This is a genomic window from Paenibacillus sp. EZ-K15, from assembly GCF_002573715.1.
Classification (GTDB): Bacteria; Bacillota; Bacilli; order Paenibacillales; family Paenibacillaceae; genus Paenibacillus_AQ.
Map to the genome: position 1 here is coordinate 1,368 of NZ_PDHM01000012.1, position 115,343 is coordinate 116,710.

Genomic DNA, 115,343 nt, shown 5'->3' on the forward strand with positions numbered 1-115,343 from the left:
GCGCCCTTAGCTCAGCTGGATAGAGCGTTTGACTACGAATCAAAAGGTCGGGAGTTCGAATCTCTCAGGGCGTGCCATTTTTTAAACTAAATTACTTACTCTATATGAAATTTCATTGTGCCGGTGTGGCGGAATTGGCAGACGCGCGCGACTCAAAATCGTGAGGGAAACCGTGGGGGTTCGAGTCCCTTCACCGGCATTAATTAACGGGATGTAGCTCAGCTTGGTAGAGCACCTGGTTTGGGACCAGGGGGTCGCATGTTCAAATCGTGTCATCCCGATTCGAATCGAAAGACTGCTTTCAGTGTAACTGAAGGCGGTCTTTCTTTGTTATGGATTGAAAATGATGCTAATGGCAAAAGCGGAACTGAATAATTTGGCAGCTTCCCGGTCACAATATGAAAAACATTGAATAGAAGGGGATAACCTTGAGTGTTTTTCATTTCTTTAAGAAGCTGTTCAGAAAACGCTGGAGACGCTGGAGACGCGCGATTTGGTCCTGTGCGATCCTATTGATCGCAGGTATCATGATATGGTCCGGCCAGAATATAAAGGATCAGATGAATAAGCTGCTCACTGCTGCATCCGACGAAACGCCCCTGGCCGTAGAAACGATGCATTACTTGCAGATCGCGGATGATAAGTTGGAAGAACGCCGGCAGGATCAGAGGGAATTCATGCAGAAGCTGAATACCTCGAAGGGAAAGAAGCATGTCCATGTTCGCATCACTTATGTATGTGGCATCGAAGAGCAGGATATGGGTAAGCTTACGGCGGACGGCATTTATGAACTGATGAATAAAAATCCTTTATGGCAGGGACGCTTGGATAACAAAGGAGTAGTTTGGCTGGAGCACACCGTATCCGACCTCTCACCCACCTGTAAGAGGCAAGCTTATATGAGTATCGATTCCCAAGGAAACTTAACGTTGTTTGATGGCCCACCGGAAGAAGAGAAAGTGATGCGGACCTTCTTTCAGCTGGATGTCGGTTCGATGGAGTCTTCTTTGCCTAAAGATGTGATCAAGCAGCTTGAAGAAGGTATTCGAATCCAAGATATGGAAGAGTATAACAGTGTTCTGTCAACCTTTAGCGACTATGCACGGGATATGGCTGAGAATGTCATGAACCCAACCCCTTAAAATTGTTCCAGCTTTGTCGCTTGGTGACCGAAAATGCTGCTGCCCGGAAATTTTCCGGGCAGTTTTTTGCGTTGGAGTGGGATGTCCGCGGTCTCAATATAGTGGATACGTAACGGCTGCTTAAAGGATCAAAGTTTTTCCTCAACAGAGGTCGATCTTTTGTTATAATGAGAGAACGATACATATGTTCGCTTCATCAGAGGAGAGATTGGTTTGCGCATTTTAGGGATCGACCCCGGGATTGCGATTGTAGGTTTCGGGTTTGTAGATAAGGTTGGAAGTAAAGTCACGCCGGTACAGTATGGCTGTATCCAAACGGAAGCCCATACACCGGATGAAGAGAGGCTGCAACACGTGTACGAAGGCATGCAGCAGCTTATTGATAAATATGAGCCTGAGGCCGTTGCTTTCGAGAAATTGTTTTTTAACCGCAACGTAACCACGGCGATGTCCGTATCCCAGGCCAGAGGGGTTCTTATCCTGGCTGCGGTCCAGCGCGGGCTCCCGATTGCAGAATATACGCCGATGCAGGTGAAGCAGGCGATTGTCGGTTATGGCAAGGCCGAGAAGAAACAGGTACAGGAGATGGTCAGGATGTTCCTGAAGTTGCAGAGCATTCCCAAACCTGACGATGTGGCGGATGCATTGGCCGTTGCGATCTGTCACGCCCATTCCTATACACTGAATTCCAAGTTAAATGAGGTATTGCGAAAATGATCGATTTTTTACGGGGACAGGTAGTCCACTTAGAGAGTGAATATATTGTACTGGATGTTCATGGGGTAGGATATCGGGTGTTCTGTCCCAATCCGTATGCCTTTGCCAAAACTGAAGGAACCATCACGGTGTTTACACATCATCATGTCCGTGAAGATGCCATCCTGCTGTTTGGATTTCCGACACGGGAGGAACAGAAGCTGTTCCGTAAACTGATCGAAGTCTCGGGTATCGGTCCGCGTGTGGCGCTCGGCATATTGGGCGGGGGATCACCGGATCATGTGGTTTCCGCCATCTACCAGGAGAATGTATCCTTCTTAATCAAGCTTCCGGGAATCGGTAAGAAAACAGCGCAGCGCATGATTCTGGACCTTAAGGACAAGCTTGAGGGATTCGGAAATGCGAGCATGATGACCGGTCTTTTTGCCATTCAGGAGCCTGAGCCGGAAGCTGACGGCTCGGCGTGGTCTGAGGCACGTGAGGGACTGAAGGCTCTTGGTTATACGGATAGCGAGCTGGACAAGGTTTGGCTCAAGATTAAGGATTCTGCCGCAAGCGGTGAATCCGTCGATGTGCTGATGAAACGGGCACTGCAGCAGCTGTACGCCGGTTAGAGGATCGCTGCAGGAGAGGAGTTTATTAGATGGACGATCGAATTATTTCCGCCAATCTAATGATGGACGAACAGGCTGTCGAGCTTAGTCTGCGTCCACGCTATTTGGCTGAATATATAGGACAGAATCAAGTTAAGGAAAATCTCAAGGTATATATCGAAGCGGCAAAAATGCGTAACGAAGCGCTTGACCACGTGTTGTTGTACGGTCCTCCGGGTCTCGGTAAAACGACGCTGGCCAATATTATCGCCAATGAGCTTGGCGTTAATCTCCGTACGACTTCCGGTCCGGCAATCGAGCGACCGGGGGATCTGGCTGCACTTCTCACTAATCTGCAGGAAGGAGATGTCCTGTTTATTGATGAGATCCATCGGCTGCACCGGACGGTAGAGGAAGTGATGTATCCGGCGATGGAGGATTTTGCGCTGGATATTATGATCGGGAAAGGGCCAAGCGCACGCTCGGTACGTCTGGACCTGCCGCCGTTTACCTTAATTGGCGCCACTACACGGGCTGGATTGCTCTCTGCGCCGCTTAGGGACCGTTTTGGCGTGGTAAGCCGTCTGGAATTCTATACGGTGGACGAGCTGAGTTATATTGTGTCACGTAATGCTGATCTTTTGGAAATCGAGATATTAGGAGAGGCAGCAGAAGAGATTGCCCTCAGATCGCGCGGGACGCCCCGCATTGCCAACCGTCTCTTGAAACGAGTACGTGATTATGCCCAGGTTCGAGGAGATGGCATGATAACGCCAAGCATCGCTCAGGAAGCGCTGAAGATGCTGCAGATCGATCCGATGGGATTGGATTTTATTGATCATAAAATGCTGAACGCCATGATCAAAAGCTTCCGTGGTGGGCCTGTAGGTCTGGATACCATTGCGGCAACCATTGGAGAAGAAAGCCAAACCATTGAAGATGTTTATGAACCGTATCTCCTGCAGATCGGTTTCTTGCAGCGAACACCCCGGGGACGAGTTGTAACGCCCACAGCTTATCAACATTTAGGTATTCCCTTTCCAGAGGATCGTCGTTAGATTATAGAATCATTACATTCATACCAAATCCTAATAGCTACAGGAGGAAAGACTTAAATGGATAGGAACTGGACGAAATCATTATTCGGTTGGACCACCAAGGGACTCTTGTCACTGGCTGTTGCCGGAACCTTATGGAGCGCGCCTGCAGTACATGCGGCCGCTCCTTCAATAGATACGATTCGTGTTGCGATGTTTTTGGATCTGGGAAGTCAGTATAAATCAACAACTAATGCCGTTACACTGAAATCCGCTGAGGCTTTGACGGCATCGCTGCTTGTATCCGGTGCTCAGCAGACTTTGATGAACATTCCAGCAAACCAGCAGGTCCGAATGAGTGTGGATACATACCGCGTCAAGGTGCTTGAGACCACGGATTGGAAAACGGCTTCGGAAGCGGCGAAAAAAATGGAGGCGACGAATGACAAACCGATGCTGTTTGCAGACGGCAATGTATACAAACTATATGCCGGTATGTATGGGACAGAGAAAGCTGCCGTGGACGCGGCAACGCGAACTGCGAAGACGGTGGCTGCTTATCTGAATGGTCAAACGCCTTCTGTTAAAGGCGGACTGCATTTGTCTGCGGGATCGTACGGATCGGAGGCTGAGGCGGAGTCTGTACGTAAGACGTATGCAAATGCCGGCATGGATGCCTTCAATGTTGTGGTACCTAACGGAGGTGCATCCGCTTATGAGGTTTGGGTAGGCGAGGCAGCCAACACAGCCGATCTGGCTGCAGTCAGACAGGAAGCTTCTCCAATATCCGGCGCCCTCGTTGAAATGAATGCCGCTACCTCGGGTCTGATGATGAGACGAGATGTAAGCCTGAACCTGGCGACTCCTCAAGAGACACAGCATTATATGTTGTCGGGTGGTCAGTCGGTTCTGCGGGTAGAAGGAAGCTCAGGTGCCGGAACGAATGTGAAGGAGCGATCGGATCGCTCCTATCGAGGCGCTTTGGAGATCGGACAAAAGAACGGTCAATTGTATCTCGTCAATGAACTGCCGTTTCAGCAGTACCTGTATTCCGTCGTTGGAGCCGAGGTGCCATCTACTTGGGGTGTTGAAGCTCTGAAAGCACAGGCTGTAGCGGCACGCAGCTATGCGCTCTTCCAAGGAAATAAGTTCGAAGTAGCCCATGTCGTGGACACAACGCTAAGCCAGGCCTATTATGGGACAGCCTATGAGTATCCAAGCATTATTCAGGCAGTGGATGCAACTGACGGCGAAGTAGTCATGAAAGACGGCAAAATAGTGGAAACCGTGTTTTCTTCCAATAGTGGAGGAATGACGGCGGACTCTACCGAAGTGTGGGGTAACCGTAACGATCTGTTTGCCGCGGTGGAAAGCCCTGGAGATTCCTCATCCCAGGCAGCGCTTAAATCCTGGTATCATGTACTTCTTCCGAGTGGCGCTACAGGTTATGTACGTGAGGACAATGTGAAGGAAACCGGCAACAAAACATCGGCAGGACTCCTGTATATGACCGTTACCGCCAAGGATACGAATGTACGCCCATTGCCATTGATCCAATCGAACGTTGAGCCTGTAGGCAAGATGAATCCAGGAGAAACGGCTGTCGTCCTTGAGAAAGTGGCGGAATCCAACAGCTATGACTGGGTTCGCGGTCCGTATACTTCGGATCAACTACTGTCCTCTCTAAAAGGAAAAACCTCTAACAGCCTGCCTGCTTCTATTACTTCGCTGGATGTAACGGAGCGAGGCCCGTCTGGACGTGCCCTTACGGTTAAAGCCAACGATCAAGTGCTGGACGTAAAATATCCGGATATGTTCCGCTCGGCTTTTAACGGTCTGCCAAGCACATTGTTTGATATTGAATCGACCGGAAGTTATACTGTATTGAGCGCGAATGGTGCGGTATCAACGGTTTCAAGCGGCCAAACGATATCCGTTATCTCAGGGAGCGGAAACGGAAATGTCAAAGGTTCCGGTACCGTTGTGATGAATGGAACGGGGAAAGCACGTGTGATTGAAAGCTCGTCCGGCTTTAAATTTACCGGTAAAGGCTTAGGTCACGGAATGGGCATGTCCCAATGGGGTGCCAAAGGAATGGCAGATGAAGGGTATGATTACAAGCAGATACTCCAACACTATTACCGCAACACGACTATTACGAAGGACTGACCGACATGAATGTGGATTTGTATGATTTTGAATTACCCGAACACTTAATTGCGCAGACGCCGCTGCTTGATCGAAGCTCTTCCAGGCTTCTCACGCTGGACAAAGAGAGCGGACATATAAGCCATCAAACGTTTGCGGACATCATAGACAGCCTGAATCCGGGGGATACACTCGTATTAAACGATACCAAGGTCATACCGGCCCGATTGTTCGGTGCAAAGGAAGACACCGGTGCGAAAGCAGAGGTCCTTCTGCTGAAGAATATGGGGCAAGACCGGTGGGAAGCACTTGTGAAACCCGGCAAGAAGCTGAAAAAAGGGAACGTAATTTCCTTTGGGGACGGTAAATTAAAAGCGATCATTGAGGAAGAAGGCGAGATGGGTGCTCGCATCCTATCCTTTTCGTATAAAGGGATTTTCCAAGAAATCCTGGATGAACTGGGGCAAATGCCGCTTCCGCCATATATTAAGGAGAAGCTGGATGACCGCGATCGGTATCAGACCGTATATGCGAAGCATGAAGGATCTGCAGCCGCTCCCACGGCGGGCCTGCACTTCACGGAAGCTCTCCTGGAACAGATTCAGGCCAAGGGAGTAGACATCGCCTTCATTACCCTGCACGTGGGACTGGGGACATTTCGTCCGATGTCCGTAGAACAGGTTGAGGATCATGTCATGCATGAAGAGTACTATTCCCTTTCCCAGGAAACCGCTGAGCTGCTGAATGAAACGAAGCGGCGCGGCGGCAGGGTTATCGCTGTAGGGACTACCTCTTGCAGAACGCTGGAGACGGTTGGATCGGCGCTGAAAGGCGAGCCGCTGCGTGAGAGTAGCGGCTGGACAAGCATTTTCATATATCCCGGATATACTTTTACCGTTGTGGACGCGCTGATTACGAATTTCCATCTGCCGAAATCCACGCTGGTGATGCTGGTCAGTGCGCTGGCCGGACACGAATACATTATGAAGGCGTACAAGGAAGCTGTTGAGAAGGAATATCGATTCTTCAGCTTTGGCGACGCGATGTTTATCTATTAATTCGGAGGTTGGTTAATACAATGGTAGCAGCTGTTACTTATGAACATATTAAAACGTGTAAACAATCGGGCGCGAGGCTCGGCAGAGTGCACACCCCGCACGGCGTGATCGATACGCCGACATTCATGCCTGTGGGAACATTGGCAACCGTAAAAACCATGAGCCCGGAAGAACTAAAGGCTATGGATGCCCACATTATACTGAGCAACACCTATCACCTCTTTTTGCGTCCTGGACATGATATTGTGAAGGAAGCGGGGGGACTGCACAAATTCATGAACTGGGACCGTCCGATCCTGACCGATAGCGGAGGCTTCCAGGTATTCAGCTTAGCAGAAATGAGAAAAATATCGGAAGAAGGCGTGCATTTCCGTTCCCACTTGAACGGAGATAAACTGTTTATCTCCCCGGAAGTCGCGATGGAGATTCAGAACGCGCTCGGATCTGATATTATGATGGCTTTTGATGAATGCCCGCCTTATCCTGCGGAGTATGAATACGTTAAACAATCCACCGAGCGGACCTCTCGCTGGGCTGAACGCTGCCTTAAGAGCCATGCTAGACCGGAAGACCAAGCCCTATTCGGCATCGTTCAGGGAGGCATGCATGAGGATCTGCGCCGTCAGAGCGCCCGTGATTTGACTTCCATGGATTTCCCGGGTTATGCTATTGGTGGACTTAGTGTGGGAGAATCGAAGCAGCTTATGTATGAAGTGCTGGATTACACGGTGCCCCTGCTGCCGAACAATAAACCTCGCTATTTGATGGGAGTCGGATCACCCGATGCGTTGATTGAGGGCTCGATTCGTGGTGTGGATATGTTCGATTGCGTGCTTCCGACGCGGATCGCTCGCAACGGGACAACGATGACAAGTCAAGGCCGTCTTGTCGTTCGAAATGCTCAATATGCCAGGGATTACGGACCGCTGGATCCGGAATGTGACTGCTACACTTGCCGTAACTACTCGCGTGCTTATCTGCGTCATCTGATCAAGAGTGATGAAACGTTTGGATTAAGATTGACGACGTATCATAACCTGCATTTCCTGCTCAATTTGATGCGTAACGTGCGTCAGAGTATTATGGAAGACCGTCTGCTTGATTTCCGCGATGAGTTTTTTGATAAGTACGGCCTACATGATAATGAAAAAGGGTTCTAAAGCAAGTTCATGGCCATCATGATAAGTTTGTGAAAGGGGGGAAAGATATGTTTGATTTAGCAGCTGGTGCAGGTCAAGGCGGAGGCGGTATTTTAGGGTTGGTTTTGCCTTTCGTTCTGATGTTTGTCATCTTTTATTTTCTGCTTATTCGTCCACAGCAGAAGAAACAGAAGACCAGAAACGCAATGCTTAGCGCCTTGTCAAAGGGCGATAAAGTGGTGACCATTGGAGGCCTGCACGGTACAATTGTGGAGATTACCGACGATATTGTGGTCTTGAAAGTGAACGATGTAACGAAGTTGACGTTCGATCGTAACTCTATCAGCCATAGTGTGAATGCGGATGCATAATTACGTTTCACCTACATATGGAATGTAATCGTCATAACAAAGGCCGATTCCTTTTAGGAGTCGGCCTTTGTTTTTTAGCATGGTAGTGAGATGCTCGCCAGGAGCGTTAGCGTGAAACTTTATTTTTTTAAGTTGACCCCGAACATTCCCCCGATGGCGCCAGCAGCAAATACCGTGGCAATCAGCGTCAAATCTCCGAGAGATAAGGAACTATCCAAAGCAAGAAAGCCAATGACGAGCAGCGTAATGCCATATATCAGCCCTGTCAGGCAGCCGTAATACCAACCTTTGTTTCCTGCGCGCTTGCCGCTCACACAACCTCCGATAAAGGCTGCGATGGCATGTACGAGAAACGTGTAGAACGATAAATCATCTTCGGCTAGTCCGCTGCCCCATAGAAGCAGGGATAACGCAAACGCGCCAAGAAACATCCAGAAAAAAGAATACAAAAGTCCTGAAAGAATCGGATTGGAGATCCTGAAAGTGAAAACTCGCCGGATCGGTTCCATGAATCATCCCCCTTAACTAATCTTGATCATTAAATTGTATGGCCAAGCCTGTACATATAGTACAAACTGAGCATTTTGCATCCGGTTTTGCATGATTTCCATTAATTAATCCGTTGTAATCGAATGGGAAAAGCTATAGCAGGCCAGAATAGCTGTACATGAGAATGTTCGACAAGCTAGGAGGGATTGTTTATGTCTCATATGACTATTCTGATTCTGCGGACCATTCTGATGTATGTGGTCATCTTTGTCACCATGAGAATCATGGGCAAACGGGAAATCGGAAAGCTGTCTATCTTCGATTTGGTCATATCCGTTATGATTGCAGAGATTGCCGTTTTTGTTCTGGAAGATGTCCAAAAGCCGATTTGGGAGGGGCTTGCTCCTATCGCCGTTTTGGTTGCCATTCAGGTAGGTCTTGCATACATCGGACTGAAAAATCGAAATATACGGCTGTTTGCCGACGGAAAGCCAAGCGTATTGGTGTCCCGGGGCAGGCTGCACCGTAAGGAGATGGCAAAGCTTCGCTATAATCTGGATGATCTGATGCAGCAGCTAAGGGGCAAAGATATTGACAGTCTGGCGGATGTTGAATTTGCGATACTTGAAACATCCGGTCAGCTCACCGTGATTCCAAAGGATACGGGGAGCAGCTCCAACAGCAGTTCGAATAACTCTTCAAGTTCATCCAACACCTTAGGGGCCACCAATTTTTCATCCACTTCATCCCAATCCGAAAAAGAAAACCCTACAGTCGTAGATATTCCTTACGATAAAATTACGTATGAAGGCCTGCCTATTCCGCTTATATTGGATGGAAAGGTGCAGGACGAGAACCTTGAATTAATCCATAAAACGCGGTTCTGGCTTAAGAACGAGATACAGAATTTCGGTGCTAAGGATTTTAAGGATATTTTTCTATGCTCTATTGACCATAAAGGCCGGATTTACATTGACCGTAAAGACAGGATCTAACGACGGCTGAATTTATTGAACCAGGTGCCGACGACAGGCACACGATCCAAATCTCGCGGTGTTACCAGCTTGGTCATAAAAATCATGATGAAATAGACCAGAATGCCAACTGCGATGGAAGCCCAAAATTGCAGCCATGGCGCGGTCGAAAACGGAAGATGTTTGTACCCATAGAGGACACAGGCACCCATAATGATCATAACCGCCCCGATTTTGACATAATCCAGCAGACGGAATCGAAAGCCGATCAGTCTCGATAGGCTGAAACCGTGGAGTAATGTAACTGCAATGCTGTTTACGATAATGGCAATGACGGCCCCTATTATGCCGAAGGCGGGATTGGATGCCAAAAACACGATGAGGCTCATTTTGATGATCGCCCCGAATAACGTGTTGAGTAATGCCCGGCCCGGACGGTCCAGAGCTTGCAAGGCAGCTTGAAGCGGGGACTGCACGTACAGGAACAAGGCAAACGGCGCCATGATTTTGAGCATATCGCTAATCTCCGCGTTGTCGTATAGGAGCAGGCATAATGGCTCAGCCAGGACAAACATAATGATGGCAAACGGAGCTCCGGAGACAAGGGCTAGCCGAAGGGATTGGTTCATTCGTTTGTGGATGGTCGTCCGGTCATTGCGGGCGGCTGCTTCCGAGAGTGAAGGCACCAGAGAGATGGCCAGAGAAACCGTCAGAGCACCGGGCAATAACAGGAGCGGGATGATCATCCCTTGCAGTGCTCCATACTGAGCGGTTGCTACGGATGTCGCTATACCTGCCATGGCCAGGCTGCGATTGGTCAGAATCGTCTCCAGGAGGTAGGAGAATGAACCTACCATCTTGCCCCCCGTCACAGGCAATGCAATACCAAATAAACGTTTCAGGATACCTTTATTCGAGGAAGCGTCTTCTTTTGCAGTTTTTTCGGATATTACTTCTTGTGGTTGCGGTTTAGGTAAAAGTTTATTCTTAGGTCGTCCCTCCCCGGGATATTGCAGCAGCAGGGCTATCATCCCAATCAGTTCCCCCGCGGCTGTTCCGAGCATGGCACCCGCAGCCCCGTAAGCGATGCCTTTGGGCATCAAGAGATGCGCAAACCACAACATGCAAATAATTCGGACAATCGTCTCGATCACGGAGGAGCTTGCGGAGGGAATCATGTTCTGTTTGCCCTGGAAATATCCACGGTAGACCGACGAAACGGCAATGATGATCAACATGGGTGTCATGCTGATAAAGGTTTGGTATACACGCTCGTCCGGCAAAAGCACGCCGGTTACCCAAGGGGCAAGGAGCAGACTAAGTCCCGTAAAGAGGGCGCCTGCTATAAGCGTCAGCATCAGGCTGACATGCAGGATTTGCTTGGAAGCATCACGCTTTCCTGCACCTTCCGCTTCGGCAACCATTTTGGCAATGGCCAGCGGAATTCCGCCCGTAATAATCGTCACGAGCACGATAAAGAAGGGATAGCCCAGTTGGTAAATTCCGACACCCTCGGGTCCAATGATCCGGGGGAGGGCGATCCGGGGGATAAAACCGAGTAGGCGGTTTAATATGCCGGCTGCAAGTAAAATCAGCGTTCCTTTAATAAATGATTGCTTGTTCACTGTCCATCCCACTCCCTGGTTAAGACTGAATACGGTGACACGACATGGCTATTCTTATGGATATGCCCTACCTGTCCCATCTGATGACTTTACTTTTTTTTCAGGACATGGTAGGAATAGAAGGAAAGCAATGTATCATGTCGAATGTAACTTAGGGACAACAGGGAGTCAGTGAGGAGGCCATATGCATGGAACTCGAGCAAATGAGCGAGGAAGATTTGATGAGCACCATTGAGATGGTATGCTTGAGCAAGGTTGAGGAAATGCATTTGATTGGGTACGAATATGTGACAAGCGACGATATTTGGAACTGTGTCAGCAGCAAATATGAAAAGGAAGGCATCCCCTCCCTCCACAAACTGGTCAATGACATTCTGTCCTTGAAGGCGACAGCATTAATGAACTATATGACAATATCAGCATATAAGGGATCTTCTTTCGATTAATCGAAGAGGTCCCTTTTGCCTTGCGGATATAAGGGTTCATTCATAAACCCGACAAATTTTGAGAAATTGACTGGGTTTTATGACATCGCTATAATAGGAATATTGAGTAAAAAGGGGGAACAAAGGACGGCATGAAGAGAATAATCAGTTTCGTCGGAACCGTACTCGTGATCACTGTTTTAATGGCCGTTACAACTCCAGGCTTGCTGAAAGACGTCCGTCTAGGTCTGGATCTTAAGGGTGGATTCGAAATCCTTTATGAAGCAGAGCCTTTGATGGAAGGGCAGCAAGTCACAAAAGAAGCACTGCAGGAAACCGCAAAGAGCTTGCAAAAGCGTGCGGATGCAATGGGAACCTCTGAGCCTGAGGTTACGCCGGAAGGGGCGAACCGGATTCGCTTGAAGGTGGCAGGCGTAACGGATGAGGCTGAAGTTCGAAAAACGATGAAAGAACCTGCGAACCTCACATTCCGAAGCAATGACGGCTGTAAAGAAGGCGAGGAGTTCTGTAAGATTGAGCTCCGCGGCGACGATTTCGTCGAGAACGGCGCATCGGTTGCCTATGACCAGCTTAATCAGCCTATGATAGATATTAAAGTGAAGGACAAAGGGAAGTTTGCTGAAATTACAGGACGTCTTCTCGGTCAAGAACTGGCTATCTTCATGGACGACCAATTGCTATCAGCTCCGACGGTACGTGCCGCATTAACGGATGGTACCGCACAAATTACGGGGAGCTATTCGCTGGATGAAGCGAAGCAGATCCGGGATACGATTAATCTCGGCGCCCTGCCGCTGAAGCTGGTTGAGAAGTACTCTCAGAGCGTAGGAGCTACGCTCGGTATGCAATCTCTTACGAAAACGGTAGAAGCAGGTCTTATCGCGTCCGTTGCGATTCTGCTGTTCATGATTATCAGGTATCGCGTACCGGGTTTGCTGGCAAGCTTTGCACTTATTTTGCATACATGGCTTCTGATTCTTATTTTTGTATGGGCTGACTTTACGCTGACGCTTCCAGGTATTGCAGCATTTATATTAGGTATAGGTATGGCGGTTGATGCCAATATCATCACCTATGAACGCATTCGGGAAGAGATCAGAACGGGCAAGAGTGTTCCATCAGCGGTGAAAGCAGGCGGTAAGTCATCCCTGCGAGCCATCATGGACTCCAACTTGACGACGATACTCGTTGCCGCTGTCATGTTCGGATTTGGTACCGGCGCGGTTAAAGGTTTTGCGCTTGTATTGATTCTGGAGATCATCTTGAGTATTGCCACGAACGTTTATTTCTCCCGTTTCTTGCTCAATCTACTTGTGAATATTGGTTGGGCCCGCAAACCGAGCCATTATGGCGTAAAGGAGCGTGACATTCGTGAGCTTTAAGAACTTTGATTTCGTAGGCAAAAGCAGATTTTTCTATATTCTATCCATTGCCATTACGATTCTGGGCTTGGTATTTCTCTTGACTCGTGGTCTTAACTATGGAGTTGATTTCCAATCCGGCTCGAACGTAGACATCTCTCTCTCCAAGCCGCTGACTACGGAGCAGATTAATACCGTATTAAAAGAGGCTGGAATCGGTGAAGATGCGAGCATTACTCCTGGTAATGACCGCGTGAATATTCGATTCAGCGAGGTGCTGACCGAGGACCAGGATCTGAAGATGCGTTCCGGCATTGAGAAGCTGGATAAAACGGCCACCTTCGAGATCAACACGGTGGACCCAGAGATGGCAAAAGAGCTGGGCCGAAACGCAATTTATGCGGTATTGATTTCCTGTATCGGGATTATCATCTATGTCAGCATCCGTTTTGAATGGCGGTTTGCGATTGCAGCGATCGTAGCGTTACTTCATGATGCATTTGTTGTCATTAGTATTTTCTCCATACTCGGTCTCGAGGTGGATCTGACATTCATTATTGCCGTTCTGACGATTATCGGTTATTCGATTAACGATACGATCGTCATCTTCGACCGGATCAGGGAGAACCTGAGGTTTGCCAAGATTAAAAGATTCTCGGATCTTAAAGATCTGGTAAACAAAAGTTTGACCCAGACGATCGGACGTTCGATCTATACAGCATTGTCTGTTTTCATCGCTGCACTCTTCATGCTCCTGCTTGGCGGTGAGTCGATTCAGATGTTCTCTCTGGCAATTTGTATCGGTTTGGCATTCGGCGCGTACTCTTCGATCTTTATCGCAAGTCCGTTGTGGCTCGTCCTTAAGGGGCGTAATGTCAGCAATAAACCAAATTCGCCTAAGCCAAGCAAAGATAAGATTGAAATCTAATTCAGTCGCTGTTGGCGTAGCAGTCTAGATAGCAGAGGGTCCTATACAAGTAGAAAGCCGCGTCGCAGGCGACGCGGCTTTCTAAAGTTAACAGCGATAATAAATATAGGATCGATAGTGACATTGAGGGGGGCCTCAAGTGAGCAATGAACGTTTGAATCATACGGAGACTGTCCTTTGGACAGGCATTGTAACGGATTTTGCATTAGCCTTGTGTAAAGGGATCGCCGGATATTTATCCGGCAGTAAGGCTCTAATCGGAGATGCTCTGCATTCTGCGGCAAATGCCGTAACTTTATTGGTGGATCGTTTACCAAGCCTGGGTATATTCGGCAATAAAAGCTCCATTCGGGACAAACGGAAGGTTTCGGACACGACGGAGCCCGTGATCTCGATTCTATTTGCCGTTTTATTGATCATGGGCGGTATTCAAATTGCGGTATCCGCGATTCAGACCATGGCATCAGGCGACCTGGAGCCGCCAACCAAATCGGCACTGCTTGCAGTCTTCATATCACTCGCGGTGAATGAAGCCGTGTTTCAGTACCAATGTCGGCAGATAAAAAGAAACAAGGATTCCCGGTATGAGGTGCTGTCCGCTGATCATCGATTTGCCTTGTACTCTTCGCTAACGGTATTAATCGGCGTGTCACTAGCTATGGGGGGCTCTTATTTTGAATGGACACCCCTGCTCTATATGGATTCGGTTGCGGCTCTGATTGTGGCATGTCTCGTGGTCCGCAAAGGGTATATACTAATCGTTCATTCCGTTTATGGAACGCTCGTGGAAGAGAAGCGGCATGAGCACGAAGCCGATTTCATGGATACGATTCAGCGAGTGCATGGCGTGATCACGATCGAGGAACTGAAGGTTCAGGAATACGGGCAGATCCGTCATGTGAACATTGAAGTGAAAATTACCGTGAATCCGCGGACATCCGTATTGGAGGCTCAAGAGATTGCCGAGCGAATCCGGAAGCTGTTAACCCATCGCTTTATTCAGGTTACGGATGCCAAGGTTCACGTGGTACCCTATGAACCGGGTTATCCATATAAATCGAACTATGACTTAATGGACAACGATATGCCGACACTGCCGCAGTAGCGTCTGGAGCTAACAGGTGTAAGTCAACAGGAAAAAGGCAGGAAAAGGAAGGTGAGTCCCTGTGCTGTATTCCAAATATGAATGGAGAATACGCTCGGCAGAGTCATCGATCACCGATAGGCTGGCCCAGGATTTGTCGCTGCCACCCATGGTGGCTTCACTCATGGCGTCACGGGGGATACAATCAGCCGAGGATGGACGGAGATTTCTATATGGAACGTTTGAGCTGACGCACGACCCTTATCTCATGCAGGGGATGCAGGAGGCTGTCACGCGTATTCGTAAAGCGCTGGAGGATCGGGAACATATTCTGATCTATGGCGATTATGATGCAGACGGTGTTTCCAGCACGTCATTGATGATTCATCTGATGCGCTACTTGGGTGCATCTTATGATATTTATATACCTCACCGATCCAATGAAGGTTATGGCTTACATAATCACGCGCTGGATTGGGCCCATCAGCAAGGGGTCAGTCTAGTCATTACCGTAGATACTGGAATTAGTGCAATCGAGCAAATTGCGTATGCCAACAGCCTTGGCATCGACGTAATTGTCACGGACCATCATGAGCCGCCTGAAGTGCTGCCAGAAGCTTATGCACTGATCAACCCGAAAATCCCTACATGCCCGTATCCCTTTAAGGGGTTGGCAGGCGTAGGCGTAGCGTACAAGCTGGCACAGGCTCTCGTTGGAGAACCACCGGAGGAATGGCTTCAGATTGTTTCCATCGGGACCATTGCGGACTTGATGCCGCTTACGGGGGAGAATCGGGTGCTTGTGAAGCACGGAATCGAATCGATGCGGAATACGAGGTATGAAGGCATCCGATGCTTGCTGGAGGTATCGGGGATCCATGTGGAGCAGGTGACTGCCGTAAATGTGGCATTCTCCATGGCACCACGGATTAACGCCAGTGGCCGTCTGGATCATGCAGGCCGTGCCGTTACGCTTCTTACAACAGAACACCGTGAAGAAGCGGAACGGCTTGCCTGGGAACTGGATGGGCTGAACAAGGATCGGCAGCAAGTGGTCGAAAACATCGTCCAGGAAGCGCTTGGCATGGTTCAAAACCGCTGGAGAGGACAGGAGGTTCCTCCTGTCATCGTATTGGCGGGTGAAGGCTGGAATGTTGGCGTGGTTGGTATCGTGGCATCCAAAATATTGGAGCGATTCTACAGGCCTGTCGTTATCCTCGGGATTGATCCCGAGACGGGAAACTGTAAAGGCTCCGCCCGTTCAATTCCGGGATTTGATATTTATGCGGCTCTGCACTCCTGCAAGGACGTCATGGACCATTTTGGCGGCCATCCTTCTGCAGCGGGCATGAGCCTCCATCGGGATCGCTTGGAGGAATTTGAACAGGGACTACATCGATATGCTGAGGAAGCACTCGAAGAAGAGCATCTGATCGCAATTTGTGAGGCGGACCTGGAGGCCAGTTTGTCGGAGGTATCGGTGCCCGTTATTGAACAGATTGAACAGTTAAGTCCGTTTGGCATGGCGAATGCCGTGCCGAAGATCGTTTTCCGGGATGTTGTCATAAAGGAAGTCCGTAAAATCGGCAAAGAAGGAAAACATCTGAAGCTTCGCTTGCAGCAGAAGCGGGAGGTTATGGATGCGATCTCATTCGGATGGGGGCATCTTGCCGATATATTGCCGGTAGGCACGGCTGTGGATGTGCTTGGTGAGCTTTCCGTGAATGAATGGAACGGGAGTCGTAAAGTACAGCTCATGATTCAGGATATCTGCGCTCCTTATCAACAGGTGTTTGACTACCGCGGGATCAAAGAGCCGTTACAGGAAATTCAGAGGTGGAGAGCGGAGCTGGAGCCGCATCTGCGTTGCCCTGCAGGTCGGTCGGCAGTGGTGTACGCAAAAGATTCACATCCGGAAATAAAAAGTCAATTGTATGATATGTGCCTTTGGGTATATGATAGGAATGCTGGCATCATGCCGGATAATGATATTGCTGAGAACAGTCAAGAAGATATTTCCGTTTTGTTCGTACTGGATGTACCGGAGACGGCTGAACAACTGGATGCATTTATGTCAGCCTTCCATTCCGTTCCCAATATATTCATGCTGCATCCGACCCGGAACCTGCGCGAACGACTGCAAATTCCGGACCGCGAACAGTTTAAGAAGCTGTACGTTTCACTCGCCGGGATGACGTCCGCTCCCATGTCGGAGAATGAGGTTGTAGCACGTCTGCAGAAGCAGACTTCCTTATCTACACGCATGCTGCTCAAAGTACTGGATGTGTTTGAGGAACTGGCGTTCATCCAGCGTGTCCAGGGACAGATTACTTTTATACCGAAGCCGGAGAAAAAACCGCTGGACGCTTCCCGTCACTTCCGTGAGCTAAGCGATTTGGCGGATATGGAGCAGCATTTGCTGCATGCCGGTACCGAACAGTTAACCCAATGGATGATGTCCCGCACAAAAGGCGTATCTTAACCGCAACTATACAGGAGGAGATTATTTTGGATTTTAAAGATTATATTCGTGTCGTTCCCGATTTTCCGCAGGCGGGGATCAGCTTCAAAGATATTACTACACTGCTGAAGAATGGTGAGGTGTATCGCAAAGCCATCGAAGAATTGAAGATCTTGGTATCCGATCTTAAAATTGATGTGATAGCTGGTCCCGAAGCACGTGGATTTGTCGTGGGTGCTCCGCTGGCTTATGCTCTTGGAGTAGGATTCGCGCCCATTCGTAAAAGCGGAAAGCTTCCCTATGAAACGATTGAAGTGGGATACGACCTCGAATATGGAAAAGATCGCTTGGCGATGCATACCGATGCGATCGAGAAGGGTCAAAATGTATTGATTGCGGATGATCTTCTTGCAACAGGCGGTACGATTGCGACTTCGGTCAACCTCATTCGTCAATTGGGCGGAAACGTCGTTGGAGCTGCATTCATGATCGAACTGGCTGATCTCAATGGCCGTTCGAAGCTGGATGGAATCGAAGTATTTACATTGATGCAATACGAGTAATCGACAACAATCTTCCTGATTTTCCCGGGAAATAATAAACGCCCTGAGCAACCAGCTCAGGGCGTTTTTCGATTAGCGATAAGGCCGTTAGTTTCAATCCGGTGTTTTTTCCACGAGCGGCTCATCATTTTTTTCATTGGAGAGGCCGGTAATCTCGAAGACTTTGAAGAGGAGAGCCATGAGGACACCTACGATGGTAGCCAAGGCCATACCCTTCAGCTCGATGTTAGTGTTAGGGATCTTCAATGTTACGCCGCTAATCCCTGTTACCAGGACCAGCGTAGCCAGGATCATGTTGCTTGCTTTGGAGAAATCAACCCTTTGCTCAACAAAGATCCGAAGACCGGAAGCTGCAATAACCCCGAACAGCAACAGAGATACTCCGCCCATTACAGGCGTAGGAATGTTCGCTACAACGGCGGAGAACGTTCCTGAGAAGGAGAGCAGAATCGCGATAATGGCCGCTCCGGCAATTACGAATATCGAGTATACCTTTGTGAGTGCCATGACCCCGATATTTTCACCATAGGTGGTATTGGGTGTGGAACCTACGAATCCTGACAAAATGGTGGATATACCGTTACCGAGAAGGGAACGATGCAGGCCAGGGTCTTTGGAAAGGTCTCTGCCCACGATATTACTTGTTACCAGCAAATGCCCAATGTGCTCCACGATAACAACGAGCGCAACCGGAATGATGGACCAGATCGCGCCGTTATCAAATACCGGGGTTGTCAGCTCCGGAGCCGACAGGAATTTCGCGTTTGCGATTTTCTCGGTGTCTACCACGCCTAGAGCGAAGGAGAGAGCATAACCGACAACAATTCCGATTAGAATGTGAATGATTTTGGAGAAGCCGCGGAACAGGATGGCCCCGAATACGGTGACACCAAGAGTCGCGAGCGAAATCGTAATGATTTTAGGATCTATGGACTGTCCCTCTTCTGGTAAAAAACCAGCCATACCTGCTGCAACCGGTATAAGCTCAAGCCCGATCATGGCAATAATGGCACCCATGACCGCTGGAGGGAATACAAAGTCGATCCATTTGGTGCCTGCATATTTAACGATGAGAGCTACCAGACAGAAGATTATCCCTGTTACGATAAAGGCTCCCAAAGCCTTGCTATAGTTGGCTTCCGGATCGTCAGCCAGCACGACCAGAACCGGCGAGATAAAGGCAAAGCTTGAGCCGAGGTATGCCGGGATTTTTCCTTTACAAAAGAAAATATAGAGCAGTGTACCAATACCGTTCATCAGCAGAATCATGCCGGGATCCACGCCGAATAGGTTCGGTACAAGCACCGTACTTCCGAACATGGCGAACAAATGCTGCAGGCTCAGAAGGAAACCTGGACCAAACGGAAGTTTCTCATCAACTTGAATTTCTCGTTGCAAACCATTTCACTCCTCTTAGGACTTTAAATATAGGACCGTTCGCGTACGATCTTTAATAGATTAAATACAATCGTTCGTTTTTTCAACAATAATTTTTACAGTTCGTCAAAATATCCAATTGATGACAAGTTTTGATGTCTCCGCGCCGGAAACGGGCATACTATAAGTGTCTGAACGCTCGACATGTTGACGTATAACGTCACAAGCGTCATAATGATAGGAAAACAATCACGAGGGAACCTGCACGTTTTGACAAGGGCGGGTTCCATTTTATATAGAAAGGGAAGAGAAGGACTCCAAAATGGGCATAGAGCGATTACTCGAAAAGGCCAGCGCCTATATAAAAGAACCCGATCTTCTCCGCATCCAGGAAGCTTATGAATTTGCGGAGCAAGCCCACCACGGACAAGTGCGGAAATCGGGAGAACCTTATATTCTTCATCCGCTTGCGGTTGCAGACATCGTGGTAAATATGCAGATGGACACGTTGTCTATTATTGCTGCGTTGCTTCATGATGTCGTTGAGGATACAACTGTATCGCTTGAGCAGATCCGTGAGCGCTTCGGGGATACCTGCGCACTGCTGGTGGATGGTTTAACGAAACTAGAACGTATCCAATTTCGATCCAAAGAAGAGCAGCAGAACGAAAATTATCGTAAAATGTTCATCGCGATGGCCCGGGACATCCGGGTGATCGTGATTAAGCTGGCGGACCGGCTTCATAATATGCGCACTCTTAAGTATCAGTCCGAGGAAAGCCAGCGCCGTATTTCCTATGAAACGCTAGAGATCTTTTGCCCGATCGCCCATCGTCTAGGTATTTCCGCGATCAAGTGGGAGATGGAGGACATTGCGCTTCGTTACTTGAATCCGCAGCAGTATTACCGCATTGCGAATTTGATGCACAAGAAGCGGGCCGAACGTGAGCAGTATATCGACAATGTCATAGTCTGTATTCGTGAGAAGCTCGACGAGATGGGTATACAAGCCGACTTATCCGGCAGACCCAAGCATATCTACAGCGTGTTTAAGAAAATGACGGTGAAGAACAAGCAATTCAACGAAATTTATGATCTGCTTGCGATCCGCATTATTGTCGACAATATTAAGGATTGTTATGCTACGCTTGGCATCATCCACACCCTGTGGAAGCCGATGCCTGGGCGTTTCAAAGATTATATCGCCATGCCAAAAACGAATATGTATCAATCCCTTCACACGACGGTGGTTGGACCCAACGGGGAGCCGACGGAGGTTCAGATCCGGACCTGGGAAATGCATCGTACGGCGGAGTACGGTATCGCGGCACACTGGGCCTATAAAGAAGGTTCCGGAGGCAACGGAGGCAGCTTCGATAATAAAATGACGTTCTTCCGTGAAATATTGGAGCTGCAGCATGAGACGAAGGATGCCTCGGAGTTTGTAGAATCTCTGAAAATGGACTTTTTCTCCGATTTGGTTTTTGTGTTTACGCCAAAAGGCGAAGTGATCGAGCTGCCTTCCGGCTCCGTCCCTCTCGATTTTGCCTACCGAATTCATACTGAAGTAGGAAACCGCACCATTGGTGCCAAGGTCAACGGCAGAATTGTTCCGCTGGATCATCAGCTTAAGACCGGCGATATTGTGGAAATTTTAACATCGAAACATTCGTACGGGCCTAGCCAGGACTGGTTGAAGATTGCCCAATCTTCGCATGCCCGCAGCAAAATCAAGCAGTGGTTCAAGAAAGAGAAGCGGGAAGAGAACGTGGAGAAGGGGCGCGAGATGCTGGAGCGCGAGATCAAGCGCCTCGGTCTTGATGTGTCCGAGTGGACGACCGATGATAAATTAATGGAGGCGGCCAAGAAATTCGCCTTTAATGATATTGAGGATATGTTATCCGCGGTTGGCTTCGGCGGGATCACTGCCGCCCAAATCTGTACCAAAGTGACCGAGAAGCTCCGTAAGGAGCAGGAGGAAGCGAATCAGCTTGAATTGACCTCCGAGATGAAGGAAATCAAGCCGGCGGAGAAACGAAGCCGTCCGACGAACGGCGTACGCGTTAAGGGGATCGATAACCTGCTTGTGCGTTTCGCGAGATGCTGTAATCCCGTGCCCGGCGACGATATTGTCGGTTACGTTACCCGCGGTCGCGGCGTATCGGTCCACCGTTCGGATTGTGCCAATCTGCCGACCATGGATGAAGGCGAGGAGGCCGCACGCGTAATCGAGGTGGAATGGGAAACGGCCGTTGAGGCTAATTACAGCGTCGATATCGAAGTGACAGGCCATGATCGTAACGGGCTGTTAAACGAAGTTCTTCAGGCGGTATCAGAGAGCAAGACGAATATTTCCGCAGTGACCGGCCGATCTGACAAGAACAAAATGGCGATGATTCACATGACGATTTTGATCCGCAATACGGATCACCTCCATTCCGTTGTGGAACGAATCAAGCGGGTGAAGGATGTATATACCGTTCATCGAATCATGCAGTGATGGCACGGTTGCGTGGTTAACGGACTCTGGGGCTTCATGGACATGGACAGTCTCGGATGATTATACGAATGCGGTCTGTTATCCTGCGGGAGACAGGCCGTTTTATTTTAAGATATCAGAGTATAACGCGGTCTGTCTTCATAGAGAGTACATCGATAGACATTTTTCTTATGGAGAGAAGGAGCTAAACCTATGAGAGTGGTTATTCAAAGATGTAAGCATGCGCAAGTTACGGTTGACAATGAAATCGTAGGCAAGATTGAAGCGGGATTGATGGTGCTGGTAGGGGTGACGCATGAAGATGAAGAGAAGGATGCCAAATACCTTGCCGAGAAGGTTGCGGGGCTGCGAATTTTTGAGGATGAGGATGGAAAAATGAATTTTAGCGTCCAGGACGTGGGCGGAGCCATTCTGTCGGTTTCCCAGTTTACGCTCTATGGCGACACCCGCAAGGGAAAACGTCCGAACTTCATGGCCGCCGCCAAACCGGATGAAGCGAATGCACTCTACGAATCGTTTAACCGCGAGCTCATAGCGAAGGGGTTGCAGGTTGAGACCGGGGTATTCGGAGCTATGATGGACGTGTCGCTAACCAATTGGGGACCGGTAACCCTGATCATTGACAGCAGATCCTAAACGGTGAAAAGGGACGGGCAATATGCATCATATTGGAGAGATGGGGCATCCTGAGTGGATAATCGCTTGTTAGGTATTCACACAACAAAAGGAGCTGTGTTCTTATGCGTCAACCTCCCAAATTTTCCATATGGAGCAGTTTGCCTACGATGGTCGGGTCCGGAGACATAAGGGAAGCAGTGAGCACAGAACGCATGATTACGGCTTCGGAAGATCCTGTACAGCTAATCAGCATAAAGGGAAATATGCGAAAGCAGCTGCCGAGATCGTAGAACTGAATAGGATAGCGTATTGAGTCACTTCTGGTGACTACATAGCAGAGCCTGAGAACATTTCAGGCTCTTTTTTAATTCACTCATAAGTTGGGAGTCCTAACAATCCCTGTTATGACATGTAACTGAATGGTGTAGATCATGGGGCTTCCGTTCATTCCGCTGTTATAAAAAAGGCATTTTAGGGTAATAACAAATCGAGGACAATCATGAAAGGAGATATGCCAGATGAGTAAAGTTGCATTTCTACTAGCTGACCAATTCGAAGATTCCGAGATGAAAACTCCTTATGATGCCGTGAAGGAAGCGGGGCATCAAGCTGATATTATTGGATTGAAACAAGGACAAGAGGTAAAGGGTAAACAGGGCAAGGCATCGTATACAACGGATAAAGCCATTGCCGACGTCAATATAAACGAATATGATGCGGTGGTTATTCCAGGCGGCTCTTCTCCGGAAAATTTGCGTCTGGATTCCCATATATTGCAGTTTGTTACATCAGCGGATAAGGCAGGCAAACCGATTGCCTCAATATGCCACGGGCCGCAAATTCTAGCAAGTGCCGACCTGCTGAAGGGACGTACGATCACTTCCTATCCTCCGCTTCAGGATGACATGGTAAATGCCGGCGCAAACTTTAAGGATGAGGAAGTCGTTGTGGATCGCAATTTTATTACTTCCCGGACGCCGAAAGACGAGCCAGCCTTCGTGCGCGAGTTGTTAAAGGCACTGTAAGAAGAGAGTAGCTGTATGCTGTATGGTTGTCCATGTTATACCGGTTTTTCAAACAAGAGGGTTGAAAAAAGGAGGAATGGACATGTCTAGACAAATTCAAGCTTATTTCAGAACGGAAGACGACGCTGAAGGCGCAAGGACGAGGCTGTTAACGTACAACACAGAGCAGCTCGAGGTGGGACAGCTTCAGGATCCTGTTCGAGGTGGAGGCAATATCCTTGTGCCGCTGGTGCCATGGGGTAATTCCGGCACGGGTGGAGCGACTGCAGGGGCTACAACGATGGGAGCTCCAGGCGGAGTCGTCGGGGCTCCAGGAGTCATCGTGGGCTCCCGGGATGCCAATGACAGCCGCGATATTGCACAAGATCGGCCGCACGGCGATGACACGCCGGGCGACGCATGGCGCGAAGCGGACGTGACGGATCGGGACTATGATGATCTGAGATATACGCTGTCCGTTAAGGTAAGGGACGAGGATTACGATCAGATCGTACATGATTTGCGGGCAAATAACGCTTATGTGGAGCGATTTGATTAATTAGCGAAAAATGCCTGATTGGCGTTTGGATTCCCTAAGATGTTGGAGATTATCATTCGTATAGGGCATATTCATTAGTACACAAAAAGGGCTGTTCCGCTAATGGAGCAGCCTCTTTCGGTCCTTTTATTAAAAGCGCTTTCTCGCTTGTAACATAACTGTAATGTTTGTTCAATGTTCCTTTAATATTCCCTGTTTATAATAACAGCATGACCCCCTTTTTTATATAATATATGTTTTGGACCTACAACGTGGTTTGTAGGTTTTTTTCTTTTTTCGGGCAATTTCTACAAAGTTTCTTGACTTTAGTGTGGTAGTTCATTAGAATCTAAAAATATAATGTTTTGGGTATACTATATTTATGAATATTGGATTTCATGACGGGAACAAGTACTCCATCCCCACAAGACCAGAGAAGAATCCCTTGGCTGTAAGGATTCGCTTGATGAGTGGACGAATGACCTCCCCGAGAACAGACGGCGAAGCAAGCACCGGTTGACCGGTGGGATAGACAGTAGCCGAACTGCGCGGCCGGGCGTTAAACGGATGAAGCGGATGTTTGAACGCACTGATATATGGTGTGTCAACGCCGGAATGTGGGTGGTACCACGGGTGATTATATGAATATCTCTCGTCCCTGTTGTCTTAAGACAGCGGGGCGGGAGATTTTTTAGTTTTCACGACTTTTTGCGAAATGACTCCTTAGGAAGAGGGATGAAGATGGCAAACGAGAAATTCGAGAAACCGACAGGCACGCAGGACATCCTGCCAGGTGCCGTCGAGAAATGGCAGTTTATCGAGGAGAAGGCACGCGATTTGTGCCGGAGATACAACTACCGCGAAATTCGCACACCGATCTTTGAACAGACCGAGTTGTTCAAACGCGGTGTGGGCGAAACCACCGACATCGTAGAGAAGGAAATGTATACGTTCAGGGATAAAGGCGATCGCAGTATGACCCTCCGTCCAGAAGGAACGGCAGGCGTCGTCCGGGCTTACGTGCAAAACAAGCTGTATGGAGAGCCTGACGTCACGAAGCTGTACTACATGGGCCCCATGTTCCGCTACGAGCGTCCACAGGCGGGACGCTACCGCCAGTTCCACCAGTTCGGCGTAGAGGTGTTCGGGACTGCAGATCCGGCTATTGATGCTGAGGTGATTGCACTGGGTTACAGCTTCTACAAGGAGCTTGGGCTGAACGGGGTAAAAGCGGAGATTAACTCCGTAGGGACGCCAGAGGTACGGGCGGCTTACCGTAGTACATTACTTGCTTTCCTGGAACCGATGAAAGAGAGCCTATGCTCGGATTGCCAGTCACGCATGGAACGCAACCCGCTGCGCGTGCTGGATTGCAAGAAGGACCAAGGGAAGTTCGGTGATGCGCCTTCGATTCTGGACAGCCTGGATGAGGAATGCAGCATGCACTTTGAGAAAGTAAAAGGGTACCTGGACGCCATGGGCATCGAGTATGTGATCAATCCAAGACTTGTTCGGGGATTGGACTATTATACGCATACCGCATTTGAATTCAAGGCCCAGGGCATCGGCGCAATTGATACGGTAGGCGGCGGCGGACGATTCAACGGACTGGTCGATCAGATCGGCGGACCGGATCAGCCGGGCATCGGGTTCGGGATTGGTCTTGAGCGAATCCTATTGATCCTGGAGCATCAAGGTGTTAATCTGTCCGCGGCCAAGCCGCTGGATGTCTACCTGGTGGCGCTGGGTGAAGCCGCCGAGCAGGAAGTTGCAAAATTGATCTACGAACTGCGGAGCAATGGCGTAGCAGCCGAACGTGATTACCTCGGCCGGAAAATGAAAGCTCAGATGAAATCCGCCGACCGTCTGCAAGCTCGTTATACCGCCATTTTGGGTGAAGACGAACTGGCGCGCGGAGAAATTGCCCTGAAGTCGATGGAAACCGGCGAACAGCGTACAGTTAAATTGGATCGTCTGGTACAAGAATTGGTTTAATCGTCGCATGAAGCGACTTAATAATATTAAAGGGGAATGATAAACGATGAAAAGGACGCATCAATGCGGTCACCTGACAACCGCGAACATTGGAGAAACTGTAACACTGAACGGCTGGGTACAAACCCGCCGCGACTTGGGCGGCGTGCTGTTCATCGATCTTCGTGATCGCAGCGGCATCATGCAAATCGTATTTAACCCGGATTTCTCCGGCGAAGCTTTGGCTGTTGCCGATAAGGTCCGCAGCGAATTCGTCGTGGCCGTATCCGGTAAAGTCGTAAAGCGTGATCCTGAAACGTTCAACGCGAACCTGCCTACTGGCGAAATCGAAGTCCAAGTGACAAGCATTGAAGTGCTGAATGCAGCCAAAACACCTCCGTTCTTTATCGAAGACGGCGTGGAAGTGGATGAGCAGCTTCGCTTGAAATATCGATATCTGGACCTGCGTCGTCCAGAGATGCAAAAAACGCTGATGCTGCGCTCCAAAGCGTCTAAAGTATTCCGCGACTTCCTCGACGACGAGGGCTTTGTGGATGTGGAAACGCCGATTCTGACCAAGAGCTCGCCGGAAGGCGCACGCGACTATCTCGTACCGAGCCGTGTGCACGCAGGTGAATTCTTTGCACTTCCACAATCTCCGCAAATTTACAAGCAGCTCCTCATGGTGAGCGGGCTTGAGCGCTACTACCAAATTGCACGCTGTTTCCGTGATGAAGATTTGCGGGCTGACCGTCAGCCTGAGTTTACCCAGGTCGACATCGAGACGTCCTTCATGGAACGCGACGACCTGTTGAACATGATGGAGCAGCTAATGGTGAAGTTGTTCAAGGAAACTATCGGCGTTGAACTTGCAACGCCATTCCAGCGTATCAGTTATGCCGATGCGATGGGCAAATACGGCTCCGATAAACCGGATCTTCGCTTCGGTTTGGAATTGATCGAAATGAACGATATCGTTGCAAACAGCGGCGTCAAAGTATTCTCTTCCGTTATTGAAAAAGGCGGCGAAGTGAAGTGCTTGAACGCTAAAGGCTGCGGAACTTGGACACGTAAGGAAATCGACGATCTGGGGCCATATGCAGCCCGTTACGGAGCGAAGGGGCTTGCTTGGATTCAAGTGAAAGAAGGCGAGTTCAAAGGACCTATCGTGAAATTCTTCAGCGAGCAGGAAATTGAAGCGGTAAGAGAACGTACGGGAGCCGAAGATGGCGACTTGCTGCTGTTCTCCGCAGACAATAAAAAAGTGGTTGCCGATGTCCTGGGCGCACTCCGCTTGAAAATCGGACGTCAGCTTGGCCTGATCAACGACAACGAGTACAAGTTTGCTTGGGTGCTGGACTTCCCGCTGTTCAGTTATGATGAAGAGGCGAAGCGCTATGTGGCCGAGCATCATCCGTTCACCCGTCCAAAAGACGAAGATCTGGAATTGATGGATACGGATCCGCTTGCCGTGCGTGCGGAAGCTTACGACATCGTTCTGAATGGATACGAAGTAGGCGGCGGTTCCATGCGGATTTTCAAACGCGAGATCCAAGAGAAAATGTTTGCGGCTCTTGGTATGTCGCCGGAAGTGGCGCACGACAAATTCGGTTATCTTATGGGCGCGTTTGAGTACGGCACTCCTCCACATGGCGGAATCGCCTTTGGGTTGGACCGTTTGGTGATGCTGCTTGCCGGACGCACGAACCTGCGTGAAACGATTGCGTTCCCGAAAACGGCAAGCGCAACAGATCTGTTGATGGACGCTCCTTCCCAGGTGGACGGAGGACAGCTGGAGCAGCTGCATATCAAACTCGCCAAGAAGCCGGGCGACGAGAAATAAGTCCGTTGTTCTTGATAAAGGAGGTTGCTTGAATTATGCTGCACCAATTTTCCCGTACGGAATTAGCCATTGGTCCTGAAGGCCTTGAAGTGATGAAGAACAGCACGGTAGCCGTGCTGGGTATCGGCGGCGTGGGAGGCATTGCGGTGGAAGCCCTCGCCCGTTCCGGGGTAGGCCGTATCATTCTGATCGACAAAGACGTTGTGGATATCACCAACATCAATCGGCAGATCCATGCCTTAACGACCACGGTAGGTCAGAAGAAAGCAGACCTGATGGTTGAACGTGTCAAACTGATCAATCCGGAATGTGAAGCGATCGCCCTGAACATGTTCTACACCGAAGAGACGTATGAAGAGTTGTTTAAATTCGATCTGGATTATGTGATTGATGCGTCGGATACGATCATTTATAAAGTACATCTGATCAAGGAATGCCTGCGGCGCGGGATTCCGATCATCTCCAGCATGGGGGCAGCCAACAAAATGGACCCCACGAAGTTCCAGGTAGCCGACATCTCCAAAACGTCCATGGATCCGATTGCCCGTATTGTACGTACCAAGCTGCGCAAAGACGGCATCAAGAAAGGGGTTAAGGTCGTATTCTCTCTAGAGGAGCCGATGAAACCCCGCCAAGATGTTACGGAGAAGATCGTACCCGAGAATGCCCCTGAAATCCGGAAAGCGAAGCAGCCTCCGGCAAGCAATGCATTCGTTCCGCCTGTGGCCGGACTGATTATGGTTAGCGTAACGGTGAGAGAACTGCTCGAAAAAGGCGGGGTCTCGTTGTAACGATCCAGTAAACCTCGGATTGAGAAAACCATAGACAAACGGAAGGCAGGACGAAACGCGCCTTCGATCAAAACATAGAGTGGTTAATAAAATGCAGTGTCCAAAGCAATGGACGCTGCGTTTTTTTATGGTCATCGACGAAGCGGTTATAAATGGAAAACCGGCACCATGGATTTCCTGTGACAGAGCTTTGCTAGTATATCCGGGCCAGTTGTGCTACAATGAAACTCCTTTTTGTGTCACGGCCCTTAAAGCCAGACTTTCGATGCGAAAAAAATATGTTTCTTAGGAGGTAACTGAAAGTGTCAGAATCTTTTCAAAGTGCCTATCAAGAAGAAGAGTCAAGGCTAAACGAGGTAATCGTTGAAATTGACCGTCAGCTTGAACGTTTGCGCGGCATTCCGGTATACACGGGCCATGATTTTACGGAGCAGGTGCTCGAAGCAGGTCGAGAAGAGAAACGGCAGGCTCTCGCCAAAAGTTTGCCGGAGCCTTATTTCGGAAGGCTGGATTTTCAAGAGAGCGGAACCGGAGCGAAGAAACCGCTCTACATTGGGAAGATCGGCTTCGATAAGGAAGATGCCGGGGATCATCCGATGGTGATCGATTGGCGAGCTCCGGTCGCGAGTCTTTTTTATTCGTTTACGGGCGGTACCGATCCGGCATCGTTCGAAGCACCCGAAGGAATCATCGAGGGGCTGGTATATTTAAAACGCAACGTTGTGATCCGAAAGCAAATTTTGGAACGGGTATCGGATACGTACAATCGGGAAAGCGGCGGACCTGCCGTATCCGATGAGTTTCTGGTCTACCGTCTCGGAGAGAACAAGGATAACCGGCTGCGCGATATCGTATCCACGATCCAAGCGGAGCAGGACAAAATCATCCGGGCTGCCAAAAATACCGCACTCATCATCCAAGGGGTGGCGGGAAGTGGAAAAACGACGGTGGCGCTGCATCGGCTGGCTTATTTGCTCTATCAGTACAAGGAGCAGGTCACCGCGGAGAAAATGATCATATTCGCACCCAACCTGATGTTTCTGGATTACATATCCGACGTGCTGCCTGAGCTCGGAGTTGGCGATATACAGCAGCGTACCTTTGGCGATTGGGCAGCAGAGCTGCTCGATATTCAACTCGCTTCGGATGATCATGCACAAACGCTTCATCAATGGTTCGAGACAGAGCCGGGTCAGGGGACACCGGATATTGACGATAATGTCAGTGGGCGCTATAAAGGCTCATTGAGACTGATGGAGATCATTAGGCGCTGCGTGGATGCTATCGAAACCAAGGCTCTGCCGGACGGGGATTTCTCTCCATGGGATGGGGCCGTATTGAAACAGGAGACGATCGCGGAATGGTTCTACCAGGAATATAAACCATACCCACTGGCAAAACGGAAGGAACGACTGCTTGCCAGATTGCATCGCTGGGTCGAGATGGAGCTGAAGAAATCGCCATCAGCGGCTGTAATGAAAGAACGGAAGAAAAAAGCGACTCAACGAGAAAAAGCTTATGCCAACCGATGGCCGAAATTTGAGCCGGTCTCATTATATAAACAATTGTTTGGGGCGGCAAAGGCGACCGGAACGATGTTTGAAGAGCTAACCGCTCTGATTCCGTCCGACGTGCTCACGGCAACACGTAAAGATCTGAAGAAAAACGTGGTCCGCGAAGAGGATTTGCCTGCCCTGCTGTATTTCCACTGTTTGCTGAATGATATTACCGGTGAGCAGCGCTTTGACCATATCGTCATTGATGAGGCTCAGGATTTCTCGCCATTTCAGGTAGCTGTGCTGGACCTGTTCGTAAGAGGACATTCCTTCACCATATTAGGTGATTTGTCGCAGGGCATTCATGCCTATCGTGGCGTTCATGCGTGGGAAGAGATGAGCTCCCTGTTCAAGGAAGAGGAAACTGCCTATTTTGCGCTGACACGCAGTTACCGCTCGACGATGGAGATCATCGAATTTGCGAACGGCATTTTGGAGAAGGGTGTCAGCAGCGATCTGCTCGCCGTACCCGTATTCCGAAGCGGCGATGCCGTTCGCCTCATTCCTTATAATTCGGAGAAATCCAGAACGAGAGATTTGGAACGGGCGATGGAGGCACTCATCGCTAAGGAATATCGGACGGTAGCCATTCTCACCCGAACCTTGCGGGAAGCGCAAGAGCTGCATGAACAATTAATTGCTGCATGGCCGATGCTGAATCTGATCGATGGCAGCAAAGGAACGTATCAGGGGGGTTACTCCGTGCTTCCTGTTTATTTGTCTAAAGGGCTTGAGTTCGATGCGGTTGTGGTGGCAGATGCAGATCGGAGTCATTACGCGGAAAAAGCTTGGGATGCCAAGCTGATGTACGTTGGCTGCACCCGGGCACTGCATGAACTGTGGCTGCTGCATGGTGAAGCGCGTCCTTCTTATGTGACGGCAGACGCTTCAGATATTACAGCCATCGGCTGGCCCGGGGAGTAAGATAGGATTGTGTTACTAAGCGTGAAGAGGAAAGAACGGAAAATGTCCCGTGGGGTGGTACATGTCTGCATGTGCTTGTCTCTGCGGGTCTTTTTGTTGTGCTTGGCCTAACCAAGCATTTGGTAGGAGGAGCCCAGATTTTCGATAAACCGGATCAAAGTCCATACAGCGAGGATGGAACATGCAGTTGCCAGGATGATGAAGAGTGTCATTTTTCGCATAGGCTTTAGTTTCAATTCAATAGCCTCCCTTCGTGCGTGGTTGATACGTTTATAACAAGACCTCGTCCTCTTCCTCTTCCTCATTTCGGATGCCTTGCTTATACTCATAGAGAATAATGGAGGAACGGAAGAAGGCATACAGGCCGATCAGGAACTGCAAGATGAGGATGGTATACAATAGGTTTATCGCCAGCGCCTCATCGTCGAGGTATTCTGGCCCATAGATCTCCTTTAATAGATTGTTTTGATTAACATAGGTATAGAGTCCAAGTAAACTAATCCCCATATTCATAGCCCCTTTAGATAAATTGCGTTTGGACTTCTTGCGAGTCGTCATAGCCACTCTCCTTAGATAAGACTTCTCTATAATTTCCTATAATAAGTAACGCTCCGGAAAGATAAAAGTTGGTTATCATGTTAAACGAGCAGCGAATATCGATGGGTATCCGAACCACTAGCGTGGATGTCCAAAGGCTTGCTACAGGCATGACAAATTTGAATATGGTATGATAGAGTGTGACGGATTTTTGAAACCGGCTTATCTTTGCATTGATATCAGACAAGGAAGTGTAGTTATGGATTTATTCAGTATCGGGCGTGAAGGGGACCGGGATTCCAGGCTGCTGGCCGATCGGATGCGCCCTTCGTCGCTGGATGAATATATAGGACAAGAACATATTATCGGACCGGGGAAACTGCTCAGACGAGCCATAGAAGCAGACCAGGTCTCTTCCATTTTATTGTACGGCCCGCCGGGGTGCGGCAAAACAACGCTGGCGCATATTATCTCCCAGCAAACGAAGGGGTACTTCGTTCGGCTAAATGCGGTGGAAGCCTCGGTTAAGGACGTCAGGGAAGTCATTGAGCAAGCCCAGAGCAACCGCAGCCTGTACGGCACCAAAACGATCCTGTTTCTGGATGAGGTGCACCGCTTTAACAGTTCAAGACAGGACGCGCTGCTGCCTGCCGTGGAGAACGGCACGATTATATTTATAGGCGCTACGACAGAGAACCCATTTCATTACGTAAATGGGGCCTTGATGAGCCGTTCAACCTTGTTCCAGCTTGAGCCGCTGACTAAGAACCATTCCATGATCGCCATGCAGCGCGCGTTATCCGATCCGGATAAAGGACTTGGATTCATGGATCTCCAGGCAGACGAGGAAGCATTGGAGCATATTGCAACCATGGCGAACGGCGACATCCGCCGTGCTCTGAACGCCCTCGAATTAGCGGCCATGACCACGCCCCCGGATGAAAGCGGCAGGGTTCATATTACGCTCGAAGTGGCCGAGGAATCGATACGCAAGCCGCTCGTCAAGGCGGACGAGTCTACGCAGTATGACGTGCTGTCTGCCTTCCATAAAAGCATTCGAGGTTCCAGTGATGCGGCCTTGTTCTGGTTCCTGTATGCGGTCGAAAAGCTAGGGATGGACCCCATGGTGTTCATCCGCCGCTTGATTGCTGCCAGCAGCGAGGATATCGGGCTGGCTAATCCGCAAGCGATGGTGCAGGCGGTAAGCGCACTGGATGCCTACCGGAATAACGGCTGGCCGGAAGCCAAGCTGAACATTGCCCAGGCGATTCTGTTTGCGGTGGAGAGCCCCAAATCGGATGGCGTTGTGACCGCCATATCCCGGGCGATGTCCGCCATGGATGAAGTGAAATCGGCTGAGGTTCCGCTTCATCTCCGTGATGCGCATTACTCGGGGGCGGTGAAGCTGGGACATGTCGGCTACAAGTACCCGCACGATTATCCGGGCCATTACGTGAAGCAGGAATATTTGCCGAAGGAGCTCTCCCGCCGGGTGTTCTATCAGGCGACGGAGCAGGGGAATGAAGCCAAGATCGCACACAATCAGCGATTACGACGCGAAGAATAGGGTCTTACAGTAATAACGGAACCAATGGCCGCTAGTTTAGCTAAATGGAGGAAACGAATGATGAAAACAGGGAAACAACGGTTTGTCATCCTGCTGCTGTCCGCTGGTCTTATGCTGAGCGGCTGTTCGGGGAAAAACGCCCAGGAGCAGGTCGAAAGTGGACAGGCAACCGAGGCAGCGCATGAGCACGGACATCAGACGCAGCTGGCCAACGGGGATATTCAGGAGGCGACGGCTTCGATTGATGAGCTGCCTATCTTTTTGAAGAGCCAGACCAGCGAGCTGCAAACGATCTATGCCTTGTCCGCGCAGGTCAGTGATGTCCTGAAATACATCCCTTGTTATTGCGGCTGTGGGGACAGTGCCGGTCATGAGAGCAACCTGAATTGTTTTATTGATGAGATCCAGGAGGACGGCACCGTCGTGTGGGACGATCATGGCACCCGCTGCGGGGTGTGTTTGGACATTGCCGTGGAATCTGCCAAAATGAGCAGCGAGGGCAAGAGCCTGACGGATATTCGGACCGCAATCGACGAGAAATACAGCACAGGCTATGCGAAGCCGACACCAACTCCAATGCCGCCCGCCGAAAGTTAATTCTACTGTAGATAAACAAGAAGGTACCCGATGTGATCGATGGATCACTCGAGTGCCTTTTTTCTGTTGGGTATAAGGCCTCCAAGGCTGTTTTCAGGAATCGCCTGATCCGTTTCTCAGACTGACCGCCGTGATCTATCTCACAGCATTAAACTATATATGGATGTAAATTTATAAAACGAAACTATATATAGTGTGTTGATGATCTAAGGAGAAGGAGTTGATCGATTTCATGAAAGTCATGAAGAGAGACGGGTGCCTGGTGAATTTTGAGATAAACCGGATTGTGAATGCAGTGGATAAAGCGTTTATAGCCGTTGAGGGTGTGTCCCGCATGGAGGCTTCCCTGCAGATTGGCGATGCGGTTGTTCGTGCCACCGCGGAGATGGAGCAGGTGAGTGTGGAGGATATTCAGGATATCGTTGTCGAGCATTTGCAAAGTACAGGTTATGCAGAGGCTGCGGCAGCTTATCAACATTACAGGGAAACCCGTGACCTGGAGCGGATGCGGCGGGGAGAGCTCTACAAGATCAGCACGGATGTGATTGGGGTAACGAATCTGGATCTGCTGCGGGAGAATGCGAATCTGAACGGGGAATCCTTCAGTGGAAAAATGAGTCGGATCGGCTCCGAGTACGCCAAATGGATGGCAAGCAAATTCATCCTCCCTGGAGATCTCATGAGAGCGGTGAGGGATGGTTATGTGTATGTGCACGACCTGGACCAGTATGCACTCGGAACAACGAACTGCATTTTCATTCCGTTTGACCGACTATTGGCCAAGGGATTCAATACCGGTAACGGATCGGTTAGGCCGCCGCAGAGCATCATGACCGCGATGGCACTGGTGGCCATCATTTTTCAATCCCAGCAGAACAGTCAATTCGGCGGCGTGTCCGGAAATAAAATCGATTGGGATCTGGCCCCGTATGTCGGTAAATCGTTTCGTCGGCATTTTCGCAAAGGGCTGGCCTACTTCGGAGAGGTAGAGCAGGGAGATAATAGACCCGGTGAACGAGTTCTTCTGGATAACGAATTATACATAGACAATGAGCAGTTGAAAGAAACTTATCCGCGAATATATCACTATGCATATAACGAAACGGTGAATGAAGTAAAACAGGCCGCGGAATCCCTGATCCACAATCTGAACACAATGAGCAGCCGGGCCGGCGGACAGATCCCCTTTACATCGCTGAACTATGGCATGTGCACGTCAACCGAAGGAAGGCTGGTGTCACACGCTCTGCTGGATGCCACGATGAGAGGGCTCGGCGGGGGAGAGACGCCGATATTTCCGCAGCATATTTTCCAGTGCAAGCAGGGGGTTAACCAGGCGGAAGGGGAGCCCAACTACGATCTGTTCCTGAAAGCCGTTGAGTGTTCCAGCCGCAGGCTCTACCCGAATTTTGTCAACGTGGATGCATCGTTTAATCTGGTCTACTATAACCCGGACGAGCCAGACACGATTATTGCCACCATGGGCTGCAGGACCCGGACGATTTCAGACCGGTTCGGGCGAAACCGTCTAAGCGGCAAAGGCAATTTATCCTTTAATACGATCAATCTGGTTCGTCTCGGCATTGAGCATGGCATTATCGAAGGCAAACGGGATATGCCGGATCTGAACCTCTTCTACGAGCAGCTGGATCAGTATTTGACGATTGCGGTAGAGGGTTTGATTCATCGTTACGAGCTGCAGGCCGACCAACCGGCCAAAGCGTCAGATTTTATGATGCGGGAAGGCGTGTGGGAAGGCGGCGAGGCACTGGCACCGGAGGATAAGGTGCGCGAGCTCATCAAGCACGGAACCCTTGCGCTTGGATTTATCGGGCTGGCTGAATGCCTGAAGGCGTTAACCGGGCTGCATCACGGAGAAGATGAGACCAGCCGCGGTCTGGGAATCGAGATCATCCGGCATATGCGTCAGTTTTGCGATGCAGCCAGTGAAAGATATAACCTGAACATTACGTTGTTTGCCACGCCGGCAGAAGGGTTATCGGGGAAATTCACGAAGCTGGACCGGCAAACCTTTGGTGTGATCGAGGGTGTCACAGATCGCGAGTATTATACGAACTCGTTTCATATTCCGGTGTATTATCCGATGGCCGCGTACCGCAAAATCCGTTCCGAGGCTCCTTTCCATGAGCTGTGTAATGCAGGAGCGATTTCGTATGTGGAGCTGGACGGCAATGCCCGGCAGAATACGGCTGCTTTTCGGGACATCGTTCAGTTTGCCCTTCAGCAGAATATCGGATATTTCTCCGTAAACCATCCCGTCGATCGTTGCCCGGCATGCAATTACGAAGGAATCATCGGAAGCTCTTGCCCTGGATGCGGAGCCTCGGAGGCGGATGGGAACTTCCAGCGGCTGCGCAGGGTGACGGGATACTTAACAGGCAATTATACAGAGCGCTTCAATTCGGCTAAGCAGGCTGAGGTTAGGGATCGGGTGAAGCATCTGTGAATGTGTGCGGATATATCCCCGAGAGCATTAATGAAGGCCCAGGAGTTCGGGCAGTTCTATTCGTGAGCGGCTGCCGTCATGCTTGCGCCGGATGTTTTAATACGGATTCCTGGGACTTTGAAGCGGGGGAGCCGTTTACAGAAGAATTGTCCGCGTCCATACTGCAGGATATCAGCGACAACCCTTTGCTGGATGGCGTGACCTTATGCGGTGGGGACCCGTTCTTCTCGCCGGAGGAATGCACGGCATTTGTACACAAGCTCAGGACCATGTGTCCTGGGAAAAGTGTATGGGCCTACACGGGCTTCACCTTTGAGGCGCTGATGAGGCAGCAGAAGCTGCGCGAATTGGCGAAACAGTGTGATGTTATCGTGGATGGCAAATTCCAGTTGGAGCTAAGGGATGTCTCGCTTCCCTTTCGAGGCAGCTCGAATCAGCGATTAGTTGACGTAGCCGTCAGCCTAGAATGCGGAGAAACAGTAGAATATGTTCTTCGCTAACATGTAAAAAAAGCACACACTATACGGAATCTTCCGTGTTAAGTGTGTGCTCTTTTCGTTTAGGCCGGCGGATTAATATGGAACTTTATCCGCCGTTTCGATCGTTCCCCCGCCAAGGCATTCGTCCCCTTGGTAGAAGACGACGGCTTGTCCTGGCGTGATTGCTTTTTGCGGCTTGGCAAAAGCGATATGAACGGTTCCATCTTCGCGCGGAGTTATCGTTATCTCTTGATCCGGCTGACGGTAACGGAATTTCGCGGTGCAGGTAAAGGCGTCTTTGGGCATAGCGTCTTGTCCTGCAATCCAATTGATTCCGGAGGCAACAAGTCCGGTTGAATACAAACTCGGATGATCGCCTTGAACAACGTACAGAATATTGTTAGTTAAATCCTTGTCGGCAACAAACCAAGGCTCTCCGGAGCCTGAGCCGCCAATGCCAAGACCTTGGCGTTGTCCCAGCGTGTAGTACATCAAGCCATCATGGCGGCCTTTCACTTCACCGGTGACAATGTCCACCATATCGCCGGATTGGGCGGGGAGGTACTGTCCAAGAAATTCTTTGAAATTACGTTCGCCGATGAAGCAAACGCCGGTGCTGTCTTTTTTCTTGGCGGTATACAGTCCAGCTTCCTCAGCGAGTCGGCGAACTTCCGGTTTCGGCAGATGCCCGATCGGGAACATTGCTTTGGAGAGCTGCTCTTGGCTCAGCGCATTAAGGAAGTAGGTTTGATCCTTATTGCTGTCGACGCCGCGCAGCAGCCGGTACTGTCCGTCCTCCTCGATGACGCGGGCGTAATGGCCGGTAGCCACATAGTCGGCTCCCAGATCCATGGCCTTATTCAGAAATTCACCGAATTTGATTTCACGGTTGCACATGACATCGGGGTTCGGCGTTCTCCCGGCTTTATATTCATCGAGGAAATAGGAAAATACTTTATCAAAGTATTCCTTCTCGAAATTGACGGTATAGTAGGGAATGTCGAGCTGCTCGCACACGCGGCGCACGTCTTCAGCGTCCGCTTCAGCTGTGCAGTAGCCAAGCTCATCGGTATCATCCCAGTTTTTCATAAAGATGCCGATCACTTCATAGCCCTGCTGTTTAAGCAGGAGCGCTGTTACGGAGGAGTCGACTCCTCCCGACATGCCGACAACGATACGAGTGTTATGTTTTTCTTTTGACATCGTTATCACCATTTTCATATTGAATTGTGCCCATGGAGGTATTTTAACATATTGGAACAAGGTTCACACGTTTCATTTTGTCCACTCAGCGTGAACATTTTTCGGGTTTCCGGCTGGAATATTACCCATTGAGGTCCAGGATATGTTACCATAAGCTGAGGGTAATGATCGGAATACGGAGAAAAATACAGGATAAGCTGATTCACGCGTAGATTACGCCGTATTTGTCGCTAAACCCGCCACCTACAATTCATGTACAGGATGGACATAATATACAAATTACCGAAAGAGGTGTCACCTTTGAAGATTTCAACAAAAGGAAGATACGGATTAACGATTATGATGGAGCTGGCCGCCAGGTTTGGTGAAGGGCCGACTTCGCTGAAGAGCATTGCCGAGAAGAACCAGCTGTCGGAACATTATCTTGAGCAGCTGATCGCACCGCTGCGGAATGCGGGACTGGTCAAAAGCATCCGTGGCGCATACGGAGGATATATCCTTTCCCGTGATCCGGCATCCATAACGGCAGGAGATGTAATCCGCGTGCTGGAAGGACCGATATCCCCTGTGGACTTCACGGAAGAGGACGATCCGGCGAAGCGGGATCTATGGCTTCGTATCCGCGACAGCATTGCTGAAGTGCTCGATTCCACGACGCTGGACTATCTGATCAACTATCATGAACAGTCTGCTGCAGACAACTATATGTTCTATATATAAGGGTGAGACGGATATGAGATCAGTATATTTGGATCATGCCGCATCAACCCCGGTCCATCCGGAGGTTGCTGAGCGGATGATGAATGTGATGACAAGCCAGTACGGCAATGCTTCAAGCGTTCATGCTTTTGGACGGGAAGCGAAGAAGATCGTCAACGGGGCGCGTGATCGAATTGCGTCCCTTTTGGGATGCCAATCGGACGAGCTGGTGTTCACCGGAGGCGGCACCGAAAGCGATAATTTGGCTATACTGGGATTGCTGGAGTCGCTTGGCGTGAAGGGAAAGCATGTGATTACGTCGGCCGTTGAACACCATGCGGTGCTTCATACATGCCATGAGCTAGAACGGCGGGGCTGTGAAGTTACCTATGTCCCCGTCGATTCTACTGGGCGTGTCTCTGTGGAGGACATTGCGGGGGCGATTCAGGACAACACGGTGCTGGTCACCATCATGTATGGCAACAATGAAGTAGGCACCGTTCAGCCGATCATCGAAATCGGCGAGCTCTGCCGCAGCCGGGGCATCGTGTTTCATACCGATGCTGTTCAGGCATTGGGATCGGAGGCGATCAACTGCCGCGAGCTGCCGGTGGATATGTGGAGTTTTTCCGCCCACAAAATCAACGGACCCCAAGGCGTCGGAGCATTGGTTGTCCGCAGAGGACTCAGCGTATCTCCACGTCTGTTCGGAGGGCTGCAGGAGAAGAAACGCCGTGCCGGAACAGAGAATATGGCTGGCATCGCCGGTTTTGCGGCAGCAGTGGAATGGACCGTTAAGAATATGGAGACGCGTATCCAGAATTATCGCGAGCTGAGATCGACGCTGCTTGAAGGGCTTCGTCAGGAGATTGGCGAGAATGCTTTTGTGATCAACGGAAATTCGGAACATTACCTACCTCACATCCTAAATATCAGCTTTCCCGGTGCCAATACGGAGACGATGCTGATGAACCTCGATATGGAAGGAATTGCGGCGGCAAGCGGCTCGGCTTGTACGTCGGGATCTCTGGAAATATCCCATGTACTCCAAGCAATGAAACTTTCTGATCCTGTTTTGCGCTCCGCGATTCGTTTTAGTTTCGGTTTGGGTAATACTACTCAAGAAATGGAGCACACTGCCCAAAAAATTGGAACCATCCTTAATCGGTTACGTAAATAGATGTTAAGGGATTTCTCCTTCTAGAGAATAGGGGGTATGCGTTCGTCCATTTCATCCTTGGAAATTGCCCGTTTAGGCTAACGAAATGTTGACCGGCGGCTGATTTCAAACCATGAAGGATGAGGAGGTGTCCACTGCAGTATGAAACTTCAAGAAATGATTGGACTGGCTGTATTCGACGTGGAGAACGGTAAGGAAATCGGCAAAATCCACGATTTTATACTAGATGAGAACTGGTTGATTACCGGGTTGGAGCTGGAAGGCAAGGCTTTGTTTTCCTCGCATGTGAAAAGCGTCTCATGGGAAGATATCGTAGCATACGGGGAAGATGCCGTCATGATCCGGAGCCAAGAGGCTGTCCGCAAGGTGGGCGCCAATGATATACCGCTTACGTACCTTTTGGGCAAGCGCAAACTGAAAGAGATGCAGGTCTTGACAGAGGACGGTATCCTGCTCGGACGTATATCGGATGTTTATTTTGAGCAGGAACAGGGCAATACAATACTAGGGTTGGAAATATCCGATGGATTTGTCTCGGATTTGATCGAAGGTCGCAAATGGCTGCCTTGCACAGCGGAGATGGCTATCGGCGAAAGTGCCGTTATGGTACCCCCGATGAGCGAACAGCGTCTGGAAAAAGCCATTAATTCTGTGAACGGATAGGGTGAGGTAGGATGAAATGTCCAAACTGTAGTTCCAAAGATATCGGGAAAATCGGCTCCCACCAGTTTTATTGCTGGGGTTGCTTTATCGAATTGACAGTCAACGGAGAGAAAATGTCCGTATACCAGGTAGAAGAGGATGGTACGCTCAGCTCGCTGGATGATTTGTTCTTCGGTGATGAAATGCAGCCGGATTTCCCTCCTATGCACGCGTCTTCCTAAGAACGCGTACATATAGTTAGATAACGACTCCTTGCTGAAGGCCTATATGGCTGAGCAGCAGGGAGTCTTTTTCATGTTGGCCTGCGGAAATGTTAGTTTATTTCTGGAAGCTTGTACATATACTACAGGGTAGCTTTCGAAAAAGGAGGGTGCCTGTGTGGAACAGCTGACCGAGAACAAATGGTTTCGATTGTTGGTATGGTTAATGCTTGGACTCATCTCTCTTTACTTTGTCTGGCTGCTGCGTCCGCTGTTTCTGGATGTCTATCGATTTCTCAAGGCTGTACTGGCTCCATTTCTGGTTGCCATGATCATATCTTATGTGCTCAATCCGGTAGTATGCATGCTCTCCGACCGTAAAGTTCCGCGGAGCATGGCGGTGCTGCTCATCTATGCCGTCTTTCTGACGTCACTTACCGTCATTCTGATCAATATGATTCCGATCCTGATCCGGCAGCTGGAGGAGCTCAACGAGCATTTGCCAGAATTATCGATGAACGCCCAGAGCCTGATGACCAATCTGGACAGCAGGCTGCTGCCCCCAGGAGTAAGGACAGGCGTCAACAGCTGGTTCTTGCAGATGGAATCAAGGCTGGCCGGGGGAATTTCGGATTTCATGGACAATATCGGCAACACCATCAACATCCTGTTTAATGTGTTAATTGTTCCGTTCCTGATCTTCTACATATTAAAAGATTTTGAGGTGTTCCAGCGAACCGCCGTATCCTATCTGCCGCGGAGCCGCCGCAAGTCGATTGTCACGCTGCTGAAAGAGATCGACACGGCCCTAGGGAATTACGTCCGCGGACAATTCCTGGTATGCTTAATTATCGGCGTACTGGCTTATGTGGGGTACATGATCGTGGGTATGCCCTACGCGCTGCTATTGGCAAGCATCGTGGCGGTGTTTAACATCATTCCCTATTTGGGCCCCTTTCTCGGCGCGGCTCCAGCGCTTGTGATGGCATCTACGATTTCCTGGAAGATGGTGCTGCTGGTGGCGGTGGTTAATATGGTCTGCCAAACGCTGGAGAGCAATGTCATTTCGCCGCAAGTGGTAGGAAAAAAGCTGCATATGCATCCGCTCCTGATCATATTTGCACTCCTTGTCGGTGGGCAGGTGGCAGGAACCGTGGGCTTAATTTTGGCTGTTCCGGTCTTTGCCGTCATCAAAGTGCTGCTGCAGCATTTTTTCGCCTATTATGTCAGAAGGAAATCCGGCTGAAGGCTCCAGTCTACAGCCGCAATGCTCATGCATTGACAGATAGTTTCACTCTATATATACTTGAAATGATAAACCTATAACCGTACAAATCGATGAGAAAATCCAGTAGGCTTTGTGTACCTTGCCCAGAGAACAGGTTCCTGCCCGGACAATTTCCGGCTGGCTGCGAGAACCTGGAAGCGAACCTAAGCCGAATGCTAATTTTTGAGTGTGATTCAAATTCACCGGGTGGCTCCCGTTATCCAGCTGTTACGAGGCGATCGTTACATATGTTTTTCCAGGAGATTTCTGCTGGAGGATGAATGGACGATAACCAGGGTGGTACCGCGAGAACATCGTCCCTGAATTCAATTCAGGGGCGTTTTTTGTGTTCGAATATAAGTGATTCGGACCTATATTATGACTGGAGGAAGTGTAGAGATGAAAGCTAGTGAAATCCGTTCCAAATGGCTAGAGTTTTTTGCAGAGAAAGGCCACAATATTGAGCCAAGTGCATCGCTTGTTCCGCACAATGACCCGTCCCTGCTTTGGATTAATGCAGGCATGGCTCCGCTCAAGCCTTATTTTGACGGGCGTGTGAAGCCGGAAAATCCGAGAATTGCGAACTCGCAGAAATGTATTAGGACCAATGATATTGAAAATGTCGGCAAAACCCGTCGTCACCATACGTTCTTCGAAATGTTGGGCAACTTCTCCATCGGGGACTACTTTAAAGAAGAAGTTATCACCTGGGCCTGGGAATTCCTGACGGACAAGAAATGGATCGGCTTCGATCCAGAGAAGCTGTCTGTTACCGTGTATCCGGAAGACGAGGAAGCCTACAAGCTGTGGAACGAAAAAATCGGTCTCCCGAAGGAGCGCATCATTAAGCTGCAGGAAAACTTTTGGGATATCGGCGAAGGACCTTGCGGACCTTGTACCGAGATTTTCTATGATCGTGGTGAAGGATACGATACGGATGCTCCGGAATCCGAAATGTTCCCAGGCGGTGAGAATGAACGCTGGCTCGAGGTATGGAACCTCGTATTCTCTCAGTTTAACCACAACAAGGACGGCAGCTATACACCGCTTCCGAACAAGAACATTGATACGGGTGCGGGACTCGAGCGCTTTGCTTCCATTCTGCAAGATGTGGCGTCCAACTTCGATACCGACCTGTTCCAGCCGATCATCCAGAAGACGGCAGAGCTTGCCGGCGTTAAATACAATGAAAAGACGGAATACGATATCGCGCTGAAAGTCATTGCCGACCATATCCGGACAGTTGCTTTCGCAGTAGGCGATGGCGTGTTGCCGTCCAACGAAGGCCGCGGTTATGTCATCCGTCGTTTGCTCCGCCGTGCGGTTCGTTATGGAAAGGTGCTCGGGCTGGACAAACCATTCATGTATACTTTGACCGGAACCGTAGGCGATATTATGGGAGTATACTACCCAGAGGTCGTTGAGAAGCGCGCCTTTATCGAGAAGGTCATTGCAACGGAAGAAGAACAGTTCCACAAAACGCTCTCTGACGGCTTGAACATCTTGGCAGACGTGAGCGCAGAAGCGAAGAAGCAGGGCAAATCGGTAATCAGCGGCAGCGACGCGTTCAAATTGTACGATACGTATGGCTTCCCGTTTGATTTAACGGAGGATTATGCGTCCGAGCACGGATTGACCGTGGACCGTGAAGGCTTTGATGCCGCGATGAAGGAACAGCGTGACCGTGCGCGTGCGGCCCGTCATGAAACGGAAAGCATGAAGGTCCAAGGTGGCGTTCTTTCCGATTATACGGTTAAAAGTGAATTTGTTGGATATAATGACACCGTCAGCGAGGCTAAAGTGCTCGCCATTGTTTCCGGTGACAGCTTTGCAGACAGCGCCAGTGAAGGCGAGACCTGTCAGGTCATTCTGGACGTTACCCCGTTCTATGCCGAAAGCGGCGGCCAGGTTAGCGATCAGGGGATTTTGGAAGGCGGATCTGTACGTGCCCGAGTGGAAGGTCTCTTCAAGGCTCCGCATGGACAGCACGTGCATTTCGTAACCGTGGAGCTCGGCGAGCTTAAGGTGGGCGATACGGTCAAGGCGCAGGTGGACTCCGCTATGCGCAATGATATCGTTAAGAACCATACAGCCACACACCTTTTGCATAAAGCATTGAAGGAAGTTCTGGGCGACCATGTCAATCAGGCAGGTTCGCTTGTTGAACCGCAGCGTCTGCGCTTCGACTTCTCCCATTTCGGCAGCATTACGCAGGAGGAGCTGGCCGATATTGAGCGCCGCGTGAACGAACAGGTGTGGAAGAGCATTCCGGTCGTTATCGAGCGCAAGGCCATTGATGAAGCGAAGGCGATGGGTGCCATGGCATTGTTCGGAGAGAAATATGGAGATATCGTCCGTGTCGTCCAGGTCGGAGAATACAGCATCGAGCTGTGCGGCGGATGCCATGTAGGCAACACCTCCCAGATCGGAATCTTCAAGCTGCTTGGCGAGAGCGGTATTGGCTCAGGCGTTCGCCGCATTGAAGCCGTAACGGGCCGCTACGCTTATGAGCATCTGGAGGGGCAAATGGACCTGCTCAAGCAAGCCGCCGGCTTGTTGAAGAGCAATCTTGCGGACGTTCCGAAGCGGATCGAGGGCCTGAACCAACAGGTGAAGGATCTTGCCCGGGAGAACGTGTCCCTGCAAGGCAAGCTCGGAGCCATTGAGGCCAGCCAGTTGACCGATAAAGTGAAGCAGGTAGGGAACACGTCGCTGCTTGCAGCTGAAGTACAGGCTGGCAGTATGGATGGACTCCGTGGCATTGCAGACGAATTGAAGGGCAAGCTTCCGGAGACGATCCTCGTGCTCGGCTCCAAAGCGGGCGACAAGGTGAATTTCGTCGTAGCCGTTCCGCAGGATCTGGTGAAGCAAGGCTATCATGCCGGCAAGCTCGTTAAAGAAGTGGCTTCGATCTGCGGCGGAGGCGGCGGGGGCCGTCCGGATATGGCACAAGCGGGGGGCAAGGATGCTTCCAAGCTCGCCCAGGCGCTGCAGCACGCTGAGGATCTCATAGCCCGGGGCGTGTAACAGATTTGTCCAGATTGTGTACAGCAAGCAATAGTAAGCGGGATCCAACATTTTGCTGTACACAATCCTGAATTTTTTGGAACACTCTCTAAATATTTCGCTTTCGATTTCCGTAGAGACTTAGGATTATGTTATGATATAACTAGATCAAGCTGGTAAATATTTATTCGACGAAGCATGGTAAACATGTTCTTTGAAGAAGCGAGGTGTGTCACACATGGACTCCATGGATAAGACAGTCAAGTTCAATGTAAAAGGTGATGAAAAGGAGGCTTCCGCCCAGGACATTCTACTTTCGGTATACGATTCGCTGGTAGAGAAGGAGTACAATCCGATTAACCAAATCGTAGGGTATCTTTTGTCCGGGGATCCAGCTTATATACCTCGGCACAATAATGCCAGAAGTTTGATCCGGAAAAAAGAGCGAGATGAATTGATTGAAGAACTGGTCCGGTTCTACTTAGCCAGTCACCGTTAGGAGCACACAGGGATGAAGAAGATCATGGGATTAGATTACGGGGACCGCAGAATCGGTGTTGCCATAAGCGACGTGTTCGGATGGACGGCCCAAGGGGTTGAAGTTATCGAGCGCCGCCGTGATGAAGGCGAACTGGACAGAATTGCCGCACTCGTCAAAGACAACGAGGTCGGTGAAATCGTGGTCGGCTTGCCTAAAAATATGAACGGCACGATTGGTCCGCGGGGCGAAATCTGCATGGAATTCGCAAGTGCATTGCGAGAGTCCCTATCCTTACCCGTTCACCTTTGGGATGAACGGCTATCAACAGTATCCGCTGAAAGGACATTGCTTGAAGCCGATGTCAGCCGAAAGAAGCGAAAACAGGTTGTAGATAAAATGGCGGCAAGCTTGATTTTGCAAAACTACTTGGATTCTAAAAGGTAAAGGTGAGGGTGATTACAATGGCTAATGAGCATATTGGTATGGAAGAAGAACCGGAAATTATTTATATTCCCGACGATGAAGGCAACGAGGAAGAATTCGAAGTCATCATGAAATTCGAAGTGGATGGCTCGGATGCTAAATATATGATGGTCGTACCAAGGGAGTCTGCCGACGAAGAGACAGACGAGGTCTACGCCTTCCGTTATGAGGAAGACGGAGAAGACTTGAAATTGTTTATGATTGAAGACGATGAAGAATGGGCCATTGTTGAAGAAACCTTCAATACGCTCGTGGAAGAGCTGGACGGGAGAGACGAATGATGTCTGATTTTTCGGTTGAGAATATCGTATGGACCCAAGTACTTAAGGAAGCATTCGGTGAGAGTGTAGAGCTTGAGGACGAAAAAGGCCATATCGAGGTTTATGATATTGCCGCCGAATTTGAAGTGGATGGTCAAGGGTATGCCATTCTGGTTCAGCCGGATCGAACCGATGAGGAGTACGAGGTGCTCCGTATCGTTAAGGGTGAGGACGGCGGATTGCAGCTGGCAACCATTGATGACGACGAGGAATGGGAGAATGTGTCGGAGCTCTATGATGAGCTGACGTTTCCCGAAGGCGACGAGGATTAAGTTCCCTCCTACAGGAGCACATGCTTAATTTTCAAATGAAAGTTCAGGAAGGGGCGGAGCTGTCCGCCCCTTTTGGTGTGAAGGGATGAGTAGATTGAAGAAACTGGCAATAGCAGTATTGGTCCTGATCCTGGTTGCGGGCGGGGCCATATTCTACGTATGGAATGGTTTACAGCCCGTTCACAGCTCGGAAACTCCTGTCGAATTCACCGTGGAGTCCGGCATGAGCACGTCCTCTATCGCCGATCTGCTTGAGGAAAAGGGATTGATCAAGAATGCCCTTATACTTAAAGGTTATTTAAAGCTTAGCGGGGAAGGAAGCCGTCTGATGGCAGGAACCTATGAGGCAACCCCAGGCACTCCGTTCAAGGAACTATTATCGAAGATGAACAAAGGCGAAGTGAAGCCCGAGGAGATGGTTCGTTTTACGATCCCTGAGGGATATACGATCCTTCAGATGGCGGAGACGATCGCTCACGAGAGCGGAATCGATGAGCAGGAATTTCTGAAAGTTGTGGATCAGCCTACCGGCTGGGATGTTCCGATTGCGGGAGAAATTCCCCAAGAAGCAGACCTCAGGCATCACCTCGAGGGATACTTGTTCCCTGCGACCTATGAGTTACCGAAGAAGGATATCACGGCAACAGGCATTGTAGAAACCATGCTGAAAGAAACGGAGAAACGTTTAGCCGAAATTCCGGGTTGGGAGAATCAGTTAAAGGCTCGCGGCGTGACATTCCATGAACTTATGACCATCGCTTCACTGGTTGAGCGGGAAGTGGTTGCAGATCAGGAGCGTGCCCTGGTGGCTGGCGTTATTTATAATCGATTGGAAGAGGATATGAGGTTGGAAATCGATGCAACCGTTCAATATCTATTAGATAAACCGAAGGAACGATTGCTTTATGCCGATCTGGAGGTTGAGAGTCCGTATAACACTTATCGTCAAAAGGGTTTGCCGCCTGGGCCCATCTCAAGCCCGAGCCTGGAATCTATTCAGGCTGCCCTGAATCCGGAGAAATCCGAATATTTGTTCTATGTGACAAAGAAAGATGGTACACAAGAGCATTTGTTTGCCAAAACGTATAAAGAGCATTTGAAGAATATCGAGACCAGTAAGAAGATGGCACAACAATAATAATATTACGTGTTTACAATTCCTTTGATACGCTGCTGACAAGGAACAGTTCCCAGCTCGTACTCAGAAGAGTCTTGTTGAACACCCTCTAAGTAGGGAGGAATTTTTAAATGAGTATCAAATCTGAATTATTGGCGGCAGCCGGGTCCGTGGCTGATGCCGCTGCTTACCTGGAAGCGGGAGCCGATGCACTGCTTGTCGGCGAAGATCGATTCGGCATGAGATTGCCCGGCAGTCTGACATTGGACGAAATAACTCAAGTCGTACATCTTGCTCATGAGCAAGGAAGTAAAGTGTACGTCAGCTTGAACAACCTGATGACGAATGATTTGCTGCCTGAGCTTCCTGCCTATATTAAGGCGCTCGGAGAGATCGGAGTAGACGCGGTGGAATTTAACGATCCATCGGTGCTCACTACCGTAAAAGAGTTGGCTCCACAGGTAAAACTTCATTGGAATGCAGAAATGACCGCCACCAACTACTCAACGGCCAATTATTGGGGAAGCAAAGGCGCATCCCGGGTTATTCTTGCGCGTGAATTAAATATGGATGAGCTAACCGACATGAAGCCTCAGCTTCAGCTGGAAGCACAGGTTCAGGTTCATGGCATGACGAACATCTATCATTCCAAGCGACGCCTGGTCAACAGCTATATGCAGCAGCAGGGCAGACCCGTGAATGAGGGGAGCCTTGGCAAGGAGCGCGGTTTGTTTCTCATTGAAGCTGAGCGTCAAGAAGAGAAGTATCCGATCTATGAGGATATCAACGGAACCCATATTATGAGTTCGGAGGATATTTGCATTCTGGAGGATCTGCATCTCTTAATGGGAGCAGGCATTGACAGCTTTAAGGTAGAGACGCTGCTGAAGCCGCGGCACTACAATGAGCTGGTGATTCGAACCTATCGCCAAGCGATTGATCGATATGCTGCAGATGCTTCAACTTATGCATTTCAGGAAGAGTGGATGGACGGAATCCGCGCTATTCAGGATCCGGAACGTGAATTGTCGTTTGGATTTTTCTATAAGGAACAAGTTTATTAAGGAGTGGACAGCATGGAAGCAATGGCACAGCCAAAGTATAAGGGCAAACGCTATCGCCTGGACAAGCCGGAATTGCTCGCCCCGGCTGGTAATTTGGAAAAATTGAAATTTGCGGTGCATTATGGCGCCGATGCGGTATATATTGGGGGTCAGAAATACGGCCTTCGTTCCAATGCGGACAACTTCAGCTTTGAAGAAATGAAAGAGGGCGTGGAGTTCGCCAAGAAATACGGCGCTAAAGTATTTGTAGCAACCAACATATATGCGCATAATGAGGACATTGAGGGAATTGAATCCTACCTGAGAAGTTTGGAGGAAGCCGGCATTGCGGCCATCATCGCTGCAGATCCAGCTATTATTGAGGTGGCCAAACGTGCTGCACCCAAGCTCGAAGTTCATCTGAGCACACAGCAATCCACATTGAATTGGCAGGCCGTGAAGTTCTGGAAGGACGAAGGATTGCCGCGGGTTGTACTGGGACGCGAGGCGAGCCTGGAGGAGATCGCAGCGATTAAAGAGCATGTCGACATTGAGATCGAGGCCTTTATCCATGGCGCGATGTGCTCCTCGTTCTCTGGTCGCTGCGTGTTGTCCAATCATTTTACAGATCGTGATTCCAATCGGGGCGGATGCTGCCAATCCTGCCGTTGGAAATACGATTTGTTTGTGGATGGAAGAGAAGAGCAAGGCCAGTGGGTATCGGAAGAGCAGCAGTTAATAGAACAGCCGGCCCCAGCTCCGTCCCCATTCAAACCGGGTGTTACGCAGATTCCGCTGTTCCAGCCGGATGACAACCAGTTTACGATGGGGTCGAAGGATCTCTGCATGCTCGAGCATATTCCGGATCTGATTGAGGTGGGAATCGACAGCTTCAAGATTGAAGGACGGATGAAATCGATCCATTACGTAGCGACTGTGGTCAATGTATATAGACAGGCGATTGATTCCTATATGGCTGACCCTGAGCATTATGTATTGAAGCCGGAATGGATCGAGGAAATTAATAAAGCGGCCAATCGACCGCTGAATACCGGATTCTTCTATGATACACCGGATCATGAGGATCATATCTATGAACCGGAAGAGAAGGCGGTTCCTTATGACTTCGCCGGCTTGGTGATGGAGTATGATGAGAAATCGGGAACGGCCGTCATTCAGCAGCGAAACCACTTTAAGCCTGGGGATGAAATCGAGTTTTTTGGACCGGAAGGAACCTTCTTTAAGCAGTCAGTTGGTTCTATCGCCGATGAGAATGGCAATGAACTTGATGCAGCTCGCCACCCTTTGCAGCTCATTCGCATGAAGGTGGACCAGCCGGTGCGTCATTTTGATATGATGAGAAAACGCAAAGGAAAATAAAAATATAGTTACTTAGAACTACACAATTGAGAATCCGGGTCTGTAGATGGACCTTGGATTCTTTTTGTTTGTAAAAAAATTAGGGATTAAGAATTATTTTTTTGCGAAAACCCAAAGGAAAACACCTCCAATTGTCGAAATAAAGAGTAACGAATACGTTTCAAGGGATTGGACCGACGTATTAATAATATGATTGTGGTAGGTGAACAGCTAATGTCAGAAGTTGAGCAGCATGATAAGAAGCCGAAAAAGGACAAGAAGCCCGGAGGAATTAAAGTGAAAAAGGAAAAACCTTCGGCATCAACAGGGATACATACTGCCAAGTCGTTCTTTTCAAACGTGGGAACGGCTATAAGCCGGATGCCAATGAACCCGGCGAAATCGGTCGGAATTCGGTTGTTCCTGATCTTTTTGTCAGCTATTGTATTTTTTGTTATCGTCTTGGGGTATCTGTCGTACGATAAGGCGAAGAGCACGATTGAGAAGAATGCTGCGAACGGCAATCAGCAGACGATCATTCAAACCTCTGAGAAAATCGACATCATTCTGGAGAAGTATGAGAATGCCGGTAGATCAATCTTCTATGACATTGAATTGCAGAAGTTATTGTCTGAATACACGGATAAAAAGTTAAGCGATTACGATTCATTTACGGTGGAGCGCAGCATTCGCGATAAACTATCCAATCAGATTACATCGGATTCGTCGATCAGAGCCATTTATTTGATCCCTTCCAAGGGAGAGAAGATCATATCGGCAGGACAAACCTCAGAATCCTCCAAAACTGTCCTTGAGCAAAGCTGGTATGCCGAACTGAAGGAAGGCGACAAGAAGATAATATGGCTGCCAACGATGCAGAACAGCGGAGCTCCATATTTCACGATTGCCCGTTCTTTGGGGTCTATGAATGATCTGAATTCAACGTATGTGGTTATGTTTGAACTTAACGCTTCGGTACTGGATACGCATCTGAAGGGGATCAACCTGGGCGAGAATGGCCAACTGCAATTGATCAGTCCGGAAGGCATCGTTGTCTCCTCCAGCGAGTCCTCCATTGTGGGTAACGAAACCGCCTGGACGTTTGCGAAGGAGTTTCCGGAGGACTCCAGAACGGATAATGTAAGAACCAAGGATGAGAACGGAAGACAGGTTCTGGCCGTGTACAATACGCTCAGCGCTAACGATTGGAAACTCGTAGGTTCTGTCCAAACCAGCGAGCTCACGAAGGATGCGTCAAGCATCCTGGTCATCACGCTTATCGTGGCCGCCGTCGACGTTATTTTTGCCATTCTGATCGGGATTTGGATGGTAAGAATGATTGCCCGTCCATTAGGCAAGCTTAACCTGCTGATGAAGGAAGGCGCCAAAGGCAATTTGAATGTTCGTACAGACCATAAGAGCCAAGACGAAATCGGTCAGCTCTCCGCAAGCTTTAACGATATGATGGAGCAGATCACCGGACTCGTTCAGCAAACGAGCAATACCGCTCAGGAAGTACTTAGAACGGCTACCGAGTTAAGTGATGCCTCCAAGAAGACGGCTATTTCCGCCAAAGAAATTGCCGTAGCTACCGAGGAAATTGCCAACGGTGCCAGCAGTCTGGCGGTTGAAGCCGAACGCGGCAGCGATCTGACCAACAACATCTCGAAGCAGATGCAAATGGTCGTTTCAGCCAACGAAGAGATGGGCAAATCGGCTCGTCACGTGGAAAGCGCAAGTGAGCTTGGAACGAAGCATTTGAGCGACTTGCTGGATAAGACCCATCAGACCGAGGATATGACCCGCTCGATGATGCACAAGGTCGATGGCTTGAAGGAGACGACCTCATCGGTTGTCAAAGTGCTTGACGTCCTTCAGAACATTACGAAGCAAACGAACATCCTATCATTGAATGCAACAATCGAAGCGGCCCGTGCCGGGGCGGCTGGTAAAGGCTTTATGGTCGTGGCCGATGAAATTCGTCAGTTGGCAGACCAATCCAGACAATCCATCGATATGGTCAGTCAGATTACAGACCGCATCATGACCGAGATGAATGAAACCGTGCAGGTATTGCTGGATGCGAACCCACTCTTCAAAGGTCAGATGGATGCTGTTAAGGAAACGAACGATATCTTCGTATCTGTTCAGCAGCAGATGGTCGACTTTATCGAGTCCTTGGATTCGGTGACTCATTCGATTGATGAACTGAATGAATCACAGAATGTACTTTCGGAAGCGATGAGTAATGTGAGTGCGGTAGCCGAAGAATCCTCTGCAACTTCAGAAGAGGTGGCTTCTCTCTCCACAGAGCAGCAAAGCGTCAGCAGTCAGCTGGTAAATCTATCATCGCAGCTGGAGAATGTATCGAATGAGCTGAAAGAGACTTTGTCTCGTTTTAGACTGTAAGATTGAATTTATAACTCAAAAGGCTGTTCCATCAGTTTTAAGCTGATGGGGCAGCCTTTTTTCTATGAAGGACAAGGGAAATAGGAGAAAAATGAACATGATTGAGTCAGGCTCCATATGGAAATAATGATGAGACATAGACCGTATTGGAGGAGCAAGACATGAGGCTTATCCGCAATAAGCGAATTGCATACGGATGGCTGATACTGACGCTATTGATCGCCGTTTTGACGCTGCGTCTTGCATGGGTACAGCTTGTGATGAAGCATCAGCGGGTTCCCGGCAGCCGACATACGATGGTAGAGGCATCGCTCATACAGAGGGAGCGAGGCATTGTGCTGGATTCCGGTCGCGGACATTTTACGGACCGGAACGGAAAACCGCTCACGGGCAAGCTCATCTGGGCAGCCGTGTTGTTTCCTGCAGGCGAGAAGGAACTGAAGAGCTCCCATAATCAGTTAGTGAAGCTGGCCCGTATACTGGGAACAAATAAGGATCATTTGATACAGACCTGGGGCAAGCTAAAGGAGCCTGAATTGTGGCATGGAGATAATTCGCTCATTCCTCGATCCTTAACCAAAGATCAGATTGTGCAGATTCAAGAGCTTGATCTTCCCAAACTCAAGGTTCTTCCTTATGAGCAGCGGTACGGCAATCGCCAATCGGGAATGCAGTGGCTTGGTTTTGTGTCAGGTCAGCGTAAGGAAAGCCTGTTCTTTGACGATGATCCGGAGGTTAACGGAACCAGTGGATTGGAGAAAACGATGGATTCGTTGATACGTGGGGAAGGGCCGACCATCGTCTATTTTCCGGTTAACAGCACCAATGAGGTCATTCAGGACATTAAGCCGATGGTGAAGGCGCCTGATAATCGGTACTATCCGTTAAGGGTATCCACCACGATTGATATTGATATTCAACAAGGGATTGAGGCCATAACGGAAAAAGCGGGCATGAAAGAAGGAGCGGTTGTTGTGCTGGACGCTCGAAACGCGGATATCGTGGCTATGGTCTCCAGACCATTCTATAATCCGGAGCAGATTCACCCGAAGGATGGCCAGTGGGAGAATCGCGGATTGAAAGCAGCCACGCCAGGTTCCATCTTCAAGCTAGTCACGGCCGCGGCCATACTTGAGAATGGTTTAAGCTCTGAAAGCGAACATTTCCATTGTGATGGCGAATACGGTAAGTTCGGAATGTCCTGCTGGAAAAAGGGAGGGCATGGAACGATTGATCTTCGCGAAGGCTTCGCGGAGTCATGCAACGTCGTATTTGCTACTCTAGCGGAGAGACTGTCAGCTCATCAAATGGCGGAGGCGGCCTCCGCGCTCGGCTTCGGGCAAACGGTAGGCTGGAAATCCCGGCAGTTTTTAGGGCTTCGTCCCTTTGCGCCATTGGATCATGAAGAGAAGGGCACGGTTTTTTCCAACTCTGTGGACACCTCTGACGCAGGTGTTAGGGTCCAGACAGGCATAGGCCAAAGGGACGCTGCCGTATCCCCACTGCAAGCAGCCAATGCGATGGTCACGCTGCTTCATGGCGGGGTGAAGACCAAGCCCCGTATCTTACAGCAGATCCGGTATGCTAACGGCCAGCTGCTCCAGGATACGGATCCACTAAAGGAGCGGATAGCTGGAAGGGGTATTTCCCGGGAAACCTCTTCCATCCTGCTCGAGTGGATGGAGGATGTCGTCGAAGAGGGAACAGGCAGCTCATTAAAAAATCGCAAATGGACTCTTGCCGGTAAATCCGGAACGGCGCAGGTAACCATAAAAGGCCGTGCCCGAAACAACCAGTGGTTTGTCGGGTACGGCCCAGTGGAGAAGCCACGTTATGCCGTGGCTGTATTGGTTGAGAACCGGAGCCCGATCAGCAGCAATCAGGCAACCGACATATTTGGTCAGGTTTCCGATTTCTTGGCTTCGGTTGAATCGGCCTCCGGCTCTGCGTAAGAGCGGGACATGTCCCAAGGGGAAACCTCGAATTCTTCGCTTGGCAGCCGGATCCACTGCTTCAGATATCCCTGGGTAAGCAGTTCCTTGATGAGAATCAGAAGGATAGGAGCCAGAATCAAACCGGCAACTCCAAAAATGGACAGCGAGATCATCATAAAGGACAACATCAGAAATGCTGAGGATACGCCGATCGAGTTTCCTGTAATTTTTGGTTCAAGCAGCTGTCTGGAAATGACAACTACGGCAAGCAGTACGATCAAGCCAATGGCAAGCCCAGTGTTGCCGACGATGAACAAATAGGTAATCCACGGAATAAGAATAACGGGAACACCGAGCAGCGGCAGTACATCGAACACAGCGCAGATGAGCGCAACGGACAGGGAATTTCCCGTACCTAAGATCAGAAGTCCTATGTATACAATGACAAAGGTAATGCTGACCAGCTTCATCTGAGCTTTTAAATACGAGCCAATCGCCTTGAATACATTTTCTTTGAGGAAAAGAAAAGCCGTCTTGAGGGTCTTCGGCGTCTTGTCTTTGGCGATTCTCCGCCAGCTGCCGATCTCAATGCTCAGGAAGAAAGCAAGGATGATCGCAACCCCGAAATTCGCGATGAACGAGGAGAACGACCCCATAAACCCAATGACATAATGGAAGAACGATTCGGCAGCACCCTGGGCAAAAGTGGTGATGTCCTGGAAATAACCGTTCAGACGGTCTGTCAGATCGGGTGGCAGCGCGTCGAGCTTGGTTTGGAGGAAATTCAGGCTCTCTGAAAAATGTCTCTGGATCGTTTTGGTGTAACCTGGCAAATTATCCTGCAAGTTCATGAACTGCGATACGATGAGCGCTCCGGCTCCGAACAGGATGCCTAGGATGACCAGCAGGAAGAGCAGAACGGATATCGCGGCGGCAAATGGTTTTGGCAGCCCCCTGCGGTGCAAGAATTTGGAGAAAGGCTCGATAATCAGGAAAACGAGGAAAGATAAAAACACCGGAGCCGCAATTTGGTACAGCTTGCTGAATATGAACATGATCAGGTAAACCGTAAGCACGATTAAACCTATATCGAAGGCGGTTCTCCAATATTTTTTATACAAGGGAAGCATAGTGGGATATCGGCTCCTTTATACTATATTAATTGATATCATTGTACACGATTTGTGAAAAAAAAGCCTATTTCTTTAAGTGCTATGCTAAAATAATAATAGTGGGTTCTTTAGAAAAAGAAATAAAAAGCGGGGAGTTAGCATGCAAACATTACTGCTATGGTTGTTTTACCTTTCATCTTTTTATGCATTTATTCCCGGCATCTTGACCCGGATATTTGGATTCCGAGTATTTCGCAGGGGAGCAGGCTCGAACGACTTCGCCTTAACCTTTGATGATGGTCCTGATCCCGTCTATACACCAAGACTGCTGGATCTCTTGAAGCAGCATAATATGAAGGCGACGTTTTTCCTGGTGGGTTCTCATGCCGAGAAGCATCCAGAAGTTGTAAAACGCATTCATAGTGAAGGTCATCTGATCGGGATTCATAACTATGTTCACAAGAGCAATTGGTTCATGCGGCCGGTCACCGTCCGTAATCAGGTCAAGCGCACGGATGATATTATTTATTCCATCACCGGTGAGCGCTCGAGTTATTACAGACCGCCGTGGGGAATCGTGAATTTATTCGATTTTGCCAAGAATACCGGCTGCCGCATTATCCTATGGTCGTCGATGTTTAATGATTGGCGGAGCAAGATTGGCGCTGACAAGCTGACTCAGCGAATGCTTGCCAAGCTTAACGGTGGCGAGGTTATGCTCCTTCATGACTGCGGCACGACTGTGGGGGCGAACCCCGATGCACCGGAGCAAATGCTGATCGCATTGGAACGTGTTCTGAAAGTCGCAGAGCAGAAGGGAATGAGAAGCGTCCGAATCGACGACATGATAGCGAAGGAAAGCAAAGTGAAAGCGAAGAAGCTGTCTCCTCTCAAGCGTATGATCGTCTCGTTGTGGCTTCTCTGGGAAAAAGGATTTCATGCGGTGTTTGCGCTCGAAACGGTTACTCCGGAGGATCCGATGCTGCATTTCCGGAAGCGTGCTTTTACCGGTAAAACGGTCGTGATGGAAGATGGCAGCCGACTTGAAAAGGGAGACCAGGTGCTAGAACTTCATTTTGATAACAAAAAATTGTTTGAGATTGGCAGCCGCTCCCGTTCGGAAGTACAGCTCGCCATCAAAATGATTCGTGCCGTGCAAAAAGACCTGCCTTCTCTGGCTAATATGGTGCTGGAACGGCCTGAGTACAAGGATATCAAGGGTTTGTATGCTGTTACCATGATTTCACGGGGACCGGAGCAATTCGGATTTCATGTCATGGATTTACCGCGGGGACTGTTTGCAAGCTCGTCCAGACTGTATCTGAAACTGCTGCTTAGCGTCATTCATCCGAAAGGGCAGGCCCGTCTTAAAGAGGGCAGTCAGATCATGGAGCCGAGAATGCTCATGATGCCGGTGGATGTACTGATTGGCCGTTATGCTGAGAAGAAGAATCAGGCCCAGCCTCCATCCGAGGAGCAGCAGGAAATACAACAAGAACATGTGGGTGACATGGCCGTTGCCAGTGCATCGCAGGGTATGTAATTCATCGAACCGATTGTTTACTGTCATTATGTATGGATCATCTCTCAGATGGAATTTGGATATAAAAAAGGGGTTATCCCTGCAGGCTTACCAATGCCTGCGAGGGATAACCCCTTTGCTTTGTTTGAATTAGATTTTCAATACGCCGCCTGAGCTGGCGTTCGTAACAAGCTTCGAGTAACGAGCGAGATAACCAGTCTTCACTTTCGGTTCGAAGTCAACCCATTTGCTGCGGCGTACAGCCATTTCCTCATCGGAAACGCCCAGCAATTGAATCGTCCGGTTATTCAGGTCAAGCTCGATGATATCTCCGTCTTCAACGAAAGCGATAGGTCCGCCTTCTGCCGCTTCCGGCGAGATATGTCCGATACTGATACCGCGGGATGCGCCGGAGAAGCGTCCGTCTGTGATCAGACCGACTTTGGCCCCAAGCCCCATACCTGCGATCTGTGAAGTCGGCGCCAGCATTTCTGGCATACCAGGTCCGCCCTTCGGCCCTTCATAACGAATGACAACCACATGGCCTTCTTTAACCTTGCCGTTGGCAATGCCGCTAAGCGCTTCATCTTGCGAGTTAAAGCAGATGGCAGGTCCTTTATGGTATCCTCCAACCGATGGATCAACGGCACCGACTTTGATGATCGAACCTTCAGGAGCCAGATTACCATACAGTACGGCGAGACCACCGCGCTCGGAATATGGGGAATCGATCGGATGGATAACGTTCTGATCCTGAATTTCGCAGCCCTCTACGTTCTCGGCTAGCGTCTTGCCTGTTACGGTGATGCGATCCCCGTGCAATGCGCCAGGCTTCTTAAGAAGCTCGTGCAGAACCGCGCTTACGCCGCCTGCCAAATGCACATCCTCGATAAAGTAATCCGAAGCTGGAGCCAGCTTGGAGATGTGAGGAACGCGGTCAGCAACTTCGTTGATTCGCTCCAGCGGGTAATCGAGACCGGCTTCTTGAGCGAGAGCCAATGTATGAAGCACCGTGTTGGTGGAGCCGCCCATGGCCATATCGAGCGCAAACGCGTTGTCGATGGCTTCTACGGTTACGATATCACGCGGCTTGAGGTCCATTTTTACGAGCTCCATCAATTGTTTGGCTGATTGTTTAACGAATTCTTTACGCTCTTCGGCAATGGCAAGAATGGTGCCGTTGCCTGGCAGAGCCAGACCCAGCGCTTCGGCGAGACAGTTCATGGAATTGGCGGTGAACATGCCGGAACAGGATCCGCAGGTTGGACAACCGAATTGTTCCAATTCGAGGAGCTCATCATCATTGATTTTGCCAACCTGGTGAGCGCCGACGCCTTCAAATACGGAGGTCAGTGACAATTTACGGCCTTTGCTGTCGACGCCGGCTTTCATCGGTCCGCCGCTGACAAACACCGTTGGGATGTTGACGCGCAGGGCACCCATCAGCATGCCTGGCGTGATTTTGTCACAGTTCGGAATACATACCATACCATCGAACCAGTGAGCGGATACGACAGTTTCCAGGGAGTCGGCTATGATCTCGCGGCTTGGCAGCGAGTAGCGCATGCCGATATGTCCCATGGCAATTCCGTCATCCACGCCGATGGTGTTAAATTCGAACGGAACGCCGCCGGCTTCACGGATCGCTTCCTTCACGATTTTACCGAATTCCTGAAGATGCACATGACCCGGAACGATGTCGATGTAAGAGTTACATACGGCGATGAACGGTTTGCCGAAATCTTCTTCCTTAACGCCTGCTGCACGCAGAAGGCTGCGGTGCGGCGCGCGGTCGAAGCCTTTTTTGATCATGTCTGAACGCATTTTTTTGGTTGTCATGATGTCGATTTCCCCCCAGATCTATTATAAAATTGTTACGCTTTAGCGCGGTCTTCCGGCAAAGCAGCCGGGTACCTGTAAACAGCGAATAGGTTTTAAATGAGTCTATCACAAAAAGGTAGGTTTTTCTACATGATATTAATAGGAAGCGATGGAAAGAGGCCTGTTGTGATGGCATGCAAAGAGCCTGTTCCCATAGGGGGGGCACAGGCTCCTATTTGAGTGATGGTGCTATTTCTTGCCGCCTTTGCGGCCAATTTCCTGATAGAATTCACGATTATGATTCCGCGAGGTGGCTTCGCCGCCCTTTTGACCGATTTCCTGGTAAAACTCGCGGCTATGGTTCTTGGACGTCGCTTTGCCGCCTTTTTTGCCGATTTCCTGGTAGAATTCGCGGCTATGCTTTTTAGCGGTCGCTTCGCCGCCAAGACGTCCTGCTTCTTCGCGGGTCATCTTTCGATTGCTGCTTGTTGCCATCACAAATCACTCCTTTACCGTCGTATTTGCTATGCGTATATGTTACTTACCACGGCTCATTTGTCATGAATCAAAACATTCGACTAAAGATTGGAAAATTCCCATTTCGGATCGATTTCTGAGTCCCAGCGTTAATTCCGTTTAAATCAGAGTTTATTTCATGGTTTAATAAGAGTATGATCAAGAATAGGATAGGGAGGTTTTTTACATTGCCGTTTGTTCAAGTGAAGGGACGAACCGTTCCCTGCAAAGGGATTTTGTTTGATAAAGACGGAACGCTGCTCCATTTCATGGCGCTATGGGGAGGGTGGACCGATTATGTGCTCAAGTTCATGGAGGAACGGCTGGAATTAATTGGAGCCGGCTTCACGCTGCCGAAAGAGCAGGTGCTGGGCACAAAGCATGATGCAAGCGGGCGCGTGTCGGGTTACGATCTTCAGGGTCCGCTCGCCATGGGCACCGCGGAGGAGACAAACGGGCTATTGGCTTGGCAGCTGTACGCTGCAGGAATGCCCTGGAACGAAGCGATTATGCAGGTCCATCAAATTACGAAAAACGCCATGTATGAAGTTCGTCAGCAGAAGCCGGCATTCCCCATGACGGGGCTGGAGAATTTTCTGAAGAAGTGCAGCTTGGCTTCCGTGAAGATGGCCGTGGTTACTTCGGATGAAACCTCAAATGCCAAGGAACAGCTGGAGTGGATGGGACTTCACTCTTCCTTTACGGCCATTTTGGGAAGAGATCAGGTTCGAAACGGCAAGCCGCACCCTGAAATGACGGAGACCGCATGCCGCCTGCTTGGGATTATGCCCGAGGAGGCGGTGGTGATCGGTGACAGCAATGCGGATATGCAAATGGCGAAGCAAGCAGGCGCCGCTCTGGCTGTGGGTTTATTGACAGATGAGGGGGAACCTGCACATCTGACAGATGCCGATGTTATCATATCCGATTATAATGAATTAGACGTGCACAGGTAGACGTGTTATTTTAAGGGCTGTACGGAGGTGTAAAAGAGTGGAGAACAGGGAAAAGATCGAGCAGTTGGCAACATGGATCGAAGCGAGCGACTACATTGTTTTTTTCGGGGGAGCCGGTACCTCCACGGAGAGCGGGATTCCTGACTTCCGTTCGGCAGCCGGACTATACCAGAGCGAGCACCAATCTCCGTATCCGCCGGAGGTCATGCTCAGCCACACTTTTTTTATGAAGCATCCGGAAGTGTTTTACGACTTTTACCGGAGCAAGATGCTTCACCCGCATGCGCAGCCGAACGGCTGTCACCGGCTATTGTCGAGACTGGAACATGACGGTAAGCTGAAGGCGGTGGTCACGCAAAATATCGACGGTTTGCATCAGACAGCTGGATGTTCTGAGGTGTTGGAGCTTCATGGCTCCGTGCACCGCAATTATTGCATGGATTGCTCCCGGTTCTACAGCCTGCAGGAAATTCTGGACATCAAGGAAACCGTCCCGCGTTGCAAGGATTGCGGAGGGCTGGTGCGGCCGGATGTCGTACTGTATGAAGAGGAATTGGACCAGAACATCATCATGCGCTCGATCCAGGAAATATCGACGGCGGATTTGTTGATTATAGGCGGGACTTCCCTGACAGTACATCCCGCTGCGAGTTTGATATCCTATTTTCATGGGAGCAAGGTAGCTTTGCTGAATGCAGATCCAACCCCTTACGATCACCGGGCAGGCCTCTTGATTGCGGATCGGATCGGTCAGGTCATGACGCAGGTGGATAAGCTGATCAGCACGTAACGGCGACAGCGGCGGCGTGCTGCTGCACCTATAACTGTAATCGTTTTCTTGTCAAAGGACGACCAAACACGATAAGATGGAATTTAGCAATGGACCTATCACTTAGAGAGGCAGGGATTGTAAGTGACCTATGTGGCTAGCGAAGACCGCTATGAAGGAATGAAGTATAACCGCGTGGGGCGATCCGGATTGAAACTTCCGGCGATCTCCCTTGGATTATGGCATAATTTCGGTGGTGTCGACACGTATGAAAACGGGCGTAATATGATTACGCGCTCCTTCGATCTGGGCATAACCCACTTCGATCTGGCGAACAATTACGGACCGCCTGCAGGCTCTGCCGAAGAGACGTTCGGTAAAGTTCTCTCAAGAGATCTTAAGGCTTACCGTGATGAAATCGTCATTTCGTCCAAAGCGGGCTACTATATGTGGCCCGGACCTTATGGTGACTTTGGATCGCGTAAATATCTGGTAGCAAGTCTCGATCAGAGCTTGAAACGAATGGGCCAGGACTATGTCGATATTTTCTATCATCATCGGATGGATCCGGAAACGCCGCTTGAGGAAACCATGGTGGCGCTAGATCATCTTGTTCGTTCAGGCAAGGCACTTTATGTTGGAGTCTCCAATTATTCGCCAGAGAAGACGCGGGAAGCGATATCGATTCTGAAAAGCCTGGGAACTCCGCTGCTCATCCATCAGCCAAGCTACTCCATGCTGGACCGTTGGGTGGAGAATGGACTGCTCGATGTCCTGGAAGAGAACGGGGTCGGAAGCATCGCCTTCACTCCGCTTGCTCAAGGACTATTGACCAACAAATATTTGAACGGCGTGCCTGGCGATTCACGCGCCGCAAGCGCATCCGTATTCTTGAACGAGAGCAATATCACGCCTGAAGCGCTGCGCAAGATCAGAGCCTTGAACCAAATCGCTCAAGCGCGGAACCAGAGTCTCGCCCAATTTGCTCTCGCATGGGTCCTCCGCGGCGGCCGGGTGACATCTGCCCTGATCGGGGCAAGCAAGGTGAGCCAGATCGAAGACAATGTAGCTGCCTTGAACAACCTGGAGTTCTCGAAGGAAGAGCTGGATCGCATTGAAGCGATTCTGAAAACGGAGAACACCTCTTCTGCAGAGGGATGATCATTTGCCACTCATGATTGCATGCTGAACATAACATAGATTCCAACATACATGAATGGAGCGCCTCAGGATGGTTACGGACCTGACAGGCGCTCCTTTTTTCATTGAGATATATCGGACTGACGATATCATTAAAGTTAAGTTAATGCGGATGATGAGAGGATATCCTTGCGGTACCGTGTCGGGGATCGGCCGACAAGACGCTTGAACTGACGCGAGAAATAGAGTGGATCGGTGAGTCCAACGGATGCGGAAACCTGCTCGATGGACAAATCGGGACGTTCGCGCAGCAGCCGCTTGGATTGGTCGATTCTTAATTTAAGCAGATACGTAATCGGAGTCATGCCCGTTTCCTGCTTGAAGATGCGCGACAGGTACGCGCGGTTGTAGCCTAGGCTAGCGCACATTTGTTCAATCGAGACGGGATGAGCGTACTGAGAAGCCATGTAATTGATCATTTGCTTCACCGTGCGCTGAACCTGCGGTTCTGCCAGCGTTAAACGGGACGGCCGGTCACTCCGATTCATGATCTCAGCCCAGATTAAATGCAGATAACCGATGGAGGCGATATGGGAGCTTTCTTCCCTGGATTGAAAATGGCTTTGAATAAGGGACACATAGCCGGGAATCGGGTTGTTCTCCATGAGATGGAGGACAGGCTTTTCGGGTGTGAGTCCCGAACGGGATACGCCTTCGCCGGCTTGCTCTCCATCAAAGGCAACCCACCGGTAACGCCAGGGCTGGCTCGCATCGGATACATAACTGACAATCTGACCGGGATGGATCAGGAAACAGTCGCCGGGGCCGAGCTGATACCTGTCGGTTTCGGTTCGAAATACACCATGTCCCGACTCGATGATATGCAATAAGTAATGATCGTATATTTTCGGCCCCAATGCATGCTCCGGCCGGGTCTGGCTCTCACCGGCGAATCGGACGTGGAGCGAACCGCTGCCTTGCTGTGCAGGATTGGAAGCAACAGAATAGGTTGGTTTCATCATTCATTTTCCTTTACAATAAGTTTTGGAAAAAGAGGAACTCCGGGGACATCGTTGATTTTATGAATTCATTGTACCTCCAGAAGTCACATAAATCCATATGTAACGCACAAGATTTCATTATCGGTTAACGAGATTTCCATTATACTGAAGACAGTAAAACTACCATATGTACAGGATGGAGTGATGGCAGTGACGACGCAACAGCTTATGGAAAGATTTATGGACAAGCACGGTGAGAACCAGCATAAGGTTCGCATATTTAACGCACCCGGTCGCGTGAACCTGATCGGGGAGCATTTGGATTATAACGGAGGTTACGTGCTTCCGGCCGCCTTGGAGTTTGGTACCACCTTGATTATAAGGCCGCGCGACGATAACAAGGTGAGCTTTTCATCCACGAATATCCCCTATGAACTAACGATCAGCCTGGATGATGATTATGGCCACAAAAGCGATCAATGGACGGATTATCCGGTCGGCGTCATAACGGAACTAAATAAAATCGGCTGCAACCTTAGCAGCGGTTATGACCTGCTCTACCATGGAGATATCCCGAACGGCGCAGGCCTCTCGTCCTCGGCGTCCATCGAAGTGGTCACGGCTTACGCCTTCTTGACGATGGAAGGCAAGGAGACGGATACGGTGGAGATTGCGAAGCTTTCGCAGCGGGTGGAGAACCTGTTCGTTGGCGTCAACTCCGGCATTATGGATCAATTCGCCGTAGCCAACGGCAAGCAGGATCATGCCATTCTGTTAATGTGCGATACGCTGGAGTATGAGCTGGTACCTTTCCGGACCGGAGCATACAAAATCGTGATTTCGAATACCAACAAACGGCGCGGACTCGTCGATTCCAAATACAATGAACGCCGCAGCGAGTGCGACCGCGCTTTGGAAATTTTGCAGAAGGAGCTCCCGGCATTATCGTATCTCGCTCAACTGAATCCGGATCAATTCGCAACCTTGCAGGACAGCATCCGAGATGAAACCGTCCGAAGACGTGCCCAGCATGTCGTTGAGGAAAACCAGCGTGTGCATGATTCCGTGAAGGCTTTGAAGAACGGTGATCTGGAAGCATTCGGACAATATATGAACCAGTCCCACGACTCTTTGCGTTATCTGTACGAAGTAACGGGCGATGAGCTGGATGCGCTGGTGGAAGAAGCTCAGCGGATTCCAGGCACGCTGGGTTCCAGAATGACGGGAGCCGGCTTTGGAGGCTGTACGGTATCTCTCGTGCACGAGGATGCGGTGGAGCGTTTCATCACGGAAGTGGGGCAGCAGTACGAAGCCAGAATTGGACTGAAGCCGGATTTCTACGTATGCGGTGTAGGTCAAGGTGTGCATGAAGTGAAGGAGGGCGAATAATATGGCTATTTTAGTAACTGGTGGTGCGGGTTATATCGGTTCTCACACCGTAGCGGAGCTCTTGGAGCAGGGGGAAGAGGTTGTTGTGATCGACAGTCTGGAGACGGGGCATCGCGAAGCGCTGCTCGGCGGAAAGCTGTATGTTGGCGATTTACGTGACAAGGCGCTGCTGAAGCAGCTGTTTTCGGAAAATGACATTGATGCCGTTATCCATTTTGCCGCGAATTCTCTGGTTGGCGAGAGCATGAAAGATCCGGTGAAATATTACGATAACAACTTATACGGAACGCTGTGCCTGCTGGAAGCCATGAATGAAGCGGGTGTGCGGAAGATCGTCTTCTCGTCAACGGCAGCAACCTACGGCGAGCCTGAGAAGGTGCCGATCGAGGAAACGGACCGGACGCAGCCGACGAACGTGTACGGGGAAACCAAGCTGATGATGGAACGGATGATGTCCTGGTTTGATACCGTGCTTGGCGTGAAGTATGTGTCCCTTCGTTACTTCAACGCAGCCGGCTCGCATGCCAGCGGTAAGATCGGTGAGGATCACCGGCCGGAAAGCCATCTGATTCCGCTTGTCCTGCAAACGGCTTTGAAGCAGCGCGCAAGCATCTCGGTGTTTGGCGATGATTATGCAACGCCTGACGGCACATGTGTCCGTGACTACATTCATGTCAGCGATCTTGCGAACGCGCATCTGCGCGCGGTTGAGTACCTTCGCCGCGGAGAGTCCAGCAATGTGTTTAACCTCGGCAACGGACTTGGGTTTTCGGTTAAGGAGGTTATCGAGACCTCGAAGCAGGTGACGGGTGCCGACATTCCGGTTGTCATGGAAGCTCGCCGTGCCGGTGACCCTGCGGTATTGGTGGCGTCATCGGACAAAGCGCGAACGGTTCTCGGATGGACACCATCCCGAACGACGCTTGAGGAGATTATCGAGAGCGCATGGAAATGGCACAGCAGCCGTCCGAACGGTTACGGTGACAATTAATCCAAGGGGGACGATGACCATGAATGCAGCAACATCAGGAACTCCCGAATCCAAGCAGGTTCTTCATGCGATTGAAATGCTGGTGCGTTTTGCACTTCATAAAGGCCTGATTCAGGCAGCCGATGCCGATTACAGCCGCAATCTGCTGCTGGAGGATTTTGGATTCAGCGAACCGTACGGCGACGAAGTGAACGACCCGATACCGGATGGGCCTCAGACTATGCTCGACATCATGATCGATTACGGCGCGGCACATGGTATGATCCCCGAGAATACCGATACGTACCGGGATCTGCTGGACGCCAAAATCATGGGCCGGTTCATGGCAAGACCTTCGGAAGTAACAGCGCAGTTCCGGGCGGTCCAGCAGGAGCAGGGGATTATTGCGGCAACCCGGCAATTTTACAATCTGTGCATCGACTCGAACTACATTCGCATGGACCGCGTAGCCAAGAACGAATACTGGCGGCATGCCAGCGCGTATGGCGATATTGAGATTACCATCAATCTCTCCAAGCCGGAGAAGAGTCCGAAGGAAATCGCCATGGCTAAGCTGCTGCCTCCGCCGGTCTATCCGAAATGCCAGCTCTGCGGCGAGAATGTCGGTTATGCAGGCAGGGTCAATCACCCTGCGCGGCAAAACCTGCGCATTATTCCGCTGGAGCTAAACGGAGAACCATGGTTCTTCCAATACTCGCCGTATGTTTACTATAACGAGCACTGTATTGTATTCCATCACGACCATGTGCCGATGAAGCTGACTAAAGCGACGCTTGCCCGCCTCTTGAGCTTCGTCGATGCCTACCCGCATTATTTTCTCGGATCGAATGCGGATCTCCCGATTGTCGGGGGCTCGATTCTCACGCATGATCATTTTCAAGGGGGACGCCATACTTTCCCGATTCAGAAAGCACCGAAGGTGGCCGGATTTACGCATGGGGATTATCCGGGCGTATCCGTGGCCATTGTGAAGTGGCCGATGTCGGTTATCAGGCTATCCTCAAAGGAACGGGAATCGCTCCTTGAATGCGCGAACAGCATATACGAGGCATGGAAAATCTACAGTGATCCTTCAGCAGATATTGAAGCGTTCAGCCAAGTGGACGGAGAGCGGGTCCGTCATAATACGGTTACTCCGATTGCCCGCCGAAATGACGAGGGCATCTATGAGATGGACCTGGTTCTGAGGAACAATCGCACGAATGAGCAATATCCGGAAGGGATCTTCCATCCTCACCGGGAGATGTTCCACATCAAGAAGGAAAACATCGGCTTGATTGAGGTGATGGGCCTGGCGATCCTGCCGGGCCGACTCAAGGAAGAGCTCGATCTAATCGCCGATATCCTGGCGGGGAACGAGGAGCTTTACGCGGACAGCAAGGCCACCGACCATCCGCTTGCCATCCATGGAGATTGGATCGAGGAGCTGCGAGGACGGGGAGCAGCCTCGCCGGATAAGGCCGAGGCGATCGAGCTGATTCGCCGGGAGGTCGGCCACAAATTTACGACGATTTTGGAGCATGCCGGGGTGTACAAACAGACGGCAGAAGGACAACAGGCATTTCAGCGATTCCTGAGCCATATGGGATACGTCTCAGACAGCAAATAGATATTCATTGATGGATATATGATGGATTGAAGTTAACGATAACGATGATCATCATTCAAACAGCCGATCTTTCTGGAGAAATACGGCTGTTTGTTTTGCATTAGGGGAATGGTATAGAATGAAAAAGCATGCAACATAGAATATAGATGCGAACAAGATGCAATGGAGGTAATGCACATGAGACCTTTTGTTTTTCATAATCCGACTCAATTGATTTTTGGCAAGGGCCAGTTGAGCGCTTTAAGTGGTGAAGTGGCCAAATATGGCCGAAACGTATTACTCGTATATGGTGGCGGCAGCATCAAGCGCAGCGGACTGTACGATCAGGTTATCGCATTGCTCAAGGAAGCGAATGCAGCAGTGACGGAGCTTGCCGGTGTGGAACCGAACCCGCGCCTGTCGACGGTTCATAAGGGTGTGGCATTGTGCCGGGAGCATGACATTGATCTTATTCTGGCCGTTGGCGGCGGAAGCGTCCTTGACTGCTCCAAGGCCATTACCGTTGGCGCCAAATATGACGGAGATATGTGGGATTTCGTCGAACGCAAAGCCGTTCCGCAAGCGGGTCTTCCACTTGGAACGGTACTTACGATGGCTGCAACGGGATCGGAGATGAACGGCGGCTCCGTCATCACCAATGAAGTAACCCAAGAGAAGATGGGCTGGGGAAGTCCTCATGCGTACCCCGCATTTTCGATTCTGGACCCTGTACATACGTTCTCTCTTCCGCGGGATCAAACGGTGTACGGTATCGTAGATATCATGTCTCACGTGCTGGAGCACTACTTCCACCAAGACACCAACACGCCCGTGCAGGACGGATTCTGCGAAACGATACTTCGTACCGTTATCGATACGGCACCGAAGCTGGTTGAGGATCTGGAGAACTATGAGCACCGCGAGACGATCATGTACTGCGGAACGATGGCGCTCAACGGCATGATCAATATGGGGATGGCCGGTGACTGGGGAACCCATAACATCGAGCACGCGGTATCTGCCGTATACGATATTCCGCATGGCGGCGGACTGGCGATCCTGTTCCCGAATTGGATGAAATATAATCAAAGTGCGGATCCTCAGCGCTTCAAGTCACTTGCCGTGAACGTATTCGGAGTGGACCCGGCAGGAAAAAGCGATGAAGCCATCGGATTGGAAGGAATTAAAGCGCTTCGCAGCTTCTGGACTTCCATCGGTGCGCCAAGCACGCTGGGAGCGTACGAGATTGACGACAGCCAGATCGAGGCTATGGCCGATAAGGCGATGCGGTTTGGTCCTTTTGGCAACTTCCGCAAGCTGCAGCGTGAAGACGTCGTGGAGATTTATAAAATGTCGCTATAAGGGTTGTCCTGTCGTTACATGACAAGGAATAGGAATGGGTTCAAAGCCTGCCGGTTCATGCCGTGCAGGCTTTTTAATTGGGACGTGGAATATAGATATGAAGAGATTTTCATACGTTTGAGGGAAATAATTGAAACTTTAGCAAACATTTTGCCGTATTACTTGTTATACACAGTAAGGAGTTCTAGAGGGGGCAATCAACATGGAAGCGTTATATTGGGGCTGTCTTATCGGAGGCGTGATATTTGCCATCGTAACCGTAGTGCTTGGTGACATACTTAGCTCGGCGCTTGACGGATTATTGGACTTTTTGTCAGTGGATTTTTTCAATCCGGTTGTGATCGCTGGAGGAATCACCGTATTTGGCGGTACCGGAATCATGCTGACGAAATACACGGAATTAGCGGCAGGTGCCCATGTAACGCTGTCTGTCTTAGCGGCTATCGTCATTTCGATTCTCGTCTACTTCGGCTATGTTAAACCGATGGCGAACAGCGAGAACTCGACGGGCTTCTCCATAAAGGAGCTCGCGGGCATGATCGGCGTTGTCACCGTACCGCTTCCTGCAGAAGGATTCGGTGAAGTGATGGTCAAGGTTGGCGCAGGCAACACGACGCACATCGCGTCTAGCTTTGATCGCCAAAGTCTCCCCGCAGGTGTCCGTGTGGTGGTTGTCGACGTTGTTGAGGGTGTCCTGAGAGTGTCCGAACTGGAAGAACGAAAAGGAGAGGATTGATTCAATGCCAGAATTCTTAGTAATTCCGTCGATTGTTGTAGGTGTCATTGTCGTGTTAGGACTTGCGTTCTGGGCCCGTTACAAAACGGTGAGCCCGGATGAAGCGATGATCGTAACCGGTTCTTTTTTGGGAAGTAGAAATTTGTCGGAGGATGAATCCGGTCGCAAAATCAAAATCGTGCGCGGCGGAGGCGCATTTATACTTCCCGTATTTCAGCGCTCCGAATTTGTATCGCTCTTATCTCATAAACTGGATGTTATGACACCTGAAGTGTACACGGAGCAAGGCGTTCCGGTTATGGCCGATGGGGTAGCCATCATAAAAGTGGGAAGCTCGATCGAAGATGTGGCAACGGCAGCCGAGCAATTCATGGGTAAGCCGATTGAAGCGCTGAAGGGCGAAGCCCAGGAAGTGCTGGAAGGTCATCTTCGTGCCATTCTCGGTTCCATGACGGTAGAGGAAGTTTACCGTAACCGCGATAAATTCGCGCAGGAGGTTCAGGGTGTCGCTGCAAGAGACCTCAAGAAGATGGGATTGCAGATCGTCTCCTTTACCATTAAGGACGTTCGCGATAAGCATGGATATCTGGAAGCGCTGGGTAAACCACGGATCGCTACGGTAAAGCGGGATGCGGAGATTGCCGAAGCCGAAGCGGTGCGTGACGCGCGGATTCAGAAAGCGCGTGCGGAAGAAGAAGGACAGAAGGCTGAGGTTATACGTGATACCAACATCGCGGAAGCTGAGAAGGAACGGGAGCTGAAGGTCGCGTCTTTTAAGAAAGAGCAGGATACGGCGAAGGCCGAAGCGGACCAAGCCTATCATATCCAGGAAGCCCGTGCCAAACAAACGGCGGTTGAGGAGCAGATGAAGGTTGAGCTCGTTCGTAAGGAACGGGAAATCGATCTGCAGGAAAAAGAAATCATGATTCGTGAGAAGCAGTATGACGCGGACGTGAAGAAAAAGGCCGAAGCGGATCGCTATGCCGTTGAGCAGGCCGCCGAAGCGGATAAGGCCCGCAAGATGCGCGAAGCGGATGCCTTGCAGTATTCCATCGAAACCCAAGCTAAAGCTTCTGCGGAACAGAAGCGCCTGGATGGTCTGGCGGTTGCGGATGCTGAGCGTGCGAAAGGTACGGCTGAAGCCGAAGTCATTCGCCTGCGCGGTATTGCCGAAGCCGATGCCAAAGAGAAACTCGCCGAAGCTTTCCAGAAGTTCGGAGAAGCTGCTGTGCTCGACATCATCGTAAAAATGCTGCCTGAGCTTGCCGGCAAGATTGCTGAGCCAATCTCGTCCATCGATAAGCTGACGGTTGTTGATACAGGCAAAGGCGAGGGAGCAGCTCGCGTGAGCAATTATGTGACCGAGCTGATGTCCACGGCGCCTGAAATGCTGAAGAGTGTGTCAGGGATTGATGTGGAAGAACTGATTAAAGGATTGACCAAGAAGTCTGCTCCGGCCCAAAAGCCGGTAGCTGTGGAGCAGGAGCTTGTACCTGTACCGGTGCCTGTTGAGACAAGTGCTGCGAAGGAAGAATAGAACGAGCGGCAAGTAGGATTGGATAGCGGCCACAGGCAGCAGTACGGCGCTTTGGAGACTTTGGCAACCACATATGATTTTGCCGCGCTCTGATATTTCTGATAAGATATCCGAGTATACGCGTATGAATCAAAAAGAGGTGCAAACGTGAGCAGCTTACAAGTGGCTAAAGTGTTGAATAATAATGTAATCATAGCGAAGCATCCTCAACATGGCGAGGTTGTTGTTATTGGCAAGGGAATTGGCTTTAACCGGAAGAATAAAGACCGTATCCTGGCCTCCGCTGCCGAGAAGATGTTCATTTTGACCAAACCGGAGGAGCAGGAGCAGTATAAGCAGCTGGTGCCTCATATCGATGAGAAGCTGATTGAGGCGATGAATGACATTATTCTGAATGCTGCCAAATCCAGCGACGCTCCTCTGAATGAGCATATCCACATTGCGTTGACTGATCATATTGCATTTGCCATTAAACGCCATGCCCAAGGTCTCTATATTCATAATCCCTTTTTATACGAAACCCGAGAGATGTATCCTGAAGAGTACGAGATGGCGGAATACGCCGTCCGTACCATCCGGGAGAAGCTTGGGGTCGACTTGGGCCAAGAGGAAATCGGATTCATTGCCCTTCATTTTCACGGCGCGCTCACAAACCAGCACATTTCGGAGGTTCGCAAACATTCGGAGCTGATCTCGGATCTAGTACATACCGTTGAACAGCAGCTGGATTATACCATCCCGAAGGATTCATTGGATTATTCCCGTTTACTAACCCATCTCCGGTTTGCGTTGGAGCGGATTCGGCGGGGAGAAGCGGTAAACGAGACGAGTTCATTGGATGGTCTGCTGAAGCGTGAATATCCCGAGACGTATTCCTTGGCATGGAAACTGACAAAGATGATGGAGCAGCGCCTGAAGAAGCCCGTATATCCCGCTGAAGCCGGTTATTTGACCATTCATCTGGAGCGGCTGGTCCAGCGCAAAGAGCAGGGCGAGCAAATGTGAAGATTTTATTAAGTCCCTTACCATGTGGTTGCAACGAAAAATGAACGATGTTACAATACGAACAGTTATGAAGCATAAAACTTCAAATCAAACGTGTAACTGATTCGATCAGGCATGAGTATTGCAGGAATTTGGTTGTTATTACCCATTTTTGGGTAATCTAATCCATGAGATTAGCCATCCATTTTCCCGTGGTTACTCATGCCTTTTTTTGATTTGGTTGTTTTATGATGTTCTACATTCAGCTTGTGATCACAACTAGATAGAGGGTGAGAATTTTCATGTTTAAGCGGCTTTTTGGCGTCCTGCAAAGGGTCGGTAAAGCCCTGATGCTGCCCGTGGCCATATTGCCGGCGGCCGGACTATTACTCGGCCTTGGAAATATGCTGGTCAACCCTGATTTCCTGCAGTATGCACCGTGGCTCAATGCGGCTTGGGTTCAAGCAGCTGCCACTGTCATGATGAATGCGGGACAAATCGTGTTCACGAATTTATCCTTGCTGTTTGCAGTGGGGGTTGCCGTCGGCTTGGCCGGAGGTGAAGGTGTGGCCGGGCTTGCTGCGATCATCGGTTACCTTGTCATGAACGTTACCATGGGCAGCGTTATAGGTGTGACGCCATCGATGATTGGCACGAATTACGAATATGCCAGCGTGCTTGGCATTCCGACCCTGGCAACCGGGGTATTCGGCGGAATTATTGTAGGTATATTAGCGGCAAGCATGTACCGAAGATTTTTCAAAATAGAGCTTCCGTCCTATCTGGGCTTTTTTGCAGGAAAACGCTTTGTTCCGATTATGACGGCTGCAACGTCCGTTTTGCTTGGTCTGTTAATGGTCTTTATATGGCCACCGATCCAGTCTGCGCTTAACACTGCATCCCATTTTATGCTGGAGCAAAACCTGACGCTGTCCGCTTTTGTGTTCGGCGTTGTGGAACGCGGATTGATTCCGTTCGGTCTGCACCACATTTTCTATTCTCCATTCTGGTTTGAGTTCGGGGAATATTTGAATCAGGCAGGTCAAATGGTGCGCGGTGATCAAAATATATTCATGGCTCAGCTTCGGGATGGTGTGGAGTTTACGGCAGGCACCTTCATGACGGGTAAATATCCGTTTATGATGTTTGGTCTTCCTGCTGCTGCGCTTGCCATCTATCATGAAGCGAGACCGGAGAACAAAAAGTTCGTCGCTGGTATTATGGGGTCGGCAGCACTGACCTCCTTCTTGACCGGGATCACGGAACCGCTTGAGTTCTCCTTCCTGTTCGTCGCACCGATCTTGTTCGTCGTGCATGCGCTGTTCGCAGGTCTATCCTTCATGACCATGCATATTCTGGGTACCAAGATTGGCATGACCTTCTCGGGCGGCCTGATCGATTACATGATATTCGGTGTCATTCCGAATCGGACGCCATGGTGGAATGTACTCATTGTTGGTGCTATCATGGCAGTAATCTACTATTTCGGATTCCGGTTTGTCATTCGGAAATTCAATCTGAAGACGCCGGGCCGGGAGGAAGCTTCTGCATCGGAGTCGGAATCAGGCTCCCAGAGAGCAAGTGGTGACAGCAAAAATGAACTGCCGCTTAACATTCTGACTGCGCTTGGCGGCCAACCTAACATTGCGCATCTGGATGCCTGCATTACCCGTCTTCGGGTAGAGGTGAAAGATAAGGGCCATGTCGATAAGACAAGGCTGAAACAGTTGGGTGCGTCAGGTGTGCTGGAGGTGGGGAATAATATCCAGGCGATATTCGGAACGCGTTCCGATACGATTAAATCGCAAATTCAGGACATTATGTCGGGTATAACACCGACTACCGCACCTGCAGCAGCGGATGTGGAGACGATGCCGACTGCTAAAGAGGAGTTGCAGGCGGGTCAGGACGGAGAAACGCTTGTCATGGAGGAGATTGTATCTCCAGTCGATGGAGAGCTTATGGATATTTCTCATGTACCTGATCCTGTGTTTGCAGAACGAATGACGGGGGATGGATTTGCGGTATTGCCTCATAACGGAACGATCGCTTCTCCTGTTAACGGAACTGTGTTTAACGTATTCCCCAGCAAGCATGCGGTCGGCATTATGTCCGATGGCGGCAAGGAAGTGCTTGTCCATATCGGCGTCAATACCGTTAAGCTGAAGGGGCAAGGGTTTGAAGTGCTTGTTCAGGAGGGGGATCTGGTATCTACAGGCCAACCGATCATGCAAGTGGATCTGGATTATGTGAAGGCGAATGCCAAATCGATTATCTCTCCTGTGATCTTCTCGAATTTGCCGGAAGGAGCTTCTGTGAAGCTGAACAAGACCGGTGAAGTAAAAAGCGGTGAACAAGGGATCATCACCATATTGAAACCTTAACTTCACGTTAATCTCAAGGATTCTAAAAAAATTAAAATATACGAAAGTAGGATGATGAACATGCAACAAACATTCAGAATTATTGACGAAGATGGAATTCACGCACGTCCGGCAACAGCATTGGTAAATACGGCTAACAAATTCCAGGATACCAATTCATTTGCCGAAGCTAACGGCAAAAAAGTAACGTTGAAATCGATCCTGGGCGTTCTGTCCCTCGGATTGGAGCAAGGTGATACATTGACACTGATCACGGAAGGCGGCAATGAGAGCGAAGCGCTGACTGCACTGCAAGAAGTGATGGTGAACGAAGGGTTAGGCGAGCTTCATGAATAATTTGAAAGGAATCGCGGCTTCCGCAGGCATCGCGATTGCACGTGCTTTTACGCTGGAGCATCCCGATTACTCTGTTACGGAAAAGCAAGTGGCAGACACGGATGCCGAGCTTTCGAAGCTGGATGCGGCGCTGGCTCAGTCCCAGGCTGAGCTGGAAGCGATCAAAGCCCGCACGCTTCAGGAACTCGGGGAGAAGAAGGCTGAGATTTTCGAATCTCACCTTCTCATCCTGAATGATCCGGAATTGATTGAACCGGTCAAAGCGAAAATCGCTTCCGATTCGGTTAACGCTGAATATGCCTTAAATGAAACGGCAACCCAATTCATTCAAATGTTCGAGAACATGAAGAGTGCCTACTTGCAGGAGCGGGCAGCGGATATGCGCGACGTAACCAAACGTATTCTTAAGCATCTGCTCGGCCTGAATTATGTCAGTCCATCCGAAATCAGCGAAGAAGTGATCGTGGTTGCAGAGGACTTGACCCCGTCGGATACAGCGCAGTTGAACCGCAACTACGTTAAAGGATTTACGACGAATATTGGCGGGCGTACCTCGCATTCTGCCATCATGGCCCGTTCGCTTGAAATTCCGGCTGTCGTCGGAACGAAAAACGTGCTCTCTTCGGTCCAAAACGGGGACTTGATCATCGTTGACGGACTGGAAGGGGATGTCATCATTAATCCTACTGAAGCTATTGTAGCCCAATACCGTGCGAAGCAGGATGCCTACGCCAAACAGGTCGAGGAATGGAAGAAACTCCGCTCCGAACCGACGGTATCCAAGGACGGGATCCATGTGGAACTGGCCGCCAATATCGGGACACCAAACGATGTAACTGGCGTGTTGGAGAATGGTGGGGAAGCGGTAGGATTGTATCGTACGGAATTCTTGTACATGGGCAGAGATAAACTTCCTTCCGAAGAGATCCAGTATGTCGCTTATAAATCGGTACTGGAGAAAATGGAAGGTAAGCCGGTTGTTGTCCGCACGCTTGATATCGGCGGGGACAAGGAACTGCCTTATCTGGATCTTCCTAAGGAAATGAATCCGTTCCTGGGATTCCGGGCCATTAGGTTGTGCCTGGACCGTCAGGATATTTTCAGAACACAGCTTCGGGCACTGCTCCGCGCAAGCGTCCATGGCAATCTGCGAATCATGTTTCCCATGATCGCGACACTCGGTGAATTCCGCGAAGCCAAAGCGCTTTTGGAGGAAGAGAAATCCAAACTTGTAAGCGAAGGCATTCCGGTATCCGAGGAGATCCAACTCGGGATTATGGTGGAGATTCCATCCACAGCGGTGCTTGCCGATCAGTTTGCCAAAGAGGTTGATTTCTTCAGTATCGGAACGAATGATCTTATCCAGTATACGATGGCTGCTGACCGCATGAATGAACGGGTTGCTTATTTGTATCAACCCTATAATCCAGCGATTTTGCGACTGGTTAAAATGGTTATCGATGCCGCTCATCGCGAAGGCCGCTGGGTTGGTATGTGCGGTGAAATGGCCGGTGACGCCACGGCGATTCCGATTCTCCTCGGGTTGGGGCTGGATGAGTTTAGCATGAGCGCTACATCCATTCTTCCGGCGCGCAGCCAGATCGGGAAGCTGTCCCGCAGTGATATGCAGGCACTCGCTGCCAAAGCACTTGAAATGGGTACCGCAGAGGAAGTAGTGGCTCTGGTGGAATCCATAGAAGTTGCAGGCGAGTAAGGGGAAGAAGGCCTGAACGGTCTTAGGAATTGATGAAGCACTTCGTTTGTTTTGAGGACTCTACTAATCTTTTTCCACGATAACCATACATTGACAACATCTGTCCATTTGGGCAGATGTTTTTTTTGTCAAAAGAAAGACACCCGGCACATTTGCTAGTATAATAGCCTAAATATATAGTTAATTGGCATCAAACCCAAACCAAATCAGGGCTTTTGGCATATCATGGTATATGAAAGCGTTCTACATTCATGTGCTAGAGGTCTGTCTTATGATTCAGGCGCCCATACTAGGAAGTAAATCTACTTATAAGTGACGGTGATGATGACTATGGACATGATCAAGAGCTGTACAAGTGTTAAGCTCGGGGCAACCTACCGAAGAGAGGGAACGGCCTTTCAGGTATGGGCTCCGGAAGCGGTTCATGTGAGACTGGCTTTGTATGAAAGTCCGGGAGAGTATAACGAGCAAGGTCTCGTAACGGATCACGAGGGCGGTATTTTATATTCAATGGAACATAGTGGCGACGGTATATGGTCGACTGTCGTAAACAGGGATCTTCATGGAACGTATTATATGTACCAAATCGAGTCAGTGGACGGTGACGTGTGTTATGCCGTTGACCCCTATGCAACAGCGGTGTCCGCCAACGGCTGCCGCGGGGCGGTTGTTGATCTGGCGAAGAGCAATCCGCCGGGGTGGGAGCGGGATGTTAGGCCCAAGCTGCTGAAGCCTACGGATGCGGTGCTCTATGAGCTTCATGTACGCGACTTCTCGATTCATACCGATTCGGGAATGAAATATAGAGGAAAATATAAGGCATTCACGGAGGGTGGCCTGCGGGATTCCGAAGGGAATACCATTGGCCTGGATCATCTTGAAGAATTGGGTGTAACCCATGTGCATCTGCTGCCGGTATTTGATTTTCGAACGGTCAATGAGCTGGACGGTTATGAAACCGGCTGCTTAAACCGCGAGTATAACTGGGGGTATGATCCGCAAAATTACAACGTTCCTGAAGGTTCATATGCGACAGATCCTATGGATCCAATTGTGCGCATCCGGGAGCTGAAGGAGATGATTCTGGCTCTGCATGCGAGGGGGATCCGTGTCGTCATGGACGTGGTTTACAACCATACGTATACGGTGGATGACGGTCCTTTTGAAAGATTGGCGCCAGGGTATTTCTATCGCAAGGACGGATATGGCAATTTATCGAACGGTTCAGGCGTAGGCAACGAGCTGGCTACGGAGAAGCCGATGGTACGTAAATATATCAAGGATTCCTTAAGGTACTGGGCGGAGGAGTATCATATCGACGGATTTCGGTTTGATCTGATGGCTCTGATCGATATAACAACGATGAAAGAAATTGTAAGCGAGCTGCGTCGTGAGGTCGATAGCTCTCTCTTGTTCTACGGTGAGCCCTGGACAGGAGGCTTAAGCCCGTTAACGGAGCAGACCGTCAAAGGAAGCCAGAAGGGTCAAGGCTTTGCTGTATTCAATGATCATTTCCGGCATGCCATTAAGGGTGACAATGACGGGCGCGGCCCTGGGTTTGCTACGGGCGAACCGTGGTACGAGGGTGCGGTCGTTGAAGGGATGATGGGCTCGATCCATGATTTTGCGCTGCATCCGGATGAGACGGTCAATTACGTCACCGTGCACGATAATTTGAATCTGTGGGACAAAATTTTGGTGGCACACGGGATGGAAGAGCAGGCAGGGCTGCTCCATCTGATGGACGGGAAGCTGGTTAACGGCGGCGATGTATGGCAGGCAACCGCTGCATCGAAGCCTTATGTCGATATTCCTGATGAAGATGTGATGTCGGCAGTGCCTGTGCGCCGCAGCTTGCTGGCTAACGGCATTGTACTGCTCTCTCAGGGGATTCCGCTGCTGCATGCCGGCGATGAGCTGCTTCGCACGAAATTTGGCGATCATAACAGCTACCGCAGCGGGGATGCCGTTAATGCCATCCGCTGGTCGAACAAGAAACGATTCAGACCTGTGTTTGACTACTACAAAGGCCTTATTGCCCTGCGCAAAGCCCATCCAGCATTTCGGATGGCAGCCAGAGAAGAGATTGAGGAACATATGGAAGTACTGCGCAGCAGCGATCGGATTATTGCCTACCGGTTAACGCATCATGCCGCACAAGATAGCTGGGGACAGATCGTTGTGATCGTGAACGGGAATGAGCATGAAATGACGGTTGATCTGCCGCCTACGCCTTACCGCTGGAACATCGTGGTGAATGATCACCAGGCAGGTACGGATACGATCGAGACGTTGGACCAAGGAGCTATAGCCGTCCCAGGGCTGTCGCTGATGGTGTTGTACGAGGATCAGGCCCAGAAGAAGCAAGGGCTGACTACCGTTGAGATCGAATATGAGAGACGTGATCAAGCTTATGATGGCTGGAACGTATGGGTGTGGGGAACGGGCGTGCAGGATGGCAGCGTGCCATTCTCAAAGGCGGACAGCGGCAAAGCTCGAGCGGTCTTCTACGCAGCCTCCGGAACCAAACGGGTCGGCTGTATCGTCAGGTTGAATGATTGGGAGGATCGGGAAGGCGAGAACGACTGGTTTATCGATATTCCGCCGGATGAAGCAAAGGTACGGATTTCGCTGCAATGTCACAAAGACGAAGGCTCTGGGGGCCAAGAGCAGCAGGATATGGCGAGCTTTAGGATTGTATCGTAAAAAAAATAAGGAGCCCTCCTTTTGTACTGAAAGGGGGCTCCCATTATTTATATTTCAAAAGGGGTACCATTCATTACCCATTGGATTGAAATTTAAAACATCTGCATCTCATGATTAGTTAGCAGGGAAATAGGGTAATAATGAGATAGACTTTGTTTTCGATAAAGGAGGATGTCACTCATGTCAAAAGGAAACACAGTTCAACTCCAAGCAGATGTTCGTAACGAATTTACACGGGCTTCTCGCCGAGTGCTTCGCGAGAATGGCGGAATCCCCGGCGTCGTATACGGCGGGGGTGAGGAAAGCATCCCGGTTGCTGTTAATTTCAAGGATACGGCCAAGCTGTTTCACACCGGACGTTCGGAGGTATTCCAGCTTGATATTCCAGGCTCCGGTAAAATTCCGGTTTTGATTAAGGACATTCAAAAGAGACGCGGCACTGTATCCCATGTGGACTTTCTGCGGATCTCCATGAATAAGCCGGTTCGTGTCAGCATTCCGGTGGATTATCATGGTACTGCTGTCGGAACGAAATCTGGCGGTATTCTGCAAACCCAGGTGACCGAAATCGAAGTAGAGGGCTTGCCAGGCGAACTGCCTTCCACCCTTGAAGCAGACGTATCCGCTCTGGAGATAGGCGACAAGCTTACGGTTGCAGATATTAAAGTACCGGAGGGTATTACGTTACATGCTTCGGATGAGGAGGTTCTCGCAACCGTTATCGTGCCTCGTGCCGTTGAGGCTGAAGAGACAGAGGATGAAGCGGACGCTAAGGAAGCGAATGCGGGAGAGACAGCCGAAGAATCATAATATGCACATGTAAAAAGGCGCTTGCTTTGCTGGTATTCAGCAAAGCAAGCGCCTTTTTGTCAGGAATTTTGAATGTTGAAAATTCTATTTAACCTTTCGATCATGGATGCCTTTATAACTCACCGGGGCGTCTCCAAAGTATTTGTTCCAAATGGTCAAATACGTTCCGTCCTGCTGCATGGTAGCCAGTGCGTTATCAACGGCAGCGACGAGATCCGGATTCCCTTTTACAAAGGCGGCGGAAATCTCGAACACCTGATCGGCGGATTCAGCGGCAGCAACCGGTAGATCAGGGAACTGCTGCTTCAGGTTGGTCACGGATAACTGGTCCGAAATGACGGCATCCAGCTCTCCATTTGCGAGCTTGTGGGCTGCGTCTGATATATATTTGATCGGGACGATGTCCGCTCCATGCTTCTTGGCCATATCCTTATAGATTCCGGTGGGGTTCAGGCCGACACGCTTACCCTTGATATCCGAGAAGGTACGGATCTGATCTTCGCCCGAGGAACGCACAAGCAGAACCGGAGTAGAGGATAGATAAGCGACGGAAAAATCATAAAGTGCCCGCCGGTCCGGCCGGTCTTCAATCTGGTTGAAGACCGTGTCGTATTTGCCTTCTGTCAGCCCTGGCAGCAAATTCTCCCACTCGGTTTCAACGAATTCTGCTCTTAGCTCCATATGACGGGCAACCTCTTCAGCGATTTCCACATCGAAACCCGTAAGTCTTCCGCCCGTTCCATGGTAACTGAAGGGGGGATAATCCCGTTCCGTTGCAATTCGCAGGGTTCCGCGTTCCACGGCATTCCGAAGCAGGAAGCCGGTGTTCACCCGGTAAGGGTTTACGCCCATATTGGGGGTTGGCACCCGGTCATTGCTGTTAGGGGTGCAGCCGGTAAGGACTATTGAACCGATCAGTGTGAATAAACAGGCAAGACTGATCCAACGTATCGATTTTTTTCCACGCATGACTTCAGAAACCATCCTTTCTTTATTTACGGTCCTTCGAGGCCCATTTCGTAAAGTTAGGATGTCCCAAAGGATGGTTCGTATATTCGTGAAATGTCGGTACTCGGCAAGAACTTAGGGTCTCTAATCAGATGAAAGAGGGGAATGGACGAGAAAGAGGCTGTGCTTCCTCCGCCTGCAGCAGCAGTGGAAAAGCACAGCCTCTTATCGCTAGATTGGAATGAAACTTAGGTTGACATGCTTTTGATACAGCGCTTTATGACCCTTAACGGGCCATCCATCCGCCATCAACACAAAGTACATGTCCGTTCATGTAATCCGAAGCGGCGGAAGCGAGGAATACGGCAGGTCCGCCAATATCCTCGGGTTTACCCCAGCGTCCGGCAGGAATACGATCCGTAATGGAAGTACGTCGTTCCTCATCCTGACGGATAGCTGCCGTATTATCGGTTTCGATATAACCGGGAGCAATTCCGTTCACCTGGATGCCGCTGGCTGCCCATTCATTAGCCAATGCTTTCGTAAGACCGGCAACACCATGCTTGCTTGCCGTATATCCGGGCACGTTGATTCCGCCTTGGTAGGACAGCATCGAGCAGATATTAATGATTTTGCCGCTGCCGCGTTCAATCATATGTCTTCCGGCCAGTTGGGACAGTAAGAATACAGTATTCAGATTCAAATCAATCACGTCAAGCCAATCCTGTGTAGCATGATCCTTGGCCGGTGTCCGGCGGATAATGCCGGCATTGTTCACGAGAATGTCCACGTGCCCCGTTAGCTCCAGCGCTTGGTCAAAAGTCTGCTGGAGTTTGCTCTGGTCGCTTAGATCGACCTGAATTTCGGAAGCTTTTCTGCCGAGTGAAGTGATGGCATCTATCGTTTCGGCGCTTGTATTCATGGACACGGCAACGATATCCGCGCCGGCTTCGGCTAGAGCTATCGCGATGCCTTGTCCCAATCCTCTGGCGGAACCTGTGACGATTGCAGTTTTGCCTGATAAATCAAACCTGTTCATGCTCCGTAAATCCCCTCTCACTTGCTCTCTATTAGAATCGTATGAAGCTAGCCCGGTCGTTAAGTTTTATGCAGCGGTTACAGCATAGTAACGCCGGCACCAACATATTGATTGACCGTCTCGGGTGACAGTCCCGTATCGGTAATGATGCCGCTGATCTCCTGCAGGGATGAAAAAGTCCTTAATGCCGTTTGCCCGAATTTATGATGGTCGACAACGGCATAAACCTCCAGCGAGGTTTCGATTAATGCCCGTTTGAAAGGGATCAAGTCCCCGGTATATATGGACAATCCATGATCAAGATGGACGCCCGTCGCGGATATGAAGGCCTTTTGAATGTTCAACTGGGTTACATACGATACGCCTTCGGGGCCTGCGAGCATATTCCGGACCCGGTAGCCCCCCGGTACGACCAAACGGATATGATTCTTCGTCGCCAGTTCGCTGATGATATAGACATCGTTCGTAATGACCGTTAAGGGCACGTCTTCAAGCCTGCGAGCGATCTCCAGCGTGGTGCTGCCTCCGTCCAGGGCAATGATGTCGTCGGTATTGATATGCTTCAGTGCTTTCAGCGCGATTTCGGTTTTTTCATTCGGGTGCTTGGCAAGTGGTTCTTTGGACGGCAGGATGCCGAATTGATCGCTGTGCGCAAGCACAGCCCCGCCATGCACACGAACGATTAGACCCTGTTCCTCCAGCTTGGTCAGATCCTCGCGAATCGTTTTTCCGGTCACCTGAAGCTGCTGGCTTAGATCGGCGACGGTCACTTCTTTATGGGTTAGAAGGTACTCCATTATTTTTTCATAGCGTCGTAACGGGTTCATATGAATCTCAACTCTTCCGTGGGTTAATGGATAATCCCCTCTATTTTAAATCTTTTATGGACACCGGGTCCATATCATCATAACGTTTATTATCTCCGGCCATACCCCAGATGAAGGTATAGTTGCTTGTGCCTACGCCGCTGTGGATCGACCAGCTTGGCGAAATCACGGCCTGTTCATTGCGCATAACGATGTGCCGCGTTTCATTAGGTTCCCCCATCAGATGGATGACAACCGCTTCTTCCGGTAAATCAAAATAGAGATAAGCCTCCATGCGTCTTGGATGGGTATGGGCAGGCATCGTGTTCCACATGTTTCCTTCTTTCAGCAGGGTCATGCCCATAACAAGCTGGGCGCTCTCAATGCCTTTTTGATGGATGAAACGATAGATCACGCGATCATTGGAATTTTTGATATCGCCCAAAGCGCTGGAATCAGCTTCCTCCAAAGTGGCTTTAGCTGTCGGGAATGTTTGGTGCGCCGGCGCAGAATTCAAATAGAATTTGGCTGGGTTGGATGGATCCGTGCTTTTAAAAATAACCTCTTCCGTACCCATGCCAACGTACAAGCATTCTTTGTTGTTCAATTCATGCTCTGCACCGTCAACCAGCACGGTACCATGTCCGCCAATATTGATAATGCCAAGCTCACGGCGTTCCAGGAAAGAGGAAACACCCAATTCTTTAAGGTCCGTTTCCAGTTTGACCTGCTCTCGAACGGGAGCGGCGCCACCGACAATCATACGATCTTCGTGCGTCAGGACAAGCTCCAGCTTATCAGGCGTAAACAGGACTGGGATATGGAATTCCTTGCGGAGTCTTTCTGTGTCAAATTGTTTCACTTCGTTCGGGTGTGAGGCATAACGTCTTTCCATGTTCATTCATCTCCTCAAGATTGTATTTTAATGAAATTTATAATGTTCATATATGTACAAATTACTCCATTTACGTTCATATTACAAGAGCTAAATATAAAATGAACAAAAATCATACCTGGTGAACATTGAGCTGAGTTCATTCATATCTGACTGAACTTGGAGCAGAAAGGGAAGAATTAGCATCAGATGAGGAATGCGCAGGCTGCCCTGAAATGATCCTTCAGCGAGGCAGCTATAAAGTGAACAAGGTACGACTAGGAGATTGATAATCTGATGAAAAGAATGATTGTTATCGTAACAGCTATGCTTGCAGTGATCGGTTCTCAACATGTGGCTGATGTCCCGCACTATCCTTTTCATCAAACCAGGGAACAGGAAGTCTGGATGAGGTCGGAGAATGAAGGCGGTCAGTCCTGGGTCAATATCGCCCATCGGGGGGCATCGGGTTATGCTCCGGAAAATACGATGGCTTCTTTTGTTAAAGCCTTAGATATGGGAGCGGATATGCTGGAACTGGATGTCCAATTGAGCAAGGATGGACAGGTCGTCGTGATTCATGATTCTACGGTTGAGCGAACCACCAATGGGGAAGGAGAAGTAGGCGATTTAACCTTCGAGGAACTGCGTAGCCTGGATGCAGGTTCATGGTACGATTCGGCGTTTAAAGGAGAAGTCATTCCCGCTTTGGCAGAGGTGCTTGAGCATTTCGCAGGGCGTATCGGGCTGTTGATCGAATTGAAATCTCCCTCCCGGTATCCGGGTATCGAACAAAAGGTTGCAGACGATTTGAAAAGGTATATCATCGGCGCTGACGGTGGTGAGCGGTACAAGGATCTGATCATCGTGCAGTCAGCAGATACGGACTCGCTGCTTCGGTTCCGCCAATTGCTGCCCGATATCCCGCTGGGCGTTGTTATCACCAGTGCGGGCGATTTATCCAAGCAGCGGCTGGAAGATATGAAGGCCTATGCGGAGTATGTGAATGTATCGATGAGACTGGTATCCAAAGGGCTGGTTCAAAAGATACATCAATCGGGCATGAAAACGATGGTCTGGACTATTCGGGATATGCTGCAAATTCCTTACGTGCTTCAAATTAACGTGGACGGGATTATTACGGATTATCCGGATCGGGTACCGATATCCTATATGAAATGATCATAATGAAGGGTTGTCACTTGGGTTTGCATTTTAACCTGCAGGGGCAGCTCTTCTTTTTTTGTATTCAACGAAAACAAAAAAAATCTGCACAAACCGTGTTGACATTATTGAACTACAGTTGTAGTATTGATTTGTAACTACAGTTGTAGTTTATAAAAAATAAAAAATCATAGGAGAGGAGCATTACCAAATGAAGGCAGCAACGAAAGTAGCAATCGCGACACTAAGCAGCATTTTATTAATGGGTTCTTCCGTAAGCCTCGCGGCGAAGGCGCAGTCCAACGAGAAAGCCCAAGAAGCCACTGTTAAAAAAACAGACGAAGCAGCCAAGCCTATATCTGCAGAGGAAAAAAAGTTTATCGAAGCTGAGATCCAGAGAGTGAAGGAGTTGGCCCAAGAATCGGGTGATATGTATGTCCTGTATCATAAGTACCCAAAATTAAATAGCGGATTTGATATTAGCTATTGGGGAGGGATTCATGAATTCACTACTTACGAGGACTACTTGAAAAAAGCTTCAACCCTGAAGGGATCCATTCTGCAGCAGCCTGCCAACCTGCCAAAGGGATATAAGTTTTTATCAGCGGTCATTGAAGGTCCGATCGAAGGAAAGTTCGTTGATGAAGTAAGGGCCGAAGGTAAGAAGAGCGGAAAGCCCATCTATGTGAAAAAGATCGATTGGAAAGAGGCGGCAACCATCCGTCTTAAATATGCGAGCGGAAAAGACACGCTGGGCTTTTCCAAGGATACGGTAGATTCGAAGGGAAGCAAGAAAAAAGGTTTCTTTGACGATAAGCTGCCGAAGAATGTCTTTCCAAAATACGTTTTTTGGAATGATGGCGGCAAATTCGAATACAGCATTTCAACCTCCTCTTTGGATATGTCCAGGAAACAGAAGATCGAAATGCTAAAAGCAGCCGTGAAAAAATAACATTTTGCGCCAGCTATATTTTTTCTCGGACAGGCGCTCCAAAATACGATGACATGGGTTCTTTTGCAGATCATCATGCCCACAGGCGGTGCGAATCATTTTTTCGTGTAACAAAAACGAGAAATTACGCTCTGCCAAACAAGTTGACATTACTAAACTGCAAATGTAGCATGTGTATTATAACTACATATGTAGTCTGAGTAAATTGACTTTGGAGGTTTCATGCATGAATCAAATACCACCGATTACGGATGCAGAGCTGGAAATTATGCGCGTATTGTGGACAAATCCGGACTGCCCTTCCAGCGAGGTCGTAAAACAAATGACGGATCAAATGGGGTGGAGCCCCAATACGACCCGGACGCTCCTCAGTCGTCTGGTGCAGAAGGAAGCAGCGGGTGCGAAACTGGAAAAGGGTTCAAAGCGCACCCAACTATTTTATCCGATCATCAGCGAGCAGGAGTATCTGCAGTCCGAAACCAAATCCTTCATGAAAAAGCTTTATGGGGGATCTTTAAAGCCGATGCTGGCCAACTTTCTGCAGGATAAAAAACTGAATGCGCAAGAAATCGAGGATCTAAAGGCATTGTTTGACGATAACCGCAGCGACGGGGAAACAGAAAAGAGAGAGCCCTGATGAGTCCTACATTGCATGAAAATTTATTGTCTTTTTTTGGCTGGGTGATTCGCGGATCGTTCATGGCCTCCATCCTGATCGTACTTGTGCTGATTCTACAGTTTCTATTAAGAAACAAAATTGAGGCCAGATGGAAATATTGGCTTTGGCTACCTGTAGCCATACGTTTGCTGCTCCCTTGGGCTCCGGAATCCTCGCTTAGCCTGTACAATGTTTTGTCTTTGGAGGCCATAGCACCCGGTATTCATCAACAAACTCAAGTTTCATCGGGTGGGAAGGAAGCGGGGAGAATAAGCGAGGCGACGGTTCATGTTGAGCGCTCTATAAACCCGGGAGCAAGCGGAACCTCGGAAGTACCTGCTCCATCCCTTGAATCGGGACTCGTGCAGGAGAGCGGCTTTTGGTGGAATGGGTTCAACCAAATAGGCTTCACCAATACGCTGATTGCGGTTTGGTTTGCGGGCGTGCTGCTTCTTGCCGCGAAAACGATATACGACCAGCTTCGATTGAAACAAGCCCTGCGCGCGGGCCGAAAGATAGATACGCCTTTTCTATCGGCAGTGTTTCACGAGACGAAACAGCAATTAGGCGTGAAGCAAAACGTGCAATTTCTGTCCAGCGAGCGAATTCCTGGACCTGCCGTGGTCGGTTTTAGCAAGCCGGCGATCGCCATTTCGCCCAGTCTGCTCATCACGCTGAAAAAAGATCAACTTCAATATATTCTGGCGCATGAGTTCGCACATATTCAGCGGCGGGATGTCGCCGTGAACTGGTTGATGCATACCATCCTGATCATCCATTGGTTTAATCCGTTATTATGGCTAGCCGTACGTAAAGCAAGACAGGATCAGGAGATGGCTTGCGATGCATGCGCCTTGAATCGGATGAGCCCGCAGCAAAACAATGCATACGGACAAACGATCATCCACGTGTTGGAGCATTTTTCAGGAAACCAACGCCAGCCGGGGCTTGCCGGCCTGTCCGCCACACATAAACAAATGAAAAGGAGACTTACGATGATTAAACATTTTCACAAAAAATCATACCGTCTATCCATTCTGGCGATGGGGATGATTATCGCGCTTGGCAGCGTGACATTGGTTAATGCTAAGGAAAGCGATGCAGGGAGCGTAACACCACAGGCTCCCGTGCAATCGGAACAGGATTCAAAAGCTGTTGTGAATAACGTGCCGGATATGATTTATCCCGAGGGAGATATAGACCGCGAGCTCTACAAGAAAGAACTGGAAAAGGCACAGAAAAAAGCAGAAGTTGCAGCCAAGGCTCTAACTCCAGAGGAAAAGAAGTATATCGAAGCTGAGACCCATAGAGTGAAGAAGCTAAGTAATGAGACAGGCGATATGTACGTTCTATATCATAAATATAAGGATCTTAACAGCGGACTCGACCTAAGTTATTGGGGAGGGATAGAAACATTCTCCGCTTACGAGGACTACTTGAAAAGAGCTTCCACGCTGGAAGGTTCCATTCTGAAGCAGCCCGCCAACTTGCCGGAGGGATATAAGTTTTCCAAAGCGAGAATTGAAGGTCCAACCGAAGGCACGTTCCTTGATGAAGTAAGGGCCGAAGGCAAGAAGAGCGGTAAACCCGTCTATGCGAAAAGGATAGATTGGAAAGAGGCGGCAACCATCCGTCTTGAATATACGAACGGGAAAGACACACTGGCCATTTCTAAATATACGTTGGATTCAGAGGGAAGTAAGAAAGGTTTCTTTGAGGATGACTTCCCGGCGCATATCTATCCAAAATACGTGTTTTGGCATGAAGGCGGCTTCGAATACAGCATTTCAGCCACATGGGATATGTCCAAAGAACAGAAGATCGAAATGCTGAAAGCAGCGGTGCAGAAATAATATTTTGCCAAATATACGATTACATGAAAAAAGCCTGGTTTTCCAGGCTTTTTTTATTTTGATCTTGCTATTTTTGAGATGCGGGGGTAGAATGTGAGTGATTCAACTTGTACGTACATTTATGATAAATTGGGTTTAATTTGTTTATAGGTATGTACAAATTTGTGAGCAAGCATTCATACAGGAGGCGTTATAATTATGAATTTGAAACCGCATTCTTTTTGGTTCGTCACCGGAAGCCAGCACTTGTATGGCCCCGAAACGCTGGAGCAGGTAGCTGAGCATTCCCGCATCGTGGCAACGGAGTTTGATAAAGATCCTGTATTTTCCTATCCTATTGTGTTCAAGCCGATCGTAACGACACCCGATGAAATATACAACCTGATTCTTGAGGCCAACAATGATGAGTCCTGCGCAGGTATCATGACCTGGATGCACACCTTCTCCCCGGCCAAAATGTGGATCGCGGGTCTATCCCAATTGCAGAAGCCGCTTCTTCATTTCCATACCCAATTCAACCGGGATATCCCTTGGGAAACGATTGATATGGACTTTATGAACTTGAACCAGTCCGCGCACGGTGATCGCGAGTATGGTCATATTGGTGCCCGTCTCGGTATTGCTCGCAAGGTGGTTGTGGGCCATTGGGAAGACGGGGAGGTTCGAGGCAGCATTGCCGGCTGGATGAGGACCGCTGCGGCCTATGCCGAAAGCCGCAGGCTGAAAGTGGCCCGCTTCGGCGATAATATGCGCCAAGTGGCGGTAACCGAAGGGGATAAAGTAGAAGCGCAAATCAAGCTTGGCTGGTCCGTGAACGGTTATGGCATCGGCGATCTTGTGCAGTCCATGAATGAAGTTGGCGATGAAGAGGTTAAGGCGCTCCTGAACGAATATGCGGAGTTGTATTCCATAACCAAGGAAGGGCTTAGCGACGGTCCCGTGCGCGATTCGATTGCGTATCAAGCCCGGATCGAGATTGCGCTTCGTCGTTTCCTGGAAGAGGGCGGCTTTGGCGCATTCACGACGACCTTTGAGGATCTGCATGGAATGAGGCAGCTTCCGGGACTCGCCGTACAGCGTCTGATGGAGTCGGGTTACGGCTTCGGCGGGGAAGGGGATTGGAAAACAGCTGCCCTGACGCGTGTATTGAAGGTGCTTGCGGGCAATAAAAGCACTTCCTTCATGGAGGACTACACCTATCACCTCGAGCCAGGGAATCATATGATTCTTGGATCGCATATGCTGGAGGTATGTCCGACCATTGCACTGGATAAACCGACGCTGGAAGTTCATCCACTCGGGATCGGAGGCAAGGGAGATCCCGCGCGACTCGTGTTTAACGGCCAAGACGGCCCGGCGGTTAATGCTTCCCTGATCGATCTGGGTCACCGCTTCAGACTGCTGGTGAATGTCGTGGATGGCGTCAAGGTGGAGCAGCCGATGCCGAAGCTGCCGGTAGCCCGTGTGCTGTGGAAACCGCAGCCATCGCTCCGCGAATCTGCGGAAGCGTGGATATTGGCCGGCGGAGCGCATCACACCGTTCTCTCTTATGCCATGACGGCTGAGCATTTGAGCGATTGGGCGGAGATGGTCGGCATTGAAGCGGTCATTATTGATAAGGATACAACGATACCGCGCTTCAAGAACGAGCTCCGCTGGAGTGAAGCCGCATACCGCCTGCGGTAACTGGTTCTGTCAGCATTCCCCTGGCCTGTGTTACAATAGCGAGATAACTTAGGATTGCAGGTGATCCTAACATAATGAGTGCGTGAGGCTAGAGGTGAATGATGAATAATAGACGGATACCCAAATATATTGTATTAAAAAACGAACTGCTCTCCTGGTTTGAATCCGGCCGGCTTCAAGCGGGCAAACAAGTTCCTTCGGAGCATGAAATCGCCGACCAGTTCGGCGTAAGCCGCCAGACGGTCCGCCAAACCTTCGGCGAATTGGAGAAGGAAGGCTGGCTGGAACGGATTCAGGGCAAAGGGACGTTCGCTAGAAATCCCGAGCGGCGGGAGAGCAAGCAGGTTAAGACGATTGGCATCATAACAACCTATATCTCGGATTATATTTTCCCGCATATCGTTCGGGGAGCGGAGGCGGAGCTGCGCAGCAAGGGATACCGCCTGCTGCTCTCCAGTACCGATAACAACAAGGAGAAAGAGATGGAGAGTCTTCAGCTCATGACCAGCCAGCCGCTTAGCGGGCTGATTATCGAGCCGACCAAGAGTGCGGAGGGCAACCCGAATTTGACGTATTTCCTATCCCTGCAGGAGAAGGGAATCCCGTTTTTGATGATCAATGAGAAGTATCGGGAGCTGGAATGTCCTTGTCTGAAGCTTGATGATGAGCTTGGCGGTTACAAGGCTACACGTCATTTGATCGAGAACGGACACCAGGCGATCGCCGGATTCTTCAAACGGGACGATCTTCAGGGTGTGAACCGGCTGAAAGGCTTCTTACGTGCGCATCGCGAGGCGGGAATTCCCGTTTCGCCGGAGCGGGTGGTTACGTATACAACGGAACAGAAGGGAAGTTTTCCGTATGATCAGGCCGTCCAGTTGCTGAAGCAGCCGGATGAGCTGCGACCGACGGGGTTTGTATGTTATAACGACGAGCTGGCTGTGTCTTTAGCAGAGGCTGCCGGACAATGCAAGCTGCAAATCCCGCAGGATGTGTCCCTGGTCGGGTTCGATGATTCAACGCTAGCCGAAGCTTCCGGCGTGAAACTGACAACGATGACCCACCCGAAGACAGAGATGGGGATTATGGCGGCCAGACAATTAATTAGCATGATTGAGCATCATAGCGTTATAGAGGATACGGTATTTCAACCGGAGCTGGTGGAGAGAGAATCGGTGAAGAAACGGTAGAGGATAAGGGAGTGATAGGTCCGAAGTTTCGGACCCTTGTTTGTAAACTTGTACGTACAACTACATTTTTGAAATATAGAGAGGAGCGGTTGTTCATGTTGGAGGATTTAAAGCAGCAGGTGCTGGAGGCGAATCTGGAGCTTCCGATGCACGGACTCGTTACCTTTACATGGGGAAATGTAAGCGGTATCGACCGTGAACGGGGACTGTTTGTCATTAAGCCAAGCGGCGTGCCTTACGAGGATTTAAGAGCGGACGACATGGTCGTGCTGGATTTGAAGGGAAATGTCGTTGAAGGCGATTTGCGACCATCCTCCGATACCCCGACACATCTGGTCCTCTATCAGAACTTTAAAGAGATCGGCGGAATTGTGCATACCCACTCTCCATGGGGAACGAGTTGGGCTCAAGCCGGACGCGCGCTTCCTGCTTACGGAACAACGCACGCCGACTATTTTTATGGGGAAATTCCGGTTACGCGGCCCATGACCCGCGAAGAAATCGAGGGGGCCTACGAGTTGGAGACGGGCAACGTCATTGTTGAGCGATTCGCAGACCTGGATCCGAACATGGTGCCTGGCGTGCTTGTCCATTCGCATGCCCCATTCGTGTGGGGCAAGGATGCGCATAACGCGGTTCATAATGCGGTAGTGTTGGAGGAGTGCGCCAAGATTGCAGCCCGGATGCAGCAGATTAATCCGGAAACCGAACCGATGGATCAGACGCTGCTGGATCGCCATTTTTTACGGAAGCATGGAGTTAATGCCTATTACGGTCAAAAGTAACGCTTGTATTCATCATTCATGATTTCATCTGTAGGAGGAAATGAGATGGGGAATAAATACACCATTGGTGTCGATTACGGAACGCAGTCCGGGCGTGCGGTGTTGGTTAATCTGGCTGACGGGCAGGAAGTAGCGGATCATGTTACGCCTTACCGGCATCATGTCATCGATGAGTTTTTACCGGTTTCAGGGAAGAAGCTGGAGCACGACTGGGCGCTTCAGCATCCGGGCGATTATCTGGAGGTTCTAAAGGTATCCGTGCCTGCCGTCATCCAGCAATCCGGGATTGATCCGGCGGATGTGATTGGCATCGGCATTGATTTTACGGCTTGCACCATGCTGCCCGTTGACGAGCTTGGGGAGCCGCTCTGCTTCCAAACGGAGCTGGCCGACCAGCCGCACAGCTGGGTTAAGCTGTGGAAGCATCATGCCGCCCAGCCGGAAGCGGACAAGATCAACGCGATTGCCGCCGAGCGCGGAGAAGCCTTTTTGCCCCGTTATGGCGGGAAGATTTCTTCCGAATGGATGATTGCAAAGGTCTGGCAAATTCTTGACGAGGCACCGGCGATCTATGAACGTACGGATAGATTCTTAGAAGCTACCGATTGGGTCATTTCCCAAATGACAGGCCAGATTGTCCGCAACAGCTGTACGGCTGGCTACAAGGCGATATGGCATAAGCAAGACGGATATCCAAGCAAGGAATATTTTAAGGCGCTGGATCCCCGGTTGGAGGATCTGGCCGATACGAAGCTGCGCGGAGGGGTCCGCCCCCTTGGGAGCAGCGCAGGCGGTCTGACTGAGAAGATGGCGGGGATGATGGGCTTAACTCCAGGGATTGCTGTGGCCGTCGGTAATGTTGATGCTCATGCCGCGGTGCCTGCGGTCGGTGTTGTCACACCGGGCAAGCTGGTGATGGCGATGGGCACATCGATCTGCCATATGCTGCTCGGTACCGAAGAGAAGCAGGTTGAAGGCATGTGCGGTGTCGTCGAGGACGGCATCATTCCCGGATTATACGGTTATGAAGCTGGGCAATCGGCCGTAGGCGATATTTTTGAATGGTACGTCGAGGAAGCGCTTCCCGCGTATGTAAAAGAAGCTGCGTCCGAGGAAGGGATCGGCGTGCACCAATGGCTTGAGCGGGAAGCGGCTGCATACAAGCCGGGTCAAACCGGTCTGCTCGCACTGGATTGGTGGAACGGCAACCGTTCCGTGCTGGTGGATACGGATCTGACCGGGCTGATGTTAGGGATGACGCTGTTGACTAAGCCGCAGGAAATCTACCGCACCTTGCTTGAGGCGACCGCATTCGGCACGCGCAAAATCGTGGACGCTTTTCACGAAAACGGTGTCGCCGTAGATGTCCTGTATGCATGCGGCGGACTGCCGCAGAAGAACCGTCTCTTGATGCAGATATATGCGGATGTCACCAATCGCGAAATCATGGTGGCTGACTCCAAACAGACGCCGGCACTTGGCGCTGCTATGTTTGCCGCAGTCGCAGCGGGTCAGGCGCAAGGCGGGTATGATTCGATTATCGATGCCGCCGAGAAGATGGCACGGGTGAAGGAAGAGACCTTCAAACCGATTCCGGAGCATGTGGAAGTGTATGAGCAGCTGTATCAGGAATACAGCAAGCTGCATGACTATTTTGGCCGGGGCGAAAATGACGTGATGAAGCGGCTGAAGCGGATTAAGCAAACGGCTGAATAGGCCCTGGCAGACTAGAAGCCTGAATAAATACGGCAGGATGGGATGAAGGGGAGGAACGAACGTGACGGATTACTTGAACGATGCAAAAGGTTTAATGAACCGGATTAGGGAGCTACAGCCTGCGTTCCGCGGACTAGAAACCATGGTCCTTGAGCCCGGCGCTGTGCTTGACGTGTCTCCGTATCTTAACCGGCAGGGCCTTGGTTCACCGATCGTTGTTGCAGATGCGAATACGTATGAAGCAGCGGGTCAAAAGCTGGTGCAATGCCTAGAAGCCGATGGTCTGAAGCCCCGGCTGTGTCTGATTCAGCCAGATGAGCAAGGCGACGTTGTGGCGGATGAACGCTCCTTAATGCAGCTGTTTATCGAAGTGGAGCCTGAAGGGACAGGGTGTCTGATCGCTGTGGGGTCCGGGACCATTCATGACATTACGCGCTTTGTGAGTCATCGGAGCGGCAAGCCGTTCATTTCGGTACCTACGGCACCTTCGGTTGACGGCTTTACTTCGGCGGGCGCGCCGATCGTGGTCCGGGGAGTCAAGCAAACCTTTGCGGCCACGGCTCCGATCGCGATATTCGCCGATCCGGACATTCTTGTGAAGGCACCGCAGCCGCTGGTAGCGGCAGGTTTTGGCGATATGCTCGGCAAATATACATCGCTGCTGGATTGGAAATTCTCTTCGACCACGGCCGGCGAACCCTATGATGATCAAGTAGCGGCCATTACGGAGAAGGCGCTTCAGGCATGCATTCAGCATGTGGAGGCGATCGGCCAGCGCACGGAGGAAGGCATACGCATTCTGATGACGGCGTTGATCGAGTCGGGGATCGCGATGCTGCTGTTCGGTCAGTCCCACCCTGCCTCCGGGGCGGAACATCATCTGTCGCATTATTGGGAGATAGAGTACTTGCGCCGCGGCAACCGGGCCCTGCTGCATGGTGCCAAAGTGGGGGTGGCCTGCAGCGAAATATCGAGCCTTTATCACGACGCGGCCGATAAGGGAGTGTATCCTAATGCCAAGCCTACGCATTGGGAGACATATGGAGAGCAGATTCGGGAGTGGCTGCGCAAGGTCCCTTCGAAGGAGAAGATCGCTGAGCTGCTGCGGCAAGCCGGAGGTCCGTCCACTCTGCAGGAGCTGGGCATTGATGACGAGCTGTTCCGGGAGAGCCTGCGGGAGGCCCACTCGCTGCGCGACCGGCATACTATTTTGAGGGCTCTGAACGAGGAAAAGGTTGAGGTAAGGTCATAAGGAGAGTTATTTTAAGCGGATTGCAGGATGCGAACTAAAGATTGCACAGTGATCGATTCTGGTTTTGCTATTCGCATCTTTATAGTAGAGATTATGTTTTGTCAAAGAAGAAAGGGACTTTCAATGATCATTGAAAGTCCCTTTTTTGTGTTTTGAAATTCAGTATATTATTTTGGACGCGCGGAGCAGATCGCCGGAGCAAGCTTCGGTAATTTTTTTTATTGTATATGCCGTAACAGATAGATTAAGAACGATTAGAAAATAATAAACATAATTTGCGGATATATAGAAAATAATTTTCTTGTAAGCCTTTACATTTAACTTTTTGTTTGATAGGCTATGGATAAAGCAGCAAATCATACATCACTAAATCAGAAGGAGCGAGGATGATATGGGAAACAGGCTGAAGTATGATGTGGTGGTCATGGGCGGCGGCATATCGGGAGCAATGGCAGCCGTTGCGGCATCGAGTTTAGGGGTGAAGACGCTGATCGTAGAGTCCCATGGGTTTCTTGGCGGGACACTTACTGCGAATGGGGTAGGGCCGATGATGACATTCCATGCGGGAGAGAAGCTTGCCATTCAAGGGTTTACAGATCAGCTGATTGAACGGCTGAAGAGGCAGGGCAAGTCGCCGGGGCATATTTTCGATACGGTTGGATTTACGTATTCGGTTACCCCGTTCGATGCCGAAGCGATGAAGCATGAGTTGGAGCTGATGGTCACCGAGAACGGAGGGGAGATTCTGTATCATACGATGCTGGCCGGCGTGAGGACAGAGGACGGACGAATCGTCAGCATCACAGTATGCAATAAATCAGGTTTGAGCGATATCGAGGCGTCTGTGTTTATCGACGGGACGGGAGACGGTGATTTGTCCGTCGGGGCAGGGGCCGAGTTCACCAAGGGCAGGGAATCCGATGGGGCCATGCAGCCGATGACGTTGAAGATGAAGATGTACAACGTCGACATTCCGAAGGTAAAACAATATATTCACGCCCATCCGGAAGACTTTCCACTGTATCAGGGCGACACGTCCATCATCGAGAAGGCGCCTCGCTTGTCGGTAGGCGGGTTCGACAGTCTGTTTAAACTGGCGAAGGAGAGGGGCGAGATCTCGATTCCGCGAGAGAATGTGCTATTCTTCGAGACCAATAACCCGGGCGAGGTCATCCTGAATACGACCCGGATCCTCGGTCATGATCCGACGGATGCGTTCAGTCTGAGCAAGGCGGAGATGGAAGGGCGGAAGCAGTGCCGCGAGCTAGAGCTGTTCATGCGCAAGTATATTCCGGGCTTTGAGCATGCGGTTGTGGAATCGACCGGCCCGAATATTGGCATTCGGGGATCCCGCCAGATTAAGGGCGTGTACACGCTAACGGCCGATGATTTGCTGGAACAGCGGCTGTTCGAAGATACGATCGCGCATTCTGGCTACCCGATCGATATTCATAGTCCGGACGGCGAAGGTACGAAGCATCAGAAGCTGGAATGGGGCGGTATGTACAGCATTCCTTATTCCTGTATGATCACGGATTCTGTGCAGAACCTGATCGTCATCGGCCGATGCATTTCGGCTACCTTCGAAGCACAGGCAGCGATGCGGACGACGCCGACGACGGGGGCGATCGGCCATGCCGGCGGGGTAGCATCCGCGTTGGCCGCGAAGAAAGGCGTTCGCGTCCGGGATGTGGACATCAAGGAAGTGCAGTCCGTGCTGAAAGCACAGGGCGCTTATTTAGAAATATAGATGAAGATAAGCCTATTGAGAACTTGATTCGAGAGGAGAATACAACGTGACATCTTTCATGTGGGTTCAAGCCATCGGCATTTTACTAGTTTTTCTTGTGTTTGTCGGGTTAATGATGACCCGGAAGCTTCCGACCATTCTGGCCCTGCCCTTGATGGCGATTCTGTTTGCCGTCATTGCCGGCGTGCCGTGGATGTCGAACGATCCCGAGACGACCACGATTGCCAAGACGATTCTCTCATCCGGCTCGATGAGGTTATCGGGCGCCATCGCAGGTTTGGTGTTCGGGGCCTGGTTTGGACAAATTTTGAATAAAGTCGGCATTACCAAGTCGATTATTCGAAAAGCGGCCGAGCTTGCAGGTGACAAGCCGATGCTGATTGCGGTCCTGTTTTTCGCAACCGCATCCATTATTTTCTCGGCGGCCGGCGGACTGGGCATGGTCATCCTGGTCGGTACCATCGTCATTCCGATTATGCTGACGGCGGGCATCTCCCAGTTTGTCGCATCCATCGTCGTTATTTCCGCCGTCGGCGTCGGCGCGCTGTTCAACGTCTCCAACTGGGCCGTTTATGTTGATGTGCTGGGCCTCTCGGTTCAGACGATTGCGGATTATACGCTGGTCGCCGCGCTGCCGCTCATTCTTGTGTCGCTTGGGATGATTATATTCTACATCAAGCGGGACGGCAAAGGCCGCAAAGCATGGGCGATGCCGACTGCTTCCGGAGGAGAAGGCAAAAAAGTGCCAACCTTTGCCCTCATTAGCCCGCTTGTGCCGGTCATTCTCGTCTTTGCATTCAAGCTCGACATTGTCCCGGCGGTGGTCATTGGCGCGTTGGTTACGATACTGCTGACCTGGCCGAAGCGGCCGATTCATGTCCTGTCCAGTGCGCTGGTGGAAGGGATTCAGGACGTTGCCGGCGCGATGGCGCTCATGATCGGCATCGGCATTCTGTTGAATTCCGTTATGGCGCCACAGGTGTCGGCACTGATCAGCCCGTTGATTGAAGCTGTGCTGCCGACCAACCCGTTGATGTATATTCTGTTCTTCACGTTGCTATCTCCGCTCGCCATCTACCGTGGGCCGCTGAACGTATGGGGCCTGGGCAGCGGTATTGCCGCTCTGTTCGTGTCAGCGGGTATGACCCCGGTCGCGGCGATGCTGGCGCTGCGCGTCGTCAGCAATGTGCAGGCCGTATCCGACCCGACGAACTCGCATAATGTGTGGGTCGCGGATTTTACGAAGAGCGATATTAACGATATTTTGAAAAAGACGCTTCCTTGGATGATGGTTGCGGTGCTGATTTCGATGGTGTTGGGTTCATTCATGGTCTTTTAGAAGCAGATAGAATCCGGGCGGAGACTTGCGAGTGTCTGCCCGTTGTCGCAGGAGGAGAACGATGGAGAGAAGAAAAGTAAGGGTCGGGATTGATGTCGGAGGCACCTTCACGGATGCGGCCGTCATTGACAATGAGACGTACGAGGTTATTGGGAAGATGAAAATTCCGACGACACATCATGACGAAGATGGTGTGGCGAAAGGGATTGTACAAATATTGAAGCGGATTTTGGAGAGCGAGGGCATTGCTCCGGACGATGTGACCTTTATCGCCCACGGGACGACGCAAGCGACGAACGCCTTGCTGGAGGGGGATGTGGCCCGTGTCGGCATTATCGGCATGGGTTCCGGCCTTGACGGCATGAGCGCGCGCTCGGAGTCGAATCCCGGGGACATTGAGCTGGCGCCGGGCAAATATTTGAAGACGTACCATACGTACCTTGATTCCAAAAATTTGCGGGATGAGGATATCGAAGCGGCGATTGACGAACTTGCGCGGCAGGGGGCGGAAGTGATCGTCGCTTCCGAGGCGTACAGCGTTGATGATCCGGCCAATGAGCTTCGTGTCGTTGAGATAGCGAGCCGCAAAGGCATGTATGCTACCGGCGGGCATGAAATTTCCCAGTTGTATGGACTCAAGACACGGACAAGAACGGCGGTCGTGAATGCATCTCTCATTCCGAAAATGATGGAAACGGCGAATATGACAGAGAAATCCGTCAAACATGCGAATATTCAATCCCAGCTTATGATTATGCGCTGCGACGGCGGCGTTATGAGTATCGACGAGGTGCGCAAACGTCCGATATTGACGATGCTGTCGGGACTTGCCGCCGGTGTTGCCGGTGTGCTGATGTATGAAAAGGTGTCGGATGGCATCTTTTTCGAGGTCGGCGGCACAAGCGTCGATATTTCCGTCATCAAAAACGGGAAGGTCATGATCAAGAATGCCCAAGTCGGCGGCCACCGGACTTATTTGCAGTCCTTGGATGTCCGGACGCTTGGCATTGCCGGCGGAAGCATGATTAAGGTGGCGAACGGGAACATCATCGATGTCGGCCCGCGAAGCGCCCATATTGCGGGCCAGGAATACGAGGCGTTCGCCGGGGCGGAGCAGATCGTCAATCCGAAGGTCAAGTTCGTCAGCCCGCGGGAAGGGGATCCGGCCGAATATATTATTTTGGAGAGTGAGACCGGCAAGGAATTCTCCTACACACTGGCCGGCGCGGCCAACATTCTCGGTTATATTCCGGAGGGCGATTACGCGCGAGGGAACAAGGAAGCGGCCGTGCGGGCATGGGAAGCCCTTGCCGACCATGTAGGCCTGAGCATCGAGGAGGCCGCCAGACAGGTTATGAATATCGCGATTGATAAGACGATGAAGACCGTCAATGAGATGATCGAAGACTATGAGCTGGATCGCTCGTTTGTGACGTTGGTCGGCGGCGGAGGCAGCGGGGCCGTGCTCGTTCCGGCGATGGCGGAACGGGAGCGGTTCCGCTTCCAGATCGCTAATAACGCGCCTTATGTATCGACCATAGGCGTCGCCCTTGCGATGGTGAAGGAGCAGCTGGAGAGAACCGTCGTGAATCCGACGGAAGAGGATATCAAGCGCATTCGGTCCGAGATCGTCGAGCGCATCGTCAAATCCGGCGCAAGTGAGGATACGGTCGAGGTAACGATCGAGATTGATAGCCAGAAAAATATTTTGCGGGCAGTCGCTACCGGCTCGACAGAGCTTCGCTCCAAAGATCTGGGTCAGCAAGCGCTGTCGGTCGAGGAGATGGCCGCCATAGCCGCTAGCTCAGTCGATCAACCGGCGGCCAGCATGAAGCTGGCGTCCCAGTGCGGCCGGTGGAGCCTATTCGCCTGCGAGGAGACGAAGAAATCATTTTTCGGACTGATCAAGAAGAAAACGACCTATGTGAGCGTGCTCGATCGGGAAGGCGTCGTCCGGTTCAAGAAGGGGAACGTCCACTTCGCGAAGCTGACCAAGGCTCAGTTCGGGGACCGATTACAAGATTTTTTGGATGACAATACGATCTATTCCGATGCAAACGCGACGATCCCGAAGGTATTCGTCTTTTATCGGGAGAAGATGCTTGATTTGACCGGAATGCAGACGAAGGAGCAGTTGATGTCGATTCTCGAGATCGAGACGGAGATGCTGACACAGGAAGAAGAATTGATCGTCGTTGTTTATCAGTAAGGAGGGGAAGGTATGCCGGAGCCGGACGAGGTTATCCGCCGATTGATGGAAGAGGAAGGGGCTGATGAGTTGCTGGCGTGCGCGGAGCTGGAGCAGGACCCTCTTTTCCACAAAATACCGAAGGATCGAATAGCTTACTATGTAAGCATGTCACTTAAACGGGGCAGAGAGACGGCGGCTGCCTACAAGAACAAAGGCAAGTCCATCCGGGAGCTGTGTCAGATGGAAGGCTTACAGTATCAAGTGACGAATCGGTCCGGCACTTTCCACAACGTCAGCTTCCGCGCGCAGATTGATTTCGCGAAGAGCCCGCCGGCGATTATCATCTATGCCTCGTCGCTCCGCGATATGCGGCAGGCGTACCGGACGGTGATGGGGAATGGATGCGAGGAGCGGGAACAGGAGCTGGAGCGGCTGATCGACCTTCATTTAGCGCATGAGTTTTTTCATTATACGGAATACCGGGCGGGGCAGTTCACGAATGAGACGCTGGAGCCGATTGATATGTTCAAGCTGGGAAGCTGGTATACGAAAAGGTCAAGCATCGTGAAATGTAGTGAAATCGCGGCGCATGCATTCTGCAAAACGATACTGGGCCTGCCCTGCTTGCCGAATGTGCTCGATTACGCGTTTCTTGTAGAGACGAGGGCGATGGATGCAGGTGAGCTTAGCCGGCGGGTGGAATATTGGAAGATGATGTTGGCCTGATTTTATCATTACTTCCCTTGATATGATATAATGGGGTGTACTGGCGAAGTTACCGGATTCGCATTTTTCCCATTGGCAGTCAGGAGGAGGTACCATGTCTTCACAGGTTCCGGCGGTTATCGCAAAAATTGTATCGCAAACTCAAAAACTAACATACGGTGAAAATCAGATCGCCAATTTTGTTATACACAATCCGGAATTCATCACCCGTAACACCATTACGGCTATCGCGAATGAAATCGGTGTGTCCGAGACAAGCATCAACCGTTTTTGCAAAAAGGTGGGCTTCAAAGGGTTCAACGATTTTAAAATCGCGTTCGCCCAAGATGCGTTTTACCGGGATATGCAGGCCAAGAAGAAAGAGAGACGCGAGATTAACGTCATTGATGCGCTGGCTCTCGACTATAACGAACTGATCGTTAACACTTCGGCGCTCATTACGGAAGATCAGCTTCATCAAGTGGTCAAGCTGCTGAAGGGCGCGCGCCGAATCCTCCTCATCGGCTTGTTCGATTCGTTCCTCGCGGCCATGGCATTGAAGAACCGGCTCGCGATTATCGGCGTTCATGCTGATGCAATCAATGACAGCAGGGAAATGAAAATCGCGGCCTCCCAATGCGGTCCCGAGGATGTCGTAATTGCCTTCTCCCGTTCGGGTTCGACCCGGGAGATTATCGATGCCGTCAACATCGCGCAGGTCAATCAGGCCAAGACCGTGGCAGTCACCTGTTATGACTCATCGGCGATTACAGAAAATGCGGTGGTCGATATTATTGCGCCAGATAAAATCTCGGTCAATAACAGCGCTTTTATGTCCAACCATATCACGTTTCTGTTTGTCGTCGATCTCATTATGAGCGTTTTCATTTCATCGGATAAGCAGTATTTGAAGAAAAAGCTGGACAGCGAAGGAATATTGGCAAGCGATCAATCGATAACGAATTATTTTCTGTGATTGTAGAAACAAAACGCTCTTGTCGCGCAAATGCGCGGCGGGGGCGTTTTTTAATGCAGCTTATGACTTGTTGTTTTGGCGGTTATGGGAAATGGGGAGAGCGAGTAGATATTCGATATTCTTATCGTTCAAGCCCGCGCCTGCTTTCAGCATGTCCGCACAAACAAGCAGGAGCAGGGTGTCCCTGCTCCTGCTGTTTTCCATACTTTAGTGGATAAACGTATCGAACCCATGCAGATGTTAACCTACTATAGTGATTCTTGTTCACCCTTCATTCGACTCTCTAGCCTTCCTTCACATCATACAGTACGCGAGCCAACAGGTCCTGGCTGTAGTTGCCGAAATGCTTGCCGTAAATGGTTAAGCCGCGTTTATTAACAGATTGTTCGTTAACGGCGATCTTGAAGGTGAGCTCGCTTTTGTAATCAAGCTGAATCTGGTCCAGACCAACATCCGAGATGCGGCATCCATCGATAAAGCTACCTTCCTTATTAATTCGGATTAGCTTCAGCATGCCGTATTGGTTCAAATGAGGCGGCCACCATTCGGGGTTGAAAGTACCGCGTTTGTCCCCGAAATCCCCCGGACTTGTCCAGCTGCCAATCTCGATCCCGTTTACGTAAAAGAAAATGTCCGATGGATAATTGTCGCAATATCCCGGCGCCTCGGAGCCAAGCTCTAACGAGAATTGAATCTCGCGGAACGATTGATTGGACTTCAAATAATTCGGAATACGGTATTCCAGGAATCCTTCGGTAAGCCAGATGATCTCCGAGTTGATCCGCTCCGGATCGGCGAAATAGCGCGGATCGTCAAAATCTCCGATGATGCTGTCCTTGGTCGCAAGCCCGCAGGTCGGGGTGGCCTGGTAATCGCTGTAATGGCCAACCTGAATCTCCACCTCGTACAAGTTATCCATATCCTTGCTGCGAAGATCAACCATCAGGGTGTCTTTATTCAGGTAACAGATCTTCTGAATACCGTGTTTACCACCCGTGGTATTAATTTCGATCAGGCCACTATCTTCCAATTTCTTGATATGCATGGTAATAGCGCCATTGCTGAGGTTCAGCCTGTTCGCGAGATCGTTTAAGTTTAGACTTTGGTTCTTGGCTAGCAGCTCCAGAATTTGAATGCGAATTTCCGAGCTGAGCGCTTTAAAGATATCAAGCCCGCTCATTAAATCTTTAATGTAGATCATCTTATCTCAAACCTTCTTCCGATTAAAGGATTTATATAACCATGGTAATAGGTACAGAGGGGTAAAAAGGTTTATTTTAAACAATTATAAATCAATATGTGCGTTAAATAAAGATGTGATCTAATTCTTCAAAAATTTCATTAGAAAACCAAGAATTCCAATACTCAAAATCATTTTATTTCAAGTTATTATAAAAACAATAATTCAAAATACAAGAGAAATCAGTGTTTCACACCGTCATTTAGCTGACTTTTAGAAAATTAATTCATTTATTTCTAATTTATATAAATCATTTTATGTTTGTGTATTTACAGCGAACCTCTCATATGATATTTTATATTTGAAAACGAATTCATTCAGTATTATTTGAAATGATTCATAATTACATCAACGGAAGGTGAAGGACTTGGCAGCTGAGAAATTGAAAGCACGAATGATCGTGGATAAGTCGTTTCGGATCGCGCAAGTTGATAACCGCATATATGGTTCGTTCATTGAACATCTTGGCCGCGCTGTATATGGCGGCATTTACGAACCCGGCCATGAAACTGCGGATGCAGGTGGTTTTCGCAACGACGTGAAGGATTTGATCAAGGAACTGGATGTCCCGATTATAAGATATCCCGGCGGAAATTTTGTGTCAGGTTATGACTGGGAAGATGGCGTAGGTCCTGTAGCCGAACGGCCGAAACGGCTGGAGCTGGCGTGGAGAACGCTGGAGCCGAACGATGTCGGCACGAATGAGTTTATTTCCTGGGCCAAGGAAGTGGGCTCGGACGTTATGATGGCCGTGAACCTGGGTACTCGAGGGATCGACGCTGCCAGAAATCTGCTGGAATACACCAACCATCCCGGAGGCACATACTGGAGCGATCTAAGACGCAGTCATGGTTATGAACAGCCGCACAAGATCAAAACCTGGTGTCTTGGCAACGAGATGGATGGGTCTTGGCAGATCGGACACAAGACCTCGACAGAATACGGCCGGCTTGCACTGGAAACGGCAAAAGCCATGCGGCTCGTCGATCCGACCATTGAACTGGTTTCATGCGGAAGCTCAAGCACCGGGATGCCGACATTCCCTGAATGGGAAGCCGTAACGCTGGATCATACGTACGAGGCGGTTGATTACATATCGCTGCATCAATATTACGGTAACCGTGATAACGATACCGCCAACTATCTGGCACTTTCCCTGGATATGGATCACTTTATTCATACGGTCAAATCCACCTGCGATTACATCAAGGCCAAGAAACGCAGCAAAAAGACGATGTATCTCAGCTTCGACGAGTGGAATGTCTGGTACCATTCCAATGACGCCGACAGGCAGATTGATCCATGGAGCATCGCTCCGCCTCAGCTGGAGGATGTGTATAATTTCGAGGATGCGATTCTTGTCGGCAGCATGCTGATCACCTTCCTGCGCCACGCAGACCGGGTGAAGATGGCTTGCCTGGCACAGCTCGTCAACGTAATCGCGCCGATTATGACCGAGAACGGCGGCCGTTCTTGGAAGCAGACCATCTTTTATCCGTATCTTCACGCTTCGAAATTTGGCCGGGGCGTATCGCTGCTGCCAATCGTCGAATCACCGAAGTATGATTCCAAGGATTTTACCGATGTTCCGTATCTTGATAGTGCGGTCGTTCATAATGAAGAGGATGAAGAAATTACGATTTTTGCCGTGAACCGTCATCTGGAGGAAGCATTGGAGCTGGAATGTGATGTGCGCAGCTTTGAAGGCTACCGGCTGCTGGAGCATATCGTGATGGAGCATGAGGATCTGAAAGCGGTGAATACCGCATCCGAGGAAAGAGTCAAACCACATCATCCGGGTGGAGCTAAACTCGATAACGGTATGGTTACCGCAAGGCTTGCCAAGGCATCATGGAACGTTATTCGCTTGAAAAAAGCTTAAGAAAAAGCAGCGGGCAGTTCTCACCAGGGGCTGCCCCATCTCCCAAACAGTCATATCAAATTACACACATTATGAAAGCGCTTTATTTCTGGATGGTAGCAGAAGTACCGATTATTGAAGTGTAGGTTTGTATGAACGAAAATTAAGGGAGGTCCAGTAAGATGATGAAAAAATGGGTGATTGTATTCACGGTATTATGTATGACATTGTTCTTGTGGGGATGCGGTAAATCGAACAATGCCGGCGGCGAAACCTCGGTTCTGGATGGAGGGGCAGGGGAAAGCGCCACAGAGCTGTCTTATTGGACGTTTGTTGAGCTGCACGGACAGCATTTTGAGAAAATGCTGGGCAAGTGGAATGCCGAGAATCCCGAACGCCAGATTAAACTGAACGTGACGGTCATGCCGTATGACGACATGCATAACAAATTATCCATTGCGGTTCAATCGGGGACTGGGGCACCCGACATTGTGGATATCGAGCTTGGGAAGTTTCCGGATTTTCTGTCCGGCACGCCGCAGCTGGAACCGCTCAATGATGTCATTGATCCATACCGGGACACCATCGTTAAATCCCGAATTGACCTATACAGCAAGGAAGATACGAATTACGGCATCCCGACCCATGTTGGCGCGTCCGTTGCCTTCTATAATACCGAGATTTTGGAGGAGGCTGGGGTTAACTATCAGGATATCGTAACTTGGGAGGATTTTAAGCAGGCAGGTATCCAGGTGTATGAAAAAACAGGCAAGTACATGGGAACAGCCGATACAAGCGCAGCCTGGCAAGCTTCCATGCTATTGGCGCAGCAAGACGCGGATCTGACGGACGATTCCGGCAATCCGATCGTGAACTCGGAAGCGATGGTGAAAGCCATGACGCTCCTCAAGGACCTGCAGGATAACAATGTCATAGCAACCATTGCCGGCGGCCAGCCGGATACCGAAGAAGCATATGGAGAGTTTAATGCAGGAAATTACGCTACGGCCTTCATGCCGCTGTGGCAAATGTCCAGATACACCAACTACATGTCCGACTTGTCCGGGAAAATAGCCATCGCGCCGATACCGGTCATTGAAGAAGGAATGCCAAGATCGGTTGGCGGCGGCGGCACCGGCACGGTTGTTACCAAGACGGCAAAAGACGTACAACTGGCGAAAGACTTTCTGGCATTCGCCAAGCTGTCCCTGGATGCTAATAAAGAGATTTGGAACACGCTTGGATTCGATCCGGTCAATATGGACGTTTGGGATATGAAAGATGTTACGCACAATGCCGAGAATCAGTTCGTCAAATATTTTGTTAATAACCCGTTTGATGTCTTGAATGAGATCCGGGATGAAATCCGGTTAATCAAATCGACCTCCGCATCGCCTACCATCAACAACGTCCTGTGTACAACAACCTTCAATGAGATTTTCGAGGATGGCAAAGACATTACTGAAGCTTTGAACGATGCCCAGAAACAAATCGAACAGGAATTGAAATGACACTCGCTCACGGGGTCCCAAAACATAGAGCTGCTCATGGAATCGTTAATGGGCGGCTCTCATTAAAGGAGTAGAATCATGATTAAAAAATTTCTGTACTCGCAAAAGGTTGCTCCTTATGTGTTTGTCCTGCCGTTTATTCTGGTGTTCCTTATATTCTGGGTGCTGCCGCTGGGCAGCTCATTTGGCATGAGCTTTCAGAAGACGCAGCTGGGGCAGGAAGCGGATTGGATCGGTTTGGCTAATTACGGAAAGCTGATGGGGGATGGCGTCTTTCTGAAGGCGGTCACGAACAGCGCGATATACATGATCCTGACGCTCCTTATCCTGATTCCGTTTCCGATGCTGTTCGCGGTATTGATTAACAATAAGTTCATGTGGGGAAGAGAATTTTTTAAGTCATCCTTTTTCTTCCCGGCATTGACGTCGGTTGTTGTCGCAGGTACCATTTTCAGGCTCATGTTCGGCGAGATGGAAGGGTCGCTCATTAACAGTTTACTGGGGTGGTTCGGGATCGACCCGGTGAAGTTTCTGAAGGGACAGGTTACCGGGTTTATTGCTCTGGTGGCGCTTGCCACATGGCGGTGGACGGGCGTCAATATGCTCTATTTTTTATCGGGGCTCAAAAACATCCCGGGTGAATATTATGAGGCGGCATCCATCGACGGGGCCTCGGCCTTTCAGAAGTTTACCAAAATCACGATGCCTTTGTTAAAGCCAACCACGATATATGTGTTAACGATCAGCATTTATGCGGGGCTTGCCATGTTTATTGAGAGCATGATGCTCTGGAACGGCAACAACTCCCCCAAAAACATCGGCCTCACGATTGTCGGTTATCTGTACCGTCAAGGCATTGAGAAGAACAATCTAGGTTATGCGGCCGCTGTAGGGATTGTGCTGCTGGCGATCACCATGATCATTAACCTGACGCAGCTGACGCTCTCCGGCATGTTCAAGAAGGAGGATTGAGAATGAGAAGAGAAACGCTGATCAAAATAATCCTCTTCATTTTGTTCTCCATACTGTGCTTTCTGATCCTGGTTCCTTTTTATGCCGTCACCATTGCTTCATTTAAACCTGGCGAGGATTTGATCCGGTATGGGCTGAATTTGAAATTTGACCTGTCGGTGATGAGCCTGGACAATTTCACTTACCTGTTTACGGGCGATCATTCTTATTTTATGTGGTTTTTTAACTCCTTGCTCCTTACGGTGGTGCAGGTTACATTAACCCTGCTGGTCAGCGCAACGGTTGCCTATGGGTTTGCAGCCTATGATTTCATCGGCAAAAATTTCTTGTTCATCTGCGTGCTTCTGATTATGATGGTTCCTTTTGAAATTCTTCTTCTTCCGTTATACTCCCTGACGTATAACCTTGGCCTTATGAATTCGTACTCGGCGATTGTGCTGCCGGGGATCGCAAGCGCGGCTACGATCTTTTTCTTCAGGCAGTATTTAAGAGGGGTTCCAAAAGAAATGATTGCGGCAGGGCGGGTGGACGGCGCGACGGAATACGGAATCTATGTGCGGCTGATCTTGCCTGTGATGAAGCCATCCTTCGCTGCCATGGCGATCCTGAACGGCATGAACAGCTGGAACAACTTTCTGTGGCCGTTCATGGTGCTCAGTGACGATAGCAAGTATACCCTTCCGATCGGATTAAAGACGCTCTTGACCCCTTACGGGAACAATTATGATTTATTGATTGTCGGCTCCTTCTTCTCGATCATTCCGATCTTTATTTTGTTCATGGCCTTCCAGAAGTATTTTATCGACGGGATGACGGCGGGGGCGGTGAAAGGATGATCACTCGATAGGAAGGGCCTGGCCTTGCATGCGGCATCTCAAATCCTTTATGATACAAGGAAACCTGCGTGTTTCATGTTTGATTTGATGAATGAGGTGACCGTATCGTGCATCCTGTAACTCGGGCTCTATTGTGGATTGGCGGCGCTCTGATCGTGATCGGGCTGCTCTGGCCTGTCATTGGACGATTTGTCGGCCGGCTGCCGGGTGACATCGTGGTGGACAAACCCCATGTCAAAATTTATTTTCCGATCGTAACCTGCCTCGTCATCAGCGTGGTGGGCTCGTTGATTCTGTTTCTGATCCAACAATTTCGTAAATAGCAGGGATTTCATAAGAAAAACGTCTATCGACGTACTTTCTCAGAAGACAGACCGCGGTTAGGGGATGTTTTTCTTGCGATATCAGGAAGGCCTAAGCTTCGGAGTTTATACTTTCTGATATCTTAAAAAAACAGGCCGGCTAGGGCAAACCCTTAGCCGGCCTGTTTACATGGAAGAGAGAAACTTACTTCTGAATGATGGTAATCTCGGCATTCGGATCCAGGCTTCTCACGATGGATTTGAATCTGGGCATCTCCAGAATGTGAACCCGATAGATCAGCTGCGTCGAACCGATGGTTTCACCTTCATACATAGAGTCATCTTTAGGGTCAGCAGTTTGGGATTCATACCCCATGATGGCTTTCATGGTATGCTGGATTTCCAATTCGCTCACGCTGCGAATCCGGACCTCTCGTTTAAGCGGAAGGCTCGAAGTTGTAATACGTCCGGTCTCCAGTGCCATGAGACATGCGATCGCAGAGTACATCGCTCGTTCCCAGCCGAGAAGCAGCCCTGCCAATGTCAGTACGCATGTATTGACCATGATATGGATGTACGGCAGCTTTAGGCGGGTTAGCAGATGTGATATCTGCTGCGGAATCTTGGGCATTTGGAGTGTGTCCAGGACGACGCCGTAACGAAGGCCGAGACCGATGCCCAGCCCAAGGAAAATGCCGCCGATGCCTGCGCTCCCGATCTTGCTGTCGATGAGAGCGGGAACCGGAAAGAACAGGATCGAGCATACGGAAAAAGTAAGCAGTCCGACGGTGGCAATGACGGCTTTTTCCCGGTTGGCCCCACGGTAGACCAGCAGGAGCAGGGGCAGATTTAATGCAAACAGAAACATGCCTGTATGAAGTCCCGTCAGATGCGAGGCGAGCGCGGAAATTCCCGTTACGCCGCCCGCGATGATGCCGCCGGGAACAAGAAATAAATCCAAACCGAACGCCGCTATCAGGCCTCCGATGGCAGCCATGCTCATTCTTCTTCGTGTACTTGACTTGCTTACGGTCTCTTGCGGACCGTTCGTTACCCGAACCGGGGCTTGAACCATAGGCAATGTACCCTCCTTTATCCGCTTGCACTTTCATCCTTTAGCTTCGGTTTAACCGGTTTCTTCTCCTTATAGTCTTTAAATTTAATGATTTTGTTTAAGAAGTTATACACATGCTTGGACTCCTTGGTGAGCAGCGGTCCGAGAATAGCCAGTATCAGCACATACAAGGCTGCGAACGGCTGGATGAAGGTTGCTAGTCCGCCCGCTTTACCCATATTAGCGAGAATAATGGAGAATTCCCCGCGGGATACGATGGTCAGACCGATATTGGAGGATGCTTTGGAGGACAACCCTGCACTGCGTCCTGCAAGCATACCTGCAATAAAGTTACCAAGGAGCGTGATGATAACGGCGATTAGCGATAACCACACAGCTCCGCCAAGCTCGGAAGGTACAATCGTTAAACCGAAGCTAAAGAAGAATATGGCTCCAAAGAAATCACGGAATGGTAAAATTAAATGCTCAATGCGTTCACGATGCTCCGTCTCAGCCAGGACAAGCCCGACGAGTAGAGCGCCGATGGCCTCGGCAACATGAATCGTTTCGGCGAATCCTGCGAGCAGGAACAATGCGCCAAAAACAACCAAGGCAAACAATTCGTTCGACCGTATATTTAATACCTTATTCAGAAGCGGTACGGCTTTACGGCCAATTATAAGGACAAGCAGCATAAATCCAAGGGCGATTACCGCAGATATCAGTACTCCGCCCAGCGATGATGATCCGCTCAATACGAGGCCGGAGAGAATAGAGATATATACAGCCAGGAATACATCCTCGAACATGATAATACCGAGAATCATTTCAGTTTCGGGATTCGCCGTTCTTTTCAAGTCAACCAGCACCTTGGCTACGATAGCGCTTGAAGAGATGGTGGTAATTCCCGCAACAATGAGTGTTTCCGCCACGGGGAATCCGGAAAAGATCCCGATCATCAGTCCAAGCGTAAAGTTAATGGCAATATAGATACTTCCACCAACTACGATGGACTTCCCTGATTTAATTAACCGGCCGACCGAGAATTCGAGGCCAAGATAGAACAGAAGGAACAGTACGCCGATGCGACCCATAAAGTCGATGAACGGAGCACTTTCTATAAAACGAAAATCGAATGATCCAAAATGAAAAGCATGAGGCCCTACCGCCATCCCTATCAGAATGTAGAAAGGGACGACGGAAAACCGGAGTTTAGCTGATAGCAACCCCGCCAGGGCGATCAGGAAAATCGCCAGTCCAACTTCTAAAACCAAATGATCCATTCATCAACCACGTCCGTTCATCAAGATTTGTTTAAATTGCCGCTGTTGTTGACGTTCACCAACGACAACGAGTGTCGAGTCCGGTGTAATGATAACGTCAGGTCCGGGATTGATTTGTTTACTGTTTTTATCAACGGTCGCAATGATGGTTGCACCTGAGGCTTGGCGTACGCCCAAATCACCAATCGATTTACCTGCCCCGTAATAGTGGGGCTCGATGCGATACCATTCGATAATCAATTCGTCCAGCGCCATGTCGATTGTTTCCAGCGCTTTAGGTTTATAAGTGAGACCGCCAACGATGGCAGCAATTTGGCGAGCCTCATCATCGTCCAAGGAAATCATGGAAATGCTTTCGTCCGGATCGTCATGTTCATAATGGTACATTTCACGGCGGCCGTCGTCATGAATGATAATGACCAGCTTATCGCCACCGCGGGTATCAATTACGAACTTCTTGCCGATTCCGGGCAAATCTGTTTCACGAACATGCATAGGTTAAACTCCTCCTAAAAATACACTTTTAGTTTTTTTTTTGCAGACCGGTCACACGGATCTCAAAAATATACGCAGCCAAATAAAACAATCCATTCAGGATGAAATTGTACAGTCTTTAATAAACCTACGTGCATACGTCAATTAGCACAGGTTGATTGTATGGTTGCCTGAGAGATGAAAAATTGGCGAATTTAAGAAACCGCAGTCAGTTTGAATGCGAAAAGGGGAGGAATCTAAACGAACTTCGATGTGTATTTAATGGGGAATAATAATAAAAGCCGGAGCCGAAGCGGAATGATCGGCCGATAGGGCAGACGTGTTTTGGGAGCCTGCAACATGAGAACGGCCGACATCAATAAGAACAGTGGCAAGGTATTGCCGGCTGCCTTAAGTTTGGAGAGGATCTGAGAGTGTTTCAGAACAGCTACTTTCAGATGAAGGTCGTGCTTATAAACATACCGCTCATCGTGGGTTTCGCTGCTGTAATACTCCTGGACGGGAATGTAAAGGGCAAATGCCGTAACCAGAACAAGTACCAGCATCCAAAGAATTTTTGCTGTTTTTAAGAAACGGTTCACGGTTACTCCCCCTTCGTCCCAAGCTTCTGTGTTAATCATAACATAAAAATAATCGTTCTCAAAATGAGAACGATAAATTATTTTTGAACACTTTTACAGATTGATTATATTTTTTACATTATATTGAAGCGAGACTTGTCTTACTTTTTGCGAAGTTTATCGTAATTTTCCGTATCGGGATCGATATCGACTTTCGATGTATCTTTATCTTCCAAAATGCCAAGAACCAGATCATCGAGCTTGTCGGTTGCGGCTTGATCCGGACGATCGGGCTCGGGAATAGGGTCTACGCCGGGGAACTGTCCGTCATATTCAGGTTTCTTTTTGCTCATTAGGGTCTCATTCCTTTCTGGAAATATTTTGACACAAAAGCTTCCGTTATATGTAACGAATAAACGCAAGGGGTGAAAATGAAACCATGCAAGCGATCATCAGCATGACAATAGTCTTCCTTCTATGTAATGTATCTCTATATATTCATCTGCTATATAAGAAATATGCTAGAATGTATTGGAGGAATATTATACCAGGGGGTAATTTGAGTTATGAAGAAAAAAATGCTGTGCTGCACTATCGCTTTATTGCTTGTATCAGGCTCGATCGTTTCTGCTCATCCGGGAAGAACGGATGCCAATGGAGGGCATACCTGCCGTACCAATTGCGAACGCTGGGGTCTGTCTTATGGCGAGTATCATTATCATAATGGAGGGGGAAGCTCTTCAAGCAGCAAGTCGTCCTCATCCACGCCTAAAGCCAAATCATCGAAGAATAGCACGACAAAATCCACTGCGCCGAAGCCGGCAGCTCCGGCCTATGCCAAGTCCGGTCTTAAAGTTTACGTTAACGGCAGCGTGGTGAAGTTTGACAGTGAGCCGTTGGTGTATAACAACATCAATCTGGTGCCGCTGCGGGAAATCGCCGAAGGAATGGGAGCTCAAGTTAGCTGGAATCGTGAAGCGGCCAGCATTGGTGTACAAAGAGACAATCACAAAATAACACTCACGATTGGCAGCAAAACCGTCTTTTACAACGGCAAATCGGAAACCGTTACGGTCGCTCCTAAAGTGATCGACGGCGTGACGTACGTTCCGATTCAGGTGTTTGCAAGGGGGCTTGGCGCTGGCGTGAACTATACCGATCATGATAAAATTCTGAGAATCTCCTTATAGGAATAAAATAAATACAGCATCAAACGGAACAGAGAGGGGAGAGCATACTTGAGTTTTTTTGATAAATTTAAGGCCGGTGTGTCCGACGCCGGAAACAAAGCTAAAACGCTGGTGGAGATCAATCGGTTAAAGCTGCAGAACAACGGTAAAAAAAGCGACATCGATGAACAGCTTCTGGAAATCGGCAAGGTTGTATTTGCTGCAACCGAAGCTGGGAAGTGGCCGCCTGATCAGGAGAGTATTCAGAGCTACGTGGACAAGATTCATCAATTGAATTTTGAAATCGAACAAAATCTGCTTCATATCGCCAATCTTACGGATGAGAAGGTATGCAGAGCCTGCGGAAACAGCTCTGCTATGAACGCTAAGTTTTGTGCCCACTGTGGCCGTACGTTCGAAGTGATTCAGGTGGAATCGGAAGAGCAGCGTAAAGAAATTCCGCTTCTGGAAGATGGCAGTGATCAAGAGGAGCCGAAATAGTGTGATTGGTCCAATTGTCCTCACTAGTCTAGGCGGGCCGATCGATTGGAACGGGATCTTATTCTCGCGTGTGTGTTGTGCCGAACAATAACACGAGCAATTAAAAGGACGTCATGGTCCTTGACGTCAGGATGAATGTTTTTGCTAAAGATAGAGCCGCACCCTGGTTTGGGAATGACCGGGGGTGGCTCTTTTCTTTTTGTCCGGTGTGAAGGAAGCCGCAAATCATTACAGAATGATTATTAAGGTGATCTTACTCACCATAAAATCGTTATATAGTAATATTAGCTTACTTAGCTGGAGGGAGTGAGGACATATGCCGATGAACAAGGCCTGTAATGATGAGTTATTTCAACATGGGAATCGAAGGGTGTCAAGGCTGCTAAAAGGTCACGTTCTATTGCTTCCCGTCTGTGTATTTCTGATGCTCCTTGCTGCTGGATGTAACAGTACGGACCCTTCGGAGGAGGACAATTCGCCGGAGAGTCAACCGAAGAGCGCATCCATCAGCATCGTCATTTCCAGTCTCGGGATGACGTTTCCTGCCGGGATGGACGAGAATGACAATCCGTATCTGAATTACATTGAAGAGCGCACGGGGCTTGAGATCGGTGTTAATCTTCCGCCACCTGAAGTTTACAACGAGAAGCTGGATGTCATTATGTCCTCGGGCAACTTGCCGGATATGCTCCATACGTATGAACCGGTGTGGTTCGACAATTATGTCAAGCAAAAGGCATTTATGCCGCTGGATGAGCTAATCGACAAGCATGGTCCTCACCTAAAGGAGAAAATTCCGCCGGAGGTCTGGGATCGGGTTCGATATGGCGGTAAAATCTATGCGGTTCCGAGCTTGAATGAGGTGACTGGGGCAGAGCTGATGTATGTACGAAAGGATTGGCTTGATCGGCTTGGCCTCGAGCCGCCCGAAACACTGGAGGAATATTACGAAGTCATCCGTGCCTTTACGCTCGATGATCCGGACGGCAACGGCGTGCAGGATACGATCGGCCTTACCCTGACATCGAAGTTGGGCAGGTCTTCCCCGTTCTTCGGAGCCTTCGGGACGCAGCGGAATACTTGGTTTGAACGGGACGGTCGGCTGGTGAACGGAAGCATTCTGCCTGAAACGAAGGAGAGCCTCGCTTTTTTTGCCAAGCTGTATCAGGAGAATCTGCTCGATCGGGAGTTTCCTCTTAACCTGCAAAATAATCTGTTCGAAAAAATAGAAAATGGCACGGTGGGCCTCTTCTCCGCAGCATGGTACGACACGCGGGGACCGATTGCGGCTAATATGAGCAAGGATCCGGAGGCAAAATGGATTCCGCTTCCGTATCCCACGGGACCGGACGGACTCAAAGGGGTGGAAGGCAAGGATATTATCCGCGGCTACAATGTCATTCCCGCCGAATCGGAGAAAGCAGCCGAAGTGATTAAGTTTCTGGACTTTATCGCCAGCGACTATAAGACGCTGAAGCTCGGCTTCGAGAACGAAATCTGGCGTTGGGAGGACGGGGCGATCGTTACGGATTTTGCGCTTCACGACAAGCATTTGTACCGTGGAATTTATCAGTCGCTTGTTGATGTGCCGGACCAATTGCTGTTTAAGGAGCGGCTTGACTCACTAGGCGATTTCAACCTATACAACAACTTGCAGATGATTCACTCACATATAACTCCGAATGCATTCTATGGCGTTCCCACACCTGCCATGACGAAGTACAGTAATAAGCTTAAAAATCTGGAGGATGTGTTTA

The 115,343-nt window shown here is 49.9% G+C and carries 99 protein-coding genes, 3 tRNA genes and 1 pseudogene (1 of these 103 only partly in view); 83 read left to right on the top strand and 20 right to left on the bottom strand.

The window, feature by feature from the left end:
* From CRG97_RS08105 to yajC, 11 genes are all read left to right on the top strand, one after another.
* A tRNA-Arg gene (locus CRG97_RS08105) sits at positions 1 to 77 on the top strand.
* Positions 78 to 119: 42 nt separating this feature from the next.
* Positions 120 to 199: transfer RNA gene (locus CRG97_RS08110), tRNA-Leu, on the top strand.
* Between the two features lie 8 nt (positions 200 to 207).
* Positions 208 to 281: transfer RNA gene (locus tag CRG97_RS08115), tRNA-Pro, on the top strand.
* Positions 282 to 428: 147 nt separating this feature from the next.
* Positions 429 to 1,142 (top strand): BofC C-terminal domain-containing protein, encoded by a 714-nt coding sequence (locus CRG97_RS08120; RefSeq protein ID WP_098742572.1) that lies wholly within the window; start codon positions 429 to 431, stop codon positions 1,140 to 1,142.
* 213 nt (positions 1,143 to 1,355) lie between these two features.
* Positions 1,356 to 1,859: a crossover junction endodeoxyribonuclease RuvC gene (ruvC, locus tag CRG97_RS08125; RefSeq protein ID WP_076320426.1), complete on the top strand. Its 504-nt coding sequence runs from the start codon at positions 1,356 to 1,358 to the stop codon at positions 1,857 to 1,859.
* The gene (gene ruvA / locus CRG97_RS08130; RefSeq protein WP_098742573.1) at positions 1,856 to 2,473 is read left to right on the top strand and encodes a Holliday junction branch migration protein RuvA; all 618 of its coding nucleotides are present in this window, start codon (positions 1,856 to 1,858) and stop codon (positions 2,471 to 2,473) included. Before ruvC ends, ruvA begins: the two co-directional genes overlap by 4 nt.
* A 29-nt stretch (positions 2,474 to 2,502) precedes the next feature.
* Positions 2,503 to 3,510 carry a Holliday junction branch migration DNA helicase RuvB gene (gene ruvB, locus CRG97_RS08135; protein ID WP_076320428.1) on the top strand — a complete coding sequence of 336 codons (1,008 nt, stop codon included), beginning with the start codon at positions 2,503 to 2,505 and terminating at the stop codon, positions 3,508 to 3,510.
* Positions 3,511 to 3,567: 57 nt separating this feature from the next.
* Positions 3,568 to 5,658: a SpoIID/LytB domain-containing protein gene (locus tag CRG97_RS08140; RefSeq protein WP_098742574.1), complete on the top strand. Its 2,091-nt coding sequence runs from the start codon at positions 3,568 to 3,570 to the stop codon at positions 5,656 to 5,658.
* Between the two features lie 5 nt (positions 5,659 to 5,663).
* A complete protein-coding gene (queA, locus tag CRG97_RS08145) occupies positions 5,664 to 6,695 on the top strand; it encodes a tRNA preQ1(34) S-adenosylmethionine ribosyltransferase-isomerase QueA (protein WP_098742575.1) in 1,032 nt (343 codons plus the stop codon).
* Between the two features lie 20 nt (positions 6,696 to 6,715).
* Positions 6,716 to 7,855: a tRNA guanosine(34) transglycosylase Tgt gene (gene tgt / locus CRG97_RS08150; RefSeq protein ID WP_098742576.1), complete on the top strand. Its 1,140-nt coding sequence runs from the start codon at positions 6,716 to 6,718 to the stop codon at positions 7,853 to 7,855.
* Between the two features lie 47 nt (positions 7,856 to 7,902).
* Complete coding sequence (yajC, locus tag CRG97_RS08155) at positions 7,903 to 8,205, top strand: preprotein translocase subunit YajC (protein ID WP_098742577.1); 303 nt, start codon at positions 7,903 to 7,905, stop codon at positions 8,203 to 8,205.
* Between the two features lie 119 nt (positions 8,206 to 8,324).
* Here the strand turns inward: yajC and CRG97_RS08160 are convergent, their stop codons facing one another.
* Positions 8,325 to 8,714: a TIGR04086 family membrane protein gene (locus CRG97_RS08160; RefSeq protein WP_076320433.1), complete on the bottom strand. Its 390-nt coding sequence runs from the start codon at positions 8,712 to 8,714 to the stop codon at positions 8,325 to 8,327.
* 192 nt (positions 8,715 to 8,906) lie between these two features.
* Between CRG97_RS08160 and CRG97_RS08165 the strand changes: the two genes are divergently transcribed.
* The gene (locus CRG97_RS08165) at positions 8,907 to 9,689 is read left to right on the top strand and encodes a YetF domain-containing protein (protein WP_098742578.1); all 783 of its coding nucleotides are present in this window, start codon (positions 8,907 to 8,909) and stop codon (positions 9,687 to 9,689) included.
* Here CRG97_RS08165 and spoVB read toward each other — a convergent pair.
* Positions 9,686 to 11,293 carry a stage V sporulation protein B gene (gene spoVB, locus CRG97_RS08170; protein ID WP_098742579.1) on the bottom strand — a complete coding sequence of 536 codons (1,608 nt, stop codon included), beginning with the start codon at positions 11,291 to 11,293 and terminating at the stop codon, positions 9,686 to 9,688. The genes CRG97_RS08165 and spoVB overlap by 4 nt on opposite strands.
* A gap of 188 nt (positions 11,294 to 11,481) precedes the next feature.
* Here spoVB and CRG97_RS08175 point away from each other — a divergent pair, with 188 nt between their 5' ends.
* From CRG97_RS08175 to CRG97_RS08200, 6 genes are all read left to right on the top strand, one after another.
* A complete protein-coding gene (locus tag CRG97_RS08175; RefSeq protein ID WP_098742580.1) occupies positions 11,482 to 11,739 on the top strand; it encodes a post-transcriptional regulator in 258 nt (85 codons plus the stop codon).
* Positions 11,740 to 11,870: 131 nt separating this feature from the next.
* Positions 11,871 to 13,121 carry a protein translocase subunit SecD gene (gene secD / locus CRG97_RS08180; RefSeq protein ID WP_076320437.1) on the top strand — a complete coding sequence of 417 codons (1,251 nt, stop codon included), beginning with the start codon at positions 11,871 to 11,873 and terminating at the stop codon, positions 13,119 to 13,121.
* A complete protein-coding gene (gene secF, locus CRG97_RS08185) occupies positions 13,111 to 14,028 on the top strand; it encodes a protein translocase subunit SecF (protein WP_098742581.1) in 918 nt (305 codons plus the stop codon). Before secD ends, secF begins: the two co-directional genes overlap by 11 nt.
* Positions 14,029 to 14,167: 139 nt before the next feature.
* Positions 14,168 to 15,133 carry a cation diffusion facilitator family transporter gene (locus tag CRG97_RS08190; protein WP_098742582.1) on the top strand — a complete coding sequence of 322 codons (966 nt, stop codon included), beginning with the start codon at positions 14,168 to 14,170 and terminating at the stop codon, positions 15,131 to 15,133.
* A 61-nt stretch (positions 15,134 to 15,194) separates the two neighbouring features.
* A complete protein-coding gene (gene recJ, locus CRG97_RS08195; protein WP_098742583.1) occupies positions 15,195 to 17,594 on the top strand; it encodes a single-stranded-DNA-specific exonuclease RecJ in 2,400 nt (799 codons plus the stop codon).
* A 26-nt stretch (positions 17,595 to 17,620) separates the two neighbouring features.
* A complete protein-coding gene (locus CRG97_RS08200; protein ID WP_076320441.1) occupies positions 17,621 to 18,136 on the top strand; it encodes an adenine phosphoribosyltransferase in 516 nt (171 codons plus the stop codon).
* A gap of 93 nt (positions 18,137 to 18,229) precedes the next feature.
* Here the strand turns inward: CRG97_RS08200 and uraA are convergent, their stop codons facing one another.
* Positions 18,230 to 19,534, bottom strand: a complete 1,305-nt coding sequence (uraA, locus tag CRG97_RS08205; protein ID WP_098742584.1) for a uracil permease — start codon at positions 19,532 to 19,534, stop codon at positions 18,230 to 18,232.
* A gap of 301 nt (positions 19,535 to 19,835) precedes the next feature.
* Here uraA and CRG97_RS08210 point away from each other — a divergent pair, with 301 nt between their 5' ends.
* The 8 genes from CRG97_RS08210 (at position 19,836) to CRG97_RS08245 (ending at position 31,261) form a co-directional block, all read left to right on the top strand.
* Positions 19,836 to 22,013 carry a RelA/SpoT family protein gene (locus CRG97_RS08210; protein ID WP_098742585.1) on the top strand — a complete coding sequence of 726 codons (2,178 nt, stop codon included), beginning with the start codon at positions 19,836 to 19,838 and terminating at the stop codon, positions 22,011 to 22,013.
* A 192-nt stretch (positions 22,014 to 22,205) separates the two neighbouring features.
* Positions 22,206 to 22,649: a D-aminoacyl-tRNA deacylase gene (gene dtd / locus CRG97_RS08215; protein WP_098742586.1), complete on the top strand. Its 444-nt coding sequence runs from the start codon at positions 22,206 to 22,208 to the stop codon at positions 22,647 to 22,649.
* A 500-nt stretch (positions 22,650 to 23,149) separates the two neighbouring features.
* Entirely contained in the window at positions 23,150 to 23,656 is a 507-nt protein-coding gene (locus CRG97_RS08220) for a type 1 glutamine amidotransferase domain-containing protein (RefSeq protein ID WP_098742587.1), read from the top strand.
* An 82-nt stretch (positions 23,657 to 23,738) separates the two neighbouring features.
* Complete coding sequence (locus CRG97_RS08225; protein WP_098742588.1) at positions 23,739 to 24,194, top strand: hypothetical protein; 456 nt, start codon at positions 23,739 to 23,741, stop codon at positions 24,192 to 24,194.
* 720 nt (positions 24,195 to 24,914) lie between these two features.
* Positions 24,915 to 26,168: a histidine--tRNA ligase gene (hisS, locus tag CRG97_RS08230; RefSeq protein ID WP_098742589.1), complete on the top strand. Its 1,254-nt coding sequence runs from the start codon at positions 24,915 to 24,917 to the stop codon at positions 26,166 to 26,168.
* Between the two features lie 46 nt (positions 26,169 to 26,214).
* Positions 26,215 to 27,990 (top strand): aspartate--tRNA ligase, encoded by a 1,776-nt coding sequence (gene aspS / locus CRG97_RS08235; protein ID WP_098742590.1) that lies wholly within the window; start codon positions 26,215 to 26,217, stop codon positions 27,988 to 27,990.
* A 35-nt stretch (positions 27,991 to 28,025) separates the two neighbouring features.
* Positions 28,026 to 28,781, top strand: coding sequence for a tRNA threonylcarbamoyladenosine dehydratase (locus CRG97_RS08240; RefSeq protein WP_098742591.1), 756 nt, complete (start codon positions 28,026 to 28,028; stop codon positions 28,779 to 28,781).
* Positions 28,782 to 29,083: 302 nt separating this feature from the next.
* Complete coding sequence (locus CRG97_RS08245; RefSeq protein ID WP_098742592.1) at positions 29,084 to 31,261, top strand: HelD family protein; 2,178 nt, start codon at positions 29,084 to 29,086, stop codon at positions 31,259 to 31,261.
* A 107-nt stretch (positions 31,262 to 31,368) separates the two neighbouring features.
* Here CRG97_RS08245 and CRG97_RS33985 read toward each other — a convergent pair whose 3' ends face one another.
* On the bottom strand, positions 31,369 to 31,497 hold the full coding sequence (locus CRG97_RS33985) for a hypothetical protein (protein WP_272914356.1): 129 nt from the start codon (positions 31,495 to 31,497) through the stop codon (positions 31,369 to 31,371).
* A 34-nt stretch (positions 31,498 to 31,531) separates the two neighbouring features.
* Positions 31,532 to 31,819, bottom strand: a complete 288-nt coding sequence (locus tag CRG97_RS08250; protein WP_098742593.1) for a hypothetical protein — start codon at positions 31,817 to 31,819, stop codon at positions 31,532 to 31,534.
* Positions 31,820 to 32,057: 238 nt separating this feature from the next.
* On the opposite strand from CRG97_RS08250, the gene CRG97_RS08255 reads away from it, so the two are divergent.
* The 4 genes from CRG97_RS08255 to nrdG all read left to right on the top strand — a co-directional run bounded on the left by CRG97_RS08255 (position 32,058) and on the right by nrdG (position 36,929).
* Complete coding sequence (locus CRG97_RS08255; protein WP_098742594.1) at positions 32,058 to 33,365, top strand: replication-associated recombination protein A; 1,308 nt, start codon at positions 32,058 to 32,060, stop codon at positions 33,363 to 33,365.
* 57 nt (positions 33,366 to 33,422) lie between these two features.
* The gene (locus tag CRG97_RS08260; protein WP_098742595.1) at positions 33,423 to 33,962 is read left to right on the top strand and encodes a PCYCGC domain-containing protein; all 540 of its coding nucleotides are present in this window, start codon (positions 33,423 to 33,425) and stop codon (positions 33,960 to 33,962) included.
* A 232-nt stretch (positions 33,963 to 34,194) separates the two neighbouring features.
* Positions 34,195 to 36,429, top strand: coding sequence for an anaerobic ribonucleoside triphosphate reductase (locus CRG97_RS08265; RefSeq protein WP_098743078.1), 2,235 nt, complete (start codon positions 34,195 to 34,197; stop codon positions 36,427 to 36,429).
* A complete protein-coding gene (gene nrdG / locus CRG97_RS08270; RefSeq protein WP_098742596.1) occupies positions 36,426 to 36,929 on the top strand; it encodes an anaerobic ribonucleoside-triphosphate reductase activating protein in 504 nt (167 codons plus the stop codon). Before CRG97_RS08265 ends, nrdG begins: the two co-directional genes overlap by 4 nt.
* 72 nt (positions 36,930 to 37,001) lie before the next feature.
* On the opposite strand, the gene mnmA is transcribed toward nrdG, so the two are convergent.
* Positions 37,002 to 38,111 (bottom strand): tRNA 2-thiouridine(34) synthase MnmA, encoded by a 1,110-nt coding sequence (gene mnmA / locus CRG97_RS08275; protein ID WP_153047485.1) that lies wholly within the window; start codon positions 38,109 to 38,111, stop codon positions 37,002 to 37,004.
* 300 nt (positions 38,112 to 38,411) lie between these two features.
* Here mnmA and cymR point away from each other — a divergent pair, with 300 nt between their 5' ends.
* The 15 genes from cymR to CRG97_RS08350 all read left to right on the top strand — a co-directional run bounded on the left by cymR (position 38,412) and on the right by CRG97_RS08350 (position 54,562).
* On the top strand, positions 38,412 to 38,831 hold the full coding sequence (gene cymR / locus CRG97_RS08280) for a cysteine metabolism transcriptional regulator CymR (RefSeq protein ID WP_009592789.1): 420 nt from the start codon (positions 38,412 to 38,414) through the stop codon (positions 38,829 to 38,831).
* Positions 38,832 to 38,844: 13 nt separating this feature from the next.
* Positions 38,845 to 39,990, top strand: a complete 1,146-nt coding sequence (locus CRG97_RS08285; protein ID WP_098742597.1) for a cysteine desulfurase family protein — start codon at positions 38,845 to 38,847, stop codon at positions 39,988 to 39,990.
* Between the two features lie 141 nt (positions 39,991 to 40,131).
* Positions 40,132 to 40,653, top strand: a complete 522-nt coding sequence (locus tag CRG97_RS08290; RefSeq protein ID WP_098742598.1) for a PRC-barrel domain-containing protein — start codon at positions 40,132 to 40,134, stop codon at positions 40,651 to 40,653.
* An 11-nt stretch (positions 40,654 to 40,664) separates the two neighbouring features.
* Positions 40,665 to 40,874 carry a hypothetical protein gene (locus tag CRG97_RS08295; RefSeq protein ID WP_071222775.1) on the top strand — a complete coding sequence of 70 codons (210 nt, stop codon included), beginning with the start codon at positions 40,665 to 40,667 and terminating at the stop codon, positions 40,872 to 40,874.
* 157 nt (positions 40,875 to 41,031) lie between these two features.
* Positions 41,032 to 42,099 (top strand): AI-2E family transporter, encoded by a 1,068-nt coding sequence (locus CRG97_RS08300; RefSeq protein WP_098742599.1) that lies wholly within the window; start codon positions 41,032 to 41,034, stop codon positions 42,097 to 42,099.
* A gap of 420 nt (positions 42,100 to 42,519) precedes the next feature.
* On the top strand, positions 42,520 to 45,147 hold the full coding sequence (gene alaS / locus CRG97_RS08305) for an alanine--tRNA ligase (RefSeq protein ID WP_098742600.1): 2,628 nt from the start codon (positions 42,520 to 42,522) through the stop codon (positions 45,145 to 45,147).
* A gap of 217 nt (positions 45,148 to 45,364) precedes the next feature.
* Positions 45,365 to 45,625: an IreB family regulatory phosphoprotein gene (locus CRG97_RS08310; RefSeq protein ID WP_006208869.1), complete on the top strand. Its 261-nt coding sequence runs from the start codon at positions 45,365 to 45,367 to the stop codon at positions 45,623 to 45,625.
* A gap of 12 nt (positions 45,626 to 45,637) precedes the next feature.
* The gene (gene ruvX, locus CRG97_RS08315; protein ID WP_098742601.1) at positions 45,638 to 46,051 is read left to right on the top strand and encodes a Holliday junction resolvase RuvX; all 414 of its coding nucleotides are present in this window, start codon (positions 45,638 to 45,640) and stop codon (positions 46,049 to 46,051) included.
* A 17-nt stretch (positions 46,052 to 46,068) separates the two neighbouring features.
* Positions 46,069 to 46,371 carry a DUF1292 domain-containing protein gene (locus tag CRG97_RS08320; RefSeq protein WP_076320459.1) on the top strand — a complete coding sequence of 101 codons (303 nt, stop codon included), beginning with the start codon at positions 46,069 to 46,071 and terminating at the stop codon, positions 46,369 to 46,371.
* Positions 46,371 to 46,682: a DUF1292 domain-containing protein gene (locus tag CRG97_RS08325; protein ID WP_179090578.1), complete on the top strand. Its 312-nt coding sequence runs from the start codon at positions 46,371 to 46,373 to the stop codon at positions 46,680 to 46,682. The genes CRG97_RS08320 and CRG97_RS08325 overlap by 1 nt, the downstream gene beginning before the upstream one ends.
* Positions 46,683 to 46,776: 94 nt before the next feature.
* On the top strand, positions 46,777 to 47,820 hold the full coding sequence (gene mltG, locus CRG97_RS08330) for an endolytic transglycosylase MltG (RefSeq protein WP_098742602.1): 1,044 nt from the start codon (positions 46,777 to 46,779) through the stop codon (positions 47,818 to 47,820).
* Between the two features lie 110 nt (positions 47,821 to 47,930).
* Positions 47,931 to 48,863: a peptidase U32 family protein gene (locus CRG97_RS08335; protein ID WP_098742603.1), complete on the top strand. Its 933-nt coding sequence runs from the start codon at positions 47,931 to 47,933 to the stop codon at positions 48,861 to 48,863.
* 12 nt (positions 48,864 to 48,875) lie between these two features.
* On the top strand, positions 48,876 to 50,222 hold the full coding sequence (locus CRG97_RS08340; RefSeq protein ID WP_098742604.1) for a peptidase U32 family protein: 1,347 nt from the start codon (positions 48,876 to 48,878) through the stop codon (positions 50,220 to 50,222).
* A 213-nt stretch (positions 50,223 to 50,435) separates the two neighbouring features.
* Positions 50,436 to 52,610, top strand: a complete 2,175-nt coding sequence (locus tag CRG97_RS08345; RefSeq protein ID WP_098742605.1) for a methyl-accepting chemotaxis protein — start codon at positions 50,436 to 50,438, stop codon at positions 52,608 to 52,610.
* A 161-nt stretch (positions 52,611 to 52,771) separates the two neighbouring features.
* Complete coding sequence (locus CRG97_RS08350) at positions 52,772 to 54,562, top strand: peptidoglycan D,D-transpeptidase FtsI family protein (RefSeq protein WP_098742606.1); 1,791 nt, start codon at positions 52,772 to 52,774, stop codon at positions 54,560 to 54,562.
* Here the strand turns inward: CRG97_RS08350 and CRG97_RS08355 are convergent.
* Positions 54,511 to 55,674, bottom strand: coding sequence for an AI-2E family transporter (locus CRG97_RS08355; protein WP_076320466.1), 1,164 nt, complete (start codon positions 55,672 to 55,674; stop codon positions 54,511 to 54,513). The genes CRG97_RS08350 and CRG97_RS08355 overlap by 52 nt on opposite strands.
* 142 nt (positions 55,675 to 55,816) lie before the next feature.
* Here CRG97_RS08355 and CRG97_RS08360 point away from each other — a divergent pair, with 142 nt between their 5' ends.
* Complete coding sequence (locus tag CRG97_RS08360; RefSeq protein ID WP_098742607.1) at positions 55,817 to 57,199, top strand: polysaccharide deacetylase family protein; 1,383 nt, start codon at positions 55,817 to 55,819, stop codon at positions 57,197 to 57,199.
* A 129-nt stretch (positions 57,200 to 57,328) separates the two neighbouring features.
* Here CRG97_RS08360 and ilvD read toward each other — a convergent pair whose 3' ends face one another.
* Both ilvD and CRG97_RS08370 read right to left on the bottom strand, forming a co-directional pair.
* The gene (gene ilvD, locus CRG97_RS08365) at positions 57,329 to 59,017 is read right to left on the bottom strand and encodes a dihydroxy-acid dehydratase (protein ID WP_076320468.1); all 1,689 of its coding nucleotides are present in this window, start codon (positions 59,015 to 59,017) and stop codon (positions 57,329 to 57,331) included.
* A gap of 237 nt (positions 59,018 to 59,254) precedes the next feature.
* A pseudogene (locus CRG97_RS08370) lies at positions 59,255 to 59,494 on the bottom strand (KGG domain-containing protein); the annotation flags it as partial.
* A gap of 209 nt (positions 59,495 to 59,703) precedes the next feature.
* Here CRG97_RS08370 and CRG97_RS08375 point away from each other — a divergent pair.
* From CRG97_RS08375 to mgrA, 3 genes are all read left to right on the top strand, one after another.
* A complete protein-coding gene (locus tag CRG97_RS08375) occupies positions 59,704 to 60,471 on the top strand; it encodes an HAD family hydrolase (RefSeq protein WP_098742608.1) in 768 nt (255 codons plus the stop codon).
* A gap of 37 nt (positions 60,472 to 60,508) precedes the next feature.
* Positions 60,509 to 61,261: an NAD-dependent protein deacylase gene (locus tag CRG97_RS08380; protein WP_098742609.1), complete on the top strand. Its 753-nt coding sequence runs from the start codon at positions 60,509 to 60,511 to the stop codon at positions 61,259 to 61,261.
* 123 nt (positions 61,262 to 61,384) lie between these two features.
* Positions 61,385 to 62,401, top strand: a complete 1,017-nt coding sequence (mgrA, locus tag CRG97_RS08385) for an L-glyceraldehyde 3-phosphate reductase (RefSeq protein WP_098742610.1) — start codon at positions 61,385 to 61,387, stop codon at positions 62,399 to 62,401.
* A 137-nt stretch (positions 62,402 to 62,538) separates the two neighbouring features.
* Here the strand turns inward: mgrA and CRG97_RS08390 are convergent, their stop codons facing one another.
* Positions 62,539 to 63,402, bottom strand: coding sequence for an AraC family transcriptional regulator (locus tag CRG97_RS08390; protein ID WP_098742611.1), 864 nt, complete (start codon positions 63,400 to 63,402; stop codon positions 62,539 to 62,541).
* A gap of 189 nt (positions 63,403 to 63,591) precedes the next feature.
* On the opposite strand from CRG97_RS08390, the gene CRG97_RS08395 reads away from it, so the two are divergent.
* The 12 genes from CRG97_RS08395 to CRG97_RS08450 all read left to right on the top strand — a co-directional run bounded on the left by CRG97_RS08395 (position 63,592) and on the right by CRG97_RS08450 (position 79,918).
* Positions 63,592 to 64,770 carry a galactokinase gene (locus CRG97_RS08395; RefSeq protein WP_098743080.1) on the top strand — a complete coding sequence of 393 codons (1,179 nt, stop codon included), beginning with the start codon at positions 63,592 to 63,594 and terminating at the stop codon, positions 64,768 to 64,770.
* 1 nt (position 64,771) lies between these two features.
* Entirely contained in the window at positions 64,772 to 65,761 is a 990-nt protein-coding gene (galE, locus tag CRG97_RS08400; protein ID WP_098742612.1) for a UDP-glucose 4-epimerase GalE, read from the top strand.
* Between the two features lie 19 nt (positions 65,762 to 65,780).
* Positions 65,781 to 67,370 (top strand): UDP-glucose--hexose-1-phosphate uridylyltransferase, encoded by a 1,590-nt coding sequence (locus CRG97_RS08405; protein ID WP_098742613.1) that lies wholly within the window; start codon positions 65,781 to 65,783, stop codon positions 67,368 to 67,370.
* A gap of 177 nt (positions 67,371 to 67,547) precedes the next feature.
* Positions 67,548 to 68,711 (top strand): iron-containing alcohol dehydrogenase, encoded by a 1,164-nt coding sequence (locus CRG97_RS08410; protein WP_098742614.1) that lies wholly within the window; start codon positions 67,548 to 67,550, stop codon positions 68,709 to 68,711.
* 202 nt (positions 68,712 to 68,913) lie between these two features.
* Positions 68,914 to 69,447 carry an NfeD family membrane protein gene (locus CRG97_RS08415; RefSeq protein WP_076320476.1) on the top strand — a complete coding sequence of 178 codons (534 nt, stop codon included), beginning with the start codon at positions 68,914 to 68,916 and terminating at the stop codon, positions 69,445 to 69,447.
* A gap of 4 nt (positions 69,448 to 69,451) precedes the next feature.
* Positions 69,452 to 70,984, top strand: coding sequence for a flotillin family protein (locus tag CRG97_RS08420; RefSeq protein ID WP_076320477.1), 1,533 nt, complete (start codon positions 69,452 to 69,454; stop codon positions 70,982 to 70,984).
* 147 nt (positions 70,985 to 71,131) lie between these two features.
* Positions 71,132 to 71,989 carry a glucose PTS transporter transcription antiterminator GlcT gene (gene glcT / locus CRG97_RS08425; protein WP_098742615.1) on the top strand — a complete coding sequence of 286 codons (858 nt, stop codon included), beginning with the start codon at positions 71,132 to 71,134 and terminating at the stop codon, positions 71,987 to 71,989.
* Positions 71,990 to 72,270: 281 nt separating this feature from the next.
* Positions 72,271 to 74,352, top strand: a complete 2,082-nt coding sequence (gene ptsG, locus CRG97_RS08430; RefSeq protein ID WP_098742616.1) for a glucose-specific PTS transporter subunit IIBC — start codon at positions 72,271 to 72,273, stop codon at positions 74,350 to 74,352.
* A gap of 60 nt (positions 74,353 to 74,412) precedes the next feature.
* Positions 74,413 to 74,688 (top strand): HPr family phosphocarrier protein, encoded by a 276-nt coding sequence (locus tag CRG97_RS08435; protein ID WP_009591829.1) that lies wholly within the window; start codon positions 74,413 to 74,415, stop codon positions 74,686 to 74,688.
* A complete protein-coding gene (gene ptsP, locus CRG97_RS08440) occupies positions 74,681 to 76,402 on the top strand; it encodes a phosphoenolpyruvate--protein phosphotransferase (RefSeq protein ID WP_098742617.1) in 1,722 nt (573 codons plus the stop codon). The genes CRG97_RS08435 and ptsP overlap by 8 nt, the downstream gene beginning before the upstream one ends.
* A 336-nt stretch (positions 76,403 to 76,738) precedes the next feature.
* A complete protein-coding gene (pulA, locus tag CRG97_RS08445) occupies positions 76,739 to 79,108 on the top strand; it encodes a type I pullulanase (protein WP_098743081.1) in 2,370 nt (789 codons plus the stop codon).
* A gap of 180 nt (positions 79,109 to 79,288) precedes the next feature.
* Entirely contained in the window at positions 79,289 to 79,918 is a 630-nt protein-coding gene (locus CRG97_RS08450) for a 50S ribosomal protein L25 (RefSeq protein WP_098742618.1), read from the top strand.
* A gap of 84 nt (positions 79,919 to 80,002) precedes the next feature.
* Here CRG97_RS08450 and CRG97_RS08455 read toward each other — a convergent pair whose 3' ends face one another.
* The 4 genes from CRG97_RS08455 to kduI form a co-directional block, all read right to left on the bottom strand.
* Positions 80,003 to 80,887: a transporter substrate-binding domain-containing protein gene (locus CRG97_RS08455; RefSeq protein ID WP_098742619.1), complete on the bottom strand. Its 885-nt coding sequence runs from the start codon at positions 80,885 to 80,887 to the stop codon at positions 80,003 to 80,005.
* A 265-nt stretch (positions 80,888 to 81,152) separates the two neighbouring features.
* On the bottom strand, positions 81,153 to 81,905 hold the full coding sequence (gene kduD, locus CRG97_RS08460) for a 2-dehydro-3-deoxy-D-gluconate 5-dehydrogenase KduD (protein ID WP_076320483.1): 753 nt from the start codon (positions 81,903 to 81,905) through the stop codon (positions 81,153 to 81,155).
* 77 nt (positions 81,906 to 81,982) lie between these two features.
* Positions 81,983 to 82,732 (bottom strand): DeoR/GlpR family DNA-binding transcription regulator, encoded by a 750-nt coding sequence (locus CRG97_RS08465; RefSeq protein WP_098742620.1) that lies wholly within the window; start codon positions 82,730 to 82,732, stop codon positions 81,983 to 81,985.
* A 40-nt stretch (positions 82,733 to 82,772) separates the two neighbouring features.
* The gene (gene kduI / locus CRG97_RS08470) at positions 82,773 to 83,606 is read right to left on the bottom strand and encodes a 5-dehydro-4-deoxy-D-glucuronate isomerase (protein ID WP_098742621.1); all 834 of its coding nucleotides are present in this window, start codon (positions 83,604 to 83,606) and stop codon (positions 82,773 to 82,775) included.
* Positions 83,607 to 83,882: 276 nt separating this feature from the next.
* Here kduI and CRG97_RS08475 point away from each other — a divergent pair, with 276 nt between their 5' ends.
* The 14 genes from CRG97_RS08475 (at position 83,883) to CRG97_RS08540 (ending at position 101,802) form a co-directional block, all read left to right on the top strand.
* Entirely contained in the window at positions 83,883 to 84,767 is an 885-nt protein-coding gene (locus tag CRG97_RS08475; RefSeq protein ID WP_098742622.1) for a glycerophosphodiester phosphodiesterase, read from the top strand.
* A gap of 193 nt (positions 84,768 to 84,960) precedes the next feature.
* Complete coding sequence (locus tag CRG97_RS08480; RefSeq protein ID WP_076320487.1) at positions 84,961 to 85,701, top strand: hypothetical protein; 741 nt, start codon at positions 84,961 to 84,963, stop codon at positions 85,699 to 85,701.
* A 226-nt stretch (positions 85,702 to 85,927) separates the two neighbouring features.
* On the top strand, positions 85,928 to 86,338 hold the full coding sequence (locus CRG97_RS08485) for a BlaI/MecI/CopY family transcriptional regulator (RefSeq protein WP_076320488.1): 411 nt from the start codon (positions 85,928 to 85,930) through the stop codon (positions 86,336 to 86,338).
* Positions 86,338 to 88,212: a M56 family metallopeptidase gene (locus CRG97_RS08490; RefSeq protein WP_098742623.1), complete on the top strand. Its 1,875-nt coding sequence runs from the start codon at positions 86,338 to 86,340 to the stop codon at positions 88,210 to 88,212. The genes CRG97_RS08485 and CRG97_RS08490 overlap by 1 nt, the downstream gene beginning before the upstream one ends.
* A gap of 198 nt (positions 88,213 to 88,410) precedes the next feature.
* Positions 88,411 to 89,898: an L-arabinose isomerase gene (gene araA / locus CRG97_RS08495; RefSeq protein ID WP_098742624.1), complete on the top strand. Its 1,488-nt coding sequence runs from the start codon at positions 88,411 to 88,413 to the stop codon at positions 89,896 to 89,898.
* A 101-nt stretch (positions 89,899 to 89,999) separates the two neighbouring features.
* On the top strand, positions 90,000 to 91,088 hold the full coding sequence (locus CRG97_RS08500) for a GntR family transcriptional regulator (protein WP_202618899.1): 1,089 nt from the start codon (positions 90,000 to 90,002) through the stop codon (positions 91,086 to 91,088).
* 95 nt (positions 91,089 to 91,183) lie between these two features.
* Positions 91,184 to 91,873 carry an L-ribulose-5-phosphate 4-epimerase gene (gene araD, locus CRG97_RS08505; RefSeq protein WP_098742626.1) on the top strand — a complete coding sequence of 230 codons (690 nt, stop codon included), beginning with the start codon at positions 91,184 to 91,186 and terminating at the stop codon, positions 91,871 to 91,873.
* A 45-nt stretch (positions 91,874 to 91,918) separates the two neighbouring features.
* A complete protein-coding gene (locus tag CRG97_RS08510) occupies positions 91,919 to 93,589 on the top strand; it encodes a ribulokinase (protein ID WP_098742627.1) in 1,671 nt (556 codons plus the stop codon).
* 61 nt (positions 93,590 to 93,650) lie between these two features.
* On the top strand, positions 93,651 to 94,841 hold the full coding sequence (locus tag CRG97_RS08515; RefSeq protein WP_098742628.1) for a sn-glycerol-1-phosphate dehydrogenase: 1,191 nt from the start codon (positions 93,651 to 93,653) through the stop codon (positions 94,839 to 94,841).
* Positions 94,842 to 95,232: 391 nt separating this feature from the next.
* The gene (locus tag CRG97_RS08520; RefSeq protein WP_098742629.1) at positions 95,233 to 96,591 is read left to right on the top strand and encodes an FAD-dependent oxidoreductase; all 1,359 of its coding nucleotides are present in this window, start codon (positions 95,233 to 95,235) and stop codon (positions 96,589 to 96,591) included.
* A gap of 46 nt (positions 96,592 to 96,637) precedes the next feature.
* Positions 96,638 to 97,930: a citrate transporter gene (locus CRG97_RS08525; RefSeq protein ID WP_237566343.1), complete on the top strand. Its 1,293-nt coding sequence runs from the start codon at positions 96,638 to 96,640 to the stop codon at positions 97,928 to 97,930.
* A gap of 61 nt (positions 97,931 to 97,991) precedes the next feature.
* On the top strand, positions 97,992 to 100,139 hold the full coding sequence (locus CRG97_RS08530; RefSeq protein WP_098742630.1) for a hydantoinase/oxoprolinase family protein: 2,148 nt from the start codon (positions 97,992 to 97,994) through the stop codon (positions 100,137 to 100,139).
* Positions 100,140 to 100,151: 12 nt separating this feature from the next.
* Positions 100,152 to 100,847, top strand: coding sequence for a hypothetical protein (locus CRG97_RS08535; RefSeq protein ID WP_098742631.1), 696 nt, complete (start codon positions 100,152 to 100,154; stop codon positions 100,845 to 100,847).
* Between the two features lie 94 nt (positions 100,848 to 100,941).
* The gene (locus CRG97_RS08540; RefSeq protein WP_076320497.1) at positions 100,942 to 101,802 is read left to right on the top strand and encodes a MurR/RpiR family transcriptional regulator; all 861 of its coding nucleotides are present in this window, start codon (positions 100,942 to 100,944) and stop codon (positions 101,800 to 101,802) included.
* Between the two features lie 283 nt (positions 101,803 to 102,085).
* Here the strand turns inward: CRG97_RS08540 and CRG97_RS08545 are convergent, their stop codons facing one another.
* Positions 102,086 to 103,003, bottom strand: a complete 918-nt coding sequence (locus CRG97_RS08545) for an ArsR/SmtB family transcription factor (RefSeq protein ID WP_098742632.1) — start codon at positions 103,001 to 103,003, stop codon at positions 102,086 to 102,088.
* 433 nt (positions 103,004 to 103,436) lie between these two features.
* Between CRG97_RS08545 and arfA the strand changes: the two genes are divergently transcribed.
* From arfA to CRG97_RS08570, 5 genes are all read left to right on the top strand, one after another.
* Positions 103,437 to 104,924 carry an arabinosylfuranosidase ArfA gene (arfA, locus tag CRG97_RS08550; RefSeq protein ID WP_098743083.1) on the top strand — a complete coding sequence of 496 codons (1,488 nt, stop codon included), beginning with the start codon at positions 103,437 to 103,439 and terminating at the stop codon, positions 104,922 to 104,924.
* 161 nt (positions 104,925 to 105,085) lie between these two features.
* Complete coding sequence (locus tag CRG97_RS08555) at positions 105,086 to 106,414, top strand: ABC transporter substrate-binding protein (protein ID WP_202618889.1); 1,329 nt, start codon at positions 105,086 to 105,088, stop codon at positions 106,412 to 106,414.
* Positions 106,415 to 106,492: 78 nt separating this feature from the next.
* The gene (locus CRG97_RS08560) at positions 106,493 to 107,386 is read left to right on the top strand and encodes a carbohydrate ABC transporter permease (protein ID WP_098742633.1); all 894 of its coding nucleotides are present in this window, start codon (positions 106,493 to 106,495) and stop codon (positions 107,384 to 107,386) included.
* A 2-nt stretch (positions 107,387 to 107,388) separates the two neighbouring features.
* Positions 107,389 to 108,222: a carbohydrate ABC transporter permease gene (locus CRG97_RS08565; RefSeq protein WP_098742634.1), complete on the top strand. Its 834-nt coding sequence runs from the start codon at positions 107,389 to 107,391 to the stop codon at positions 108,220 to 108,222.
* 107 nt (positions 108,223 to 108,329) lie between these two features.
* Positions 108,330 to 108,545 carry a DUF2905 domain-containing protein gene (locus CRG97_RS08570; RefSeq protein ID WP_071223055.1) on the top strand — a complete coding sequence of 72 codons (216 nt, stop codon included), beginning with the start codon at positions 108,330 to 108,332 and terminating at the stop codon, positions 108,543 to 108,545.
* A gap of 184 nt (positions 108,546 to 108,729) precedes the next feature.
* On the opposite strand, the gene CRG97_RS08575 is transcribed toward CRG97_RS08570, so the two are convergent.
* From CRG97_RS08575 to CRG97_RS08595, 5 genes are all read right to left on the bottom strand, one after another.
* Positions 108,730 to 109,599 (bottom strand): YitT family protein, encoded by an 870-nt coding sequence (locus tag CRG97_RS08575; protein ID WP_098742635.1) that lies wholly within the window; start codon positions 109,597 to 109,599, stop codon positions 108,730 to 108,732.
* Positions 109,600 to 109,616: 17 nt separating this feature from the next.
* A complete protein-coding gene (locus CRG97_RS08580; protein ID WP_098742636.1) occupies positions 109,617 to 110,861 on the bottom strand; it encodes a cation:proton antiporter in 1,245 nt (414 codons plus the stop codon).
* Positions 110,862 to 110,864: 3 nt separating this feature from the next.
* Positions 110,865 to 111,356 (bottom strand): cation:proton antiporter regulatory subunit, encoded by a 492-nt coding sequence (locus CRG97_RS08585; protein ID WP_098742637.1) that lies wholly within the window; start codon positions 111,354 to 111,356, stop codon positions 110,865 to 110,867.
* A gap of 236 nt (positions 111,357 to 111,592) precedes the next feature.
* Positions 111,593 to 111,937 carry a hypothetical protein gene (locus CRG97_RS08590; protein WP_098742638.1) on the bottom strand — a complete coding sequence of 115 codons (345 nt, stop codon included), beginning with the start codon at positions 111,935 to 111,937 and terminating at the stop codon, positions 111,593 to 111,595.
* Positions 111,938 to 112,077: 140 nt separating this feature from the next.
* A complete protein-coding gene (locus CRG97_RS08595; RefSeq protein WP_076320507.1) occupies positions 112,078 to 112,269 on the bottom strand; it encodes a hypothetical protein in 192 nt (63 codons plus the stop codon).
* A 213-nt stretch (positions 112,270 to 112,482) separates the two neighbouring features.
* Here CRG97_RS08595 and CRG97_RS08600 point away from each other — a divergent pair, with 213 nt between their 5' ends.
* The 3 genes from CRG97_RS08600 to CRG97_RS08610 all read left to right on the top strand — a co-directional run.
* Complete coding sequence (locus CRG97_RS08600) at positions 112,483 to 113,106, top strand: stalk domain-containing protein (RefSeq protein WP_098742639.1); 624 nt, start codon at positions 112,483 to 112,485, stop codon at positions 113,104 to 113,106.
* A gap of 48 nt (positions 113,107 to 113,154) precedes the next feature.
* The gene (locus CRG97_RS08605; RefSeq protein WP_098742640.1) at positions 113,155 to 113,586 is read left to right on the top strand and encodes a zinc ribbon domain-containing protein; all 432 of its coding nucleotides are present in this window, start codon (positions 113,155 to 113,157) and stop codon (positions 113,584 to 113,586) included.
* Between the two features lie 316 nt (positions 113,587 to 113,902).
* Positions 113,903 to 115,343, top strand: the 5' portion of a protein-coding gene (locus CRG97_RS08610) for an extracellular solute-binding protein (RefSeq protein ID WP_098742641.1). 119 nt of this gene lie beyond the right edge of the window; 1,441 of the gene's 1,560 nt are visible here — the first part of the coding sequence; its start codon is at positions 113,903 to 113,905; its stop codon lies beyond the right edge, outside the window.

What these genes read in the sequence shown, in the direction of transcription:
- ptsG (WP_098742616.1), top strand. Translation starts at nt 72,271, where the DNA reads ATGTTTAAGCGGCTTTTTGGCGTCCTGCAAAGGGTCGGTAAAGCCCTG.
- CRG97_RS08510 (WP_098742627.1), top strand. Translation starts at nt 91,919, where the DNA reads ATGGGGAATAAATACACCATTGGTGTCGATTACGGAACGCAGTCCGGG.
- CRG97_RS08595 (WP_076320507.1), bottom strand. Translation starts at nt 112,269, where the DNA reads ATGAGCAAAAAGAAACCTGAATATGACGGACAGTTCCCCGGCGTAGAC.
- queA (WP_098742575.1), top strand. Translation starts at nt 5,664, where the DNA reads ATGAATGTGGATTTGTATGATTTTGAATTACCCGAACACTTAATTGCG.
- CRG97_RS08165 (WP_098742578.1), top strand. Translation starts at nt 8,907, where the DNA reads ATGTCTCATATGACTATTCTGATTCTGCGGACCATTCTGATGTATGTG.
- tgt (WP_098742576.1), top strand. Translation starts at nt 6,716, where the DNA reads ATGGTAGCAGCTGTTACTTATGAACATATTAAAACGTGTAAACAATCG.
- mnmA (WP_153047485.1), bottom strand. Translation starts at nt 38,111, where the DNA reads ATGTCAAAAGAAAAACATAACACTCGTATCGTTGTCGGCATGTCGGGA.
- araD (WP_098742626.1), top strand. Translation starts at nt 91,184, where the DNA reads ATGTTGGAGGATTTAAAGCAGCAGGTGCTGGAGGCGAATCTGGAGCTT.
- arfA (WP_098743083.1), top strand. Translation starts at nt 103,437, where the DNA reads ATGATCGTGGATAAGTCGTTTCGGATCGCGCAAGTTGATAACCGCATA.
- kduD (WP_076320483.1), bottom strand. Translation starts at nt 81,905, where the DNA reads ATGAACAGGTTTGATTTATCAGGCAAAACTGCAATCGTCACAGGTTCC.
- CRG97_RS08265 (WP_098743078.1), top strand. Translation starts at nt 34,195, where the DNA reads ATGAAAGTCATGAAGAGAGACGGGTGCCTGGTGAATTTTGAGATAAAC.
- CRG97_RS08455 (WP_098742619.1), bottom strand. Translation starts at nt 80,887, where the DNA reads ATGCGTGGAAAAAAATCGATACGTTGGATCAGTCTTGCCTGTTTATTC.
- CRG97_RS08405 (WP_098742613.1), top strand. Translation starts at nt 65,781, where the DNA reads ATGAATGCAGCAACATCAGGAACTCCCGAATCCAAGCAGGTTCTTCAT.
- CRG97_RS08500 (WP_202618899.1), top strand. Translation starts at nt 90,000, where the DNA reads ATGAATAATAGACGGATACCCAAATATATTGTATTAAAAAACGAACTG.
- CRG97_RS08175 (WP_098742580.1), top strand. Translation starts at nt 11,482, where the DNA reads ATGGAACTCGAGCAAATGAGCGAGGAAGATTTGATGAGCACCATTGAG.
- CRG97_RS08335 (WP_098742603.1), top strand. Translation starts at nt 47,931, where the DNA reads ATGAGTATCAAATCTGAATTATTGGCGGCAGCCGGGTCCGTGGCTGAT.
- CRG97_RS08585 (WP_098742637.1), bottom strand. Translation starts at nt 111,356, where the DNA reads ATGCATGTTCGTGAAACAGATTTGCCCGGAATCGGCAAGAAGTTCGTA.
- CRG97_RS08250 (WP_098742593.1), bottom strand. Translation starts at nt 31,819, where the DNA reads ATGACGACTCGCAAGAAGTCCAAACGCAATTTATCTAAAGGGGCTATG.
- CRG97_RS08390 (WP_098742611.1), bottom strand. Translation starts at nt 63,402, where the DNA reads ATGATGAAACCAACCTATTCTGTTGCTTCCAATCCTGCACAGCAAGGC.
- CRG97_RS08490 (WP_098742623.1), top strand. Translation starts at nt 86,338, where the DNA reads ATGAGTCCTACATTGCATGAAAATTTATTGTCTTTTTTTGGCTGGGTG.
- CRG97_RS08560 (WP_098742633.1), top strand. Translation starts at nt 106,493, where the DNA reads ATGATTAAAAAATTTCTGTACTCGCAAAAGGTTGCTCCTTATGTGTTT.
- CRG97_RS08575 (WP_098742635.1), bottom strand. Translation starts at nt 109,599, where the DNA reads ATGGTTCAAGCCCCGGTTCGGGTAACGAACGGTCCGCAAGAGACCGTA.
- CRG97_RS08220 (WP_098742587.1), top strand. Translation starts at nt 23,150, where the DNA reads ATGAGTAAAGTTGCATTTCTACTAGCTGACCAATTCGAAGATTCCGAG.
- CRG97_RS08450 (WP_098742618.1), top strand. Translation starts at nt 79,289, where the DNA reads ATGTCAAAAGGAAACACAGTTCAACTCCAAGCAGATGTTCGTAACGAA.
- CRG97_RS08580 (WP_098742636.1), bottom strand. Translation starts at nt 110,861, where the DNA reads ATGGATCATTTGGTTTTAGAAGTTGGACTGGCGATTTTCCTGATCGCC.
- CRG97_RS08260 (WP_098742595.1), top strand. Translation starts at nt 33,423, where the DNA reads ATGATGAAAACAGGGAAACAACGGTTTGTCATCCTGCTGCTGTCCGCT.
- CRG97_RS08345 (WP_098742605.1), top strand. Translation starts at nt 50,436, where the DNA reads ATGTCAGAAGTTGAGCAGCATGATAAGAAGCCGAAAAAGGACAAGAAG.
- CRG97_RS08225 (WP_098742588.1), top strand. Translation starts at nt 23,739, where the DNA reads ATGTCTAGACAAATTCAAGCTTATTTCAGAACGGAAGACGACGCTGAA.
- CRG97_RS08160 (WP_076320433.1), bottom strand. Translation starts at nt 8,714, where the DNA reads ATGGAACCGATCCGGCGAGTTTTCACTTTCAGGATCTCCAATCCGATT.
- ilvD (WP_076320468.1), bottom strand. Translation starts at nt 59,017, where the DNA reads ATGACAACCAAAAAAATGCGTTCAGACATGATCAAAAAAGGCTTCGAC.
- CRG97_RS08350 (WP_098742606.1), top strand. Translation starts at nt 52,772, where the DNA reads ATGAGGCTTATCCGCAATAAGCGAATTGCATACGGATGGCTGATACTG.
- aspS (WP_098742590.1), top strand. Translation starts at nt 26,215, where the DNA reads ATGAAAAGGACGCATCAATGCGGTCACCTGACAACCGCGAACATTGGA.
- CRG97_RS08485 (WP_076320488.1), top strand. Translation starts at nt 85,928, where the DNA reads ATGAATCAAATACCACCGATTACGGATGCAGAGCTGGAAATTATGCGC.
- CRG97_RS08320 (WP_076320459.1), top strand. Translation starts at nt 46,069, where the DNA reads ATGGCTAATGAGCATATTGGTATGGAAGAAGAACCGGAAATTATTTAT.
- ptsP (WP_098742617.1), top strand. Translation starts at nt 74,681, where the DNA reads ATGAATAATTTGAAAGGAATCGCGGCTTCCGCAGGCATCGCGATTGCA.
- CRG97_RS08520 (WP_098742629.1), top strand. Translation starts at nt 95,233, where the DNA reads ATGGGAAACAGGCTGAAGTATGATGTGGTGGTCATGGGCGGCGGCATA.
- CRG97_RS08410 (WP_098742614.1), top strand. Translation starts at nt 67,548, where the DNA reads ATGAGACCTTTTGTTTTTCATAATCCGACTCAATTGATTTTTGGCAAG.
- hisS (WP_098742589.1), top strand. Translation starts at nt 24,915, where the DNA reads ATGGCAAACGAGAAATTCGAGAAACCGACAGGCACGCAGGACATCCTG.
- CRG97_RS08480 (WP_076320487.1), top strand. Translation starts at nt 84,961, where the DNA reads ATGAAGGCAGCAACGAAAGTAGCAATCGCGACACTAAGCAGCATTTTA.
- CRG97_RS08325 (WP_179090578.1), top strand. Translation starts at nt 46,371, where the DNA reads ATGTCTGATTTTTCGGTTGAGAATATCGTATGGACCCAAGTACTTAAG.
- CRG97_RS08415 (WP_076320476.1), top strand. Translation starts at nt 68,914, where the DNA reads ATGGAAGCGTTATATTGGGGCTGTCTTATCGGAGGCGTGATATTTGCC.
- CRG97_RS08420 (WP_076320477.1), top strand. Translation starts at nt 69,452, where the DNA reads ATGCCAGAATTCTTAGTAATTCCGTCGATTGTTGTAGGTGTCATTGTC.
- CRG97_RS08545 (WP_098742632.1), bottom strand. Translation starts at nt 103,003, where the DNA reads ATGATCTACATTAAAGATTTAATGAGCGGGCTTGATATCTTTAAAGCG.
- CRG97_RS08290 (WP_098742598.1), top strand. Translation starts at nt 40,132, where the DNA reads ATGAAACTTCAAGAAATGATTGGACTGGCTGTATTCGACGTGGAGAAC.
- ruvB (WP_076320428.1), top strand. Translation starts at nt 2,503, where the DNA reads ATGGACGATCGAATTATTTCCGCCAATCTAATGATGGACGAACAGGCT.
- araA (WP_098742624.1), top strand. Translation starts at nt 88,411, where the DNA reads ATGAATTTGAAACCGCATTCTTTTTGGTTCGTCACCGGAAGCCAGCAC.
- CRG97_RS08465 (WP_098742620.1), bottom strand. Translation starts at nt 82,732, where the DNA reads ATGAACCCGTTACGACGCTATGAAAAAATAATGGAGTACCTTCTAACC.
- CRG97_RS08540 (WP_076320497.1), top strand. Translation starts at nt 100,942, where the DNA reads ATGTCTTCACAGGTTCCGGCGGTTATCGCAAAAATTGTATCGCAAACT.
- ruvX (WP_098742601.1), top strand. Translation starts at nt 45,638, where the DNA reads ATGAAGAAGATCATGGGATTAGATTACGGGGACCGCAGAATCGGTGTT.
- CRG97_RS08340 (WP_098742604.1), top strand. Translation starts at nt 48,876, where the DNA reads ATGGAAGCAATGGCACAGCCAAAGTATAAGGGCAAACGCTATCGCCTG.
- CRG97_RS08310 (WP_006208869.1), top strand. Translation starts at nt 45,365, where the DNA reads ATGGACTCCATGGATAAGACAGTCAAGTTCAATGTAAAAGGTGATGAA.
- CRG97_RS08530 (WP_098742630.1), top strand. Translation starts at nt 97,992, where the DNA reads ATGGAGAGAAGAAAAGTAAGGGTCGGGATTGATGTCGGAGGCACCTTC.
- CRG97_RS08210 (WP_098742585.1), top strand. Translation starts at nt 19,836, where the DNA reads ATGGGCATAGAGCGATTACTCGAAAAGGCCAGCGCCTATATAAAAGAA.
- CRG97_RS08535 (WP_098742631.1), top strand. Translation starts at nt 100,152, where the DNA reads ATGCCGGAGCCGGACGAGGTTATCCGCCGATTGATGGAAGAGGAAGGG.
- CRG97_RS08140 (WP_098742574.1), top strand. Translation starts at nt 3,568, where the DNA reads ATGGATAGGAACTGGACGAAATCATTATTCGGTTGGACCACCAAGGGA.
- ruvA (WP_098742573.1), top strand. Translation starts at nt 1,856, where the DNA reads ATGATCGATTTTTTACGGGGACAGGTAGTCCACTTAGAGAGTGAATAT.
- CRG97_RS08240 (WP_098742591.1), top strand. Translation starts at nt 28,026, where the DNA reads ATGCTGCACCAATTTTCCCGTACGGAATTAGCCATTGGTCCTGAAGGC.
- dtd (WP_098742586.1), top strand. Translation starts at nt 22,206, where the DNA reads ATGAGAGTGGTTATTCAAAGATGTAAGCATGCGCAAGTTACGGTTGAC.
- CRG97_RS08475 (WP_098742622.1), top strand. Translation starts at nt 83,883, where the DNA reads ATGAAAAGAATGATTGTTATCGTAACAGCTATGCTTGCAGTGATCGGT.
- kduI (WP_098742621.1), bottom strand. Translation starts at nt 83,606, where the DNA reads ATGGAAAGACGTTATGCCTCACACCCGAACGAAGTGAAACAATTTGAC.
- CRG97_RS08285 (WP_098742597.1), top strand. Translation starts at nt 38,845, where the DNA reads ATGAGATCAGTATATTTGGATCATGCCGCATCAACCCCGGTCCATCCG.
- alaS (WP_098742600.1), top strand. Translation starts at nt 42,520, where the DNA reads ATGAAAGCTAGTGAAATCCGTTCCAAATGGCTAGAGTTTTTTGCAGAG.
- CRG97_RS08255 (WP_098742594.1), top strand. Translation starts at nt 32,058, where the DNA reads ATGGATTTATTCAGTATCGGGCGTGAAGGGGACCGGGATTCCAGGCTG.
- CRG97_RS08295 (WP_071222775.1), top strand. Translation starts at nt 40,665, where the DNA reads ATGAAATGTCCAAACTGTAGTTCCAAAGATATCGGGAAAATCGGCTCC.
- secD (WP_076320437.1), top strand. Translation starts at nt 11,871, where the DNA reads ATGAAGAGAATAATCAGTTTCGTCGGAACCGTACTCGTGATCACTGTT.
- CRG97_RS08360 (WP_098742607.1), top strand. Translation starts at nt 55,817, where the DNA reads ATGCAAACATTACTGCTATGGTTGTTTTACCTTTCATCTTTTTATGCA.
- galE (WP_098742612.1), top strand. Translation starts at nt 64,772, where the DNA reads ATGGCTATTTTAGTAACTGGTGGTGCGGGTTATATCGGTTCTCACACC.
- CRG97_RS08435 (WP_009591829.1), top strand. Translation starts at nt 74,413, where the DNA reads ATGCAACAAACATTCAGAATTATTGACGAAGATGGAATTCACGCACGT.
- CRG97_RS08600 (WP_098742639.1), top strand. Translation starts at nt 112,483, where the DNA reads ATGAAGAAAAAAATGCTGTGCTGCACTATCGCTTTATTGCTTGTATCA.
- CRG97_RS08555 (WP_202618889.1), top strand. Translation starts at nt 105,086, where the DNA reads ATGATGAAAAAATGGGTGATTGTATTCACGGTATTATGTATGACATTG.
- CRG97_RS08355 (WP_076320466.1), bottom strand. Translation starts at nt 55,674, where the DNA reads ATGCTTCCCTTGTATAAAAAATATTGGAGAACCGCCTTCGATATAGGT.
- pulA (WP_098743081.1), top strand. Translation starts at nt 76,739, where the DNA reads ATGATCAAGAGCTGTACAAGTGTTAAGCTCGGGGCAACCTACCGAAGA.
- CRG97_RS08565 (WP_098742634.1), top strand. Translation starts at nt 107,389, where the DNA reads ATGAGAAGAGAAACGCTGATCAAAATAATCCTCTTCATTTTGTTCTCC.
- yajC (WP_098742577.1), top strand. Translation starts at nt 7,903, where the DNA reads ATGTTTGATTTAGCAGCTGGTGCAGGTCAAGGCGGAGGCGGTATTTTA.